The sequence below is a fragment of the Prevotella pectinovora genome (assembly GCF_000834015.1).
GTDB classification, from domain to species: domain Bacteria; phylum Bacteroidota; class Bacteroidia; order Bacteroidales; family Bacteroidaceae; genus Prevotella; species Prevotella pectinovora.
Map to the genome: position 1 here is coordinate 1 of NZ_JXQI01000088.1, position 115343 is coordinate 115343.

General features: G+C 49.3%; 76 protein-coding genes, 1 tRNA gene and 3 pseudogenes (1 of these 80 running past the window's edge). 35 read left to right on the plus strand and 45 right to left on the minus strand.

The window, feature by feature from the left end:
• Positions 1 to 1715 precede the first annotated feature (1715 nt).
• Positions 1716 to 2666, minus strand: coding sequence for an endonuclease/exonuclease/phosphatase family protein (locus tag ST42_RS12345; RefSeq protein WP_044073713.1), 951 nt, complete (start codon positions 2664 to 2666; stop codon positions 1716 to 1718).
• A 258-nt stretch (positions 2667 to 2924) separates the two neighbouring features.
• Here ST42_RS12345 and ST42_RS12350 point away from each other — a divergent pair, with 258 nt between their 5' ends.
• The 4 genes from ST42_RS12350 to ST42_RS12365 all read left to right on the plus strand — a co-directional run bounded on the left by ST42_RS12350 (position 2925) and on the right by ST42_RS12365 (position 8878).
• The gene (locus ST42_RS12350; protein ID WP_044073714.1) at positions 2925 to 3824 is read left to right on the plus strand and encodes a sugar phosphate isomerase/epimerase family protein; all 900 of its coding nucleotides are present in this window, start codon (positions 2925 to 2927) and stop codon (positions 3822 to 3824) included.
• Positions 3825 to 3883: 59 nt separating this feature from the next.
• Complete coding sequence (locus ST42_RS12355; RefSeq protein ID WP_044073715.1) at positions 3884 to 4549, plus strand: DUF3826 domain-containing protein; 666 nt, start codon at positions 3884 to 3886, stop codon at positions 4547 to 4549.
• Between the two features lie 76 nt (positions 4550 to 4625).
• Entirely contained in the window at positions 4626 to 6740 is a 2115-nt protein-coding gene (locus tag ST42_RS12360) for an aceric acid hydrolase (RefSeq protein WP_082028658.1), read from the plus strand.
• 374 nt (positions 6741 to 7114) lie between these two features.
• Positions 7115 to 8878, plus strand: a complete 1764-nt coding sequence (locus tag ST42_RS12365) for a right-handed parallel beta-helix repeat-containing protein (RefSeq protein WP_044073716.1) — start codon at positions 7115 to 7117, stop codon at positions 8876 to 8878.
• A 757-nt stretch (positions 8879 to 9635) separates the two neighbouring features.
• Here the strand turns inward: ST42_RS12365 and ST42_RS12370 are convergent.
• Complete coding sequence (locus ST42_RS12370) at positions 9636 to 11969, minus strand: hypothetical protein (protein ID WP_044073717.1); 2334 nt, start codon at positions 11967 to 11969, stop codon at positions 9636 to 9638.
• Positions 11970 to 12342: 373 nt separating this feature from the next.
• Complete coding sequence (locus ST42_RS12375) at positions 12343 to 12918, minus strand: hypothetical protein (RefSeq protein WP_044073718.1); 576 nt, start codon at positions 12916 to 12918, stop codon at positions 12343 to 12345.
• 493 nt (positions 12919 to 13411) lie between these two features.
• Between ST42_RS12375 and ST42_RS12380 the strand changes: the two genes are divergently transcribed.
• The 4 genes from ST42_RS12380 to ST42_RS12395 all read left to right on the plus strand — a co-directional run bounded on the left by ST42_RS12380 (position 13412) and on the right by ST42_RS12395 (position 23862).
• Positions 13412 to 14785, plus strand: a complete 1374-nt coding sequence (locus ST42_RS12380) for an MFS transporter (RefSeq protein ID WP_042519941.1) — start codon at positions 13412 to 13414, stop codon at positions 14783 to 14785.
• 9 nt (positions 14786 to 14794) lie between these two features.
• On the plus strand, positions 14795 to 16909 hold the full coding sequence (locus tag ST42_RS12385) for an alpha-L-rhamnosidase-related protein (protein WP_044073720.1): 2115 nt from the start codon (positions 14795 to 14797) through the stop codon (positions 16907 to 16909).
• Between the two features lie 112 nt (positions 16910 to 17021).
• Entirely contained in the window at positions 17022 to 19688 is a 2667-nt protein-coding gene (locus ST42_RS12390; protein ID WP_052488343.1) for an alpha-d-galacturonidase, read from the plus strand.
• Positions 19689 to 19755: 67 nt separating this feature from the next.
• The gene (locus ST42_RS12395; protein ID WP_044073722.1) at positions 19756 to 23862 is read left to right on the plus strand and encodes a beta-d-glucuronidase/beta-L-arabinofuranosidase; all 4107 of its coding nucleotides are present in this window, start codon (positions 19756 to 19758) and stop codon (positions 23860 to 23862) included.
• 215 nt (positions 23863 to 24077) lie between these two features.
• Here the strand turns inward: ST42_RS12395 and ST42_RS12400 are convergent, their stop codons facing one another.
• On the minus strand, positions 24078 to 25139 hold the full coding sequence (locus ST42_RS12400; protein ID WP_044073724.1) for a GNAT family N-acetyltransferase: 1062 nt from the start codon (positions 25137 to 25139) through the stop codon (positions 24078 to 24080).
• 380 nt (positions 25140 to 25519) lie between these two features.
• Between ST42_RS12400 and ST42_RS12405 the strand changes: the two genes are divergently transcribed.
• The 10 genes and pseudogenes from ST42_RS12405 (at position 25520) to ST42_RS12445 (ending at position 39390) form a co-directional block, all read left to right on the plus strand.
• Positions 25520 to 27058 carry an alpha-L-fucosidase gene (locus tag ST42_RS12405; protein WP_044073726.1) on the plus strand — a complete coding sequence of 513 codons (1539 nt, stop codon included), beginning with the start codon at positions 25520 to 25522 and terminating at the stop codon, positions 27056 to 27058.
• A 93-nt stretch (positions 27059 to 27151) separates the two neighbouring features.
• Complete coding sequence (locus ST42_RS12410; protein WP_052488344.1) at positions 27152 to 28849, plus strand: hypothetical protein; 1698 nt, start codon at positions 27152 to 27154, stop codon at positions 28847 to 28849.
• A 377-nt stretch (positions 28850 to 29226) separates the two neighbouring features.
• Positions 29227 to 29958, plus strand: a complete 732-nt coding sequence (locus tag ST42_RS12415) for an energy transducer TonB (RefSeq protein ID WP_231557042.1) — start codon at positions 29227 to 29229, stop codon at positions 29956 to 29958.
• 115 nt (positions 29959 to 30073) lie between these two features.
• On the plus strand, positions 30074 to 31045 hold the full coding sequence (locus ST42_RS13680) for a MotA/TolQ/ExbB proton channel family protein (protein ID WP_394365291.1): 972 nt from the start codon (positions 30074 to 30076) through the stop codon (positions 31043 to 31045).
• Between the two features lie 40 nt (positions 31046 to 31085).
• Positions 31086 to 31601: a hypothetical protein gene (locus ST42_RS12425; protein ID WP_156139370.1), complete on the plus strand. Its 516-nt coding sequence runs from the start codon at positions 31086 to 31088 to the stop codon at positions 31599 to 31601.
• Between the two features lie 20 nt (positions 31602 to 31621).
• Positions 31622 to 32167, plus strand: coding sequence for an ExbD/TolR family protein (locus ST42_RS12430; protein ID WP_044073727.1), 546 nt, complete (start codon positions 31622 to 31624; stop codon positions 32165 to 32167).
• A 60-nt stretch (positions 32168 to 32227) separates the two neighbouring features.
• Positions 32228 to 32698 carry an ExbD/TolR family protein gene (locus tag ST42_RS12435; RefSeq protein ID WP_044073728.1) on the plus strand — a complete coding sequence of 157 codons (471 nt, stop codon included), beginning with the start codon at positions 32228 to 32230 and terminating at the stop codon, positions 32696 to 32698.
• Between the two features lie 369 nt (positions 32699 to 33067).
• The gene (locus ST42_RS12440; protein ID WP_082028660.1) at positions 33068 to 36793 is read left to right on the plus strand and encodes a glycosyl hydrolase family 95 catalytic domain-containing protein; all 3726 of its coding nucleotides are present in this window, start codon (positions 33068 to 33070) and stop codon (positions 36791 to 36793) included.
• A 161-nt stretch (positions 36794 to 36954) separates the two neighbouring features.
• Positions 36955 to 37716: pseudogene (locus ST42_RS14615) on the plus strand (ligand-binding sensor domain-containing protein); the annotation flags it as partial.
• A 24-nt stretch (positions 37717 to 37740) separates the two neighbouring features.
• The gene (locus ST42_RS12445) at positions 37741 to 39390 is read left to right on the plus strand and encodes a helix-turn-helix domain-containing protein (protein ID WP_231557043.1); all 1650 of its coding nucleotides are present in this window, start codon (positions 37741 to 37743) and stop codon (positions 39388 to 39390) included.
• A 61-nt stretch (positions 39391 to 39451) separates the two neighbouring features.
• Here ST42_RS12445 and ST42_RS14400 read toward each other — a convergent pair.
• Positions 39452 to 39577 (minus strand): annotated as a pseudogene (locus ST42_RS14400) (tryptophan--tRNA ligase); the annotation flags it as partial.
• Between ST42_RS14400 and ST42_RS14655 the strand changes: the two are divergent.
• Positions 39572 to 39766, plus strand: a pseudogene (locus tag ST42_RS14655) (IS1634 family transposase); the annotation flags it as partial. The pseudogenes ST42_RS14400 and ST42_RS14655 sit on opposite strands and share 6 nt — an antisense overlap.
• A gap of 175 nt (positions 39767 to 39941) precedes the next feature.
• Here ST42_RS14655 and ST42_RS12455 read toward each other — a convergent pair.
• The 15 genes from ST42_RS12455 to ST42_RS12525 form a co-directional block, all read right to left on the minus strand.
• Positions 39942 to 40457 (minus strand): Lrp/AsnC family transcriptional regulator, encoded by a 516-nt coding sequence (locus ST42_RS12455; RefSeq protein ID WP_044065126.1) that lies wholly within the window; start codon positions 40455 to 40457, stop codon positions 39942 to 39944.
• Positions 40458 to 40756: 299 nt separating this feature from the next.
• Entirely contained in the window at positions 40757 to 41551 is a 795-nt protein-coding gene (locus ST42_RS12460; protein WP_022317536.1) for a thymidylate synthase, read from the minus strand.
• A 27-nt stretch (positions 41552 to 41578) separates the two neighbouring features.
• Complete coding sequence (locus tag ST42_RS12465; RefSeq protein ID WP_022317537.1) at positions 41579 to 42220, minus strand: lactate utilization protein; 642 nt, start codon at positions 42218 to 42220, stop codon at positions 41579 to 41581.
• 30 nt (positions 42221 to 42250) lie between these two features.
• A complete protein-coding gene (locus tag ST42_RS12470) occupies positions 42251 to 43939 on the minus strand; it encodes a glycosyltransferase family 39 protein (RefSeq protein ID WP_044073732.1) in 1689 nt (562 codons plus the stop codon).
• 169 nt (positions 43940 to 44108) lie between these two features.
• Entirely contained in the window at positions 44109 to 45356 is a 1248-nt protein-coding gene (locus ST42_RS12475; protein ID WP_044073733.1) for a DegT/DnrJ/EryC1/StrS family aminotransferase, read from the minus strand.
• 19 nt (positions 45357 to 45375) lie between these two features.
• A complete protein-coding gene (locus tag ST42_RS12480) occupies positions 45376 to 46344 on the minus strand; it encodes a GNAT family N-acetyltransferase (protein WP_156139371.1) in 969 nt (322 codons plus the stop codon).
• 5 nt (positions 46345 to 46349) lie between these two features.
• On the minus strand, positions 46350 to 46763 hold the full coding sequence (locus tag ST42_RS12485) for a sugar 3,4-ketoisomerase (protein WP_022317541.1): 414 nt from the start codon (positions 46761 to 46763) through the stop codon (positions 46350 to 46352).
• Between the two features lie 169 nt (positions 46764 to 46932).
• Entirely contained in the window at positions 46933 to 48114 is a 1182-nt protein-coding gene (gene purT, locus ST42_RS12490; RefSeq protein WP_044073806.1) for a formate-dependent phosphoribosylglycinamide formyltransferase, read from the minus strand.
• A gap of 195 nt (positions 48115 to 48309) precedes the next feature.
• Positions 48310 to 49458: a dTDP-glucose 4,6-dehydratase gene (gene rfbB / locus ST42_RS12495; RefSeq protein ID WP_042519959.1), complete on the minus strand. Its 1149-nt coding sequence runs from the start codon at positions 49456 to 49458 to the stop codon at positions 48310 to 48312.
• Positions 49459 to 49613: 155 nt separating this feature from the next.
• The gene (locus tag ST42_RS12500; RefSeq protein ID WP_022317544.1) at positions 49614 to 50102 is read right to left on the minus strand and encodes a metallophosphoesterase family protein; all 489 of its coding nucleotides are present in this window, start codon (positions 50100 to 50102) and stop codon (positions 49614 to 49616) included.
• Positions 50103 to 50112: 10 nt separating this feature from the next.
• Positions 50113 to 50745: a cytidylate kinase-like family protein gene (locus ST42_RS12505; protein WP_044065134.1), complete on the minus strand. Its 633-nt coding sequence runs from the start codon at positions 50743 to 50745 to the stop codon at positions 50113 to 50115.
• Between the two features lie 32 nt (positions 50746 to 50777).
• On the minus strand, positions 50778 to 52151 hold the full coding sequence (locus ST42_RS12510; RefSeq protein ID WP_044073735.1) for an MATE family efflux transporter: 1374 nt from the start codon (positions 52149 to 52151) through the stop codon (positions 50778 to 50780).
• A gap of 163 nt (positions 52152 to 52314) precedes the next feature.
• On the minus strand, positions 52315 to 54372 hold the full coding sequence (gene porE, locus ST42_RS12515) for a PorE family type IX secretion system protein (protein WP_082028661.1): 2058 nt from the start codon (positions 54370 to 54372) through the stop codon (positions 52315 to 52317).
• 136 nt (positions 54373 to 54508) lie between these two features.
• Positions 54509 to 56539 (minus strand): DNA topoisomerase 3, encoded by a 2031-nt coding sequence (locus tag ST42_RS12520; RefSeq protein WP_042519962.1) that lies wholly within the window; start codon positions 56537 to 56539, stop codon positions 54509 to 54511.
• Between the two features lie 13 nt (positions 56540 to 56552).
• Complete coding sequence (locus ST42_RS12525; RefSeq protein WP_042519963.1) at positions 56553 to 57062, minus strand: flavin reductase family protein; 510 nt, start codon at positions 57060 to 57062, stop codon at positions 56553 to 56555.
• A 386-nt stretch (positions 57063 to 57448) separates the two neighbouring features.
• Here ST42_RS12525 and ST42_RS12535 point away from each other — a divergent pair, with 386 nt between their 5' ends.
• Both ST42_RS12535 and ST42_RS12540 read left to right on the plus strand, forming a co-directional pair.
• A complete protein-coding gene (locus ST42_RS12535; protein ID WP_044073737.1) occupies positions 57449 to 57928 on the plus strand; it encodes a dihydrofolate reductase in 480 nt (159 codons plus the stop codon).
• 94 nt (positions 57929 to 58022) lie between these two features.
• Positions 58023 to 58379: a hypothetical protein gene (locus ST42_RS12540; protein WP_044073738.1), complete on the plus strand. Its 357-nt coding sequence runs from the start codon at positions 58023 to 58025 to the stop codon at positions 58377 to 58379.
• A gap of 436 nt (positions 58380 to 58815) precedes the next feature.
• Here ST42_RS12540 and ST42_RS12545 read toward each other — a convergent pair whose 3' ends face one another.
• The 5 genes from ST42_RS12545 to ST42_RS12565 all read right to left on the minus strand — a co-directional run bounded on the left by ST42_RS12545 (position 58816) and on the right by ST42_RS12565 (position 63594).
• Positions 58816 to 59241, minus strand: coding sequence for an N-acetylmuramoyl-L-alanine amidase (locus ST42_RS12545; protein WP_044073739.1), 426 nt, complete (start codon positions 59239 to 59241; stop codon positions 58816 to 58818).
• Positions 59242 to 59579: 338 nt separating this feature from the next.
• The gene (locus ST42_RS12550) at positions 59580 to 60131 is read right to left on the minus strand and encodes a hypothetical protein (protein ID WP_197068951.1); all 552 of its coding nucleotides are present in this window, start codon (positions 60129 to 60131) and stop codon (positions 59580 to 59582) included.
• 533 nt (positions 60132 to 60664) lie between these two features.
• Positions 60665 to 61594, minus strand: coding sequence for a 1,4-dihydroxy-2-naphthoate octaprenyltransferase (menA, locus tag ST42_RS12555; RefSeq protein ID WP_022317554.1), 930 nt, complete (start codon positions 61592 to 61594; stop codon positions 60665 to 60667).
• Between the two features lie 313 nt (positions 61595 to 61907).
• On the minus strand, positions 61908 to 63254 hold the full coding sequence (locus ST42_RS12560) for an ATP-binding protein (RefSeq protein WP_044073743.1): 1347 nt from the start codon (positions 63252 to 63254) through the stop codon (positions 61908 to 61910).
• A 252-nt stretch (positions 63255 to 63506) separates the two neighbouring features.
• Positions 63507 to 63594, minus strand: a tRNA-Ser gene (locus ST42_RS12565).
• A gap of 527 nt (positions 63595 to 64121) precedes the next feature.
• On the opposite strand from ST42_RS12565, the gene ST42_RS12570 reads away from it, so the two are divergent.
• Positions 64122 to 65324: a pyridoxal phosphate-dependent aminotransferase gene (locus tag ST42_RS12570; RefSeq protein WP_044073744.1), complete on the plus strand. Its 1203-nt coding sequence runs from the start codon at positions 64122 to 64124 to the stop codon at positions 65322 to 65324.
• A gap of 133 nt (positions 65325 to 65457) precedes the next feature.
• On the opposite strand, the gene ST42_RS12575 is transcribed toward ST42_RS12570, so the two are convergent.
• The gene (locus tag ST42_RS12575; RefSeq protein WP_044073745.1) at positions 65458 to 66594 is read right to left on the minus strand and encodes an AAA family ATPase; all 1137 of its coding nucleotides are present in this window, start codon (positions 66592 to 66594) and stop codon (positions 65458 to 65460) included.
• Positions 66595 to 67225: 631 nt separating this feature from the next.
• On the opposite strand from ST42_RS12575, the gene ST42_RS12580 reads away from it, so the two are divergent.
• The 8 genes from ST42_RS12580 (at position 67226) to ST42_RS12615 (ending at position 73476) form a co-directional block, all read left to right on the plus strand.
• Positions 67226 to 68137: a WYL domain-containing protein gene (locus ST42_RS12580; protein WP_044073746.1), complete on the plus strand. Its 912-nt coding sequence runs from the start codon at positions 67226 to 67228 to the stop codon at positions 68135 to 68137.
• A 22-nt stretch (positions 68138 to 68159) separates the two neighbouring features.
• Complete coding sequence (locus ST42_RS12585) at positions 68160 to 68387, plus strand: hypothetical protein (RefSeq protein ID WP_044073747.1); 228 nt, start codon at positions 68160 to 68162, stop codon at positions 68385 to 68387.
• A gap of 26 nt (positions 68388 to 68413) precedes the next feature.
• The gene (locus tag ST42_RS12590; RefSeq protein ID WP_044073748.1) at positions 68414 to 69691 is read left to right on the plus strand and encodes a PD-(D/E)XK nuclease family protein; all 1278 of its coding nucleotides are present in this window, start codon (positions 68414 to 68416) and stop codon (positions 69689 to 69691) included.
• 19 nt (positions 69692 to 69710) lie between these two features.
• The gene (locus ST42_RS12595) at positions 69711 to 70871 is read left to right on the plus strand and encodes a hypothetical protein (protein ID WP_044073750.1); all 1161 of its coding nucleotides are present in this window, start codon (positions 69711 to 69713) and stop codon (positions 70869 to 70871) included.
• A 50-nt stretch (positions 70872 to 70921) separates the two neighbouring features.
• Positions 70922 to 71536, plus strand: coding sequence for a hypothetical protein (locus ST42_RS12600; RefSeq protein WP_044073751.1), 615 nt, complete (start codon positions 70922 to 70924; stop codon positions 71534 to 71536).
• 91 nt (positions 71537 to 71627) lie between these two features.
• Positions 71628 to 72293 carry a nucleoside 2-deoxyribosyltransferase gene (locus ST42_RS14540; RefSeq protein ID WP_082028662.1) on the plus strand — a complete coding sequence of 222 codons (666 nt, stop codon included), beginning with the start codon at positions 71628 to 71630 and terminating at the stop codon, positions 72291 to 72293.
• A gap of 104 nt (positions 72294 to 72397) precedes the next feature.
• The gene (locus tag ST42_RS12610; RefSeq protein WP_044073753.1) at positions 72398 to 73060 is read left to right on the plus strand and encodes a hypothetical protein; all 663 of its coding nucleotides are present in this window, start codon (positions 72398 to 72400) and stop codon (positions 73058 to 73060) included.
• Positions 73057 to 73476, plus strand: coding sequence for an FtsZ/tubulin family protein (locus ST42_RS12615; protein ID WP_044073754.1), 420 nt, complete (start codon positions 73057 to 73059; stop codon positions 73474 to 73476). Before ST42_RS12610 ends, ST42_RS12615 begins: the two co-directional genes overlap by 4 nt.
• A 113-nt stretch (positions 73477 to 73589) precedes the next feature.
• Here ST42_RS12615 and ST42_RS14120 read toward each other — a convergent pair whose 3' ends face one another.
• On the minus strand, positions 73590 to 73769 hold the full coding sequence (locus tag ST42_RS14120; protein ID WP_197068952.1) for a hypothetical protein: 180 nt from the start codon (positions 73767 to 73769) through the stop codon (positions 73590 to 73592).
• A gap of 695 nt (positions 73770 to 74464) precedes the next feature.
• Here ST42_RS14120 and ST42_RS12620 point away from each other — a divergent pair.
• Positions 74465 to 76945, plus strand: coding sequence for a hypothetical protein (locus ST42_RS12620; RefSeq protein ID WP_052488346.1), 2481 nt, complete (start codon positions 74465 to 74467; stop codon positions 76943 to 76945).
• A 349-nt stretch (positions 76946 to 77294) separates the two neighbouring features.
• Here ST42_RS12620 and ST42_RS12625 read toward each other — a convergent pair whose 3' ends face one another.
• From ST42_RS12625 to ST42_RS12670, 10 genes are all read right to left on the minus strand, one after another.
• Positions 77295 to 78098: a TatD family hydrolase gene (locus ST42_RS12625; RefSeq protein ID WP_044073755.1), complete on the minus strand. Its 804-nt coding sequence runs from the start codon at positions 78096 to 78098 to the stop codon at positions 77295 to 77297.
• Positions 78095 to 78838 (minus strand): hypothetical protein, encoded by a 744-nt coding sequence (locus ST42_RS12630; RefSeq protein WP_022316528.1) that lies wholly within the window; start codon positions 78836 to 78838, stop codon positions 78095 to 78097. The genes ST42_RS12625 and ST42_RS12630 overlap by 4 nt, the downstream gene beginning before the upstream one ends.
• Positions 78839 to 78863: 25 nt before the next feature.
• On the minus strand, positions 78864 to 79838 hold the full coding sequence (locus ST42_RS12635) for a polyprenyl synthetase family protein (RefSeq protein ID WP_044073756.1): 975 nt from the start codon (positions 79836 to 79838) through the stop codon (positions 78864 to 78866).
• A gap of 946 nt (positions 79839 to 80784) precedes the next feature.
• Positions 80785 to 82179: a methyltransferase RsmF C-terminal domain-like protein gene (locus ST42_RS12645; RefSeq protein ID WP_044073758.1), complete on the minus strand. Its 1395-nt coding sequence runs from the start codon at positions 82177 to 82179 to the stop codon at positions 80785 to 80787.
• Between the two features lie 213 nt (positions 82180 to 82392).
• Positions 82393 to 82707 (minus strand): hypothetical protein, encoded by a 315-nt coding sequence (locus tag ST42_RS14125; RefSeq protein ID WP_197068953.1) that lies wholly within the window; start codon positions 82705 to 82707, stop codon positions 82393 to 82395.
• A gap of 128 nt (positions 82708 to 82835) precedes the next feature.
• Positions 82836 to 84506, minus strand: a complete 1671-nt coding sequence (locus ST42_RS12650; RefSeq protein WP_052488347.1) for a DEAD/DEAH box helicase — start codon at positions 84504 to 84506, stop codon at positions 82836 to 82838.
• A complete protein-coding gene (locus ST42_RS12655) occupies positions 84507 to 85169 on the minus strand; it encodes a hypothetical protein (protein ID WP_042519975.1) in 663 nt (220 codons plus the stop codon).
• A gap of 12 nt (positions 85170 to 85181) precedes the next feature.
• Positions 85182 to 87272 (minus strand): LlaJI family restriction endonuclease, encoded by a 2091-nt coding sequence (locus ST42_RS12660; protein WP_044073759.1) that lies wholly within the window; start codon positions 87270 to 87272, stop codon positions 85182 to 85184.
• A gap of 5 nt (positions 87273 to 87277) precedes the next feature.
• Positions 87278 to 88837 (minus strand): DUF4268 domain-containing protein, encoded by a 1560-nt coding sequence (locus tag ST42_RS12665; protein WP_044073813.1) that lies wholly within the window; start codon positions 88835 to 88837, stop codon positions 87278 to 87280.
• Between the two features lie 329 nt (positions 88838 to 89166).
• Positions 89167 to 89448 carry a hypothetical protein gene (locus ST42_RS12670; protein WP_042519977.1) on the minus strand — a complete coding sequence of 94 codons (282 nt, stop codon included), beginning with the start codon at positions 89446 to 89448 and terminating at the stop codon, positions 89167 to 89169.
• Positions 89449 to 89833: 385 nt separating this feature from the next.
• Here ST42_RS12670 and ST42_RS14130 point away from each other — a divergent pair, with 385 nt between their 5' ends.
• Complete coding sequence (locus tag ST42_RS14130) at positions 89834 to 90166, plus strand: hypothetical protein (RefSeq protein WP_197068954.1); 333 nt, start codon at positions 89834 to 89836, stop codon at positions 90164 to 90166.
• Positions 90167 to 91871: 1705 nt separating this feature from the next.
• Here ST42_RS14130 and ST42_RS12680 read toward each other — a convergent pair.
• The 3 genes from ST42_RS12680 to hflX form a co-directional block, all read right to left on the minus strand.
• Entirely contained in the window at positions 91872 to 94775 is a 2904-nt protein-coding gene (locus ST42_RS12680) for a M16 family metallopeptidase (protein WP_044073761.1), read from the minus strand.
• Between the two features lie 471 nt (positions 94776 to 95246).
• Positions 95247 to 97175: a DUF4954 family protein gene (locus tag ST42_RS12685; RefSeq protein ID WP_044073762.1), complete on the minus strand. Its 1929-nt coding sequence runs from the start codon at positions 97173 to 97175 to the stop codon at positions 95247 to 95249.
• A gap of 28 nt (positions 97176 to 97203) precedes the next feature.
• The gene (gene hflX, locus ST42_RS12690) at positions 97204 to 98466 is read right to left on the minus strand and encodes a GTPase HflX (protein ID WP_022316317.1); all 1263 of its coding nucleotides are present in this window, start codon (positions 98464 to 98466) and stop codon (positions 97204 to 97206) included.
• 1150 nt (positions 98467 to 99616) lie between these two features.
• On the opposite strand from hflX, the gene ST42_RS12695 reads away from it, so the two are divergent.
• Positions 99617 to 101266 (plus strand): fumarate hydratase, encoded by a 1650-nt coding sequence (locus tag ST42_RS12695; protein ID WP_044065595.1) that lies wholly within the window; start codon positions 99617 to 99619, stop codon positions 101264 to 101266.
• Between the two features lie 530 nt (positions 101267 to 101796).
• Entirely contained in the window at positions 101797 to 103089 is a 1293-nt protein-coding gene (locus ST42_RS12700; protein ID WP_044073763.1) for an ATP-binding protein, read from the plus strand.
• 228 nt (positions 103090 to 103317) lie between these two features.
• On the opposite strand, the gene pnuC is transcribed toward ST42_RS12700, so the two are convergent.
• The 5 genes from pnuC to ST42_RS12730 form a co-directional block, all read right to left on the minus strand.
• Entirely contained in the window at positions 103318 to 103950 is a 633-nt protein-coding gene (gene pnuC, locus ST42_RS12705; protein WP_044073764.1) for a nicotinamide riboside transporter PnuC, read from the minus strand.
• A 71-nt stretch (positions 103951 to 104021) separates the two neighbouring features.
• On the minus strand, positions 104022 to 106310 hold the full coding sequence (locus ST42_RS12710; protein ID WP_022315543.1) for a TonB-dependent receptor: 2289 nt from the start codon (positions 106308 to 106310) through the stop codon (positions 104022 to 104024).
• 1766 nt (positions 106311 to 108076) lie between these two features.
• Entirely contained in the window at positions 108077 to 108967 is an 891-nt protein-coding gene (locus ST42_RS12720; protein WP_044073767.1) for an Abi family protein, read from the minus strand.
• Positions 108968 to 109529: 562 nt separating this feature from the next.
• On the minus strand, positions 109530 to 110993 hold the full coding sequence (locus ST42_RS12725) for an AAA family ATPase (protein ID WP_156139374.1): 1464 nt from the start codon (positions 110991 to 110993) through the stop codon (positions 109530 to 109532).
• Positions 110994 to 111113: 120 nt separating this feature from the next.
• The gene (locus tag ST42_RS12730) at positions 111114 to 112181 is read right to left on the minus strand and encodes a Lin1244/Lin1753 domain-containing protein (RefSeq protein WP_044073769.1); all 1068 of its coding nucleotides are present in this window, start codon (positions 112179 to 112181) and stop codon (positions 111114 to 111116) included.
• Positions 112182 to 114784: 2603 nt separating this feature from the next.
• On the opposite strand from ST42_RS12730, the gene ST42_RS12740 reads away from it, so the two are divergent.
• Positions 114785 to 115343, plus strand: partial view of a hypothetical protein gene (locus tag ST42_RS12740; RefSeq protein ID WP_156139375.1) — the 5' portion only. The gene runs 1496 nt beyond the window's last position; 559 of the gene's 2055 nt are visible here — the first part of the coding sequence; it begins with the start codon at positions 114785 to 114787; the stop codon falls past the right edge of the window.

Consider the following 115343-nt stretch of genomic DNA (forward strand, 5'->3'; position numbering starts at 1 on the left):
AGCTTTATGCATTATGCTGGCATTCATTTATCATTGAGTTTGGTCACTACAAAGATAGATGATGCCAGCTTTATTTTTATCATAATATAAATATTTTTTTCTATCTATGCATTTAACGGAAGAACCATTTTTTACCCATCCTAACCTTCCCCAAGGGAAGGAACAGGTTACTCCGAATATTGGTTTTAGCCCCCACCTAACCTCCCCCGTTGGGGAGGGACAGATACCATTGCCTGTCTGATTGTTGTCTGTAGCTAGCTGATTATTAGTGGCTTGTCAGTAACAAGAGTAACCTTTGTCAACTAGCCCTTGTCAGTAACAAGAGTAACCTTTGTCAACCAGTCCTTGACAGTAACGTAGTAACCTGCATCTCCCCAACGGGGGAGAACGAGAGGGGCTGAAATGATTGACTGAAATCATTGGCAGAGTAATTTGTCATGATATATATGAACCGCTTTCCGCTATCAGCCCCCACCTAGCCTCCCCCGTTGGGGAGGGACAGATACCATCATCTATCTGATTGTTGTCTATAGCCAGCTGATTATTAGTGGCTTGTCAGTAACAAGAGTAACCTTTGTCAACTAGCCCTTGTCAGTAACAAGAGTAACCTTTGTCAACCAGTCCTTGACAGTAACGTAGTAACCAGCATCTCCCCAACGGGGGAGAACGAGAGGGGGCTGAAATGATTGGCTGAAATCATTGGCAGAGTAATTTGTCATGATATATATGAACCGCTTTCCGCTATCAGCCCCCACCTAACCTCCCCCGTTGGGGAGGGACAGATACCATTGCCTGTCTGATTGTTGTCTGTAGCTAGCTGATTATTAGTGGCTTGTCAGTAACAAGAGTAACCTTTGTCAACTAGTCCTTGACAGTAACGTAGTAACCAGCATCTCCCCAACGGGGGAGAACGAGAGGGGGCTGAAATGATTGGCTGAAATCATAGACAGAGTAATTTGTCATGATATATATGAACCGCTTTCCGCTATCAGCCCCCACCTAACCTCCCCCGTTGGGGAGGGACAGATACCATTGCCTGTCTGATTGTTGTCTGTAGCTAGCTGATTATTCGTGGCTTGTCAGTAACAAGAGTAACCTTTGTCAACTAGCCCTTGTCAGTAACAAGAGTAACCTTTGTCAACCAGTCCTTGACAGTTACGTAGTAACCAGCATCTCCCCAACGGGGGAGACCGAGAGGGGGCTGAAATGATTGGCTGAAATCATAGACAGAGTAATTTGTCATGATATATATGAACCGCTTTCCGCTATCAGCCCCCACCTAACCTCCCCCGTATGATAACCCATCCTAACCTTCCCCATGGGAAGGGACAAGCTATTACTAAGCCTAATTGTTTTCAGCCCCCACCTAGCCTCCCCCGAAGGGGAGGGACAGTTACTATCGCTATTGATAAACGATTGATAATCAGACAACTACAAATGATAATCAGACAATATTCAACAGCCAATGGTATCTGTCCCTCCCCTTCGGGGGAGGTTAGGTGGGGCTAAAGTCGGTAAGCAGAGTAACTTGTTCCTTCCCTTTGGGAAGGTTAGGATGGGTTGCCCTTTGGGAAGGTTAGGATGGGTTGCCCTTTGGGAAGGTTAGGATGGGTTGCCCTTTGGGAAGGTTAGGATGGGTTGCCCTTTGGGAAGGTTAGGATGGGTTTGAGACCGAGAGGGGCTGATATTCAATACATAGAAACCAGCCATGGGCATTATTCCTCAAGTTCAAACTGCGCCACCAGTGGCAGATGGTCGCTGAATCCGTTGGCGTATCTGTATCCGTTGTAGGTCCTGAAAGGTTTCATCCCGCCAAACTTCTCGTCGCTCTCCATCAGAAACGGCAGGTCGTTGACGAAGCATCCCTTGAGCCTTTCCCTCATCCTGTGGCTCACGAGGATGTGGTCGATGCTCTGCCACATGCCCTGATATTTATACGTGCCCTTAGCCCCGTGGCTCCCCTTGACGCCAGCTGACACCTCCGACAGTCTGCCGGCCTCAAGAAAGCGTATCGACTTGTCCTTCGACTCATCATTGAAATCACCCGACACGATAATCATCGGGTCGGGGTGTATGCTGCGTATGGAGTCCACCGATGCCATCAGCCGCTGCATCACCTGCATCCTGTATGGCGTTGTCTTGCTTTTGCCCGAGAAGCGGCTCGGCGCATGGAGCACGAACACATGGATGGTGTCGCCGCTCGCCACTTCGCCCGTGGCATACAGTATGTCGCGCGTAGACCGCATCCCCTTCAGCGGCGTCACCCTCAACGGATAAGAGTCAATCAGCCGGAACGACATCGGTGAATACAGCAGCGCCACGTCGATGCCACGCTGGTCGGGCGAATCTGTCATCACATATTCATATTTCGCGTTTCTCAGCAGACCGCGTTTCGTGAGATAGTGCAACACGGAGTCGTTCTCAACCTCGCATAGCGCCACGAGGTCGGGAATCAGGTCAGTGCCCCTTTCGTCCTTGTGTCCACAAGCCAGAATCTCCTTGGATATGTTACCCAGTTTCTTCCAGTATCTGTTGGAGTTCCAGTGGCGCGGACTGTCGCTCAGGTATTCCGTGTCCTGCTTGAGCGAGTCGTGTGTGCAGTCGAAGAGGTTTTCGCAGTTTAGCTGCACGAAGGTGAATATTCCGAGAATCAGCGATGTAAGCATAGAGTGTAGATGTTAAGTTCCAAACAGCCGATGACCGATTGGGATTAATCCCCAAGCAGCCTCAAAACCGATTGTGAGAGTATGCGTTGCAAATATACTTCATAATTGTGGAAACAGGAAATAATCCCATCACCAAGTTACAAATTCCCCCTTTGTCCGTCTATATGATACGGTGGGCAAATTGTCGGTGGTCAGATGACATCCTTGTCGGCTCGTCAACTTGTCCACTCGTTAACTCGTCAACTAAAAAATAACCGTATGTTGCAAAAGAGAGATATAAAGAAATATTTGTCCCTTATCATCGTGTTGCTTTCGATGATGCTGCCCGATGTGGCTATGGCACAAAACCGCTATCGGGTGGGAGTGTGCGACTGGATGGTGCTGAAGCGCCAGAAACTCGGAGAGTTCAAGCTCGCCAAAGAGCTGGGCTGCGACGGACTGGAGATGGACATGGGTGGACTCGGCAAGCGCGACTCCTTCGACAACAAGATGCGCCAGCCGGAGATGGCAAGGAAATTCCGCCACACCGCCGACAGTCTCGGCATAGAGGTGGGAGCAGTGGCAATGTCGGGCTTCTATGGTCAGAGCTTCGCCCGGAAGAAATCGTGGCGCTGGCTCGTGGAAGACTGTCTCAACACGATGGACGTGATGGATGCCACCGTGGCATTCCTGCCCCTTGGCGGATGCGGCAACAACTGGACCGACTCTCTGCCGCTGCGCCGCGAGATAGTGGAGCGTCTGCATGAGGCAGGCGAGATGGCACACCGCCGCGGCAAGGTGATAGGCATCGACACACCGCTCGACGCCAAGGGCAACAAGCGTCTGCTGCGGGAAATCGGTTCAAAGGGCATAAAGATATTCTATAAGTTGCAGACCGCCGTGGAGCACCGCCGCGACATCAGCAAAGACCTGCGGAAGCTCGGCAGCGGCAACATCTGCGCCATTCATGCCAGCAACACCGACGGAGTGTGGCTCCGCCACGACAAGGCGATAGACATGCCGGCAGTGAAGCGTACGCTCGACAAGATGGGATGGTCGGGATGGCTCTTCGTGGAGAGGAGCCGCGACGTGACCGACGTGCGCAACGTGAAGAAGAACTATGGAGAGAACGTGAGATATCTAAAGGAAATATTCGGCAAGGAGAAAACCGGCAGATAAGGACTTATAGATAAGTACACATTATACATATAATCAACTAAGCACACATATATAAAAATATGAAGAAATTATTCGTCATGGCAGCCGCACTAATGGTCTGGGGCACCCTCACCGCCAGTGCGGTAGACCTCGATTCAGCAGGTCGCGACCCTAAGTATGTGGAGACAATCATGCAGCGTTCGCAGAAGGTGACCGACGCACTGAAGATCACCGGTACGGAGAAGGGTACTCAGGTGCTCAACATCGTGGCAAACCGCTATTTCAAGCTCAACGACATATATTCAGAGCGCGACAGCATCAAGGCAGTGGCAAAGACCCTTACCGGCGACGCCAAGAAAGAGAAGATGGAATATGCTGAGATGTTGAAAGACCAGAAGCTCTACAAGAGTCATTTCGGATTCATCGCCGACCTTTCGGTATATCTCACCGATGCAGAGGTGGAGACCGTGAAGGACGTGCTGACATACAATGTAGTGAACGTGACATACACGGCGCAGTGCGACATGATACCCACGCTGAAAGAAGAAGAGAAGGTGCAGATTCTCGCCTGGCTCAAGGAGGGCCGCGAGTTTGCCATCGATGCCGAGAGCTCCAAGAAGAAGCATGAGGCATTCGGCAAATACAAGGGCAGGATTAACAACTGGCTCTCCAAGCGCGGCTACAACCTCACCAAGGAGCGCGAGCAGTGGGCAAAGAGAGTGAAGGCAAGAGGCGGAACGTTGTAATAACCCTGCAAGTAGTCAGAAAAAAGATACATTAAACGTCCTAATTACCGATTTGGGTTAAACACCAGGAATACAAATGGCAAAAAAGATAATACACAGTATCATTCCTCTCAGAGGATTAGGACTGATGGCAGCACTGTCGATGGCAGTACTGCCGTCGGCAGCACAGAAAAACGGCATCACCGACACCGGCAAGAGCAAATACGCCGTGGTGTCGTCAACACCGCTCAGCGCCGTGAGATGGACCGGCGGATTCTGGGGCGAGCGCTTCGGAGTGTTCAGCGGCACATCAGTGCAGAGCATGTGGGAGACATGGAAGTCTGACACGGGACACGGCTGGAACAACTTCCTCATAGCAGCCGGAGAGAAAAAGGGAAAGCGCCACGGACCACCATTCCACGACGGCGACATGTATAAATGGCTTGAGGCACTGACGGCGGTATATGCCGTGAACAAAGACCCGGAAGTGGGCAAGATAATCGACCGCTTCGTGGAACTCATCCAAAAGTCGCAGCGCCCCGACGGATACCTCCACACTCCAGTCATCATAGCCGAGATGAACAGGCAGCAGAGCGCCAAGGAGGAGGCGAAGGAGAACGAGACCATCGGAACAAAGGTGGGAACGGGAAAAGACGGAGCCTTCGGCAACCGGCTCAACTTCGAGACCTACAACCTGGGACATCTCATCACTGCCGGCATCATGCACAAGAGAGCCACGGGCAAGAACACGCTCTTCAACTGTGCGGTGAAGGCAGCCGACTTCCTCTATGATTTCTATAAGCGAGCCTCCGACGAACTCGCCCGCAACGCCATCTGCCCGTCACACTATATGGCGGTGACGGAGATGTATCGCGAGACCGGCGACCCCAAATATCTGGAACTATCAGAGAAACTCATTGACATAAGAGGCAAGGTGGAAAACGGCACCGACGACAACCAGGACCGCGTGCCCTTCCGCCAGCAGTATAATGCCATGGGTCATTCGGTGAGGGCAAACTATCTGTATGCCGGTGTGGCAGACCTCTATCTGGAGAGCGGCGAAGAACAGCTGAAGAAGAACCTCGACGCCATCTGGACCGACATCGTGACACGCAAGATGTATATCACCGGAGCCTGCGGAGCACTCTACGACGGCACTTCGCCCGACGGTACCGACTATAAGCCCGACAACGTGCAGAAAGTGCACCAGAGCTATGGCCGCCCCTACCAGCTGCCACACTCCACGGCACACAACGAGACATGCGCCAACATCGGAAACCTCTTCTTCAACTGGCGCATGTTTGCAGCCACAGGAGATGCCAAATACACCGATGTGGTGGAGAACTGCCTATACAACAGCATACTGCCCGGCATCAGTCTCGACGGAAAGAAATATTTCTATACCAACCCCATGCGCATCTCGGCAGACCTGCCATACAAGCTGCGCTGGCCCAAGGAGCGCACCGAGTATATCAGCTGCTTCTGCTGTCCGCCTAACACGTTGCGCACCCTCTGCGAGGCACAAGACTATGCCTATTCCATCGGCAAGAACGAGATATACGTGAACCTCTACGGCGACAACACCCTCAACACCCGCATCGACGGCATCGGCGATATCGCCATCTCGCAGACCACCGACTATCCGTGGGACGGCACCGTGGAGCTGACCATCGACAAGCTGAAGGGAAAGAAGCAGTTCGGGATACGGCTCCGTGTGCCGGACTGGTGTACCGAGGGAGCCACGATACTCGTGAACGGCGCTCAGCAGACCATCGAGGCAACAGCCGGCACCTACGCCACAGTGACACGCACATGGAAGAAAGGCGACGTGGTGACACTCAGCATGCCGATGCGCACACGTCTGATAGAGGCAAACCCACTCGTGGAGGAGAGCCGCGGACAGGTAGCCGTGCAGCGCGGACCTATAGTATACTGTCTTGAGAGCAACGACCTGGGCGGTGCGCGAATCGACGATATCGCCATTCCGCTCAACTCCAAGTTCACTCCCGTTGACATGACCATCGACGGCAGCCGCGTGAAGGCACTTGAGGCAGAAGTGATAAACCGCAGCGAGCCGTCGTGGAAGGGACAGCTCTATCGCGAGGCAACGGCAAAGAAGCATACACAGACCGTGCGCTTCATCCCATACTATGCCTGGGGCAACAGAGGAAAGAGCGAGATGACAGTATGGATTCCGGCATCGTTGGATTGAGTAATCTGTCTTGATATGTCAAAACTGCTGACTTCCAGCCCCCACCTGACCTCCCCCGTAGGGGAGGGACTGATACCCTTGACTGTTTGACGCCATCTGTTTATTTCGACAGTCCTTGACAAAGCGGAGTGATCTATTGTCATTAGTCCTTGACAGAAGCAGAGTAATCGGCATCTCCCCTTCGGGGGAGAACGAGAGGTGGCTGCAATCATTGGCAGATTAATTAGTCATGATGTGAAACAAATCTTCAGACATCAGCCCCCACCTAACCTCCCCCGTAGGGGAGGGACTGATACCTTGGGACTGGTTACTTTTACCTCTGGCACGATTTGAGTTTAACCTAAATAGGTCCTCCATAAACGGAGTAACAAACAATAAAAAAAATGAATATCAGATCAATAGCCGTAATCCTTTCGGCAATCATCAGTAATATAGCCTTCGCCACCGACATTGTGGTGAAGCCAGGACCCTACGCCATAGAGCAGGCACTGCAGCAGGCAAGAGAGGCGCGCCGCATGGAGGGAGCCAAAGACGTGACCATCCGCCTCCAGGCAGGCACCTACCGGTTGAACCAGACCGTCACGGTAAGGCCCGAAGACAGCGGCACACGCATCATAGCCGACGGCAATGCCGTGGTGAGCGGCGGAGTGCAGATAAAGGGATGGACGAAGCAGGGCAAGGCATACGTAGCCGATGTGCCCGAGTTCAACGGCCGTCCGCTGGAGTTCCGCCAGTTGTGGATAAACGGCAGGAAGGCAGTGAGAGCCAGAGATGTGAGCGACTTCGAGAACATGTATCGCATCAGAAGCATCGACAAGAAGAACGAGACACTCTATGTTCCGGCGGCAGCCGTCAGAAAGATACTCCATGCCCGTCATGTCGAGATGGTGATACACGAGATGTGGTGTGTGGCAAACCTGCGCATCAAGAGTGTCAGAATACAAGGCGACAGCGCCGCCGTCACCTTCCATCAGCCCGAGAGCCACATCCATTTCATGCACCCCTGGCCATCGCCGATGGTGACAACCGACGGCCACAACTCCGCCTTCTATCTCACCAACGACAAGGCGCTGCTCGACACTCCCGGAGAGTGGTATCTCGATGCCAGGGAACAGAAAGTATACTATATCCCGCTCAAGGGCGAGAATATGGCTACGGCAGATGTTGAGGCTCCAGCCGTGGAGACCCTGCTCCGCGTATGCGGCACACCCGACAATCCCGTGCGTGGCGTCACCTTCGAAGGCGTTACCTTCAGCCATGCCACATGGATGAGACCATCCGTCAGCGGTCATGCCCCGCTCCAGGCAGGCATGTATATGACTGAGGCATATAAGCTGAGACCAAAGATGATACGCCCCAACGGCGACCATAAGCTCGACAACCAGGGATGGGTAGGCCGTCCGGCGGCAGCTGTCAGCGTGGACTGTGCCGAAGACGTGGACTTCCTCCGCTGCACCTTCGAGCATTGCGCCTCTACGGGAGTGGAATTCCATGAATATACCAAGGGCGGAAACATCAGCCACTGCACCGTCCGCGACATCGGCGGCAACGGCATATTGGCAGGCAGCTTCGGTCCCGACACCCATGAGGCACATCTGCCATACAATCCTTCAGACTCGCGCATTATCTGCACCGGACTGACAATCGACAACAACCTCATCACCGACGTGACCAACGAGGACTGGGGATGCGTGGGAATCGGAGCCGGATTCGTGCGCGACATCAGAATCCTGCACAACGAGATTTCCGAAATCTCATACACCGGCATCAGTATGGGGTGGGGATGGAACCAGCAGCCGTGCTCCATGGCAAACAATCTCATCAGCGGCAACCTCATCCACCACTACGCCAAGCACATGTACGACACTGCCGGCATCTACACCCTCGGTTCGCAGCCCCACACGCTGATAGAGGGCAATGTGGTGAGAGACATCTATACTCCCGGCTATGCCCACGATCCCAACCACTGGTTCTATCTCTACACCGACGAGGGATCATCCTGCATCACCGTGAGGAACAACTGGACTCCGGCAGAGAAATTCCTCAAGAATGCCAACGGCCCGTGCAACACATGGGAAAACAACGGTCCTGCCGTTGCCGACAGCATCAAGGCGAAAGCTGGAATCCAGAAGCAATGACGCCCCGACGGACAGATTGCTTTTCTGCCATAGCGTCAGCAGACTACAGTCCTGCTGCCGTCCGGCGTCAGACATGGATAAAGACAATCCAAACATTCTTCATAATAACCTGTTAGTTTTTGCCGTGAGGCAATAATGTATCATGGGGGCCCTCACATTGCGTGTGGGCTTTTTGTTTGCTGTAGTGTTTCGTTGATTGCCAGACATTCATTCAAGTCGTAATTTTCCCCCACAGCGTGGGGAACGAATCCCCCTAATGTGGGGTTTCATTCCCCACGCTGTGGGGAATTTTCGTAGTGTATCTGTCTGTATGTGTTCTGCGAAATTGTTCAGGATGTATAGAATCAAGTGATGATGGAATAATTGACGGAGGTCGTCTGGCCTCCCAAAGAAAACGATCAGGTTACCGTAATGCTGCAATCCGGATATTCCAATAATCCCAAATCGGTCATTAGGGCTTGCATGGATTTTGTTTTTTAGAAGAGTGGATTTTGTTTGGCTTTTAATGAGTAATAGCGGGCTATTGCGAATTAAAAACGAGCAAAAGACGCCTTATAAAAAGCAAAAGACTGCAAGCAGTTATTAAAATTATACATTAAACGGCCTAATGACCGATTTGGGATAATAATATGGATTGCTTTTTTCCTACAGTAACCTGGTCGTTGTTTATCGCCAAACGTTCATTAGGCAGTTTGGGGATTTTATGACTGCTTGCAGTCTTTCGTTTTTTATAAGATCTCTTTTGTCAGTCAGGAGGTTATAAACCGGCTTTGATCTCCCATTCCCCTTTTTCAGAAGTAACCTTGATGATATTGACACCTTTGACATTCTGCAATGGAATAGAAGCCAGATGACTGTCAGGACGGGCAGAGTTGATTCTGCGGCCGGCAGCATCGTATACCTCAATGGCGGTAATCCTCTCGCCACCCACGGTGGCAAGGTTTATGTATCCGGCGTTGCGCTCCATTATTATGCCCGGCTTCTTTATCATGCTCTGGCTGACAGAGGCAGAATTCTTGTCGTCAGTAATACTGAGCACGTGCCATCCGCCATTTGGCTTTAGGCTCGACATGGATGCAGAACCAAGCATCAGTCTGCCGTCAAGAACCTCAAGATTTCTTACGCCATACTGCTGTGCATTGTTGAAGCCGTTCTCGGTGATGTATTTCGGAGCCTCTTCCTCGTCGGTCATGCGCAGAAGTTCAAAGCCCTCGTCATTCGCGTCAAGGCCGGTGAGCAGTTTCGACAGTGTGGCAAAGCTTGCGTCGCCCACGAGGTTCGAACCTGCAGCATCGGCAAGGTTAGACAGGTCCATCGTACCTACATACATATTGCCGTCATATTCCTGGATTGCCCATATATATATGGTCCAGAGGTTTCCAAAGCCTCCTCGTCCCCACTTGGCTTCCAGTCCGCTAGGTTCCAGTTCCCAGTTTTCAATTTTTCCTTCCTTGTCGTATACAGGTTTCGGGTTCGTAGTGTCACCATAGAGCAACTCATAGTTGTTGTCTTTGTCGATGCGCCAGAACGACGGTGTGCGGTAGTTGCCGAGAATGAAAGCCAGGGCGTCAGGCGAGGTCAGGGATCCGTATGTTGACTGTGCCGTAGAGAGCACATAATAGTTAGGACAGAACACTCCCCAATACAGATGGTTGCGCCACTCATGGAATCCGGCGACGGAGGTAATCGAACGGCCGAGCGTTTTTGTCGGCTCCGCCACATCACTTGTCCATACTTTAGGCCACATCTCGCTGTCGATGCTGACTGGAGTGAAGCCTCCTTCAGGAATTTCCGGACTGACATGAACGGCAGACACCGTTGCCCACGTTCCTATATATATGCGGTTGTTGAAACAGGCAAGTTCTGCCGCCTCGTTGTCTACGAGTCCCACGATATGGAATTTCCACGGGTCATTCTTGTCGCCATACCAGCGGAGCAGTGCACCGATCTTCTTGCCTGTGGTAGGATGCGTTATGCCCACGGTGACGTAGAGAACATTGTTTACTACTCGCCATCGTCTGACGTTCACCACCTTGCATCCGTCAACGTCGCTCAGGCTGCTGACTCCCAGAATGCGGTCGTTGTCGGCATCGTATGCCACGAAGGCAGCCGAAACCTTGGAGTCCCAGTCGCTGGCATACAGGCCTGGTCCGCCGAAGAACACTACGCCGTTAAGGATGCCGCAGGAGCGCAGTCCCTGACAGTTTTTCAATATCGGATATTCATCTATCGACGGTGTTATGTCGGTGACGATGCCCGATTTCGTGTCATAGCTGTATATGCGAGGCGGACGTATGTCGGCATACTTGCTGTTCTCATCGCCGTCGGCATAGGCTTCCTTGGCATAAGTAGACTGTCCGTATTCGCATGCCCAGCACTTGTTTTCGTATGGCACATTGTCGCCCACGCCCGGCTGCACGAAACTGCCATAGCCCTGCATGCAGAGATAGTTGTTGTTGGTAGACCAGTAGAGCTTGTCTTTGTATGTACCCATTCCCCATGCGTAGGAGCCGTTGCGCTTGCCGATAGCGCCATTGCTCTCCAGCTCCTCGATCTCCTGCAGAGACAGTCCGGCGGGCACGTATTTGTTCTTCTCGTTTGCCAGACCGTAATATGCCTCGTCGATAGGTGCCTGGTATATGGTGTCAACGGTCAGTCCGTTGTCGGGGTCCATATCCGGACGCACACGGTTTTCTATCTGGAATACATAGAGCGGATACACCTTCTTCATATATTCGAGCATTTTTGTCAGGTCAGCTCCGGTAATCCCTAACTTGTCCAGTATCTCAAGCAACTTGCCCAGCACGTCCCCATTGTCATTAGGCGTGTTTCCGTTGCCATAAGATTCTTTCATGGCAAGCTGATGGATTTTCACCAGTGCTTCACGGCCGCTGGCTGTATCAAGCTTTGGCCACAGTGTCGTGACGAAATGTACAAACGGTCTGCTGTCTCCCGTCTTGTCGTTTAGTGAGATGACAGAGCAGAAGTCTTTCACCTCTGTTCGTTGAGGCATACAGATGTTTCCACCGAGTGCCCCGGCCGAAGTCATAAGTCCTAAAATACTTATGATGATGTTTTTTCTGATTTTCATAATGCCCTTATGAATTTAATTGTGACAAATAGTTTGTTGTTCCTGCAAATTTATGGAAATTATCAATATTTTACAAATGTATGATGCTTTTTAAAAATACTTATCATGAATATCGTATGAAAATGGTTTTTTTTTTGTGTTGCCGGGTAAATGTCATTGAAATGATAACGGACCAATTTGACAAGGCAACATTGGATAACTTCCTGACAGTACAATTGTTTCTATCTACTCTTTCCCGACAAGCAGATTGTGAACACGCGTGTTCACAATCTTAATTGGTCGCACATGCGCAGATGGCTTTCAGTGCCGAATTCTGATGCCCGATTGTGGTAGATGGAAACTGCCTCTTGATAGTTCGATTCTTCTGTAGCTATTAGATTTCATCAAGCTGTTGGCTATTGTGTTTGTATGTATTTATACTGTCATTATAATCTATGTGTAAATTGTAGTTATATGGAGCACGGATCCAAGTTTCATCATCCTGTGTTATGAAAAGGTCGATTGAACCATTTATTTCATCTTCATCATTTGCAGAAATAAATCTAACAGATTCCTTTCCGTCCTGTGTTCCAACATACATATCTTCAGAGTCAGAACCATATTTTATAGATAGCAAGTTTTTGACTTTAGAATACTCTTGCTCTGCTATATCTTCGGAAACACCGCTGACCACAGCTTTTGCCCTATAGACTATCTTTGTCTTTGTATCATAAAAAACGAATATTGCTACTTCGTTCCCTACAAATGTTCCTTTGAAAGCTCGTGTTCCATTAGGGACACTAGAACTGGTAATTTTATCGTATTTACAACCTTTTGCAACCAATTTCGCTTGGAATTGTGCGATTGTGCCAGTAAGAGGAATACCCATAAATTTGATATGTGCATTGGATTGTGCGAATGATGCTATTGCAAAAATCAAGCAACATAAAGTAAAAAGAAGTTTTTTCATACTATAATAATTTTGGTATTACTTTGCAAAAGTAATAAAAATCAGCTAATGTTGTTATGTGACAGGTAAAAATTTTACATACTCCTCAATCCCATTCACCTCAACAATATCCACATCCCGGAGCAGCCGGATTTCGTCGGAGTCCGGCAGCATCATTATGCAACTCCACCTGTTTTCACCCCATACTGCTCATCCTCAAAAGTCAAAATATTGGGCAGGAAGCTGACAACAAAATGTGCCCAGGTGGGGCAACGTGCTTGCCCATGTTGAGAAAGCAGCTTGCCCCAAGTGGGCAAGCACGTTGCCCCAAAATGGGAGAAAACCTCATGATATGGCATAGTACAAAAAAGCAGTTTCAGCGTCTTTATTTTTGATGATTTGCAGGACTGGTAGGATGAGCGGAGAACAGACTCAGGAGCATCCCGCCCCGTAAGGCAGATCACCCCAAAAGAGAAAGCAAACGAAAAGAAAACGAAATACAGACATACACATTATGGGAAACAACAAAAGCAGTCTGAAGAGCACCATCGCCGTGTCTCTCACCAACTATCTCGATGCCGGAGCCATCGTGGCAGGCGCAAGCGGATTGTCGCTTTGGAAAAACTATCTCTCGCTCACCGAGTCGCATCTCGGAATCCTCAACGCCATCAGCGCCAACTGTCTCGGTGCGGCGATAGGAGCCATCATCGGTGGATTCCTTGCCGACAAATACGGCAGGAAGGCGATATACACATACAATATGCTCATCTATATGGTGGGCGTGCTGCTCGTGGTCTTCACCACCAGCTTCCCCATGCTCCTCGCCGGATTCCTGGTCACGGGAGTCAGCGTAGGTGTGGGAGTGCCGGCATCGTGGACCTATATCTCTGAGAGTTCGGAGATAGGCAACCGAGGCCGAAACATCGGCATCTCGCAGATGGCGTGGGGCATCGGACCGCTCATCATCCTGCTCCTGGGATGGTTTCTCGCTCCGCCTACCAACAATGCCGAGGCAGGCTTCATGTTCCCCCTCGTCAGCCAGTCGGCAGTTCAGATTCTGGGTGATGCCGCCTCGCAGGACGCCATCAACGTGTTCAGCTCCCGCATTGTCTTCGCCTCCCTCTTCGTGGTGGCACTGATAGCCTGGCTGCTTCAGCGCCAGCTCGACGAGTCGGCAGAATGGAAGGCCACGCAGTCGCAGCAGACTTCAGATGAGCCGTCAGGCAAGAAGAGCGTCTTCGCCTCCTTCGGCACCCTGTTCTCCAACAAGGTCAACGTGCGCACGATGCTTTTCCTTGCCGGAATGTATCTCACCTGGAACCTCGTCAGTTCGGTGATGGGCTTCTTCCAGCAGCATATCTACGAGACGGCAGGCGGACTTTCAAACGGCGAGGCAAACATGCTCTCAGCCGGACAGTGGGTGATAATAATCTTCATGACCTTCGTGTTCTCGATGCTCGTAGACAAGGTGAACCAGCGCCTGCTCTATATCGTTGGCGTGGGCGCTGCAGTGCTGGCTTGGGTGATGATAGTCACTGTGGGCATCGGCAGCATGTCGGGCCTGCTCTTCTTCACCCTGCTCTGGGGCATCCAGGGCGGAATCTCCGTGCAGGGCTTCTATGCGCTGTGGGCATCCGAACTGTTCCCGGCCAAATATCGTGCCGCCGCCCAGGGCGTGATGTTCTTCATGGTGCGCGGACTGTCGGCAGCCTGGGGACTGGTGTTTGTGAATATCTATGGCGAGGAAGGCGAGGGATTCACCCTTGCCGCCTATCTGATGATGGCGCTTCTCGTGGTGTCGCTTCTCATCGGAGCCATCTGGACCCCCAAGACCCGCGGCAAGTCGCTGGAGCAGATTACGGAAGAAAGATACGGAAAAGAAATATAATACAACGATATGGACAACAAGGCAACATGGATATGGTATCCCGGCGACTTTGAGGTGTGGCTCGGCAACAAGTTCAACAACCGCCGCACGGAGCGCGGAGCGATGTTTCCGCCGTTCTGGAAGCAAGACAGCCATTACGTCACAGTGGAGTTCTCCACCGCTGTGAGCCTCGACAAGGCAGAGACGATAACGATAGCCGCAGAGGGAGATTTCAATTTCATGCTCGACGGCAAGCTGCAGTTCGGCATGCCCGGCAGGTTCACCGTGCCGGCAGGCGACCACCGTCTCAACTTCAAGGTTCACAACCAGTCGGTGCCGCCAGCCCTCTACGTGAAGGGCAGGACGATAAAGAGCGGCAACACATGGCTCGCCACCTATGAAGACAAGATATGGATAGACGAGAATGGCGTTGCCCACGGTTCGGGAATCTACGTGCCCGCCGCGTCGTGGACCTTCGACAATATCGACACCCCGCCCTCGTCATACAGTCTGGAGAGAACGGAGATGCAGCCCGTTGGCAAAAAGCAGACGGGCAAGAACAAATGGCTGTTTGATTTCGGAATCGAAACCTTCGGCTATGTCAGGCTCAAGGGCGTGACAGGCATGGGAATATTGAACATATACTATGGCGAGAGCCGTGAGGAAGCCCTCGACATGGACCGCTGCGAGACCCTCGACCGCCTGGACCTCCGCGCCAACAGGTTTGCCGACGAAGAGGTGGAGATAGTGCTCGACGACAGCAAGGCGTTCCGCTACGTGATGGTGGAGGCAAAGGGGATGATAACATTCTCTGATGTGGCGATGGACTATGAATATTCGGCGTTCAGCCACAAGAAGAGCGGTTCGTTCAGATGCGACGACCGCCGGCTCAACAAGATATGGCAGGTGGCGGCATATACCATGGACCTCACCACACGCGAGTTCTTCGTGGATGGCATAAAGCGCGACCGCTGGACATGGTCGGGCGACGCCATTCAGTCGTATCTCATGAACTACTATCTGCGCTTCGATACCGACTGCGTGCGCCGCACCATCCGTCAGCTCAGAGGCAAAGACCCCGTTACGGCACATGTCAACACCATCATGGACTACACGTTCTATTGGTTCAAGTCGGTGCTCGATTTCTATCAGTACACCGGCGACATCCGTTTCGTCAGAGAGATATACCCCAGGATGCAGACCCTCATGCAGTATGTCATCGGCAGACTCAATCCCGAGGGGATGGCAGAGGGAAAGGAAGACGACTGGATATTCGTTGACTGGGTGGATTTCCCTATGCACAAGCGCGGCACACTCTGTTTCGAACAGATACTGCTCTGCAAGGCATTCCAGACCATGCACACCTGTGCCGAGGTGCTCCGCGACAACCCGTTGCAGAACCCTCCGCAAGGCAGCATCACCACCGCTGAATACGCCAAGGATGCCGACCGCTACGGAAAGCTCGCCGCCGACCTCAAGTCAAAGCTCAAGCCCACCTTCTGGGACGACAGCCGCAGCGCCTTCATGCACGCCATAGAGGATGGCAGGATGAACCGTGACATCACGGCATTCCCAAATATGTTCGCCATAATATATGATATGGTGGACGACGATGACAAGCGCCGGATAATGGACTCCGTGATGCTGAATTCCGACATCGAACCCATCACCACGCCATATATGCGCTTCTACGAACTCGAGGCGATGTGCCGGATGGGATATCAGGAGCGTGTGCTGCCCGAGATTCTCGGCTATTGGGGAGGAATGATAGGCGAGGGAGCCACCAGCTTCTGGGAGAAATACAATCCCGCCGACCAGGGAGCAGAACATCTCGCCATGTATGGCCGCCCCTACGGCAAGAGCCTCTGCCACGCCTGGGGAGCCAGTCCGATATATCTCATAGGCAGATATTTTCTCGGCGTCAGCCCCACCAAACCCGGTTATACGGAATATGAGGTGCGCCCCGTGCTCGGCGGACTGAAACGGATGCAGGGCAGCGTGCCCACACCGTTCGGAGAAGTCAGAGTGAAGATGGATGCCACCAGCGTCAGCGTGAAGAGCGATGGCGGAAAAGGCGTCCTCGTATTGGGAGACAGAAAATACGACATCCCCGTGGGCAAGGAGCTCCGCATAGACCGTTTCTGAGGACGGCTATGGAGGAAAAGCCGCCTTCTGCGGAAATCGGGAGAAAACGACTTTTTTGAACAATGGACAATCTGGTAACGTGACACACGTGCCACACCCAACTAAAACAGATATGACAAGCAAAACGATATTAGCATTCGCTGCCGCTGTGGCATTCGCCTCATGTGGACACAACGACACATTGGTGAAGACAACGACACAGTCGCCACAGACCGACTATGCCGCTACCCTCATCGCCAACAACATAAAGGCTATGCCCAAAGGCTATAGCATCAGCATCGGAATAGCCGGCGACACCGTGGGGAAACCGGCAGAAGGATTCTCGCTGCAGCGCAAGGGAAAGAAAATCAGCATCATCGGCAACGATGCCTCGGGAGCCATCTACGGCGCCAACCGCCTCGTGGAATATTTCAGGATGAACAACTCCCTCGAAATACCCTACACCATCGTTGACGCACCCGAGATGAAGCTCCGCGGAGCATGCGTGGGACTGCAGAAGACCGTGTATCTGCCTGGCCACAAAGTATATGAATACCCATATACGCCAGAGAATTTCCCGTGGTTCTACGACAAGGAGCTGTGGGTGAAATACCTCGACATGCTCGCCGCCGACAATATGAACGCCGTGTTCCTGTGGAACGGCCACCCCTTCGCCTCGCTCGTGAAGCTCAAGGACTATCCCTTCGCACCCGAAGTAGACGACGCCACGATGCGGAAAAACCAGGAGATGTTCTCCTTCCTCACCCAGGAGGCAGGCAAGCGAGGCATACGCGTGATACAGATGTTCTACAACATCATAGTGTCGAAACCTTTCGCCGACCACTACGGCATAAAGACACAAGACCGCAACCGCCCCATCACGCCGCTCATCGCCGACTACACACGCAAGAGCATAGCGGCATTCATAGAGAACTATCCCAATGTGGGCTTCCTGGTGTGTCTGGGAGAGGCGATGTCGGGAGTCGACAACGACATTAAATGGATGAACGAGACCATCATTCCAGGCATCAAAGACGGACTGAAGGCTTCGGGACGCACCGACGAACCGCCAATTATCCTGAGATCACACGACACCGACGGACCGCGAGTGCTACACGAGGCGCTGCCGCTATACAAGAACATCTATACGATGAGCAAATACACCGGCGAGTCGCTCACCACCTATCAGCCACAAGGACCATGGGCTGAGACCCACCGCCAGCTCGCCGCCGCAGCACCCGTGCATATCAGCAATGTGCATATCCTCGCCAACCTCGAACCGTGGCGATGGAGCTCACCGACGTTCATAGAGAAAACCGTGCAGGCGATGCACAACGTGCACCACGCCAACGGACTACATCTCTATCCGCAGGCGAACTACTGGGACTGGCCTTACACCGCCGACAAGCTGCCCGACGGAAAGAGGGAGCTGCAGATAGACCGCGACTGGATGTGGTATCAGGCATGGGGACGATACTCATGGAACTGCCACCGCGGAGAAGACAAGACATTCTGGAAGAAGACCCTGGCAGAATACTACGGCACCGACACGCTGACCGCCGGCCGCATCATAGAGGCGTATGACCAGAGTGGAGAGATAGCACCCAAGCTGCTGCGACGCTTCGGCATCACAGAGGGCAACCGCCAGTGTCTGCTGCTCGGAATGAAGATGAGCCAGCTCGTCAACCCATACAAATACACCATCTATCCGGGATTCTATGAGAGCTGCGGACCTACGGGCGAGAAACTCATAGAATATGTGGAGAAGGAATGGAAACACGAGAAACACGTTGGAGAACTGCCTCTCGACATCGTGGACCAGTGTGTGGCACACGGTGAAAAGGCACAGGAGGCGCTGAAGGGACTCGCGGCAAGCGTGACGAAGAACAGGGACGAATTCCTCAGACTCGCCAACGACATCGACTGCTACAGCGACTTCGCCCGTTCGTTCCGCTACAAGGTGCTTGCCGCCGAGCAGGTGCTCAACTACAAATGGACGAAAGACGCCGGCTATCTCAAGAAAGCCGTGCCGCTCCTCGAACAGAGCGACAGCTGCTATATGGCACTCGTGGACAAGACCCGCGACACATACTACAACGCCAACAGCATGCTCACCTCGCAGCGCCGCATCCCTGTGGGAGGCGACGGCGGAAAATACAGCACATGGCAGGAGATGATGCCCGTGTATCAGCAGGAACTCGACAACCTGAAGAAGAACATCGCCAGTCTCACATCCACCGACAAGACAGCCACACGCCGCGAGAACATCGCCAAGCTGAATGATGCGCTGACGGGCAAGGGCAACGCCAAGAAGGGCGAAGTGACGCTCCTGAGCGACTACCCCGTGGTGACGCTGAAGAAGGGCGCACGCCTCTTTGCCGGTCGCGATGAGGCTGTGGACACGCTGGCAACAGAACTGCAGGGAATGAAGGCACTGGTGCTCAACCGCGACACGGCACGCATCAAGGGTATCTCGGTGGAGTTCACCGCCACGAAGCCTGTGAAACTCCTCGTGGGATTCTTCGTTGACGACCAGACAAAATTCGCCCGTCCGCCGAAGCTCGAAACCGACGCTACCGGAAACGAATACGGACAGGCAGAGCCAGTGATAAGCAACGCACTGATAATGACCACAATGCCGATAGCCAACATCCACGCCTACAGCTTCCCTGCCGGTCACCATGTGATAAACCTGCCCAAGGGAATAATAATGGTGGCAGGATTCACTGACAGCGAGCTGAAGATACGCGACGCCAAACTCAACGGCGCAGGAACGGAAGTGGACTGGCTGTTCATGTAACCCCGACAAACGGCCATTGTACCCCCCCCAAACGGCAATCAGGCAAATATAGAATTCAAAACGGATTATGAAACGAATATATCTTATAATATCTCTCTGTCTTCTGCTCACTGTCAGCGCAGCAGCCCAGCGCCGCGGCAAGCGCCGCACGGCAGCCAAGGCGGCGGCAGTGACGCAGCAGGAGATGCAGCGCATCTACGAGACCGTGAAGACACCATACAAATACGGAATGGTGGTGGCACCGGCCGACAACGGCCACAAGATAGACTGTCCGACGGTGTTCCGCAAGGACGGCAAGTGGTTTATGACCTACGTGTGCTACAACGGCAAAGGCGGCACTGACGGCAGAGGCTACGAGACATGGATTGCCACCAGCAGCGACCTGCTCCACTGGCAGACACTCGGCAGAGTGCTCGAATACGGAAGCGGCGACGAATGGGACAGAAACCAGCGCGGAGGATTCCCGGCGCTCGTAGACTACACCTGGGGCGGCTCCTATGAGATAGAGCGATACAAGGGACGCTACTGGATGACATACATCGGAGGAGAGGGCACCGGCTATGAGGCGGTGAACGCTCCGCTGAGCATCGGACTGGCCTCGACGAAGCTCGACGTGACGAAGGCTCATCCTTGGGAGACGGCAGGCAAGCCGGTGATGTCTTACAAAGACAAGAACGCCCAGTGGTGGGAATACATGACACAGTATAAGAGCACGGTGTATCGTGTGGACAAGAAACTCTTCGGCTATCCCTTCATGATGTATTACAACGCCGGAGGAAAAAATGCCACACATCCCAAAGGCGAGCGCATCGGAGTGGCTTTCTCACACGACATGAAGAAATGGACACGCTACAAGGCTAACCCCATCTTTGCCCACGACACCGACGGCACCATAACAGGCGACGCGCAGATAGTGAAGATGGGAAACATCTACGTGATGTTCTATTTCTCTGCCTTCAACTCCACCCGCGAATACAACGCCTACAACACCTTCGCCGCAAGCCGCGACATGATACACTGGTATGACTGGCAGGGAGCCGACCTCATCGTGCCGTCGAAACCATACGACGAGATGTTCGCCCACAAGAGCTATGTGGTGGAACACGACGGAGTGGTATATCATTTCTATTGCGCCGTGAACAACAGCGGACAGCGGGGCATCGCCGTGGCTACGAGCCGTCCGATGGGAAAGAGCGAAATCTCATTCCCGACGCCGGACCCAGTGGGCAAACGCACCACTGTGGGCCTGAACGACAGTTGGCAGATAACCTTCGGTGGTGAGACCTTCACCAAAGACATACCCTTCAACCTCGACGACTATTACGGAGCGCTGCAGAAGGAACACGGCAACCTGCACGGCAAGGCGGTGTTCCGCAAATCGTTCACAGCTCCCGATCTGGAAGGCAAGGAGTATTTCCTGAGATTCGAGGGAGTGGGCACATATTGCGACATACTGCTCAACGGCAAGAAGCTCGGCACCTACGACATCGGACGTACCACCGAGACGATAGACATCACGCAGAGCGTGGCGAGGGGAAAGGAGAACAGTCTTGAGGTGCGCGTGTCGCATCCCAAAGGCATCACCGACATGCCGTGGGTATGCGGCGGATGCAGTTCGGAATGGGGATTCAGCGAGGGATCGCAGCCCTTCGGCATCTTCCGTCCGGTTGTGATGGAGATAACCGACAAGGTGCGCATAGAGCCGTTCGGAGTGCATGTGTGGTCTAACCAGGCATGCGACAGTATCTTCGTCGACACCGAGGTGAAGAACTATGGAGAGGAGGCAGCCACCTTCCAGTTGATAAACAAGCTCTCGGAGAAGAGCGGCAAGCAGACCCTGCGCCTGACCGACGAGGTGACGCTGCTGCCGGGAGAGGTGAAGACCGTGCGCCAGCAGGCAGCGATACAGAATCCGCGGCGCTGGACGATGGAGAAACCATATCTCTACAACCTCAACACCATGATAAAGCGAGGCGGAAAGGCTACCGACGACCTGCTGACGCCGTTCGGATTCCGCAGCATATCATGGCCGCTGACGAGAGGCGACGGCGACAAACGCTTCTTTCTCAACGGCAAACCGGAGTTCATCAACGGCGTGTGTGAGTATGAACACCTGTTCGGACAGAGCCACGCCTTCAGCGACGAGCAGATAGAGGCGAGGATGAAGGAGGTGATGACCACGGGCTTCAACGCCTTCCGCGACGCACACCAGCCACACAACCTGCTCTACAAGAAGATAATCGACGAGAACGGCATACTGTGGTGGCCGCAGTTCTCGGCACATATATGGTATGACACGCCACAGTTCAAGGAGAGCTTCAAGCGCCACCTCATACAATGGGTGAAGGAGCGCCGCAACTCTCCGTCGGTAATCCTGTGGGGACTGCAGAACGAGAGCACCATACCGGCGGAATTCGCCAAGGAATGCTCCGACATCATACGCCGCCTCGACCCCACATGCGGAACGCAGCGCCTCGTGACCACCTGCAACGGAGGCGAGGGGACAGACTGGAACGTGGTGCAGAACTGGAGCGGCACGTATGGCGGAAAGCTCGAAGACTACGCCAAGGAACTCTCGCGCGACGACCAGCTCCTCAACGGAGAATACGGTGCGTGGCGCACACTGGGCAACCACTCGGGAGAACGATATACGGAAGAGAAGCAGTGTGACATACTGGAGCGCAAGGTGCAGCTGGCAGAGAGCGTGAAGGACAGTGTGTGCGGACAGTTCCTCTGGACCCTGCAGAGCCACGACAATCCCGGACGCCGACAGCCGGAGGAGGGCTTCAGGATGATAGACAAGGTGGGACCCTTCAACCACAAGGGACTGATATCCACATGGGAGCAGCCGGGCGACGCATTCTATATGTATAAGTCGCACTACGTGTCTGCCGACAAGGAACCGCTGGTGTATATCGTGCCGGCGATACATATCGACAGCATCGGCGGAAAGAAAGAGGAGGGCGACAGTATGGCTGTGGCAACTCTCGACAGTGTGAGGGTTTACAGCAACTGCGACCGTGTGACGCTGAGCTGCGGACAGTGGAGCCAGACCAAGGAGCGCGACGTGAAGGGCAACACCACGCTCTTCCGCTTCTATGGAGTGAAGGCGGGCGGCGACGCCCTCGTGGCACGCGGATACTGCAAAGACCGTCTGGTGAGCTGCGACTCTCTCGCCATGCCTTCGTATAACGCATGGAACGAGGATATCATAAAGCCTGCCAACGGATACAACTACATAGCGCGCATAAACTGTGGCGGCGACGACTATGTGGACAGCTACGGACTGACCTGGCAGCAGGACAACAGCAGCTGGTCATCATCGTGGGGCGACGGGTTCAAGAAGGAGACCAGCCCCTATCAGGCGAGCCAGACGTATAATCCGCTGATGTTCGCATCGCCGCTCTTCCGCAGTTCGCGATTCGGCAGACACCGTCTGTCGTACACCATACCGGCGCAGCCCGGCGACTATCGCGTGGAACTCTATTTCATCGAGCCTTGGTGGGGCAGGGGAGAGTCGGCGACTACCGATTATGAGGGCTTGCGACTCTTTGATGTGGCGGTGAACGACACCACACGAATCCGCAACCTCGATCTCTGGGCACAGGCGCGCTACGGCAGACCATACAAGCGGGTGCTGAATGTTCACAACGAGGGCAAGGAGATACGTATCGACTTCCCGAAGGTGAATGCCGGACAGGCTGTCATCTCTGCCATCGCCGTGGCGACCGAAAACCACGACGTGAAGCCGGTGGAGAAGAAGCCGAAGAAGGAGAGCAAGACGATGTGGGCAGACTTCGAGAAAGAGACCTATGCCGCCACACCCGACAGTCTGCTGCCGCCGAAGACCAGCAGTGCCATCACCGCAGAGGGAATCCTGCACAAGGGAACGATGACGTTTGAATACAACGTTGGTGTGGCAAAGGTGTATGCCCTGAGATTCCGCTACTACAATCCTGAGAAGGAGCGCACGCTCCACGTGAAGATAACCGACCTCAACGGTGTGGTATACAAGGAAGACGACATCACCTTCGTGAAGACTCCGGAGAAGAAGACCAAGCGCCGCAACACGAGCATCACCACTGGTTCGCAGACCAATGCCGGCAGCTATAAGGTGACTCTCACGGGCGACGGCATCGACAGGATGCTCTTCGAGAAGCTGACGATAGAATAGAATATCTGGGTGTGAAGAAGCACAGAAAACAGAATCGCTCAAACATTATGTCTTGAAAACAATATTGTTCAAAGCATAATGTTTGAGCGATTTTTTTGTTTTTATTATCCCTAACAGGGCTTCAGGGCTTGTCCGGGTTTTGTCTTTCAGAAGAGCGACTTTATCACCAATGGGTTATAAGAACTTGATTTGTCTTTCAGAAGAGAGGTCTTGTCCTACAGCCTCTTGTCGATGCGGCAAAGCGGTTCGTTCTGTCCGCCCATCTCCTTTTTGTATCTCTCGTCGCCGCGACACATGTCGAAGTCTGCCACTCCCTCGTCAATCCATCTCTTCGAAGCCTCGAGTATGAGCAGGATGCCGGGAGAATAGCGGCTGAAAGAAGTGTCGATGGCGAGCTTCGGCATGAGCAGATGGTTGCGGTGGCGATACACTATCATGAATGCCGCCGGCCGGTCGTCGATATGCAGCACGTAGAGCTCCGCCGCATCGAGCGTCTTCAGACTGCGGTTGGCGCATCCCGAACGGGTTTCATACATAGCCTTGAGGCTGATGCCGATTTCAGACATAGCTCCCGTCTTGCGGTGGCGCCAAGCCATCTTGCGTCTCAGATAGAGTTTCCACAGACTGCGCATATATCCGTCGTCGGGCATTCCGCCCCGGCGATACACCTTCAGTTCCATCCTCTTGGAGTCGGTTTTCAGATGGTTGTATGCCTTGCGGATGTTCTTGTATATGTTCTTGTTGAGCGATGCCACATAATCCTCATGACTTTCAAATCCGTCGAGCGGCACATGATAGCTCGTGCGCTCCTTCAGTTCGCCGCCAATTCTCTTCATCACGCCGGCGAAGGGAGCCGCCATAGGCACATCGGCAAAGCTGATCTTCATCCCCTTGAGTGCCGTCTCGATATATCCGGCGATGGCAGCCGTCATCTCCCCGTCCCACTCCCCTGTGTAGGGGCAGCAGATGTTGAGCACTCCCGCCACTCTGCATGAGGGAATCCTCACCTTCTTCGACAGTCGTGTCACCAGTGTGGGTATGATGGCGAACGGTCTGCCGTCGAGTCTCACCAGATGGTAGCGCATCGCAGAGGCAAACTTGCCGAAGCCCCTGGTGGTGTGGCGGAACAGGAATTCGTTCCATTCGTAAGTCTGATAATATGTGTATTCAACGTATCTGACGCCGTTCTCCTCCGCTTTCCTGTCGAGCTCGGTCCATTCCGTTTTGATTTCGTTGATATCGTTGTGGCTGCTGAATGATAATAATTCTTTTGGCATAGTGTGGTTTTGCTGATTGTACCCAAATGGTTTGATGACCGATTGGGACTTGATGATGTGTCATTTTTCGTAGGCAGGTGCAAAAGTAATGAATAAAAACAGAATAATATGCAATATGTCCAAATAAGTGGCGGCGAAAATATTTCATCATCACTAAAAGGGCTGTCGTATCTCATATTTTACATGGGAGGAATGAAAATATGGACAACTTTTTGAAATGCCGGAAAAACTTCGTAAATTAGCGGCGAAAACAAAAAGAGCAGAATGGTTGGGAAACCCGAAACAGGGGGATGTGATATTTAGGGATTTCCATTTCGTGGCTTTGCGACTTTGAATCAGTTAAGAACCCAATTGTTTTTCAAAACATATAGATGACATTTATGAAGAAAATCCACATCTTGTTGTCGGCATTGAGTCTGTCTGCTGCTGCACCCGCCACTTTGTCGGCACAAAACAATTTCCAGTTGGTTGAGGAGAGCGTGAGCAATCCGGACAACACACCGGCTCCCGTATATCCGGTGCCGAGCGACCGTCAGCTCAAATGGAACGAAACGGAATTCTACGCTTTCTTCCACTACGGCATGAACACCTATACCAACCAGGAATGGGGGACAGGCATGGAGCGTGAGACAGTATTCGCACCGACACAGAAACCCGACCCGAAGCAGTGGCTTGAGGTGGCAAAGAAGGCTCATATGAAGGGTGGCATCGCCGTGGTGAAGCATCACGACGGCTTCTGCCTATGGCCTACAGCAACGACAGAGCACTGCACACGCAACTCTTCCGGCTACGGAAAGGATGTAGACATCCCGAAGGACTTTGCCGACGCCGCACGCGAGCTCAACATGAAATACGGCTTCTATGTCTCTCCGTGGGACCTGTCGAGTCCGTATTGGGGCAAGAAAGACAGCAACGGCAACTATACCGACGAGTATGCAAGGCTCGTGTTCCTGCCTCAGTGTGCAGAGCTTGCACAGTATGGTAAAGACCAGTTTGAGATGTGGTTCGACGGCGCTACCGGTGGCGACTATGCAGGCGGTTATGGCAGCTACACCACTTCGGGGAAACGCACCATCGACAACTCGCAGACATACTACGACATTCCCAACCTCCGCGACTCTATCCACAATCTCCTTCCCGACGTCGTAATGTGGGGCGTTGGCGACGAGGTACGCTGGATAGGCAACGAGAACGGCTATTCAGGACAGACATGCTGGTCAATGGGCGACGGCGAGGCGGGCAGTGAATACGCATGGATGTGGGCAGCCGGCGAGAGCGACGCCAGATCTACAAAAGGCTGGTTCTGGGACTCAAACCTGGACAACGAGGTGAAGACTGCCGAGACTCTCTTCAAGATGTATCTTGAGACAGTAGGCCGTAACGCCACCTTGCTGCTCAACCTCCCGCCAAATCGCGCCGGCCTTATCGACGACTCTGTTGCAGAACAGATGGAGGCACTCGGCGACTTGCTCGACAAGCGCCTCGGCACCGACCTCGCAAAGAGCGCTACCGTGACAGCCGACTGCACCCGCGAGGCTATGGGCAACGGCAACTACGAAGCCAGGAATCTGATTGACGGAAACAAAGACACATATTGGGCAACTCCCGACGGCAGTAAGAAGGCTGTCATCGAACTCAAGTGGGACACGCCGCAGACAGTGCGCTACGTTTCGCTCATGGAGTATATCAAGCTCGGACAGCGCATCAAGAAGTTTAAGATCGAGACAAGTGAAGACGGAGTGACATTCACCAAGCGCGGTGGCAATCAGGCAACGACAACCGTAGGCTACAAGCGCATCATCCCGCTCAACGGCTCAACGGCAGAATACTCTACAGACGGCTATATGGCAAAGGCTATACGCATCACCATCGAGAACTCAAGGTCTTGTCCGCTGCTCCACACAATAGAAGTGTTCTAAAACTGCACAGGCTGTCTCTGGAATACTACATTAAAGCGGTATAATGACCATTTTGGCTAATACTTATTCCATCAAGCAAAAAGCAAAGAAACAATGAACATAAAGAAATATATCTGCCTTGCGGGCCTCATTCTTCCTGTCGTCGCTATGGCGCAACAGGACAAGACACTCTGTGACTTCGAGACTCCGGAGAGCTACGTGAGTGTGCGTGCATACGACACATGTCCTATATCCCCCTTCAACCTCAACAGACTCAAGGGTAATGTGCAGGTGGTTGACAACGACCTCAACGAAGTGGACTCCGATTTGGGTTACGCTCCTGATGAATCGGCAAAGATTCTCGGCGTGCAGCGCTCACGCTTCGGCAGCAACACCTTCGGCGCTCTCGTAGAACTGAAGGAGCCGTTCGCTCTTGAAAAAAAGACACAATACATACACGTGAAGATCAGCTCCACCCGTTACACCCAGTTTATGCTCATCGGTCTGGGCAACCGCGACGACCGTCCTTGCCAGCCGGCAACGACAGAGCAGTTCTGGAGCCTGCCCACAAAAATCGGTACGGCAGGCAAATGGAAGGACGTGGTGTTCCCGGTCACGGGAGCCAAGGGCGTCACTATCAAGAGCCTCCTCGTTGTAGTAGACCGTCAGTCGCCTCACGACCAGAAGAGCGACTTCGCCGTATTCATCGATGATATCATCCTCAGCAGCAAGGTCGCTCCGTTCTTCTCAAAACCGGTTTACCCAATCAACTACAACAAGACGACAGCCCACACACGTGCCGACCGCTACATCAAGTCTGTTGGCCTCGGTTCGCAGACCGCAGCAGTAAACCAGGACACGGACAAGAAACTCTACATCAAGAACCTCGACGACATCTTCCTTGCCAGACCAGGCGAGACGGTCACGCCTGCTATCAGCTGGAAAGGCGAACGTATGCATGGGTATGCTTACCTCGACAAGGGTAACGACGGCAAGTTCAACGTTGATTACACCGACACCGGCATCACCGACAACAAGGACCTCGTAGCGTTTTCTTACTATAAGGGCGAGGACAGCAAGGGCGGTACGGCAAGCGACGGCTGCGGCGTGGCAATGCCTTCGTTCAGGATTGCAGAAGACCAGACACCGGGCATCTATCGAATGCGGTACAAAGTGGACTGGGACAACGCAGACCCCGGCGGCAGCACCACAACAGACAACAATATCTCGGACAACGGCGGAGGCATCGTTGACGTGCTCGTAAACATCCACGCTGACGAGGTGGATATCTACCGCACTGTTGAGGATAACGGCGGTGGTCTGAACGGTGAGATTCTCCTCTCCAACGGCAAGCCGGTGACAGGACAGACCACTCCCTTCGGTCGGTCATTCAAGATAAAGACCCAGCCGGCAGAAGGCTTCCTGCTCGACTACGTGAAGATTCGCCATGGCTACAATCTTGAGGGGGCGAACATGCTGAATGAGAATCCGCAGTGGAAGGAATACACAGTGCAGGCTTCACAATTCGTCAACGGTGAGTATACCATCCCTGCCGACTGCGTAGATGGCAATATCCGTTTCGTGCCGTACTTCAAGAGCAAGCCTTCAGGCGTTGACAGTCCTACACCAGCGACATTCACCGTGAAGGCTGGCAAGGGCGAGATCGTTCTCAACGCCGAAGTGGCTACGAGAGTGGAGATCGTAAACCTTCAGGGCAGCTTGTTGTTCAGCGGCACAATTGAAGGCTCACGCACAATCTGCGTTCACCAGGGCGTCTACATCGTTAACGGCGAGAAAATTCTCGTGTGGTGATATGATATTCACTCAGAATATAATCGAAACGCCATAACGAATCACATAGGTCAGAATTTCCCCCACGGCGTGGGGAATAGAACCCCCTAATGTGGGGTTTCGTTCCCCACGCCGTGGGGGAAAATTACGTGTATATAGTTTAGCCCCAAATCTGTCGTTTGGACTTGTAGGGATTCTGTTGTTGTTCTTGCATAGAGGATTTTTGTTGGGTTAAGACTAAATAAGTAGGTTTCACTTCCTTTAATTTTGTGTTTATAAGTAATTGGATTATCTTTGCATAAGATAAGCTGCACCTCAGCATAATATTCAAGCAAGCTTGATATTCTGCATTCGGTTTGCATTATCTTTGCATAAGATAAATTAACGCATTACGCACAATGGCAAAGATGAAGATACATATCGACTATACGGCGAACAGGACTACGGGAGTTCTGCTCGGACTCGTCTTTGCCCTCACGCTGCTGTTCGTGGCACTGGAATGGAGAAGCGGCGGACCGCAGATGTTTGACGACATGGATGTAGATTCCGACCCGTCGTTCGACCCGGAACTGCTGGCGCGGCAGCAACAGAAAGACATGATAGCATATCTGAAGCCGGGAACAACGCCGAAGGCGGTGACGGAGAAGATAAAGGCGGTGGACGAACAACCGCAGACGGAGATGCCCACGAAGATGGACCAGCCGAACGGAGATGCCGACGAGGGCAAAGGAGTGGGCAACGCCGGACAGGCTGCCGACGACAGCAGTAACGAGACAACGGCACAGGCTCCCGTGGCAACCGACATGAACGACAATCCGCTCAACTTCAGGATTGTGGAGAAACTGCCCGAATTCCCCGGCGGAATGGTGGAGTTCATGAAGTGGATAACCAGCAACCTGCGCTACCCGCAGGCGGCGCGCGACCAGAAGATACAAGGCAAAGTGGTGGTGGGATTCATCATCGGCAAAGACGGAACCGTGTCGGAGCTGAAGGTGGTGCATAAGGCAGATCCGCTGCTCGACGCCGAAGCACTGAGGGTGCTCAGGAGAATGCCGAAGTGGAAGCCCGGCGAGGACAAGGGCAAACCTTGTCTCACATATTTCTGCATACCAGTGAACTTCGTATTGTGATACTTGGCATAAAGAAGATACATCCATGCCCGGAGAACAGACAAGGCAGGAATTGCCTTGTGTGAATACAGACATAACGGAATAGAAAACATAACACATAACTGCAATGCAAAAAATGCAAAGACTATTGGGCAGCATGCTCATTATCATCAGTCTTGTCTTGGCAGCTCCGGCAGATGCCGCCGCACAAGACAAGGCGACAGCGGCGGCAAAACCGGCTGCCGTGGAAAAGACAAGACAAAAACCGGCTGCCGCGAAATCAAAAACCGCTGCGGATAATGAAAATGGTGCAGCGCCGGCTGAGGCATCAGAAGCAGCACCTGCCGCCGCACCGAAAGCTGCCGCCAATGCCCATGCCGACAGTCTCGGTGCCGACGACACACAGGCTGAGGCTACCGACACGGCAGATATGGCTGCCGATCTGGAAGGCATCGACGACGAAGAGCCGCTGAGCTTCCATCAGGTGCTCAAAACCAAGTTCATCGAGGGTTCGGCAGGATTCATGTCGCTCGTGGCACTGGCTCTCGTGCTCGGACTCGCCTTCTGTGTGGAGAGAATAATATTCCTCACGCTCAGTGAGATAGACGCCAAGAGAATGATGGCAGACATCGACGGGGCGCTCTCAAATGGCGACCTGCAGGCGGCACAGAAGATGTGTGAGCAGGAGCGTGGTCCCGTGGCATCCATCTGCCGCAAAGCGCTCGCCCGCATCGCCGAACCGATAGACAATATCGAGCGCGGCATATCAAGCTACGGTTCCGTAGAGGCTGCAAACATGGAGAAGGGATGCTCATGGATAAAACTCTTCATCGCCATCGCACCGTCGCTCGGATTCCTCGGCACCGTGATAGGAATGGTGATGGCATTCGAGCAGATACAAGACGCCGGCGACATCAGTCCTACCATCGTGGCATCGGGAATGAAGGTGGCGCTCATCACCACCATCTTCGGAATCATCGCGGCGCTCGTGCTCCAGGTGTTCTACAACTACATCGTTTCCAAGATAGACCATATCACTGCCGATATGGAGGAGTCGGCGATAAAGCTCCTCGACTCCATCGGTAAATACAAGAACCAGAAAGGCTGACATGCAGCAGAAAGAAAAACAAGACAATAACGCTATGGGTATGAAAAAGAGAAAGCTCAAGGCATGGCAGATGTCCACCCGTATGCTCTATGCCATGATAGGCGTGACGGCTGTGGTCTTCGCGCTCTTCTATCTCGTGGGCTACGATATGCCATACGTGTTCGACCCCGACTACAATGCTCCGCTGCTCACCGACATCGTGCTCATTTTCATCTATCTGATGGTGGTGGGGGCTGTGGGAGTTCTGGTCTTCTCGCTGTATAAAGCGGCGAAAATCCGGTCTGCCGAGAAGGTGGTCAACGGCATCCCCGTGGCAAGGATAAAGCGCTGGTCGGCAATGGCGTTCGTGGCAATGCTCGTGCTGGCATACGTGGCAGGGTCGGCAGATCCGCTGTCTGTAAACGGCAAGACCTTCAGCGACGCCATGTGGCTCAAGGTTGCCGACATGTTCATATACACCGTATTCGCCATGCTCCTCGCTGCCGTAGTGGCAGTGGCGGTGTCGGTAGGCGGATCGGCAATGAGGAGGAAAAACAGGAAAAAGGAGGAAAAGTGATAAGACAGAAAAGGTTTTCAATGAATTTCCGACGCGGCAAGCGTGAGGTGCCGGGGCTGAACACCACTTCCACCGCCGACATCTCGTTCATCCTGCTCGTCTTCTTCCTCGTCATCTCGTCGATGGATTCCACCAAGGGTGTCTTCAAGCAGCTGCCGCCCGAAGACAAGGCGAAGGCGGAGGAGGTGACGGAGATGGACCGCCGCAACGTGATGGATATCAGCATCTGGGGCGAGGGCGACGTGAGAGTAGACGGCAAGCCTGTCGACGTGAGGCGTCTGCAGGGAATGGTGGAGAAATTTGTTGCCGGCTGTCCCGACCGCGCCACACACGTGGTGAGCATCAAGATGCTCCCCACATCCAAATACGATGATTATTTCCACGTTCAGGATGCAGTAAGCTCGGCATACACCTCAATCCGAAACTCTGCCGCGATGGGCATCTACCACAAGCAGTATGCGGAATGCGAACAGTATGAGCGCAAGAAGATAGACAAGCTCTATCCGCAGCGTGTGATGGAAAACCTGAACGAGGAGAGCGGTCAGGATGCGGCAGACAAAGAATAACCCCCAACCTGGCTGATGACCGATTTGAGGAACTAAAAACAGAATAGGAGACAACAGAATATGTTTATACGCAAACGCCGCAGCGTGCCGGAACTGAACACGGCATCGCTGCCCGACCTTATCTTCACGGTGCTGTTCTTCTTCATCATCGTAACCCACATGCGACAGGACGAGGTGAAGGTGAGATATCGTGTGCCTGAGGGCAGACAGCTCACGAAGATGAAGAAGAAGGCTGGCGTGACCCATGTGTATATCGGAAAGCCTGTAGACGGTAGGCAGGAGGGCTACCGCATACAGGTGGACAGCAAGGTGGTGGCAATAGACCAGCTCGTGGACTATCTCGCGGAGTCGCGCTCCGGCATGTCGCCCGACGAGGCCCAGGAGATGACCGTGGCGCTCTCTGCCGACAAGGATGTAGACATGAAGACCGTGATGGAGGTGAAGCAGGCGCTGCGACGGGCAAACGCCCTGAAGGTGACGTTCATCGGAACCAGGATAAACAAGTCAACGTCTGCCCCTACAAAAAAATGAATGAGTCTCAGTCATATCAGTAGTTATGACACCTGACTTTGACAAAATGTGTACCCTCAAAATAACATTCCCTCATTTTCAATAACTTAGCAAAAATAACAATGAAAAAAGGGTGACGCATAGTCAAAGTCAGGAAAAGGGTGTGTCAAAGTTTTTCTTTTGATACGCCCTCGTTCTTGATTTGCAATTGTTCGCTATTTCTCATTAAGTGACAGTGAAATCATACCAAGTTGTTTTTTTTCGTCACTTATACGATTTTCCACATCACAAAAACAATAATCCGCATAGTTCTTTCCTTTGTTCTTTACCTTTGCGGCATATTTACGAATTCTAAAAAATATAATCTAAAAACAATTAAAAAGTAAAATTATGAAAAGAATGATGAGTCATTTATTCCATGTGGCTCTGATGCTTTTGGCTTTTACCTTTGCGAATCCTGTTATCAGCCATGCGCAACAGACAGCTGTTGCGTCATGGGTGTTCTCGGAGGGATGGGAAAGCTCAAGCAGCGGAACTGTTGTGACCTACACTCCGGATGGCAGCGGATGGCAGGCGATAAGCAATACCGCATGGAAAAGTAAACAACCGGTGTTTCTGCCGAACACATGTTCTGGAGTACAGACCAACTATAAGCTTTCGCTGAAGACAAGTGACGGCAAGTGGGAGGTAAAGCAAAGTAAGGACAGCTATGTCTTGCGTCTGAACACAGCTTCGATAGATAAATTTACACAAAAGGAAAACTATGGTGATGCCTCAACACATGACCAATATTTCGAAGTGAATTTCCCTACTGTAAACCTGAACAACGTGAAACTTAATTTCGCTATAGGCGACGGCTCAAGCAGCTCCACACATTTTGGTGTGGCGTATTCCGTTGATGGAGGGACGACATGGACAACACTTGATGACTATGTCAGCGGCAGTCATTGGAATACATATAATGATGCTGTTTACTCTCTTGATGCCGACAATAAGGAGAATGTCATAGTGAGACTCTTTATTGTCAGTGCCACGAAGAAAAGCAATTACAATCTGAAATATGTAAAGGTGCTTGCTGACGACCATGAAGCACCGGCATTCGTATCAAGCCGTCCAAAGGATAATGAGGATAATGTCGTGACAACAGGAACCATTGCTTTGAACTTTGACGAGAGTGTGCATGTGGCGGATGGGGCAGAGGCAACGCTTACGAATGCAAATACAAACAGTGTTGTCAAGCTTGCTCCAACAGTAAACGGCAATGTAATTCGTTTCAGCTATTCTGCTCTTGACAAAAGTGCGATGTATAACTTTGAGCTACCGGCAAATACAGTAAGTGACCTTTCTGGAAATGTGCTTGCGAAAGCCTTGACGTTCAGTTTCATCACCGCCGATACCGATCCGATACCTGCTCCTACAATAGAAAGCAAGAATCATTTGTGGTACAACAAGCCAGCAGGCTATTGGGAAGAAGCTCTACCGTTGGGAAACGGTCGTCTTGGTGTTATGCACTCCGGTAGTGTCGCATGCGATACGCTCCAGCTCAACGAAGATACATTCTGGGACCAGGGACCGAACACGAACTATAATGCAAATGCTTTTGGAGTACTCGGAGAAGTACAGCAAGGCATCTTCAATAAAGATTATGCTTCGGTACAGAATCTTGCAGTTACGAACTGGATGTCGCAAGGCTCGCATGGAGCAAGTTATCGTGCAGCAGGTGTTGTCTTGCTTGGCTTCCCGGGACAGCGTTTCGATGATATGGAAAGTGCACAGACTTCGGATGCTGTTGATGCACAAGGCTATGTTCGCTATCTTGATATGAATACTGCAACAAGCAATGTGGAGTATCATGTGAAAGGTGTAGGGTATAAGCGTACAGTATTCACTTCTTTCAAGGATAATGTCACAGTGGTGCGTCTTGAAGCGGACCAGACAGGTAAACTCGACTTTAATGTGGCTTATGCCGGTTGTAATAAGTCGAATATAGAGAAGCTCACGTCTAACGTCCTCTATGACGATCATACTGTCAAGGCAACGATGGGACCGGCACGTGACAAGTGTGAGAATGTGGAAAACAAGCTCAACCTTTGTACTTATCTGCGTATTGTGGACACTGACGGCGCTATTACAAACGACAATGTCAATATCTATGCTCAGGGAACAGTGGGAGCCGCTACAAATGCTCCGCGTCTTAATGTGACAGGTGCTACATACGCTACAATCATTATTTCGCAAGCCACTAATTTCAAGAAATATGATGATGTAAGCGGTGATGCAAGTGCATCAGCTCTTGCCTATCTGGAAGCTTACGAGAACAGCAAGAAAGATTATGTTACAACGCTTTCGGATCATGAATCTGTCTACAGGGCACAGTTTGACCGTGTGGACCTGACTCTTGCAGGTAATGCTACACAGGAGTCCAAGAACACGGAACAGCGTATAAAGGAGTTCCATAAGACTTCTGATCCTCAGTTGGCAGCCAACTACTTCCAGTTTGGACGTTACCTGCTCATATCTTCTTCACAACCAGGCACACAGCCAGCTAATCTGCAGGGCATCTGGAATCCTGATGCGCGTCAGTATCCGGCTTGGGATTCGAAATACACATCAAATATCAATGTTGAGATGAACTACTGGCCTGCAGAAGTCACAAATCTTGCAGAATGCCATGAGCCGTTTGTCGAGATGGTCAAGGATGTAAGTGTTACAGGTGCGGAAACAGCTCAGAAGATGTATGGCGCACGTGGATGGGCTTTACATCATAATACAGATATTTGGCGTACGACAGGTGCGGTAGACAATGGCACCGTAGGAGTATGGCCTACATGTAACGCATGGTTCTGCTCTCACCTTTGGGAGCGTTATCTCTTCTCTGGCGACAAGACATATCTTGCAGAGGTCTATCCTATAATGAAGGGAGCGGCAGAATTCTTCCAGGATTTTCTTGTGAAGGATCCGAATACAGGGTATATGGTTGTTTGTCCGAGCAACTCACCGGAGAATCATCCTGGTATAGGCTCTTATACCAAGTCTGACGGTAATACTGCAAACATTGCCCTTTTCGGAGGAGTTGCCATGGATAACGAGATGGTCTATGACTTGTTGAAGAATACAGCTCTTGCAGCTCGTGCTCTTGGTGAGGATGCGGATTTCGCAGATGCTCTTGATGCTCTGAAGGCACAGATTACTCCATGGAAGATTGGTAAATACGGACAGGTACAGGAATGGCAGGAAGACTGGGATAAAGAGAATTCGTCTCATCGTCATCTGTCTCATCTCTGGGGCGCTTATCCTGGCAATCAGGTTTCTCCATACGAAAACGCTACACTTTATCAGGCAGTACACAAGAGTCTTGTCGGACGTGGCGATGCTGCCCGCGGATGGTCGATGGGATGGAAGGAAGCCATGTGGGCACGTATGCTTGATGGAGACCATGCCATGAAGATTCTTAAGAACCAGCTTGTCCTGCTCGACCCTAATGTGACAATCGCTTCTTCCGACGGCGGCTCGTATGCAAATATGTTTGATGCCCATCCTCCATTCCAGATTGACGGAAACTTCGGAGCTACTGCAGCTATAGCAGAGATGCTTGTGCAGTCACATGCCGGCTTCTTGCATGTTCTTCCTGCATTGCCTACGGAATGGAAAGCCGGTGGCGAAGTGAAAGGACTGTGTGCCCGTGGCGGATTTGTGGTGACAGATATGAAATGGGTTGACGGCAAGATAGAGAAGCTTGCAGTGAAGTCTACTGTCGGCGGAAACTTACGTCTGCGTACTGCAACACCATTGACAAATGCCGATGGTACAGCTCTTTCTGTAGCAGAAGGCAATAATACCAATTCTTTGATGCAGCCTTACGGCATGCCGGAGCCTATAGTCAAGGATGCAAGTAAGATTCCTGCCACTACGCTTCCGGATACTTATCTCTATGATATTCCAACTAATGCAGGTGAGGAGATAACGCTTGTTGGAGGCCTTGCTGCTATTGTTCCTGTATCAGGTCTTTCCAGAGAGTCTGAAAAAGATAATGCTATATATAATCTTAACGGTCAGCGTGTTGGAGAAGGTTATCATGGCGTAGTTGTCGCTAAGGGAAAGAAATATGTTAAATAGCAAATAATTCTTTGTTGAATAATATTAGTGAGGGGAGAATGCGTTGACATTCTCCCTTTCCTTTTGTATTAATGATTAAAAGTGTTATCTTTGCAAGTGCTAATGACTAATCGTTACTTGTAATGAGGCTTATTTCGGATAATATAATGAATGTAAAAAGGATGTTGCTCTCCTTCCTGTTGACGTTGCTTACCGGTATTTCGCTTGCTGGAAATACGGAAGTGCAAATAACTCATTTCTCTGAAAAGGATGGCTTGCCCCAAAGTGTGTTTACTGGGATTATTCAGGATTCAAAGGGGTATATCTGGATTAGCTCGTGGAACGGTCTTTGCCGCTATGATGGCTATTCCTTCTTCCACTATAAGGCACGGCAAGGTGACAATTGCCCTTTGCCAAACAACCGTATCTTGTCTATTAGTGAGACAAAAGACGGGAATATCCTGTGTAAGTTTCATGAAAACAAGTTCTTTCTTTTCAAATGCAATGAAAAACGCTTTGTCGCATTGCCTGACAGAGTGAAGAGTCAGGCAGATCGTTTCAGACCGACAGCCCAACAGAAATCCATGATTGGCTGTCTGCCTGAATATAAGGATATAGAAACACGTATTTTGTATAAAGACCGTCAAGGCGGCTATTGGGTGTTCACTCATAGCGGACTTGACCGTGTTGTCTTTAACAAGAAGCGTTTGTCACCTGTTAAAAGGAGCAGTGAAGGCGAAGAGTTTATACGCTGTATTTTCCAATATGGAGCCGATGACATCTTTGTTGCCGATAAAAACGGAGTTATCTGTGTCTGGGACAAAGTCGGAAATACTAAAGGATACTTATGTGGTAACGGCTCAATATCTAAGTTGCGTCATCCGTTTGGTGCAAATGCCTATTGTATGTTTAGGGACTCACATGGGTATTTGTGGATAGGCACAAAGCCAAACGGACTGTTCAGACTGATGCCATTAAAGAATGGCGGCTTTAAAGTCAAGGCGTTTTTCAAAGGAAAGGATAACAAGTATGGTATAAACAACAATAGTGTTTATTCGGTGTTGGAAGACAAGTTCGGGCGTATTCTTGTCGGAACATACGGAGGAGGACTGAATGTGATAGTTAATCCTTGGAGCGAAACCCCGCAATTCATCCATTGTGACAATGGGCTTGACCGTTATCCTGTTGAGGCTAAGTTCATTCATGATATGCTGCTTGTTCCTGACGGTAGCCTTCTGCTTGCCACTAATGACGGATTGTTTGCAACAAAGATTCAGCGTGGTATTCATGGTTTGCGCTTCTTGCAGAACAAACGGGTGCCGTCGGATGTGGAGTCGCTCGGCAACAACCAGGTGATGAGTCTGTTGCGTAGTAAGGATGGTAAGATATATGTTGCAACGTATGGAGGAGGGTTGAATGTCGTAAGTTCTGGAAATCTGTTCAGCGACAAGATACGTTTCCGTGCCTACACGATGGATAATGGTATGTCAACCGACATCGTGCTTGCTCTTTACGAAGACAAGAAAGGTTTGATATGGGCAGTGTCGGAACATGGACTTATGTCTTTCAATCCACGTAATGATACTTTTACGAATTATATAGAGGGGACGTTCACTAAAGGCTTTTCTTTTTCCGAATGTCCTCCACTTGGCATAAACACTGGCAAGACAACACTTTTCGGCACTACGCAAGGTGTGCTTGCCGTAGATGAGAATGTTTTGGGCAAGAGTCGTTACGTGCCGAAGATTGTGTTTGATATGCCTGACAGTATATCTCTGTCGCCGGAAGAAAAATCACTTAACGTATCGTTTGCGGCAATCGACTATAATAAGACGGAGCCTATACAATATGCCTACATGCTTGAAGACGTAGATAAGAAGTGGCTTTATACAAAGGACAATCATATAAATCTTTCAAATATTCCGGCAGGGACATTCCGTTTGAGGGTGCGTTCCACTAATGGTGACGGGGTCTGGGTAGACAATGAAGCCTGCATTATAATCCATCGTACGCCATACTTTAACGAACGTCCAGTGGCATGGATGCTGTATGGCGGATTGGTGCTTGCGTTTATATTCCTTTTAGTGAAAGTAATCTGCTATATCCGTAGTCTTGAGAAGGAGATAAGGATTCTCAGACTTTCCAAAGAAGAAAAGATGGAATATATAAAGGTGCGTTTAGGTGATATGATAGAGGGAGACGCCCAGCCGGCGTTGCCTGCTGCAATTGATGGCAGTGTTTACGGTATCGGTTCTGTATCCAGTTCTGATGGGACCGGTTCCGACAATGCTTTTAAGGAAAAGGTGGAAACGTTTATGCAGAAGCATTATTCCGATTCCGAGCTGAATGTGGGAATGTTCTCTTGTGAGATGGGATTGAGCCGTTCGTTGCTTTATATACAGATGAAGAAGGTGTATGGATGCACACCAAATATATATATGCAGAACTATCGTCTTGAGAAAGCTTACGGTATGCTGATAAACGATAAAGGACTGAATGTGTCGGAAATAGCCTATCGTTGTGGCTTTACCGATCCGAAGTATTTTAGTCGATGTTTCAAAAAGGCTGAGGGGTGTACGCCTACAGAGTTTAGGGAGAGACATCAGTTGACGGAATAGTGTCTGTCATATAGTGTTGGACTTATAATAACCCCCAAACGGCCTAAGGACCGTTTGGGGTTTATAAATTCTTGTTTTTGTACATCTCAGCCTGTTGCTGGATGAGTGCAGCATCGTCGAAGTAGTTTATCTTCATTGCTTCGCGCACCTCATGCAAGGTTTGTGCTGCAGTTTCGCGGGCGGCAAGACCTCGGAGTCGCAGATCGTACTAGGTCTCTTGGTTAGTCGTGATGGCTATCCATTGTCATATTGTATTTTCAATGGCAGTCAATATGAGGGATACACAATGCTTCCTATCATTGATGATTTCATACAACGTTTCTCTTTGGACGATTTTGTGGTGGTGGCAAAAGTGGAGATTATGCCTCCGAAAAATAGAAAAATTCAAAAAGGGTGACGCATAGTCAAAGTCAGGAAGATAAACAAGTCAACGTCTGCCCCTACAAAAAAATGAATGAGTCTCAGTCATATCAGTAGTTATGACAGAGACTCATTCTCTATTTCCCCAATCCGGCCTGACGACCGACGATTTGATATAAATAGTTTCTGATTTATTCTATGTTCATCTCATTGGCGTCGTCCATATCGTCGTCCTCTTCAGCGGGAGCGTCCACGATAGGCAGCTGGCGGCAGAAAGCCGAGTTAAACGAGATGATGGTCTCGCTGCGCGACAATCCGAGCGGCTGCAGGTTGTCATGGATGATGTTGAGCAGATGATGGTTGTTAAGGGCGTATATCTTCATGAACATATCGTAGTCACCGGTGGTGTAGTGGCATTCCACGATTTCCGGAATGCGTTTCAGCTTCTCCACCACCTCGTCGAAGTTTTCCGGATGCTTCAGGTTGATGCCGATGAAGGCACACGTCTCATATCCTATTTTCTCAGGGTCGATGTTGAATTTCGAACCCTTCAGCACGCCTTGGTTGCTGAGTTTCTGAATGCGCTGGTGAATAGCGGCTCCGCTCACGTTGCAGACTCTTGCCACCTCAAGGAACGGCATTCTTGCGTCTTCCGCGATGAGTTTGAGAATCTTCTTGTCCAAAGAATCTAAATTATGATGTGCCATGTTTTGTTATGATGTTTGTGGATAATTGTTATGTTATATTCTTTCGTTTGTTTTCTTGCTCCTTTATGATGTCTTTTCCCGTAACTTCCATGTGGGGATTATTGTACCATAAAACCATCGGTTGATAATGACCGACGCAGTTTGCTAAACCGTGCAAAGATATATTTTTTTGAAGTAACCTGCAATAGTTTGTAATCAGAAAATGCTATTTCCTTTTAATTTTTTATCCCTGTCTGGTAATTCAAAAATAAATCATTCTCCTTCTTCTGATTTCTATCGTGCCCAAACGCATATCTGCCCTATACGCTCACCTGTGCTGCGATATGCGGCCATGGGTCGTAGCCTTCGAGCTGGAAGTCCTCGAATCTGAAACTGAAGAGGTCTTTCACATCCGGGTTCAGCTTCATCTGGGGCAGAGGTCTCGGAGTGCGGGTCAGCTGCAGCCTTGCCTGTTCGATGTGGTTGAGATAGAGGTGAGTGTCGCCGGTGGTATGGATGAAGTCGCCCGGCTCGAGTCCTGTCACCTGTGCCACCATGAGCAGCAGCAGGGCATAAGATGCGATGTTGAACGGCACTCCGAGGAAAGTGTCGGCGCTGCGCTGGTATAGCTGCAGCGAGAGTTTGCCGTCGGCAACATAAAACTGGAAGAAGCAGTGGCAAGGCGGCAGTTTCATGTCGTCGATGTCGGCCACGTTCCATGCGCTCACAATCATCCGTCGGGAGTCAGGAGTGTTTTTTATCTGTTCCACCACCTTCTTTATCTGGTCAATCGGTTCACCGTTGTGTCCCGGCCACGAGCGCCACTGATGTCCGTAGATAGGACCCAGTTCGCCGTTTTCGTCAGCCCATTCGTTCCAGATGCGCACACCGTGGTCTTGCAGGTATTTCACGTTGGTGTCGCCCTGCAGGAACCACAGCAGTTCGTAGATTATCGACTTGAGGTGTAGCTTCTTTGTGGTGAGCAGCGGGAATCCCTTGCTCATGTCGAAACGCATCTGATTGCCGAAGATGCTTATTGTTCCCGTTCCCGTGCGGTCGGACTTCTTCGTGCCCTCTGTCAGGATGCGGTCGAGGAGGTTCAAGTATTGTTGCATAAGTTCTTATTTCATGTTTTAAAAGATTCAATATCCCAGTTCTTCGTCCACTATCACTACGATATGTCTGCCTGCGGGATGCGAGTTCCGCATTATCTGTATGTAGTTGCAGATGGAGTCAGGCGATTTGCAGTCGTGACACGTGCCGTCGTGTTTGCATGGCGTGTTGAGGTCGGCGAATCGCATCATGTTTACAGGTGCCGCCAGACTGCGGGCGCGCGATATGGCAGCCTCCAGGTTCTGCGCCACCTTGTTGATGCCCACCACCAGAATCACGTGTTTCGGACCGAATGTTATAGCCGCCACACGGTTGCCGTTGCCGTCGATGTTCACTATCTCGCCGTCTTCCGACATGGCGTTGACGCTCGACAGATAGTAGTCAGCATAGAAGGCGCGGCGGTAGATTTCCTGTGCCGCCTCGCGGTCTGGCGCCAGGTCGCGGTCCCAGATGTCGAGACCCTCCTTGTTGTGTAGCGCCCTGGTGAGTCCCATGTCTCGGATAGTCATCGATCCGCCCCATGTCACGGAGCTTCCTTCGGGAATCATCCCGGTAATCTTCTCCACAGCCTCCTGTGCCGTGTGGCAGAAGAATGCTTCGTAGTGTCGCTGCTTCAGGTTGCCCACCAGCTTTTCGGCGAGCAATGCGTTTCTCTTTTCCTTTGGTGTCATGATATGCAGAGTTGTTATTATGGATTTTCATCAAGGATGATGCCTGTATGGATCTAAGTCGGTGATTTTCGGTCTTTCAGGTCCCGGATAAGGCTTGCTGTAGTATAGCGAATATTTGCCGTCGGTCCATATCTTCTGGTATTTCCTTATGAGCGAGAGTTCCTCCATGATATGCTTGTAGCCATCAGGGAGATTCTCCTCGTCGAGCAGCACGTATGGCAGTTCTTTGGTATGCTTCCATGCCACTTTGATGTAGCGGTCGTTCATGCGGTCGGTGCTGTATACCGTGGAGTACACCGCCCACGGCTTGCAATCCAATATCGAAACGGCAGGCAGCGAGAACGAGCATATCATATAGCTGCCCTGGCGGATGTGGGGTTTCACCTCCCGGATGAGATAGTTATACATGTCGGCGTTCTCCTTTGTGGTGAGGATGCCGCGGGTCAGCTGACTGTCCACGGTGTAGCGGCATGCTATGCGGTTGCCCTCTTCCATCTGCTTGTGGGTGAGGTTGAAGAACAGCAGTCCGGCACCCAGCACCCCTATCATACACATGGCGGCACGTCTCTCCAGCTGTTCCTTCTTGGGCATCAGTTCCTCAAACAATACATACATCACGAGGGGCAGGGTGAGGAAACACGTCTCCTTGCCATAGAACGACGGTTCGGCATTGCTTCCCACCGGCATCACGAATGGCAGGAACAGGCTGATCATCACGAGATGGGCGAGCGGAGGGTATACGCCACGGATGAAGAACACCCCCACGCCGCCTATCAGACATAGAGCCATGGTGATGTTTGAGGGGAAGAACGAGAAGTTCATCATTACGAGCGTGAGCACTATGGCTACAGCAACCAGCGTTATCCTCATTATCCTTCTGGTCTGCTTCATTCCGGCCACGATGATAATCCAGAACAGCATGATGTATCCGGCATTAGCCACCACCTCGGTGTAGAGGTCGTACATGCTGCGCATCACGTAGAGCATGCCGTGGGTGTCGCTCTTGTCGGAGGAGATGCCGGCGATGTCGTTGAAGGTCAGTGCGAACACGTTGTCGAGACCTTGGCAGAGCAGCACGACATATCCCAGCAGTCCGCCGAAGCACATACCGATATAGAAGAATGTTGCGCCGTTTGACGGACTGTGTCCGTTGTTCCATTTCCTGGATATGAGCATGGCGCAGAGAGGGAGACAGATGTATGTGATGTTGACGATGCGGAAATATACCGCCACTCCAGCCAGCACACCGCCCATCATTATTATCCACTGGTTGTCTCTGTCGGCTCCGCCATGATAGCATAGGATGCTGAGCAGGAGCAGCAGGGCAGAATAGTCGTTATAGTTTATCTCCGTGTAGCTGCCGTAGTGGGCAAGCGTGGCGATGAGCAGTCCGGTGATGATGCTCCTTGTGGATATGTATTGCCGCAGATATAGATACACCACGGTCTGGGTGACAAGCACATAAACCAGATGCAGCACCCTGAGCCCCAGGAAAGAGTTGATGGAGAACAGTTTGCAGAGAGCCGATGTTACGTCGTAGGTGAGAATCCACTGTCCGAGGAAGTATGACGCGTATGGGTCGCTCGTGAAATGCTGGTATCCCGACATATACATTCCGATGTCGAGATAGGAGAGACCTTGGAACATCTGCACTCCCAGAAACAGTGCCGCAAAGAGCAGATAGATGGAGAAGGCCTTGTGTGATGACAGATTTATCATGATATGATGGATTAGGGTGTTACAGATATGATATTACTGATATGGTGTTACTGATATGGTGGATTATAGTGTTACATTTTTTATTTTTTTGCCGCCGGATAAAAAGGCGGGTTGTTTTGTATTGCCACTGAGTGGTATGGTGTATGGCCTTGTCTTGCCGCCGGTGAGGTCAGACACGGAAATCGTTTATCAACCGTATTATTCTCTCCACATCGTCTTCAGTCATGGTCTGGTTGCAGGGCAGACTCAGTTCCTCGTTGTGGATAAGTTCCGTGACGGGCAGTCCGCCGTCGGGCAAAACCAGACAGCCCTTGCAGTCAGCCTTCAGTCCGACAGCATCAGTTGTTATCCCTGCATTATCAGCCGTCATCCCTGCATTATGATTTGTCACCCCTGCATCATCTGCAGATGCCGGCGAGGCATAGCAATTCTGCCGGTGGGGCGGAATGGGGTAGTGTATCATCGTCTGCACGCCGTTGCTGAGTAGATATTCCTGCAGGGCATTGCGCTTTTCGTATAGGATGGGGAAGATGTGGAAGACACTGTTGGAATGGAAATCCGGCGAAGGCACTCTTACCAGAGGATTGTTTATGCCCTCAATCAACCGTAGCGCCACTTGGCGGCGCCGCCCGTTGTCGGTGTCGAGATGGCGCAGCTTCACGTCGAGCACGGCAGCCTGCACCTCGTCTAACCGGGAGTTGCGGCCACAGTGGTCGAACACGTATTTGCGTGACGAACCATAGTTGCCCAGCGACCGTATCATCTCCGCCAGCATGTCGTCGTTGCAGGTTACGGCTCCCGCATCGCCCAGCGCTCCGAGATTCTTGCCCGGATAGAAACTGTGGCCTGCGGCATCGCCCAGACCTCCCGTGCGTCTGCCGTAGAGGGGATTGTCGGTGGCAGTCTCCCGATACAGGCATCCGTGAGCTTGGGCATTGTCTTCTATCAGTTTCAGGTGATGCTTGCGGCAGATGTCACCGATGTGGTCGGTATAGGCACATCTGCCGTAGAGATGCACTATCATTATCGCCTTGGTGTGCGGTGTTATGGCTTGTTCTATCAGCGAATCGTCAATCTGCAGAGTGTCGAGGCGCGGTTCCACGAGCACCGCCTTCAGACCATTCTCCGTTATGGCGAGGATGGATGCCACAAAGGTGTTGGCAGGCACTATCACTTCGTCGCCGTCATTCATCACTCCCATTTCTTTGTATGCACGGAATATCAGCGTCAGCGCGTCGAGTCCGTTGCCGCAGCCTATGGCGTGACGGGTGCCGATATATCGGGCATAGTCGTTTTCAAACCGTTCAGTCTCCTTGCCGTGCAGATACCATCCGCCAGCCACCACGCCGGCAACTGCCTGCTGTATCTCGTCAGCATGCTGGGCTGTTATGTCTTTTAGGTCTAAGTATTTTATCATGAGAATGAAGTGATGATTATTATTGTTTGCTTTCGAAACTGTATTTCAGCGTCACCCCGCATCCGATGCTCTCCTTGAATTCGCAGAGACCGAAATTCGGCACTCCGCATTCCGTGGATATGCCGATGTCGAGGATGCGCAGTCCGGCGTCGTGGTAATGCTTGAACACGCAGTAGGTGATCATGTTCATGGGGCGCAGGGCGGAATATTCTCTTATGTCACCCCAGTATACCACCTGGGCAATGTTTCTGGAAACCCGGAACACTTGAGCCGCAGCCACGTCGTTGCCGCCATGTTCGAGCACGAAGAAATCGGCGCTTACCACTCTGCTCACCGTCTGCCACACCTGTTCGAGAGTCATTCTGAGCGGAAAGCCGCGTTCCTCCCTGTTGCGGCGGATAACGTTGTAGGCACGCTCCACATCGCTCCTCTTGCCGCTGTCGAGCTTCACGAAGCAGAAGTCCTGCCGCAAGGCACGGTTGAGGTTCTTTTTGGCATTGCGTTCCATGTGGCAGGAGTAGTCGTCCATACGGCTGAGGTCGAAGTGATAGTTTAGGTCCACCCACCTCGTTGACAGGTGCGAAGACAGGATGTTGGTCCATTTCGACAGCAGCGTAGTGTCGTAGACCAGTGCCGGCGGAGTGATGATGAGTTTCTTTCCCATCCGGAAGGCATAGTCGGCAACCAGTCTTGCAGCCTCGTCCATATAGTCGAGTCTCAGCGTGTCGCACTGTGTGAATCCGCCGAAAGGAGCAGAGAAAGGCGATGCCAGCGAGTCGGCACGCTCACCGAGGATGATGCCGAAACGCGGTTTTGTATCGCCGATGGAGAGATATCTTATCCGTTCCACCTTCTCTCTGTTCAGTTCGCAGAAGGCAACGCTGTTGTAGACATACTCAGAGGGGTATGTCTTGTCGTATTCTTCAGCCGACAGTTCCTTTATCTCCATACACATAGCCTTATCTTCATACACATTGTGTGATGTCACGTTAATCAGTCTTTTACTCCCTTGTATTTCAGGAATTCCTCGTAGTCGTAGATATAGTCCTCTGGTTCATAAACCTCTGATGCAAGCACGAGGCATACGGCTCCAGAAGAGAAATCGTCGAGCGTTCGCCAGATGCCCGTCTCTATCACCAGTCCCTGGTATGGGTGGTTGAGCAGGAAAGTGCGGCGCTCCGTGCCGTCGTCGAGGGTAACAGTGAAGCTGCCGCTGAGAGCTATTATCAGCTGCTTCAGCTTCTTGTGTGCGTGTCCGCCACGGCTTTCGCCTCCCGGCACGTCGTAAACCCAGTATGCCCTCGATATCTTGAACGGTATCTGGTTGTATTCCTCCACCACGGATAGATTTCCGCGGCGGTCCTCAATCTTGGGGATGTCGATAATCTTTGCTTCAGAAACTTTCATTATTGTATGTTTTTTAGTTGACGAGTTGACGAGCTGACGAGTAGGCGAGCAGGCAAGCTGACGAATTCGCAAGTTTGCAAGCCAGACGATCTGGCAAGGTCCATTTTGTGTTTCTATAGGAAACGGCAGGTTTGCTTAGCGGGTTGTCGGCGGTCAGTCAGGTCCACATCTATTTCTCCATATACGGGTCAGTTCCGAGCACTGTGGCAGCCAGACGCTTAGCCTTGTCGCGGAGCGGAGTAGTATCGTCGTCCTTGTCGCCATAACACAACACTACACCCATGCGTCTGCCCACCAGCTGATGCTGTTTGCCGAAGATGCGCAGACGGGTATAGTCTTCGCTTACGGCGTCGGTCATATTGTATGCCGGTGCGTCGTCGGTTTCCTCCTTGCCGAGAACCACGGCGCTTGCTCCGGCATGCTCCAGATGGATGGCAGGTATTGGCAATCCCATAACGGCACGGAAGTGGAGCTCAAACTCGTTCAGGTTCAGGGTGTGTCCCAAGGTCACCATTCCTGTGTCGTGAGGACGCGGAGAGAGTTCGGAGAATATCACTTCACCCTGTTTCGTAAGGAAGAATTCCACTCCCCAGATGCCGGCGCCGGTGAGAGCCGCAGTGACCTTTGCTGCCATGTCTTCAGCCTTTTTCAGTTCGTCGGCAGGCAGACAGAACGGTTGCCAGCTCTCTCTGTAGTCGCCGCCTTTCTGCACGTGGCCGATAGGAGGGCAGAACAGGGTGGGACCGTTCTTTTGTGTCACGGTGAGCAGCGTGAACTCACTGTCGAAATGTATGAACTCCTCGATGATTATCTCCTTCACGTCGCCTCTGCTGCCTTCCATGGCTGCGTTGAAAGCCATCTCCAGTTCATCGGCGCTATTCACGATGCTTTGTCCGTGGCCAGACGACGACATCAGCGGCTTTACTACGCATGGGAAACCGATTTCCTTTGAGTGAGCCTTCAGTTCATCGAGAGTCTTGGCGTAGAAATACTTCGCCGTGCGCAGTCCCAGTTCTTTGGCTGCCAGATCGCGGATAGCCTTGCGGTTCATGGTGTAGTTCACCGCCTTGGCGCTCGGCACCACCTGTATGCCATTGCTCTCATAGTCGAAGAGTCTCTCAGTGCGTATCGCTTCTATCTCAGGCACGATGATATCCGGTTTGTGTCTGTCCACTACGTTGTCGAGGGCTTTGCCGTCGAGCATGTTGAACACTTCTGCTTCGTCTGCCACCTGCATGGCAGGGGCATTAGGATAGCGGTCGCAGGCTATGACATACTGTCCTGCACGTTTTGCTGCGATTACAAACTCTTTTCCAAGTTCTCCGGATCCTAATAATAGTATCTTCTTCATTTTCTTTATCTTCTTTGGGTTTGTGTGAAATTTTCGGGGATTGTCAGTCATGTCCTTTCCTTTCCCCTTCTTTTATAGCCGTCTTGCCGTCCGGTTGTTGTGACCGGTCGCCGTTTTGCGGTGATGTTATGACAGTGCATTGGTTCTTCGTCTTTATGACAGAACGTTTGTCGGTCGTCGTTGTTACCGGTCGGCTTATCTGTTGCCGTACATCTGTTCGTAATATTTCTGGTAGTCGCCGCTTGTCACTTCGGCAATCCAGTCCTGGTGTTCGAGGTTCCATTTGATGGTCTTCACGATGCCGTCGGCAAACATCGTTTCCGGATACCATCCCAGTTCCTCCTTTATCTTGGTAGGGTCGATGGCGTAGCGCTGGTCGTGGCCCAGTCTGTCGGCAACGAATGTGATGAGTTCGTCGTTTATCCAGCTGATGTCGATGTCGCCGTTGGCGTCCTTCACCTGTTTCTTCAGTATGTTGCGCAGGTTCTTGTCGGCAGCCATCATGTCGTGGATGGTCTTGATGGTGAGTTTCACGATGTTGATGTTTGTCATCTCGTTGTGGCCGCCCACATTATATACCTCACCTTCGCGTCCCTGGCGCACCACGAGATCGATTGCCTTGCAGTGGTCTTCAACGTAGAGCCAGTCGCGCACGTTGTCGCCCTTTCCATATACCGGGAGTTTCTTTCCCTCCAGGATGTTGTTGATGATCAGCGGAATGAGCTTTTCAGGGAAGTGGTATGGTCCGTAGTTGTTGGAGCATCTTGTGATAGAGGTCGGCATGTGGTAGGTGTCGTGGTATGCCATCACTATCATGTCGGCACTTGTCTTAGAAGCACTGTAGGGGCTGTGAGGACAGAGAGGCGTCTTCTCGGTGAAGAATCCGTCTTTGCCAAGCGAACCATACACCTCGTCGGTGCTCACCTGATGGTAGCGCTTGCCAGTCTTCCAGGTGGGGTATCCTGAGGCATCCTTTCCCGTCACCCAAGCACGGCGCGCCGCGTCGAGCAGGTTCTGCGTGCCTAAGATGTTTGTTTCGAGGAAGAGCTGCGGGTTCTCGATAGAGCGGTCCACATGGCTCTCGGCAGCGAAGTTCACCACATAGTCTATATCGTATTCAGTGAAGAGCCTGTCGGCAAGTTCGCGGTCGCGGATGTCGCCGCGCACGAAGATGCAACGGTCGTTGTCGATGTCATCCTTTATAGTTCCGAGATTTCCTGCGTATGTAAGCAGGTCGAGCACTATCACCTTTATTTCTTCATTCTTGTATTTGCGGTGAAGCAGATACTTGATGTAGTTGGCGCCGATGAAACCGGCAGCTCCTGTTACTAAATAGGTTTTCATGTTATGTTTTTTTTGTTGTTTTTTTTCTTTGAGTGGGCTGGATTTTCTAGTTCTTCTAGACCTTCTGGCTTTTCTAGTCTTTCTAGACTTTCTAGACATTCTAGCTTTTCCAGTTTTTTCTAGATATAGATTATCCGGCTGTGTTTTCAGCCAGTTTATGCCAGAGTTATCACTTCGCAGTCTTTGAATTTGTTGCCGTCGATGGTGAGCCTCACTATGGTGCGCTCCTTGTGCCATCCCTGCAGACCTGCCGCACCGGGATTGATGTGGAGCAGACCGAGCGTCTTGTCGTATTTCACTTTCAGAATATGACTGTGGCCGCTGATGAACAGTTGAGGCGGCATGGCGTAGATTTGCGAGCGTATGCTGCTGTCGTAGTTGCCGGGATAGCCGCCGATATGCTTCATCAGCACGTCAACGTCTTCGCATTTGAACCTCAGCTTCTCTTTATACATCAGCCTCAGGTCACCGCCGTCGCAGTTGCCGCATACCGCCCTGAAGGTTCTGAATTCAGCAAGTCTCTCAGCCACCTCTGTCGAACCGATGTCGCCGGCATGCCATATTTCGTCGCAGGGCTCGAAATACTTTAGATATTTGTCGTCCCAATATCCGTGGGTGTCGCTTATTATTCCTATCTTTTTCACTTCCTGCCCCTCATCCTATGTGTAGCACCTTCTCGATGAACTCCTTGATATAAGCCTCCGTGCCTTCGATTCCGAGCAGTGAGGTGTTTACACACAAGTCATACGACGAGCTGTCGCCCCATTTCTTTCCCGTATAATAATTATAATATGTGGAACGTGATTTCTCTCCGTTCTCTATAATCTTCAGTGCTTCATTCTCTTGGCATTCCTTGCGCTTGCGGATTTCGCTGATGCGGTCTTCTATTGATGCCGTGATAAAGATGTTCACCACATTCTCGTAGTCTCTGAGCACATAGTCGGCGCATCTGCCCACGAAGACACACGACCCCTCGTCGGCCAATTTGCGTATCGTATCGCTCTGCATCTTGAAGAGTCCCTCTTGCGAGAAGTCGTTGTCGTAGAAGCTGCCGTCGCCAACGAATGGTGTGTGCATGTGAAACAGCGAATGGAAGAAACCCTTCTGTTCGTCGTTCTGCTCGAAGAATTTCTCACAGAATCCACTCTCTTTTGCTGCTATGGTGAGCAGCTCCCTGTCGTAGAACCCACATTTGAAGTCGTCGGCAAGCATCTTGGCTATTATGCGTCCGCCGCTGCCGATCTGTCGTCCCACGTTTATTATAATGTTCTTTTTTATATTATCCATGTCTTCTATGCGTTTTTATATTATCCATGTCTTCAATGCTTTTCGTTTGCCATTGATAAATTATGTTGTTTCTTGAATTTCTTCATGTATGTATACATCATCACTACAGCCACTATCTCCGCTATGGTGTCGGAGATTGGCATCGACCACCACACACCGTCGACTCCCATGAACGTGGGCAGTATGAGCAGCATGGGGAAAAGGAACAGCATCTGTCTCGACAGCGAGAGGAACATGCTTATCTTTGCCTTTCCGATGCTCTGGAAGAAGTTTGTTATCACCATCTGCGATCCCACGAGCATGAATGCCGCCATCATTATCCTCAGTCCGTTTACAGAGAGGTCGATGAGCTGCTGGTCGGTGGTGAAGAGCCGTGCGCAAGGCCCCGGTATCAGTTCAGCCACGAGGAATCCAATCGTTGTGATTACCGTTCCGGCTATTGTGGCGAGGCTGAGCACACGCATCAGTCTGTCGAGCTTCTGCGCTCCGTAGTTGTATCCGGCTATGGGCTGCATACCCTGTGTCAGTCCCATGTTCACCATCACGAAGATGAAGCACACCTTGTTGGCTATGCCGTAGGCACCCACGGCGAGGTCGCCGCTATACATGAGCAGTCCCTTGTTGATGAATATCACCACGATACACGCACACACGTTCATCGAGAACGGTGAGAGTCCGATGGCGAGTATGTTTTTCACGATTGCCTTCTTCAGTCCGTATATTCCGCGTTTCAGATGCAGCAGTTCGTTCTTGTTGCTGAATATGTGCATCTGCCATACCAGTGCCAGCATCTGCGAGAGGATTGTGGCATAGGCTGCACCCTGTATTCCCATGTTCAGTGGATAGATGAATATAGGGTCGAGTATGGTGTTGAGCACCACGGTGAATATCGTGGCATACATTGCCTGGCGCGGTTTTCCGGATGCTCTGAGCACGCCGTTCATTCCGAAATACATGTGTGAGAACACATTTCCGAGCAGCACTATCACCATATAGTCTCTGGCGTAGGGCAGTGTCTGTTCGCTTGCGCCGAAGAAATAAAGAATCGGGTCGAGAAACAGCAGCGACACGATGCTGAATGCCAGTCCGATAATGAGGTTGAGCGTCACAGCATTTCCCAATACCCTCTGTGCCGTGTTGTAGTCTTTCTGTCCGAGTTTCACCGAGATGCATGTTGATGCTCCCAAACCAACGCCAGCTCCGAAAGCCGCTCCCAGGTTCATGAACGGGAAGGTGAGCGCCAATCCGCTGATGGCTATCGGTCCCACACCCTGTCCGATGAATATGCTGTCCACCATATTATACAGCGACGATGCTGTCATTGCTATTATGGCTGGCAGTGAATATTGCATGAGCAGTTTGCCCACAGGCTTGTTGCCTAATTCTAATGTTGCTTTGTTGTTCATTGTCTTCTTTTGATTGTTGTAATGTCATGAAGTCATCCCATGATACATTCCCGTAATGGGGGGAGAACATCATTAAGCTCCAACCGGTCATTATGCCGTCAGATGCAGGTGACCCGATTTGGGTCGGGCAGCATTCCTTGCTGTTCCGTTGCTTGCTGTCCCGTCATTCAATCAGGAAGATGTCTTCGTTGCCATTAGCGTCTGTGTCGTCTTCTTTCTCTTTAGGCTTCGGCGGATTCTTCAGCTGTCCGTTTTCGTCAAACATGCCGTAGGTGGTTCTCAGCACGATGAATTCCGTTCTTCTGTTCAACTGGTTGCAGATTTCCTGTTTCTCCTTGTCGAGTTTCTTTATGAATTCCTCGGTGAGCACGTCGCCCTCTTTGAGCCATGTGTATTTCTCGGTGAGTTTCTTCCTTATCGTCTTAGGCTTCATCTTGCCGTATCCCACAGGTGTCAGTCTCTTGGCACTCACACCCTTGGCGATGAGATATCTCACCACGCTTTCAGCCCTTCGCTGCGACAGTTTCTTGTTGTAGGCCTCGCTGCCCTTGTAGTCGCAGTGTGCGCTCAGCTCTATCGTCACGTTCGGGTTCTCCTGCAGCAGTTTCACGAGTTCGTCGAGAGCCGTTTCCGATTCCTTGCGCAGCGATGACTTGTCGAAGTCGTAGAAGATGTTGTCGATGAGCACCGGCACACGGATTGATGCCAGCGGGAACTGCAGCACGTGGTCTTCCGACTCCGCAGAGGGCTTGATGCTAATCTCCTCTTTGTGGTTCAGGAATCCCTTGCAGGTGGCGAGCAGCACGTAGTCCACTCCCGGTTCCACCACTTCGGTGAACGATCCGTCGCCTTTCACGCTGAGCTTTTTGTTCGTGCCGTCGTTGCCCACGAGATACACCTGTGCGTCGGGCAGTTCATATCCTTCCATCTCATACACCCATCCCGTGACGGTCTGTATTATCTCCGGTTTCTCAAAGCTGTAGATATGGTCCCAGCCGCGTCCGTCGCCTCTGTTTGACGAGAAGAATCCCCTGTTGTGTGCTCCCTCGAAAGTCATTCCGAAGTCGTCGCCCTGGGAGTTCAGCGGATATCCCGGATGTTCCAGTATGATTTTCTTTCCGCTCTTGTCCGTCTTGGCGATGAAGATGTCGAGACCGCCCAGACCCGGATGTCCGTTGCTTGAGAAATAGAGGTCACCGTTTGGTCGGAATGTAGGAAACATCTCGTCTCCCGCCGTGTTGATGGGCTCGCCCAGATTTTCCACTCCTCCCAGTCCTGCCGCTGTGATTCTCACTCTCCAGATGTCGAGTCCGCCCTTTCCTCCCGGCATGTCGGAAGTGAAGTAGAGCCATTCTCCGTCCGGCGACACTGCGGGATGGGCGAAGCTCGACAGCGTGTCGCGTGTTATCTCCAGCTTTGTTGCCTTTCCCCATGCTGCGTCAGCACGGTTTGATGTGGCTATCGTGGCATATCTGGGGTAGGAGGGGTCGCTCACGCATTGGGTGAGATACATCACCCTCTGGTCTGGCGAGAAGCAGCATGCACCCTCGTCAAACTCTGTGTTGAGTCCCGATGTGATGGTCTGCGGCCGTCCCCATTTTCCTTTGTCGTCTTTCTGCGAATAGAAGATGTCGCCGTTTTTCGTTCCCGTTATTCCGCTCAGTTCGTCGCCCTCCGCCTCGTTGCGTGTAGAGGTGAAGAACAGCTGTTCATACTGGTCTCCGCAGAACATCGGCGAGAAGTCGGCACGTCGTGAATTGAATATGTCCATCTTCTTCACTATATATCTCGATCCCGCATCCTTTGCAGCCTTTGCCGTGCGTGCCGACTGCAGTCCGTCTTTCGCCAGCTGGTTGTCTGGCATGGAGTCGAGCACCAGGAGGAATTCCTTCTCCGCCTCCTTGTAGTTGGCATCTTTTAGCAGCGCACGTGCGAAATCGAGATGCGTCTGCAGACTGTCGGCGCCGTATCTGATGGCGTTGCGGTAGGCGGCGATAGCCTTTCCGTTGGAGTTTATGCGGTTGTAGCAGTATGCCATGCGCATGGCATAGAGACCCCTTGCCGTCCTGTCCTTGGGTTTCGATTTGGAGTATGCCTGTTTGTATTGGGCCGCAGCGTCGAAGTATTCGCCAAGAGCGAGAAATTTCTCACCCTTCTTGAAGTTGCGGTCGGCGCCACAGGAGGCGAGAACAGCCACGAGAACAGCCAATGCCGCCCACATCCTCAATCCCGGATAGTGATGAGGCTGACGGGGCATTGCGTTGCTTTTTGATTTCCTTGATATATTGTTCATGCTTATTCCTTAATAATATAAGAAAAAACTCAAACTTGCGGTTTTTATTGTGCAATCGGCAGCTTTATTGTTCGAAAGGCAGTCTGAAAGAACATCCCTCTTTCCATCTGCTGCATCCGTATGCTGTCTTTCCCTTTATCACCACGCCTTTGCCACACACCGGACATACGTCGCCCGGTTTCACTCCGGCTGCGTCACCCGGCTTGGCTGCAGACTTCGTTGCCGTCGTAGCTTTAGGTTTGGCTGCAGTTTTCCGCTTGGTCTTCTTTTTCAGGTCCTCTTCAGTGAGAATCGTGACGCGTCGGTTGGAGTTGTCGCTCAACACGTCGTGTACGATGGTGGCAATCTGCTCCTTCAGTTCGCTGATAAACTGAGCCGGGTCGTAAGTCTTGTGCTCGATGTCGCGCAGTTTCTTCTCCCATATTCCCGTCAGCTCACAGCTCTTGAGCAGTTCCTCCTTGATGAGGTCGATGAGTTCGATGCCTGTAGCCGTAGCCACGAGGTTCTTTCTCTCCCTTCGGATATAGTGCCTCTTGAACAGCGTCTCTATGATGCCTGCCCTCGACGATGGTCTGCCGATGCCGTTCTCCTTGAGCGCTGCCCGTAGTTCCTCGTTGTCAACGAACTTTCCTGCCGTTTCCATTGCCCTGAGCAGCGTTGCCTCGGTGTAGTATTTCGGCGGTGTGGTCCATTTCTCCGTCAGCGTAGGCGTGTGTTCTCCGCTCTCGCCCTTTTCGAATGCCGGCAGCGTGCGCTCCTCGTCCTGCGGCTTGGCGTCGCCGTCGTCGGCAGTCTGCCTGTCGGCAGCGTCCTTGGCATACACCGCCCTCCATCCCGGATCGAGAATCAGTTTTCCGGTGGCTTTGAATTCTATGCCGTCCACATCGCCCATCACTGTTGTAGTGGCGAACTTGCAGTCTGGATAGAACACGCTGATGAAGCGCCTGGCTATCAGGTCGTAGACGTGGCGTTCCATGTCGGTGAGTCCCTGTGCCGGCACTCCGGTGGGTATTATGGCGTGGTGGTCGGTCACTTTGCTCGTGTCGAACACCTTTTTCGACTTCTTCAGCGGTTTTCCCCTCAGTGCCGTGAGGAGCTGGTCGTAGCCCTTTATGCCGTTCAGTATTCCTCCGCATTTGGGATAGATGTCGTCGCTCAGATATTGTGTGTCCACACGGGGGTATGTAGTCAGCTTGCGCTCATAGAGAGTCTGTATTATCTTCAGCGTCATGTCGGCGCTCATGCCGAATTTGCGGTTGCAGTCCACCTGCAACGAGGTGAGGTCGTAGAGGTGTGGCGGTGCTTCTGTGCCGCGTTTCTTCTGCACGTCGGTTACGGTGAACGGTTTTCCCTCTATCGTGGCAAACGCCTGTTCTCCCTCCTCCTTGGTGGTGAATTTTCCTTTCGTAGCCGTGAACGTGGTGTCGCGGTATATCGTGGCGAGCACCCAGTAAGGCTCCGGTTCAAAGTTGTCAATCTCCTTTTGCCTGTTCACTATCAGCGCCAGCGTCGGTGTCTGCACTCGTCCTATCGACAGCACCTGCCTGTTCTGCCCGTATTTCAGCGTGTACAGGCGGGTGGCGTTCATTCCCAATATCCAGTCGCCGATGGCACGGCTCAGTCCGGCGAGATACAGCGGTTGGTAGTCGTCCTGCGGCTTCAGGTTGCCGAATCCCTCGCGAATCGCCTCGTCGGTCATCGATGATATCCAGAGGCGCTTCACCGGACATTTCGCGTTGGCCTTCTGCATCACCCATCGCTGAATCAGCTCACCCTCCTGTCCGGCGTCGCCGCAGTTTATGATGCCGTCGGCATTCTGCATCAGTTTCTCGATGACAGAGAACTGCTTTGCTATTCCCTTGTCGTCGATGAGCTTTATGCCGAAGCGTTGTGGAATCATGGGCAGCGCCGCCAGGCTCCACCGCTTCCATAGGGCGGTGTAGTCTTCAGGTTCCTTCAGCGTGCACAGGTGTCCGAAGGTCCACGTCACTTGGTATCCGTTGCCCTCCATATATCCGTCGTGTGCGCTGTTGGCTCCGATAATCTTGGCGATGTCCTTTGCCACGCTGGGTTTCTCTGCTATGCAAACTATCATTTGTAGGCTCTGCTTATTTTCTCAGTGCTTCAGTTATTTCCAATACATACACGTCGTGGTATCCGCCGTGCTTTTCGCCATACCATTGCGTCAGCTGCTTGTCAATCATGTTCTCCTCCTTCAGTGTGTCTTTGTATAGCTTGCGGCAGACCAGTGTCAGTCGGGCCTCTTCAAAGGTCACTTCTCCTCCCTCAAGTGTCACCGGTGTGAGTCCTGCCTCATGTGCCTTGTCGAAGTCTCTTCCCGATTTCGAACCGCAGAAGTTGTATGCCAGGCGTGCCTTCTCGCTGTTGCCCAGAAACTGCAGCGTCAGCGTGTCGTTCTCTTCGATGAACTGGTGGGTGTAGCGTTCCGGACGGATGAAGACCACTGCCACAGGTTTGTTCCATAGCCATCCGAGACATCCCCACGATGCCGTCATCATGTTGAACTTCTCTTCATTGCCCGCCGTCACGAGCATCCATTCCTTGCCTATAGTCTCAAACACGTTGTCGTTGAGATCTCTCATGTCGATTCTTTCCATATTGCTATATTGTTGTCTTGTTTTTGTTCATGCCGGCAGAAAACCTGAGATGCTTGTCGCATCGTTGGGCCGTCATGCCGTGATATTCTTTTTCCGGTTCCGAAAATCCAAGTAGGTTTCTGATGCCGGATTCGGTTCTAATCTGCAAAAATACTCATTATTGGTGAGATTTTGCCACGCTTGGGCGAAAATGTTAGGTATTTGTATTATCTTTGCATAAGATACGCTTCGGCTCGGGATAAGAAATGAATGGATTCATTTCGTTCTCCTCTCGCCTTGCATTATCTTTGCATAAGATAAGCTTCGGCTCGGGATAAGAAATGAATGGATTCATTTCGTTCTCCTCTCGCCTTGCATTATCTTTGTCTCCCCTAAAATAAAAAAACATGAGAATAAACATTATTGCCGCCGTGGACAGAAACAGGGCGATAGGAAAGGAAAACAAACTGTTGTATTGGTTGCCCAACGATCAGAAGCGCTTCAAGCTCCTCACCACGGGCCACACCATAGTGATGGGTCGCAAGACCTTTGAGTCGCTTCCCAAAGGAGCATTGCCAAACAGACGCAACGTGGTGGTGAGCCGCAGCGTGGCGGAGCTGCCGGGATGCGACGTATACCCTTCGATTGACGAGGCGCTGAAGTCTTGTTCAGCCCAGGAAGACGTATATATCATCGGCGGCGAGAGCGTATACCGGCAGGCATTGCCGTTTGCCGACCGCCTGTGTCTCACCGAGATAGAAGCCGAGACGGAGGGAGCCGACGCCTTCTTCCCCGACTATTCCTCATGGCATGAGGCAGCCCGTGAAGCCTATTCTGCTGACGACCGCCATTCGCATGACTATGCTTTCGTAGACTATGTGAAGTGATGCTCTAAGCAGCAGTCAATCCCATCCGGCAGCTAATCCCAGCCATCAGTCAATCCCATGACATACCACCACCGATGTTGAGGCCGGAACGGCTGTGGCAGAACCTGTCAGACTCGTCGGGACATATAGCGGCAAGCGTCTTGCCACGACTGACGACACCGTTTGCATGGTGGTTTCTTCCGACAAGACATTCAATGCCGTAGGTGAGGCAGGCGACGCCATGTTTGCCACCAAGGCAGCACTGTTTGTTCCAGCCGACAAGGCGGAGACTCTCGAAATAGTATTCGGCGAGCGCATCGTCGACGCCATCAGCGGCGTATCTTCAGACAATGCTGACAGCGCAGGAAAGATATACACCCTCGACGGCAGACTCGTTGAGACCGGCGGCAACGTGAAGAATCTCAAGAGCGGCGTCTACATCATGGGAAAGAAGAAGGTAATTCAGCCTTGACGGCGCACGGCTCCAGGCTCCGCAGAAGGGCGTAAACCTAGTGGTGAAGACGTTTGCCGGCGGCAAGACACGCTCCTTCAAGATGATAAAGAGATAGGGACATAATCCGGATGCTAACGGACAGAAAAAGAAATCATCCTGCATTGCGATGCGACGATGCCTGTCGCCGCTCGTATGCAGGATGATTTCTTTTTACCCAAATCGGTCGTTAGGGCTTGATTGGATTTTGTTTTTTCAGAAGAATGGGTTTAAACCCAAATCGGTCATTAGGGCTTGCTTGGATTTTGATTTTTTAGAAGGATGGATTTTGTTTGGCTTTTAATGAGTAATAGCGAGCTATTGCGAATTAAAAACAAGCAAAAGACGCCTTATAAAAAGCAAAAGACTGCAAGCAGTTATAAAATATTACATTGAACGGCCTAATGACCGTTTTGGGTTAAATCGCCCCATACTCCCTCGTTGCATTGAAACACGGACACGCCTTCTGCCATGCCTTGGGATTGTTGGCGCCCCAGATGTCGCGGTGGCCCATGATGAGGGCGTTGGGGTAACGGCTCCTCAGTTCTATCAGCAGGTGTACGATGGCTGCCTTCTGCTCTATCGTGCGGTTGTCGGTGGGGCGGCCTTTGGCGTCGATGCCGCCTACGTAGGCGATGTTTATCGCCGACTGGTTGTAGCCCCTCACTCCGTTGCTCACCTTCTCCTCGTCGAGCAGCTTCACCATCCTGCCGTCTGGCATCGCCACATAATGATAGCCCGGCGCATGCCATCCGCGGCTCTTGAATTCTGCCAGCAACTGTTCAATACTCGTCTTGCGGCTGCTCGCCGTGCAATGGATAAAAATTCTCTTGATGTTTCTCATGATAATGTTTTGATTATTTGTTAGTGTGATTCTTGTAGTCGTAGGATAAGCTTCATGTTCCTTTCTGATTATCCCCAATCAGTCGTTAGGGCTTGCTTGGATTTTGTTTTTTTTAGAAGGATGGATTTTGTTTGGCTTTTAATCCCAAATCGGTCGTTAGGGCTTGCTTGGATTTTGTTTTTTAGAAGGATGGATTTTGTTTGGCTTTTAATGAGTAATAGCGGGCTATTGCGAATTAAAAACAGACAAAAGACGCCTTATAAAAATCAAAAGACTGCAAGCGGTATTAAAATAATACATTGAACGGCCTAATGACCGTTTTGGGTTTATCCTTACTGTCATTCTCCATCCAGGTCCTTGTCCCTGTTCTCCTCCTGATTCCTGTTCCCCCGATTTTCTTTCGCGTCCTCCTCATGGTTTTCTTTTCTGTTCTCCTTCCGGTTCTCTTTCAGGCTCTCCTCCAGCGCCTCGCCCAGTGCGTTGTCCTTTCGCTTCAGAAATCCCGTTGCCAGCCGCATGAGCGAGAACCTGCCGGCATAGCCATGCAGTGCGAGCACGTGGTTCACGATGCTGTCCATCTCCCACACGCAAGCCAGCGACAGTCCTGCTGCCGCCGTGGTGGTGTGGTTGGCGATGCCCAGCGGTTCGAAAATCGCCATTCCCATTATCGCACCGAAAAAGAGATATGCGAAATAGTCTATCAGCTTGTTGCAGGTGCGCCGGCCTGCCCTCGACAGTCTGATGGGCACCTTCCGTTTCTGCGATTCCGACACGCCGAACCACAGGTCGGTCACTATCAGCACCGCTATGCACACTATCATCCATCTCAGGTCTTTCACCACCTGCATCGCCTCCGCCGCCATCGTGGCAGTGGCAGTCATTGTAGTCATTAGTCTCGTCATAATCTATTAAGTGATTCTGGTTATTATATTGAGTAATTCTGGTTATTTGTCTACAATATAATAAGGTGGCAACCGAAAAAGTCGATTACCGTCTGTTTCTTGTCCATAATGTATGATAAAGTCGTCAGGCAACGGGACGGTGGTGCCGATTTGTTCCTGATTCGCACTAACGGGCTGTTATAACATAATTATCCCAAAACACTGATGCCTTCTTCAGAAGTACCAAAATCCACTAAAAAACCAACGGACGTTTTGTGTTGAAAACTGATACGGATTCTGCCCACTTGGGGCAACGTGCTTGCCCCAAGTGTGAAAGCAGCTTGCCCACATTGGGCACGCTACTTGCCCCAAAACAGGTATATAATGGTACAGAAATCGGGTGTTTATGTTCTCCTGACTTTGTCACTCAAGGAACACTTATTTTATAAGTGATTGATAAACAATATTTTTATCTTTGCGTCACCTGATTTTGGGTGACGCAATGACGAAGTCAGGAAAAAGTTGACACAGTCGGCTTGTCATCAGTTGGCAAATACAAGGGCAGCCGATGCAAGCAATCCGAATATAAACATATTGCGTGCCGTCATTCCAAGCACACGGTTAAGCTCGGCACCTTTCCTTATATATCGCATCTCGTTGAACGCCCATGTATGGAATGGCGTGTATATAATTAATAGCGATTGTGTCCATTGTCCGTCGTGCCAATCGAGTAACACAACTCCTACAATAGCCAGAATGGTGCCTACAAGTCCGAGCATAAGATACAAAACCAGTCCGCCGCGCTCGCCAATGCGCACAATAAGCGTAAGCTTTCCTGCACGCCTATCGTTCTCGATGTCACGATAGTTGTTCACCACGAGCAATGTGTCAATAATCAGTCCGCAAGCTATCGACATCAATACCACGGCAAACGGAATAGACGTAAGCGCGGTAGGAGGAGCCGTGAGCCAATAGGTCATGCAAACAGGCACAATACCAAAGAATACGAGCACAAGCAAATCGCCAAGTCCGATGTACGAGAACGATATGGTATACAGAAAGCAGAAGACAACGCATGCCAGTCCAACCATTATCATCTCCCAACCACCATAATATACCAGAGGCAGTCCAACGATGCAAGCCAAGAGAGTAGTAACGAATAAACCACTACGCATAGCCGATGCCGTTATCCATCCTTGTGCGCAGGCACGCTTCGGACCAAGACGTTGTTCGTCGTCAGTACCTTTCATAAAGTCGAAGTAGTCGTTAATAAAGTTGGCATCCACCTGCATTATCAAAGCAAACAGCATGCACAACACAGCTGGCACAACCCTTATTCCACACCATCCATACATAGCCACGGCACAGGCAATACCTATCATAACGGGCACGGCAGCACCGGTGAGCGTCTTGGGGCGTGCGGCAAGAATCCAAGCCTTAAGAGAATTAACCCTTACATTTGTTTCATCCATTATATTTGTTTTAATCTGTTATTGGTCTTTTTATCAATTGTTTCTTGCAAATTTAGCCATAATAAACTGATTTTGCAAGTAAATATCTATATCATTCAATTATGGATACACGAAACGTAAGCCTCGACCTCATGGAGTTTGTCAAGCAAAACATACTGCCAAGGTCCGTCAATTTGCAAAAGCCAATTACAAGAACTTCATTGAAATTAACTTTGAACAAATGCCTTTGGCACGTCTGGCGTTTGATGGAAATTCATAGAATGATATTCCCGTCGCATCATCTCTTGCTCCCCAAATAGGCACCCAATTCCCGTCAAGCCTCATTGTCAATCACCTTGTCAATCATTCCTACATAATAGAATGGTAGGTTTATCAGTCTGAATGTCTTGCCTTTGGGGGTAGTGACTTCGTCGATTCCGTATTTGCCGGGCCATATTCTGATGGCTACATCTGTGGAGTCTGCCGTGTCCATAAACGAATGCAGCGACCGCAGGTGGGCATTGGTGCCGGATTTCACTTCGATAGGTATGATAGAGGCGTTGTGCTGCCATACGAAATCCACTTCAGCCGTGGCCCCCTTCTTGTCTCTGACCCAGAAAAACTGCTCGTTCCTGTAGTTGCGGTCGAGGGCGATACGCAGTTCCTGGGCAACAATCTGCTCGGCGGCATGTCCTTTCCATACGTCGGTGAGCGACCGGTTCTGCAGGTATTCGGTCTGTATGTCAACTGAGAAGTTCATGATGCCGGAGTCGAGCCAAATAAGTTTAGGCTGTCTTGTGAGGGCAGGGATGGCAGGTGCCTTTACCGTCGTTATCGGATAGCCCAGACTGAGCAGGAATGCCTTCTGCAACACCTCGAGAGCCTCGTGCACCTCTTTGCTCGTATAGTTGCTTCCGCCAAACCGGCTGAATGTGATGGTTTGTCCGGCTTCCGCCCAACCATGCGTGAGCAGATGACGTATCACATTGGTCTGATTGGTGTTTCTGGCATATTTTTCAACGTCCTCGTTGTATCCGTTTATCAGCGACCTGTATATCGGCGACAGCCTTGTTATGTCCTCGTGGGCGGCATATTCAGCAAGAGCCTCAGGCATTCCTCCAACGAGAGTATATCGGTTGAAAAGACTTGTCAGCATATCGTGATATACGGGCGAAACGTTTAGCTGGCGTATCATTTCAGCCAGAGGCTCGTTTCCTGTGGCGTTCAGGAATTCGAGAAACGAACAAGGTCTTAGCGACATGTATTCCACTCTTCCCACCGGAAACGATATGCGTTGTTTTATGAGCGTCTGAAGTCTCGACCCGGCTGCGATGATGTGCAGCCACGGCATTTCCTCATAGAAATAGCGCAGCAGCCCCACTGCTTTCGGCTCATTCTGTATCTCGTCGATAAAGAGCAGAGTGCGCTTGTTTTTGTCGACAACTATTTTCTTTTGCAGACACAGATATTGGAATATCTCAGCCACATCATCGGATATGCTGAATGCTTTGGCATCGGCGCTCTGTTCGAGATTCAGCTTTATATAGCAGTCGTACTGTTTGCTGAATTCATCAACGAGAGTGGTCTTGCCCACCTGGCGTGCCCCGCGCAGAACGAGCGGTTTGCGGTTTCCGCGTCTGCTCCATTCTGTCAAATCTTCAATTAATTGCCTGTATATCATGATAGTTACAACATTGTTTCACTTTGCAAAGGTAATGATTATTTCCCAAAACATAGGCAAAACCAGGCAGAAACTTTCCTAAAACATAGGCAAAACCGGCGGAAACTTTCCTAAAACATAGGCAAAACCATGGCAGTTCTTTCCTAAAACATAGGCAAAAGCGGAAGGGAACACTCTCAGAGCATAGGCAATATAACGAAAAAAGTCTACAGACCATCGGGCTTCATCGCTTGCCGGTCTGTAGACTTATAGCGGAAAGAGGGGGATTCGAACCCCCGATACGCTTTTGACGTATACACGCTTTCCAGGCGTGCCTCTTCAGCCACTCGAGCACCTTTCCTTTTTTCTTTTTGAGGCTGACTGTAGACTCCAGTGCAGTCTGGACTGCCGCTTTTCTGCTGCAAAGGTAATACTTTTGCCTGACATAACCGCATTTTGCGTTCACATTTTTCTTCATGCCCCTGCCGTGGATGGAGTGGGAGAGGGCATAAAAGGTTTTCGGAGTATAAGAGGCGGCAGATGATTTCTGACTGCTTTTCAAATATTTTCATGAAAAAAACTTGATAATCATTTACAAACATCGTATCTTTGCCCTGTATAAACCCAAATCGGCATAATTACCGTTCGGGGCTGGACCCTGAGCAGAATAATTACCGTTCGGGGCTGTATCTAATGAAAGAAAAACGCGACACTACAGGTGACAGAACCTGTCTCCTCACTTCAAGACACACACACTTGATTCCATCGGCCCTTTGCGGCAGATGGCTGACAGAGGCAAGGCTGCACGCTGTTATATAATATCACATTGAACGGTCTGATGACCGTATTGGATTTAATATCAAATATCATAAAAAACAAAAAAAAGATATGAGTAAAGTATCAATGCGCGGACAAGAGATGCCTGAATCTCCAATCAGCAAGCTGGTTCCACTGGCTGCCGCAGCGAAAGAAAGAGGAACGAAGGTGTATCACCTCAACATCGGACAGCCAGACCTGCCTACACCGCAGGTGGGACTCGACGCTCTGAAAAACATCGACAGGACGCTCCTGGAATATTCCACTCCAGAGGGCTATCTGAGCTACAGAAAGAAGCTCGCCGGATACTACAGGAAATACGACATCAATGTGGAGCCCGACGACATCGTGATAACCTGCGGCGGAAGCGAGGCGGTGCAGATAGCATTCATGGCTTGTCTCGACCCGGGCGACGAGATAATTCTCACCGAACCTCTCTATGCCAACTATCTCGGCTTTGCCATCCCGGCAGGAATCAAGGTGCGCACGATAACCACCAAGATTGAAGACGGATTCGCACTGCCGGCAGTGGAGAAATTCGAAGAACTCATCAACGAGAAGACCAAGGCTATCCTCATCTGCAACCCCAACAACCCCACCGGAAGCCTCTATACTCCAGAGGAGATGGACCAGATAAGAGACATGGTGAAGAAGCATGACCTGCTGCTCTTCTCCGACGAGGTTTACCGCGAATTCGTTTATACGGAGAATCCATATATCAGCGCAGGCAGTCTGAAGGGAATAGAGCAGAACGTGGTGATTCTCGACTCCGTGAGCAAGCGCTACAGTGAGTGTGGAGTGCGTATCGGAGCCCTTGTCACCAGAAACAAGGAAATCAGAGACACGGCGATTAAATTCTGCCAGGCCCGCGTGTCGCCTCCTCTCGTAGGCCAGATCGTCGCCGAAGCTTCGGTGGACACTCCCGACGAGTATTTCCGTGAGGTGTACGACGAATATGTGGAGCGCCGCAACTGTCTAATCAGCGGACTAAACGACATCCCCGGAGTATTCTCTCCCACACCGATGGGCGCCTTCTATACCGTGGCGAAGCTGCCGGTAGACGATGCCGACAAGTTCTGTAGCTGGTGTCTCTCATCGTTCAGCTACGAGGGCCAGACAGTCATGATGGCACCTGCCAGCGGCTTCTACATCACCCCCGGTGCCGGCCGCAACCAGGTAAGAATCGCCTACGTATTGAAGAAGGAAGACCTCGAAAAGGCCCTCGTCGTATTGCGCAAGGCCCTCGAGGCTTATCCCGGCAGAGTGGAGGAATAAAACCATATCTATCCTTTCGGAACTATACTATATTAATATCCCCATAATTTCCTCACAGTTGTGGATAGGAGGTTATGGGGTATTTATATGGTCGAAAAAATCTAAAGAGGTCTTCATGTTATTATTTTCTTGTTTATATTCTCTTTAACCACAGATCCATGAATCTGTCGTAGATGTGGTAGCCGTCATTGGTTCTATATACCAATTCCTTGTCTTCTAAAATCTTAAGAGCAGCCTTTACGCTGCTGGCTCCGCTCAATTTATGACCTTTGATGAACTTGCCTGCTGTCGGTTGTGCAACGATGTCGTCCTTGGCAATGGCTTTGAGAAGAGCAAACTGATTTTCTGTAAAGAACTGCGTCATGCTCTCATACTGCGGTTCTCTTCCCTCAAGGATGGAAAGGAGAGCGGCATTGACTTGCGACATGTTTTCTACTTGGCTTTCTGATTCGTAAAGGCGGTTCATAATGCATTGGATATACCAAGTATGCCCATCGAACTGCTGATAGATATGCTCGAAAATCTCTTTTGATAAGTCACCACCTTTCTGCTTAAAGAAGCTTTGGCAGAAGTTATAGTAAATGTCGCATTTCAGTGGCTTTAAGCCCATCATCTCTGTGCTTTGGTAGAATGGATGTTTTGGCGAGCCGAATATTTCTGCCATCAAATGTTGTTTGCTGCCAGAAAAGATAAAGTGTACATGTTGGGCGAACTGAATGTAGGAGCGAAGCAAAGCCTCCGTTCCCTTCTCCGGATATTCAGCTATCTGCTGAAATTCATCGATGGCGATATATACCTCTTTGCCACTCTCGTTGAGATAATTGAAGATGCTACGAATAGTAATATCTTCTTGTGTTGGTTCCACCGTGATGGAGACACTCGGTTCGCCTGTCAATGGATCCATGCTAAGCACTGGGCGTAAGGCACTGAAGAAAGCAATGGTCTTCTCGAAGAATGAGGCGTTCTTGCGCACAATGTCGTTGATGACCATAACGCCAAGTTGCTCCACAAAATCATTCAAGTTCTTGGTGGCGAAAATGTCAAGGTATAGGCATATGGCATCATTCTCTTCTTCCTTGAGATGGTAGAAGGTGTTCTTAATAAGTCCTGTCTTGCCAATCCTTCGAGGAGAGATGAGGGTAATATTTCTTCCGTTCTTCAAGTGGGAAAGTAAAGTCTTTGTTTCTGCCTCTCTATCGCAAAAATACTCAGGGCTTTCATAACCTTGATAGACAAAAGGATTCGCTAATTTCTTGTAACTTAGTGTCATACGCCATTACATGTTTTATGTTACAACTTTTTTGTAATGACAAAGGTACGACTATTTCTTGAATATTAAAAAGAAAAAGGGCAGAAAGTTGAAAGACGTACTCTATTTTCTGCCCTTTGCCATGTGATTATAGAAAATCTATCATGGAATTTCTATAATTAGGGTCTGCTGAATTATTATCTGTTCACAGACAGAGGGTAGCAGACGTAGCCCCTCATAGCGACGACAATGATGAAAAACCGCCAGATTTCGGTCAGGGCAAGACAAAGTTCCCTCAGGAACTCCATCACGTTTTTAACGAAGTAGCACATTCCCGTCCAGCATCGTGCTGTATCAGAAAGCTTGGCTCTTATGTCATTGGCTCGATAGATTCTCTTGCCAGTACCGAATGAGCATTCGATTATAAAGGTGCGATTTTCCAGTTAGGCAAACGAAGAAATAAAGTTATATAAACTTAAATATCAGAGAGTTATAAATTATTCAGTAAACACTAATTATTTCTATAAAATTGCCACAAAAAACTAGTTATATAATGATATCCACTAGAAAACAAAAAAAAATCAAGGTTATGCCCGTGAATGACATACCTTTTGTATAACTTTGCCACAAATAAAGGTTAAAACTTACGAATATGGCATTGAATCAGACAAACAAACTTGTATGGATCGTTGAGACCATCAACAGAGCAGGTCAGATTACTTTTGAGGATCTTAACCGCAAATGGATGGACAACGTAGATCTAAGTGGCGGTGAGGAAATGCTTAAACGCACATTTCATAAATGGCGCGACAACATTTTCGATACATTCGGTCTATTGATTGAGTGTGAAAAAGGTGGGCTATATAGATATTATATCAGCAATACCAGTGATTTACATAACGACAGTATTGAGAACTGGCTACTTAGCACCTACTCTGTGACCAATTCTCTTATTGGAAGTAAGTCCATCAAGAATAGGATTATTCTCGAGGATATTCCTTCTGGTATGAAGTACTTGGATTCGATAATAGATGCCATGAAGAAAGATTGTTTGATTCATATAACCTATTATAACTATTGGCGAGGAGATTCACGTCAGCACTATGTAATGCCACTCTGTGTAAAGTTGTTCAGACAACGTTGGTATATGGTTGGTAAGGCATGGTCAACAGGCTTCATTACCATATTCTGCCTTGATCGCATCAAGAATTTCCGTTTATCCTCTCACACCTTTGAATATCCTGTCGATTTTTCACCAGAAGAATATTTTAACGGATGTTTTGGTATTATCACAGATGAAAACTACCCCATTCAGCGTGTACTATTGAAAGTGGATGCACGTCAGGCACATTATCTTCGCGATCTTCCTTTACTTCCATCAGGTGCTCAAAAAGAGTTGGAACATACCAATTCCTACAGCATTTTTGAACTCCAAGTACGACCTTCTATCGATTTCCAACAAGAGCTTCTATGTCAAGGCGATTCCCTTGAAGTGCTCGAGCCCCAGTGGCTCCGCGATGAAATAGCTCGTATTGGCAAAGGTATCTGGGAGAAGAATAAATGAAAATAATTAAAGATACAGCATTGTGATTATTGAAGTTCAATTTGAGTATCAGAATTTACCTTCTGATGTAAAGACAAAGAATTCTGTGCTTCAACTTCATTCCTTTGAGGATAACGGGGTTGTATTCGAAGTTCCCGAAGGCTATATTGGCCACTTGGATGATGTCTATACAACATCTGACAACATGGCTTTTGAAGATCTACTTCCTGGAAGATATATTTTCAAGGATGAAACAATCTATTCGGCATAATGATGGCTTTACATATCTAAAGACTTATGGAACAGACTGTAAAAATGAATCATCTACTTGTTCTCTCGGAACAGTTGTATAAGCGTATTTCAGAGTCAGAAAATAAAACACCTTATGCATTTAACCTTTTGGACTTAGCAGGGGTGAATGAACCTTTCACAAGCTTAATTTTAGCTCACATATTTAAATATGCTCCAGAACAGAGAAACCCGTTGTGCACATCATTTATTCGTAGATTTCTACAGCCCTGTGGTTTCGACATGAACTGGGTAAAAGCTCCGGTCGTTACAACTGAAAAGGAACATATTGATGTTTGCATTCATGAACCAGGTAAATATGCGATTGTTATTGAAAATAAATTAAAGGGTGCTGTGTTCCAGCGCAATCAATTGGCACGCTATATTGCAACGCTTCGCAAGAATAATCGTTTTCGTGACAACCAGATTTTCATAGTCATTTTGCCTAAATACCACGATAACAAATTTCTTCAGCATCTACCAATGTCGGTTTTTCGCTTGCCAGAAGATTGGAATAGCAACAATCAGGATCGGGCTTGCAAAACCAATGACGCTTGTAGATGTTTATGTGATTGCGGGCAATCGTGTCCTCAGTGTACAACTTGTGAGAAAGATTTAATGCAGAAGTTCTCTTCACGTACTACTGTAGTAGATAAGGAATTGTTGGAATGGTTGAAGCAAGATTGTCTATCGCTTATTCCAAAAAAGGAATTGCCTTTGAAATCTGCAATCATGCAATTTTATGACTTCTTGAATGGTATATTTGATAATAGATTTAATCAAAAACTAGCAATGGAAATAGTAGATTTTTTGCGCGATAAACTGCTAAAGAATGAGCAGGACATTGAAATTCAGAATAAAAGCGAGCAGTGGAAAACAATTTTAGCAAAAATAAACGAATTGGATGAATTGAAGTCTGGGATGCGCGAATTACAGAAGCAGCTTTCCTTTGAGTTGATGCAGGATTGGAGACATCGCATTCTAGAATATGCTGATCTTCATAAGTCTTATAATATTGAAGTAAGCAATATCGGCTTTAGATTATTCATTCAAGGAGTAGAATTGGGCTGTTGGTATGATATCCATGACGATAGCGAAATAGAACCTTATTGGGGATGTTTAGCCAAGACAGAAGAGCAGCGAAAAATCGTAGCTAAAATTCTTGATAAAGCAGGTGTTCCACATGCTGATATAATTGAGTGGACAACAGGCCACACCCTCCATGGCGACGAACGTTTCCTCTCATTCATTCAGGAAGCACAGGATTTAAAATTATTAGAAAAATAATATAAAAAAAACGATTATTATGTGCAAGATTCAAGAAGAATTGAAAGAATGGGCAGAGGAAACCTATAATTTCTACTTGCCACTTGCTTCTAAGCTGAATATGGATTTTTACACTCAGTCTAAATTGACCGACATCACAGATGACAAGCCTGTAGAATTGATGGTAATAGGTATTAATCCTGGTCATGGTGGTACGTTTCTTAAAGATAGATTCGAGAAAAGTGAAGATTTACTTTTAGGCAATACTTATAAAGGTAAGCATGAAACAATCCAGAAATGGCGTATTCTAACGAATTTACGCTCTATTCTTGATTTTGCGGGTCTAGGCTCTATGCTGGATAATGAGAGCCAATTTGTTTTTACCAACGCTACATTTTTCTCAACCCATGATGAGAATGACTTAGTCGGAAAAGAAATCAAATCAGCACAGTTGGAATCTATCCAATATACTAAGAAACTGATTGAAAAAATTCATCCAAAGCACATCATCTGTTTAGGGGGTAAGAACTGTACTGATCTCATTGTCGAAAATACGAAGCCACTATTATCAGATTTGGTAAAGTTAGATTATGGAGTTATCGGAGATATCCCTGTTTATGGTATCAATCACACTAGCAGTTTCTGGTCTTCAGAGGAGATGGAATTAGTAGGAAAAGCTCTAGGGTTAGCATTCTCTATTGATCGAGAAAACATCGATATAAGCAATTTTGAAAAGAAAATGAAAACTGCGGTCAATGATTTTAAAAAGAAAAGATATGATCGTGACAATATCAAACTCGAAAGTCTATTAAGATGGCAGTATATTTACGCTTGCCTAAATAATTTCTGCGAGTATCAATTACATCTTGAGAAAGCTGAATACCAAAATGACTGGGTGAGATTCTTTATTAAGGATTCTGAAGGAAGAAACATCTTAAAACTTGCGTTGATAAACCAAGCAGACGAAAAAAGTATAGGAATTACTTATTTGGAGAAAAACCAGTGTAAAGGTGATAATTTTGATTCATTGGTGGCATCACTACAATCCATAGATAAATTCAGTCCTTATATTACGAGTAAAGATAAGGTAGGTTGGATTGGATATTTGAAAATGACAAATAGACTTAAAGATACAGATTTATTTATTAGAGAGACAAAGTCACTTCTAAGTGATATAGTCTCACATCTTTCCTCAATGTAATAGTAATACTTGAATTTGAATATTGGTTGTATAATAAATAAAGTTGAAATATGGACACTAAAGATAAATCGCTACCAAGATTGATGCGTGATTCAAGCGAAACAGACGGCAAAGCTGAGATAGTTATGGATTATGTATTATCATGGACGCTGAGAAGAGCTGCCAAGGAATGTGATATCGACAACAAACCTCTGCTGAGACATTATTGTAGGTATATGTTAGGCTTGCTTTTAGAAATACCAATGTCAGATGACGTAATAGTATCAGAAGTAAGGGTATGGAAAGAATACTGGAATATTGATCTTTGGGTAGAAGTAGCTCTTCAGTGCAATGGAGAAACAGAGCATCATGCTATTTTGATAGAAAACAAATATTATACGATGCTTCATAATTCCTATGATGATGACGGAGTACCACGTAACCAATTAGAAGTATATAAAAAGAAATTTGATCGCCATTATGCAGATCAAGAACATGATAATGATATCTGGCAGAAACATTATGCATTAATCACATGTATTGATCGCGATGATCCCAAATTCGAATCATACAAAATTGCGGAATCGTTTGGCTTCAATATCTTTTCATTCTATGATTTGCTACCTGAAGCAACAGAAGACACAGAGAGCGATATTTTTAATGAATTCTGGCTTAGGTCATGGTAAATTGATGGAGAAATAAAACTTTTATGGAGTTATGCCCACAGTTGGCATAGCTCCATTTTACTTTTGCACCAAATTACAAAAGTAAAGCAGTATGAACAACAAAGTTTATTTCGCAGACTCCATTCGTGGTGGCAGAGCTGATGCAGAACTATATCAAAGGATGATTGATTATATCAGCCGGAAAGATAAAGTGCTGACCGAACATATCGGCAAAACTGCAATTAGCATGAAGCAGCAGACTCGGATAATCGACTCACATATCTATGAACGTGATGTTAACTGGCTACAGTCATGTGATATGGTCATAGCAGAATGCTCTAATGCTTCTCTTGGTGTTGGTTACGAATTGGCATATGCAGAAGCTCATAATATTCCTGTGTTTGTTTTTTATAACAAGCATTCATCTTCCTTATCAGCAATGATAAATGGGAATAGATATTTTAGAACCATTCCTTATGAGACTGAAGATGAGATTTACACTGCTCTTGACAAAATCCTTGACAACAATTACAAGTCTTTCGATTTCATAGATATAGATGCAGTAATTACAGGTAATCATGGACTTGATTATTTGCCACACGGTTGGCACAAAAGAGAATTAGCAATGCTCATGGGAAAACCTGCACAAGGAAAAACGATTTTCTCATTGCGAAGTGCTCTCAATATATCAACTGAACATATTCCTTCTATTTACTTTCTTCCGGAAATGGAAGGAGAACATGCTATAAACAAAATGGCTTTTAGGTATATTCAATGATGATCCAAGAAATAGATGGATTCCTGGAGAGACAATTAGTTTACTAATTTCTGGAATAATGGTACTTCTTGCGATTAGAACAATGTTTGTGAAGGTTAAATGATATGGAAGAAATAGTATTAGAATCTGTAAGGTTGATTGCGGCTGATCAAGTCAGTGAATTGGTTATTAGCCAACTACGTTCAGAACACATCTATTCTTTAGGGAATAGTTCTTATGTATTGATGAATATGGTACTGGTATCATCAAAAAATGGTATTCAGAATATTAAGAATGTACTTGCCAATCATAAGAAAGCTAAGCGGGCTATTGCAGTTCTGATAGACTCAGAGCTGCAAGTTCCAGAAATGGCAGACATTGATTCTGTTCTGTCATTCACTAACAAGGATGAATTTTACAATGAATTCAAAAGCTTTTTGTCTTTGATTCGTCACAATGTAGAAATTCATGGGTTAGTCTGTTTTGATTTTAATGACTTTTTTACGATGATTAAAGGCAGAAATGAACTTTCTGTTCATTCTTGCGCTTATAACGAGAAAATTAGTGAAGCAACTTCAGAATTGAGAAAGAATATTAATCCAAATCATGCTAACTATCTGCTGACATTTACTGTTGAGCATTATAATCCAGATACGTTTGGGGAAGTATTTTATCCTATCAAGACATATATTGACGAGTTACCAGACGATGGTAATGTCTTTTGGAATTTCAGAGAATCATCGACAAAAGAAGTTGTATTGTTTATCTCAAAACAAATATTATCATGATAGATAACAACATTAAATCGAATATTAGTCAAGGTGAAGAATTAGAAGAGCTTATTGCCCAACTCACACAGAATGGCATGCAAATTAAGATAGACAAAAATGATCTTGACTATCTCTATCATGCTAATGCAATACTTAAAAGAAGAATCATTTCATTTCCACATTTTAGTGAAACGAGGATTGATAGTATCATTCGTGAAATGAACAGCTACAGCAATATCTGCCATAAAGATTACAATAAAGTAATACTGTATATAGCTACATCCTCCAAGAATCCTTTGCAAATGGATGAGATGAACCAGATAGTATCACTAATTAGTGGTTATTTCACAAGCGATACAGAATGCATCTGGGGTATGGCGACAGATGAAAAACTTGAAGATAAATTGTTGGTTATCATTGTATGTAGTAACTAGTAATATAATAAGTTTAGGGAAATTTTCAATGGGATTCACCGCTATAACTATACGTACAATATAAGTGCAACAAGAAGTTATTAGGCAAAAATAAAAACGGTCAGAAGACCGCTTTAAAGATGAGGAGGAAGGCTTATTTGCCTTTTCCCTTTTTCTCTTCCAGCTCCTTTTCTGGAGTTCTTCAAGTGGGAAAGTAAAGTCTTTGTTTCTGCCTCTCTATCGCAAAAATACTCAGGGCTTTCATAACCTTGATAGACGAAAGGATTCGCTAATTTCTTGTAACTTAGTGTCATACGCCATTACATGTTTTATGTTACAACTTTTTTGTAATGACAAAGATACGACTATTTCTTGAATATTTAAAAGAAAAAGGGCAGAAAGTTGGCTCATCCGACATTTGGAGTGATTTGAAGCGCGCATCACATCTAATAGCTCTGGCCTCAGACGGCTTTCACAACGAATTGAAATCCATCATTCGTTCAGTCTGCACTTCCAAACGGGCGTGTTGTGATTTTTGGTCAGAAAAACACCATTTTCATGCTCAAAATCTCCCCCTGCCGTGGGGAATGAAACCCCACATTAGGGGGAATCGTTCCCCACACCGTGGGGGATTTTTTGGCATGTGTCATATACCAGACATGTGAACACCTTCAGAACTCACTCTTCATGAGCATAATAGGAGTGTTTGAAAAAGTCTGTAAGAATAATCTTTCCTTCTAAAAAACAAAATCCAAGCAAGCCCTAACGACCGATTTGGGTTAAAGTCGCATCTGAAACCTCTATTTTGCAAAAGTTGGTATTTTGATGACATAAAGGAAGAATTTGTCTATAATAATTTGCTAGATGGAATAATTTTACTATTTTTGACGCGGTTTTGGAAATGTCGCCTGCTTTGTGGCAGCATTGTGGCAGGCTGATGCTTCTATGCTAATTAGGGTTTTAAGACATATTTATTTGCAGTGCTGCCTTTTAAAAAAACATGTCATCTATGAGGAATATCCACATGATCATTTCGGCAACGTTGTGTTCTCTCATGCTTCTGCCGTCAGTATCCTACGCCCAGAAAACACCGATGGGCAAGTTTGCCCGAGCGGCAATGAAAGCAATGCCGAGAACATCAGAATGCCACAGTCTGCCCAACCGTGCAGACGACGAGATTCCCACCAAGACAGTTGTAGACCAGCATTTCGACAAATGGACAGCAGGTACCAACGCCGAACCCGACACCAAGATGCTCGGAGGAGGCAGCGTGAACTATGTGCTGCCGGCAGACCTCATGGGAACGAAGGGCTGGACCGGCAATGAGGTATACCAGGCAGGACAGGCATGTGCGCTACGCATGTATGAGTCTGAATACGGTGGTCTTGCAGGAGGATTCATAAGCACACCGGAGATGGAACTCAGCGGAGACGTAGTGCTGAAGTTCCGCGCCAGATGTCTGAAAGCCGGCGACGAGGGCGTCATCCGTGTGGCACTGTGCGACAACAACGAAGGTCCCGTTGACGACCGTGATTTTGACATTTCCGACCAGTGGCAGGAATTCACCTTCGCCACTGACCAGGCCACATTCAATCCCAACAATATATTCCAGTTTTCTGCCGAGGAGGTAGACCTCCTGCTCGACGATATCGTGGTGACGCGCAAGGCCAACAAGATACCGGCGCCACAGGTGCTGCAACCAGTAAACAACTCTTCCACCTCGTTTACAGCCCGCTGGAGCCCCACTACGACGGCGAGTTCGTATCTCCTCAACGTATACCGCAAGGAGATGCCGGAACACAGTGTGGAGCCAGGCTCTCTGTCGGAGAATTTCGACGGTATCAACATCAACGCCGACGGCAAGACCATAAACCAGGACAACCCCGGCTATCCGGAGGGATGGACTATCAATCTGTCGGCACAAGGCTCACAGGATGTATACACATCCGAGGGCAACTACAGTTCGGCCCCATTGTCGCTCTGTCTGGATGCCGTAGGCGACGAAATCATTTCGCCCGAGACACCGGCCCCGATAACATCACTCTCGTTCTGGGTGAAACCGAGTAATATGGAGAATGAAACCGACTATACCTACTCATTGGTGCAGGTAGCCGTATACAACGAGAAAGACGGATGGATACCTATCGCCAATATGCCAAACTACTATATGCAGGCCGAAGGCGGACAATACTCGTTCACATCAGAACAGATAGGAGAAGGAATGACAAGGGTGAAGTTCTTCTTCATACAGAAAAACTCCGTCGACTTCGCCATCGACGATGTGAAGATAGACTATGCCACACAGCGAGTGCCGGTGACCCAGCTCGACAAGGAACTGACCGACACCTGCTACACCATGGACATCGACCCCAACTATGAATATTTCTACAATGTGAGAGCCAAGAACGGAAGCGTGGTGTCGAAGCCATCGCCAGACATGTGGGTAGACGGCATTCTCGGAGTGAAGGTGGAGGCAAAGGAGGCAACGAATGTCACCGAAACCTCGTTCACGGCAAACTGGACGGAGCTGAACAATGCCGACAGATACAAGCTCAACATCATGAAGGTGCTGCAGCCCAAAGAGGATATGCAGAATGTGGTGGTGCTGAGCGAGAACTTCAACAAGATTGACCAGGGCACCATAGACAATCCTTATAACCCATACACATATGTGTTCAATCTGGCTGAAAACGGATACACAACGACCGAATGGCTCCTGCAGCTGCCTTATCTGGCTGATGGAATGGCAGGAGCACAGCAGACCAACGTGTGGATGGGTCTGGCAGGACTCGTTACATCGCCGCACCTCGACCTCACCTGCGACGGCGGAGCGTTTGATGTAGACGTGAAGGCATACAACACGTTTGCCAGCGACACTCTCTTCGTGATGCTCCTGAAAGACTACACCGACAATGTAGCCACCGACCATCGCATCATGCCGCTCACGCTGAATGGCACGGGAATGACATCTGCCACAATCCACTTCGACGCTACCGACAACAAGAACCTGCGTGAGAACGTCATCCTGGCATTCATGAGCATGTATGGCCAACCTTTCTTCATCGATGAGGTAACCATCCGCCAGAATGTGCGCAAGGGCGAGACTCTCATAGCTCCGTATTCGGTGATGTATCCGAAAGGAAGCGGTTTCAACGTGACGGATCTCGACCCGCAGTATACTTATGCCTATGATGTTACGGCGATGAGGACCAAGGATTACACTAACTATGTATCTGAAACTTCAGACCGTGTGTATGTGAATGGCATAGAAACCGCAGTAGGCAGTGTCTCAACCGGCAGCAACGCCCTTGATATCAGAGTGGCCCACGGTAGCATCTCATTGTCTACAGACTATGACTCAGCTGATGTATACGACATGCAGGGCAAGACAGTGGCAACTGTTCCGGCTGGTCGTCATGCCGTCAGCCTTGCTCCCGGCGTGTATATCGTGAAGGCCGGAGAGAAGACAGTCAAGGTGGTAGTGCCATAACCTCTGCTCGGCTGATAAGAAAACAAGGCAGGTAGCTACATCCTTTTGTGTTTACATAACCTGATACCTGCCTATAATAAAATCCCCCGATTCTGTCCATTCTGGGACAGGTCGGGGGATTTCTATAGTATCCTTCCTTTAACCCCAATCGGTCATTAGGCCGTTTATTGTATTTTTTAATTACTGCTTGCAGTCTTTTGTTTTTTATAAGGCGTCTTTTGTCTGTTTTTAATTCGCAATAGCTCGCTATTACTCATTAAAAGCCAAACAAAATCCACTCTTCTAAAAGAACAAAATCCAAGCAAGCCCTAACGACCGATTCGGGTTTAAGAAACATCCTTATGGCATTCTATCCTTCCGGCAGGAACATCCTCTTGGCGTTTGCTGTGGTGTGGCGGTCTATTTCCTCGGGGGAGATGCCGTAGGCGAGGGCGAGGCGGTCTCTTACGTATGCCACATAGGCACTCTCGTTGCGCTTCCCGCGCATCGGCACGGGAGCCATGTATGGAGCGTCGGTCTCGAGCACGATGCGGTCGAGTGGGATGTGGGGCACCACTTCAGGCAGATGGCTCTTCTTGAATGTCAGCACACCGCCGATGCCGATGTTGAAATTGCCGAACGACAGCAGCTGTTCTGCCTCCCGCTCGTTGCCCGTGAAGCAGTGGAACACTCCTCCGCGGCGCAGTTCCCGTTCGTAGCGGCGCAGTATTCCCACCATCTCGTTCTGTGCCTTGCGGCAGTGTATCATCAGCGGCAGGTCGGCCTCTATCGACCATCTCACCTGCTCCTCGAAAGCCTCCAGCTGCTCTTTCTCGAATTCGCGGCTCCAATAGAAGTCCAGTCCCACCTCGCCGATGGCGATGAACGGAGGGTTGTCTGCCGACGGTGCTTTCTGCCTCTGCTCGTCGAGAATCCGTCGCATCTGGCCTACTGCGTCTTTCCAGTCCTCTTTCACCTCCTCCGGGTGGAGACCTATCATGGGGTAGGCGTAGCCCGGAAACTGCCGGCATGTGTCCACCACGCTGCCGATGCTCTTGAGGTCGATTGCCGGCACGAAGATTTTCTCCACTCCGGCATCCTGTGCCCGCTGTATGGCCAGCGGGCGGTCTTCGGCGAATTCCTCGCCGTCGATATGAGTATGCGTGTCAATCATTGTTCATTCTCCTGTTTGTTTTCCTTTTCCTTCTCCTGCATCTTGCGTTTCTCCTTGCGGCGCATGTAGTAGCGTATGCCGAAGCGCTCACAGTCGGCCACTCGGTCTATCACGAGTTTTCCCTCCTCGCTGAAGTGCGCCTCTATCTGGTCCCAGATGCGCAGTATCAGTTCGTCGATTTCGGGTCGTATCTCCTTGAGCCGTTGCTCCATTTCGCTTGTGCGTTTCTGCAGCGCCTTCTGCTTGTCGTAAGCCTCCTTGAAGATGTCGAAGTGGGTCTCCACCATTCCTATCGTGGGGTTGTAAATCGGTCTGCCACCCTTCTTCACGCGGTTTTTCTCTCCGCTGATGATTTTCGGTCCCCATTCCGTTATTGACCCTATGCTGTTGTCCACGGGAATCATGGTGGCGGTCTCCTCCAGTCCGTAGAGTTTCAGGTTAGAGCGCTTTATCTCCCCTCTTGTCACAGCCATGAGCAACACCTGCATGAAGTGGCTCTCATACATGTAAGCCTTTTTCTGCAGCTGGTCTATTTTCGTTCCGCTCCGCCATTGCGCCTTTTTGTCCACCTCGTATTGCGTCACTGCCGTGAGCAGCTTGTCGTAGCAGGTGCGCGCCTGGTTTATGTCTTTCCATTCCAGAAACCTGTCGCGGGCCATGTATATGTCGTTGTTGTCGAGCAGCGTCTTCAGTGCACTGAGTCTCGACTTGTCGGTATTGGGGAGTCTTCTGTATGGCATTTCCTCTCTTTTTGTGGGTGTTTCGTTATTTCTTTCTGTTCATCATTCTCTCGGTGTATTCGCGCAACACCGCCTTGCGGTCGTCGCTCACCGAGAGCTCGTTGAGATGCTGTCTGCTCTGTTCGAAGTATTCCTTTATCCTCTGTTCGGCGAGCTTGTCGATTCCGAGCCTGTTGTAAATCTCCGTCACGGCAGCAATCTTCTCTGCCGGATCGAATTCCGTCGCCGTGGTCCATCTCTCCAGTTCGGCACGCGTCCCGGCATCTGCTCTGTTGAAGGCGTTGATGAGCATGAATGTTTTCTTGTTTGATGTGATGTCGCCGCCGATAGCCTTTCCGAACACCTTCGGGTCGCCATACACGTCGAGCAGGTCGTCCTGCAGCTGGAACGCCAGTCCCACCTTCTCTCCGAAGGCATACAGTGCGTTGGCGTCGGCATCCGAAGCCCCTGCCACCACGGCACCCATCTTGAGTGCGCAAGCCAGCAATACGCTCGTCTTCAGTCGTATCATCTCGATGTATTCCTCCTCAGCCACATCGTTGCGCGTTTCGAATTCCATGTCGAACTGCTGTCCTTCGCTCACCTCCAGTGCCGTTTCGGTGAAGAGGTCGAGTGCGGACTTGAGATATTTGGTGTCGCATTTCGCCAGGTGTTCGTATGCCAATACGAGCATTGTGTCGCCGGAGAGGATCGCCGTGTTGTCGTCCCATTTCTTGTGTACGGTGGGACGGCCACGCCTCATGTCCGCCTTGTCCATGAGGTCGTCGTGTAGCAGTGTGTAGTTGTGGTAGGTCTCCAGTGCCGTAGCCACGGGCAGTATTCTGTCCACGTCGTCGTGGAAGAGGTTGTATGCCATGAGCACGAACGACGGGCGTATGCGTTTTCCGCCGGCGGCGAGCACATATTCTATCGGGTCGTAGAGCGACTTTGGTTTTCTCTCGTAGGGCAGTGATGCGATGTATGCGTTCACTTTCTCCTGTATTTCGGTTGCTGTCAGCATAATTATGTTTTTTTGTTAGGTTTGTCGTATTTATTATATGTTACTTATTCAAGTTTTGCAAATCTCTCATTTGTTGAATGGGGGAGTGCCCCAAGCACTCGCAAATCCTCTGAAATCCATATAGAAATCCAAAGATTTCAGGTCAAAAAATAATCCGTGAAAGATTAATCCGTGTTCCTCGGTGTTATCTGTGTTTTGTTTTTTTTGACCTGTGGCCATCGCCGAAGGCTGATGGACACTATATGCTTTCACACTGGAATCCTTTCCATCCTTTGACATCGTGTCCACAGCCTTCGGCGTGGACAAATCAAAGAAAAAACACGGATATCACGGACTTTGCACGGATTGGTCTTCACGGATTTTTTTCTTTGATATTATTTTGCCAATGAGTCTTGGATTCGGTTGGGATTTTTCCGGATTTGGAGCACTATGGTGCTCGCTGCTTCCAGACGACATCAGCCAATGGTTTTGCCAATGAACATTAGCCCCCTCTCGTTCTCAAACCCATCCTAACCTTCCCCAAGGGAAGGGACAAGTTACTCTGCTTTGTCAAAGACTTCAGATAATCACATCAGCCAATCACATCAGCCAATCACATCAGCCAATCACATCAGTCAATCACTTCAGCCCCCTCTCGTTCTCCCCCGTAGGGGAGATGCTGGTTACTCTGTATGTCGAAGGACTATAGATGTCCTGGTGTATCAGTCCCTCCCCTACGGGGGAGGCTAGGTGGGGGCTGATGCCATTTAGCCTTAGTAACCAGTTCCTTCCCTTTGGGAAGGTTAGGATGGGTTGTCCCTTTGGGAAGGTTAGGATGGGTTGTCCCTTTGGGAAGGTTAGGATGGGTTGTCCCTTTGGGAAGGTTAGGATGGGTTGTCCCTTGGGGAAGGTTAGGATGGGTCTGCGGTTATGATGGGTCTGCGGCCAGGTGTGGCTGACACCAGACCTATGCATCGTTCTGCATCCTTATTCTCCATTCCTGCGGAAAGAGGTTGTTGGTGCGGTTGCCCAGGTTTTTCACGAATCCCAGGTTCAGCCCCTGATACCCCACAGCCACGAATCCGCGCGGTGTGTCAGGCGGTAACTGTATCGGTTCGCGTCTGAGATAGGCAATCGCAGTGTCGCGGTCGAGTTCCGCCGTGGCGAAGGCTTCAGGGTTGAATGCCGTTGAGAGAGCGAGACCTTCGGCAGGTATGATGTCCTTGCCCTTCGGCTCTCCCAGTCGGATGCCGGCATGCATCACGCGCAACTTCTCCAGTGCGGTGTCATACACGTTGCGCCACTGTTTCCTCACCGCCACGAAGCGCTGTCCGAGCGTGGTGATGCTGAAGTCCTCGTTTCCCTTTATCCATCCGCTCATCTCCTTAGCCCCCTTCACGGCCTGTTCTGCCGACGCCTTTCCGCGCCGTTTCAGCTTCTTGTCCTTTTTCGTTGCCGAGGAGTCGAGCATACTGATTGTGGTCTGCTGCGAGGCATCGCTTCCCGTCTGTCGCAGAGCCGCCATATACAGACCTTCTGATCGGGTCTCGCCCGGAATGAAATGCCTCTCGGAGAGCTTTTCCATCTGCCATTCAGAGCAGATGAAGTCCACGTTCTCCTCATCCTCCTGCCTGTTGTATGTGCAGGTGGAGTATACGAGCAGTCCGCCGTCTCTCAGACACGGCATGATGTCGGTGATAATCTCCCGTTGCAGTGCGGCACATTTTTTCACGTTAGCCACCGACCATTCCCTTATCGCCCCCTCGTCTTTGCGGAACATCCCTTCGCCGGAGCAGGGCACGTCGGCGAGTATCACGTCAAACTGCAGTCTGCTGCGCTGGTAGTCGATGGCATAGTTGTTGGTCACTATCACGTCGGGGTGTCCGAACTTCTGTATGTTCTCCATCAGGATGTTTGCCCTGGGGCGCATCGGTTCGTTGGTCATCAGCAGACTTCCCTCGGGTAGCACACTGCGCATGGCGGTGGACTTCCCTCCCGGTGCGGCACACAGGTCGAGCACCATCAGCGGACGGTCGGCGGGTGCGTGGTCGCGTATCACCTGGGTGATATACATCGAGGCAGCCTCCTGCACGTAGTATGCTCCGGCGTGTAGCAGGGGGTCGAGAGTGAACATCGGCCGCTCCTTGAGATAGCGTCCCTCCCGACACCATTCCACGGGCTCGTCTTCCTCTGCCGGCAGTGCCATGCTGTCGGAGCGGAATTTCATCGGGTTCAGTCTCACGCTCACCGGCGGTTCCTCACCCATGGCTTCAGCGAAACGCGTCCACCGCTGCTCTCCCATGATTTCCCGGGTGTATGTGGAGAACTCCTCTGGTAGTGTTGTCTTCGGCGTGGTGGTCATCGTGTGGTGTTATGTTTTTTTTGTTATGATTCCTATTTGTTTATATCCGTGTCCTGCTGCCGCTGGAGTCATGGGGTGCTTACCCCAAATCGTTCATTAGACCGTTTATTGTATTTTTTATATATACTGCTTGCAGTCTTTTGTTTTTTATAAGGCGTCTTTAGTCTGTTTTTAATTCGCAATAGCTCGCTATTACAAACAAAATCCACTCTTCTAAAAACTCAAAATCCAAGCAAGCCATAACGACCGATTGGGGTTTACAGTCATATTGCCGATGCCATAGGCAAGGCTTTCCTCCTCGGCAGTGCTCCGATTATTCGCTTGGCGTCGGTTGTTGAGGCTTCGCAAAATGACAGCAGGGATTTCTAAGAATTTACAAATATAGTGTTTTTCTCCTTCATATCGCCCGTTCGGCGGAAAGAAAATAATATTTGAATCCGTTTTTAACAAATATTCAAGCCCTGATGACCGATTGGGGATAAAGCTTCTGATAATTGATAAAAACAAAAAACAGTGACGAATCATCATATTAGAGCACTATTTTTTTAAAAGCAGAAAGCTGATATTTATGAGATAACACTGGGGATATTGAAAAACAGATTGGAATTGTCAGCTGCGAGCTAAGATATCCAGCCTTTCCAATATCCATCACAGTTTCATTGTTTCTTATATTTGCTGATCGCTTCCAGCATTTCAAACAATGTCATTTCATCTTGACTCACATTAGGATAGAGTTTGCTTATATCAAGAATATCATCATAGCTAATACTTGCCAACATCGCGACAAAAGAAAGAAGTGACTGCAACTTGATGTTGGTATTGGCAATTGCATGATTCTTTAAGGTATCTGTGCCAAACACAATTCTCTTTGCCTTCTCATTGTATTCATAAACACAATTTCCTACAGCTTCCGTTGATTTGCCATGCTTCTTTACAAATGGATAGACCTTGAAAGCCATTTCTGTCCCTCGAACAAGATAATAGTCACATAGTGAGAACTCTTTTATTTCCATTTTCTGGCGCAATGCTTTCTTCGGTTCAGCGCTATCGTCTGTTGATGCGTCTTGAGCACCACGGACTACCATCATTCTCTCATTGTCTTCTCTGAACCTGCTTTCATCAACTTCTGCCACAAATTCGCCCTCATTACTAAAAAGGCGTGAGTTTTCTTCATGCACGACATCTTCATGCCCCTTGAAGTGATACAACCACTTTCTGTTAGCATCCGGCAAACCGAAATAGTTGTATAGTCCTACATTGTCTATGATAATGGTCTTCTCTTTTCCTTCTACTACACGAAGTCCACGTCCAACCTGCTGTATGTATAATGCCAACGATTTTGTCGGACGTGCAAGTTGTATGAAACTCACACTCGGGCAATCAAAGCCTTCCGTGAATATGTCTACATTTACCAGTACTTTTATCTTTCCTTCTTTGAAGGATGAAATGAGATCATGGCGCACTTCTTTTGGAGTGTCGCAATCAACGGCTACGGCATTGACTCCATGACTACTGTATAGTTCAGCAATATTTGCTGCATGGCGCTTGTTTATGGCATAGATAATACCTTGTCTGCCTTTGGCGAATTTCTCGTATGATTCATAAACCTTTGCGCGTATGCGCTGATTGTTAAAGGTGTTGTCAAGGTCTGTATTTGAGAAATCCCCAGTTGAAGTAACTTCTGAATTATTCACGAGCTTCTGCACTTCTGAATTCGGCTTTATGGAAACATAATCAAAATCTGCCAATAAGCCTTTGTTTATGAACCAAGAAATCTGTGGTGATGTTATCAAGTGCTGGTATAGTGACAGAAACGACTCGTGATTTAATCTCCACGGCGTAGCCGTCACTCCTAATTTCTTGGCTTCCGGAAACAGATTGAATAATTTCATATATGTATCAGCAAGGGAATGATGCGCTTCGTCCACTATTATATAATCAAATCTCTGTCTGCATACATTATAATAATTCTTATCCGTCAGAAGTGACATTATGCTACCTACTTGCACTCTCTTCCATAAATGCTGCTCTCTCGCTCCTTGTATAAATCCATGCGCTATCCCGAACCGAGACAATGTGGCAGATATCTGGTCCAACAATTCTGTCCTGTGTGCCACTACCAATATGTTTATTTCTTTGTGTTCCCTTTTGTAATTGCACAACAAGTCATTTATCAATGATGTAAACAAGTAGGTCTTGCCTGTGCCTGTAGGCATCTGCAACATCACTGAATCATATTTTGACCACGCATCAAAAATCTTGGCTTTGGCTTCTATCTGATGTGGTCTCAGATTTATATTGTCTTGGACGATTTTGGCGAAATCCATTTAGATAGAGGTAATCTCCATTTTTATATGAAACATAGCACCTATAACTCTAAGAAGTTTTACTTTATCTCTTGTCGTATTGGGCACTATTATCCAGCGTTGGCTGTCTACTTGCACTTGATTGTTGAACATCTTTGTTGATGTTACCAAAGGATTACCGCCCCACGACAGTTCCTTGCGCTTTATTTCGTCAATACCGATTTCCCAAACCACCTCAAGAAACGTGTCTAAAGTACTGTTATTGGCAAAATATCTGCCGTCAGGGAATTTTACCAACAACTTGTCTTTTACTCTTGTGCGTCTCTCTTTATTGGGATTTTCTTGTGCCTCAAAATCAGTACCAAGTTCTATATTCAAGCCCAAAGACAACTGGTTGTTTATTGCTGTCAATTGCAAAAACTTTCCTTCTGAATTTGATTGCGTATTTAAATACCATCCATCACAAACCGGTTTCATCCAGTCTTTGTATTTTGGATAAACTTCCTTTGACAACAAAGGCAGATGACACAAGTCCAATCTGATGTCGGATATGACTTCCGTGCCAAGTTCTTGCAACGTTGCAATCATCGTGTCTGTAACGTTTTTATAGCATATTGATTTTCCATCAGGAAACATCACCCTCAGAAGTTTCCTCTTAGCTCTTCCTCGCTTTACTTCTTCCATATACTTATTTGGTTAATCTGTATACATTTTCATAGTATAATCCAGCGAAATCAATTCTCCTGGCTGCATCTTCACTCTGTATATCTGCACCCACTCTTCGCCTATCGGATGATAATCACCAAGTCTGATGCGTAGTGCCGCCTTGCCGTCATATTCTGTGATGCCGATTCTTTGCACATCGTAATAACCGTCTATCATACCGCCGACCATCGGCAGGAGATACTTGATGCCTATTAAGTTTATGCTTGGTATTCTCTCCATGACATAATACTTACCTCGGTGTTCCGCAAACGCCTTGAAATTCTCGTCGGTCTTGCGTACAAGACAGGTAAAGACATTCTTTTCACCAGCATCACCCGGCATAGCTGGCATGGCGCCGGATTCTTTCGCCGGCAACACGTCTTTGGGATCTGTTCCCAACTCACATTCGCGTATCACAAATGACTTTCCCAATTCTGCGAGCAACACCTCATTCTTCTCTTTATCACTCTTGTCAAGGGCAAGCGAGAAAATATCCTGCTCCTCAAATGGGGTATATACTTTTCCCAGCACTTGTCTGAAATGCGTTTCCACATATTCCTTTACGTTCACCGTCGGCCGTGGCTTCATGGCATAGAACTGGAAGTCCTGCTGGAGCCAGGTCTGAATCTCCGAACGGAACTTCTTGCGTATCTTTCCTTTCCAATTCCTCTGCTCGCCACCATTGTTCTTGGCATACAGGGACAGCACAAACAGAAAATTAACATCATAATGGAACAGCAACAACGTGTCACGGTCATACAGACGGTTGTCAAACTGCTTCGACATATAGCGGTTGCTCTTGCGGTCGGTCTCTTTTATGCCGTCGTTGCCATAATCAAATTTCCCGTCCATCGTTGCCGAGATAAAGAAATTTGGAATGATATTATATCCTTCTGTCTCGTCATCACGCAGCTTCACGCCTGATGACGGAATACGGCCATCGTTGAAAATGTCGAGATTCCACTGTATCACATTTCGGGCGTATGTGTATTGTTTGTAAACGGACTCTTTGCCGAGCTCGTTTCCCATTTTATAATACTTTGAGTCTCCGATATAATAGGTATTGCCGGTATCGCCCTCGACAAGACTCTTGGCAGTATAGAGATGGTCTACGATTTTGCCGTCTTCCTGCTTCTTGTCCATTCCATCCGGCAACGGATTGTCTCCTATCAATGTATCGATGATTGCCTCAAACACGATATGGAAACTCTTCACCAACAGATACTCTTTCTGGTTGGTATTCACGAACACCTGCCTTGACTCATCAAAGAAGGCATAACAGAGCTTCCACAGCTGCAATGCCTTGTCAGAGAAATACTTATATTTAATTTGCTGCAAACGTACTTTGCCATAACCTTTGCGGTATTTCTCAAACTGCTTTCCGCGAATCAGCTCGAAGTTGCAGTTGATATTCTTCTCGAATCCATACGTTTCGCCTATATAGTTCAGAATAGAGAAGAATATGACGAGCAGTTCCTCGTCAAAGTTTATCGTCCTTTTCTTGTTCACAGGATTCAGATACACCGCATTTCCGTCTTGCACTATCGCCGTTGTCGTGCCTATAGTGCGTGTCCAGTTTATCTTGTTGTATCCTGCATGGAGATTTTTCAGCACAAAGAAGAAGAAGCTCTGGTTGTCTTTGTTGAACTGCAACAACGCAAGCAATATGTCAAGAAAGGTGTTGCTCAGTCTGCGACTGCCAAACCCAGCCTGTGTGATTTTCTTTTGATAGACGATGGTGGAATCATTCGTCTTGTCATTCTTGTATACCACAATCGCACGGTAGATCCACACTGCGAATCCATACAGAAAATCCCGCTCATCATTGGTCAACTGCTTCTGACCTTCGGGCATTACTATGCTTTCCGGACGATACTTCCCGAAAGCCAGTTCCTGTCCGTCCACATCACGCAGCAGCACCTTCGGAAGAATAAACACGCAGTCGCCCTGTGAGACATTATAAAAATATCCCACATAATGCACCGATACCTTTCCTTCCACGTTCTCCAAGGCATCAATACCTTGCAGCACATCACGCACATCGGCGACATCGTATTGGTATTCTTCTATCAGTATGCGCATGACTTCTACTTTTTAGCGTATTTGAGGAACACCGCTCTCATGCGTAGCAGACGGTCTATGATGAAATCAAACTGGACTGGCCAATCTTCTTTATTTTCAAAGTCCACATCATGTTTCTCTTCGCTGATAATACTTGATTTCTTGTCAGGAATTTCATTCCATTCATATTTTACACCCATCTCTTTTTCTATTTCGTCTTTATGGGCAAACAACCTATAGTATTCATCAGTAGTTTGGTCATAATAAACTTGCATTTCAATAGCATGTCTTCTACGCTGTTGGATGGCAACAAGATAAAAATCCGTTCCAGTTACAAAGAAATTCTTCCAATGGCTTTTGGTAGATTTCTTTATTCCGCCAAAATAGGTTGCAAAATCTTGGCTATGTTTTGGAGCGTATTTCAAGAAGGCATCCCAATACTCATAGCGTTTCTTCTCTGTTTCTGTCCATTCACTCTGTTCTCCATCATCAGTGCTTTCTTTCTGACCCTTGTATTCCTCATCGTCATCATTTTCTGAAACTGGTTTCAACTCCAGATTGTTCAAGAACCGTTCCACCTTTTCCTCGTTGACCTCGGTCTTGCCTGCTTCTGTGATATAGAACTTGTCGAATGACAACTTGCCATTATCTCCGTCGCTGAAAGCCTCGCCCTCAAACTCACTATCCTTGAACACATCATTCCAAAGGTAGAACACAACCTTGCTGACAAACTTCTCCGCGCTGATAACGCCATTCTCTGCCTTGCAGAAGAAATAACCAAGTTTTTTGTCTTCTGAATATGTGGCGTCATAGATACGACTGTTTATTGCAACAAGGAACTGCCACCAGTCGTATTTCGCACCATTTACGTCTATCGCCCAACGCTCGCCGGCATCACTTATTGGCACATAATTCCAATCCCAACGACGCTTGAAGGCTGAATCTATCGGGAAGAGGCTTTGGTCGCTGGTGTTCATCGTTGCCCAGATATACAGATTACTCGGCAACAACAACACTTCGCCATTCAGCACCTGAGATACGATGTCTTCTTCATCAAAGTGTTTATTGATTTCGTCCTCCTGCGGTATGGTGACTCCGGCAAATGCTTTATGCAGCTGCTTCTGCATGTCGGCATCCGCCTTTATCGGATATTCAGAGAAGCCATGTGCGCCTCTATCCAACAACTGGAACAGGTCGCCAAATATTTGGGCACAATTGCCACGGTTGATTTCCTCGATTATCAGGTATTCCTTCTTTGCCTCCTCACCGGCACCGAGTTGGTTGAATTTCTGCCATGCCTCTATATAGGCTTGCAGAAACGCCTGACTAACAAACTCATAGACAATCTTGTCTTCTGTCATGGGCTTGCCGTCAGCTCCTTCAACGGGTACGGCTTTCGTACCAATAACAGTCGTTACTGGCACAGTCTTGGTCGTCGGCTTATATGCTCCTACAAATGTTGAGTAGTCGCTATCCGGGTGGAACGTAGTGCGAACTACATCCTCACCCCTCGTCTGCTCCTTTATAGTATGACTCTTACCGGTGCCTGGGGCACCGTAGAATATTTGTTGGAGAGAAGGACGCAACGTCTCTTTTGCAACATTGTCACTTTCATCCTTTGAAGAAAAGAATTCTTTTGCTTTTAAAAATCGCAAATAGAAATGTAGCGCATTAGAATATTGATTTCCTCCTTTTTTATTGTATTTATTGAAATCATCATTACTTTCAAGAGTAATGATTAATTCTTCAAGTTCTTTTACTGTCGTGATACTGTATATATCAAAATCATTCAATCCTCTTATATATGCAAAGGTCTTGCATATACGCGAAAAGTCGCTATAGTTTTTATAGCTTTTGGGAGTACTCGTGCAGTTTTCAATAAAGTACTTATATTCTTCTTGTATTGACATCTGAATTATTTGTTTTTTACATTATTGTATGCTGATATATATTTGTCTATTGGAATACTATTTATAAAGAAATGCGTTTGTCTCTTTACATCTGTTCTTTCAATAACCCATTCAAGGCTGTCAAAATTGGGAAATGATTTTTCTATCCATTGTTCAGCATTTGAAACGGCCTCTTTAACATCTATACCAAAGAATTTCCAGCCTGTAAAAAACTCAAAAACGCCGTTGTCCAAATCATATACGAATAAATTAAAGACGTATGAATTTAGTTCATCTCCTTTTTCCATTTTTTTTATGCAAAAATACAGCAATCCATTCTGATGGAATTATGATTTAAGTTTATTCAGGACTATTTGACATTACGAACAGAACTTATATCCATATCTATTTTCGTTAGTAACTACATTGGTATAATTGCTTTTTGTATTAATTGACAAAGATAACGTTTTTTGGTTATATATCAGTATGGCAATACTCCTTTTTACGAAACTTTTACAAACAGACCTGCACGTTGATTTCATTTAGCTAAAGTTACAAGCATCTCTGCCAATACTAATAAATCATAAAAAATAATGGTGGTGGGGGAGGAGGTGGATGAAAAAATGATTTTTTCATACCTTTGCAAATTGTTTTCAGACTCGATGGTACGATTGACATAAATGGCACATTCGGGTGAATCAGTGTTATTCAGGAAATATAAAAAACTGCAACAGGTTATGCGGAGATTGTCTGCAACAGGTTATTACAAAGAATGAGTATTACGAACTCTTCAAAATAACCCCTGCAAATATGGAATCGGTTGTCGATGCCTCTTTCCTTATTACCTGTCCTGATTTCAGAATAAATGATATTGATGCTGCAAAATGGACAATCGGAGGTGAAAATTTACCTAATGATGTAAAGAGCCACGTGTACTTTGGAGACAAAAAGATGTACAAGACATATGACTTGATAGGTAGGGTGTCCAGTTCCATGTTCCTGTTTTTAGTATCAAAAACAATGTAACAACCATCTAAATCATTGATAATCATTCGCTAAGTAAAATATAATCGTGAGTGAATTCACAGCTGATATTTTGATAGTTATATTTGTATTATATTTTATATCTTATTTACTGATTCTTAAGGAGTTAAGTTACAAGAACGCACTCAAAAACGAGAACATAGAATTGGACACCCTATATAATAACTTGGTATGATTTGAGTGAGAAAAAATATGAGGCTCAAATCATGCCAAGTTTTTTTTCACCGTCACCAAGCCACGGAGCGGTCATCAGTTCTGTGGCTTTTGCTATACGTTCCTTTACAAGCGTTTCATATAATACTTTTGTACCATTTTGGGGCACGGTGCTTGCCCAACATGGGCAAGCACGTTACCCAACATGGGCAAGCACGTTACCCCACTTGGGCACGTTTGCTGCACGGATGTTGCCCATTTGTCCCCAATATGGCAGACTCCGTTTGGGCTTTTTAAAAAAGACTGAATTTCACTTGTCCTCTTGTTGTTTTAGACGAACCAAGAGTATCTGTCCCTCCCCTTCGGGGGAGGCTAGGTGGGGGCTGATGTTCATTGGCTGAGTAACAACAACTTTTATATAAGAACAAAAACCTTGATAAACCCAAGGCGGATTACTCTGTCTATGATTTCTGCCAATCACATCAGCCCCCTCTCGTTCTCAAACCCATCCTAACCTTCCCCAAGGGAAGGAACAAGTTACCCTGCTTTGTCAAAGACTTCTTCAGCCAATGACATCAGCCCCCACCTAACCTCCCCCGAAGGGGAGGGACAGTTACTTTGCTACTGAATTCAGTCAATCTCTTCAGCCCCCACCTAGCCTCCCCCGTTGGGGAGGGATAGATACTCTGCTACTGAATTCAGTCAATCTCTTCAGCCCCCACCTAGCCTCCAAACCCATCCTACCCTTCCCAAAGGGAAGGAATAAGTTACTCTGCTTTGTCAAAGACTTCAGCAAATCAATTCAGCCAATGAACATCAGCCCCCACCTAGCCTCAAACCCATCCTAACCTTCCCCAAGGGAAGGAACAAGTTACCCTGCTTTGTCAAAAACTTCTTTAGCCAATGACATCAGCCCCCACCTAGCCTCCCCCGAAGGGGAGGGACAGATACTCTGCTTTGTCAAAGACTGTTGGATGCAGGTTACTCTAGTTAATGATGAGTCACCGATAATCAGATTACTATGGGTAATAATCAAATTGCCATGGGTAATAATCAGATAGCCAATGGTATCTCTCCCTCCCCTTCGGGGGAGGTTAGGTGGGGGCTGGATGGCAGTATGCGGAGTAATAATTATTGTTTCCACACGGCTCAGAATTACGAATAGGAAACGGCTTCCTGTGCAGCCGGTTTATCTTGGTTTATCGCTTGTATTCTTTTGCGAGGTGGTGACAAGGTCGCCACCGATTCCTGTCATACAGGTAGACTGTCGAGAGCTTGCTCTCGTAAGGGCGACCTGTGTGGCAGGAATCAAGCCGTAAGGCTCGCAAAAGGATACAGGGTTTTATCCCGGTTTTTGTCTGAAAATGAATACATGTCCTCTTAATAAAAACATCGGGCAGACAAGCCGACGAAGGAATATCCTTGTCAGCTTGACTGCCCGTCTGATTGTCTACTTGTCTACTCGTCTCTCGTTTACTAGTAACTCGTTTACTTATTTACTCGTATCTCGTCTATTAGTCTACTTGTCCCCGGTTTAGTATCCGAAGATTTCCTCTGTAGAGAGTTTCTTCACCGGTCCGATCTTCTCGAGCGACTTCATGTCGATGTCGCTCTCGTCGCCGAGGATGATGTAGCGGAAAGGCTTGTTGGCGATGTTCTCGTTGACGAACTTCACGAGGTCTTGCAGCGTGATCTTCGGGAGCACGTTATACACCTTCTGCTGCAGACTGTATTCGTAGCCCAGCTTCTTGGCGTTGAGATAGCTGTAGATGATGTTGAGCTTAGTGGTGCGGCTTGCCTCGATGCGCTTCATTTCTGCCTGCTTGGCGATTTCGAATGCCTTCTCCGACTGCGGCACGTTGTTCATGATGCTGTTGAAGGTGGCGATACAGTCCGTCATCTTGTCGTTCTGAGAGATGATGCTGGTGAGGAAGAATTCCGAGTCGGCCGGGCGGTATGGTGTCATATAGCTTGCCCATGCGCTGTATGCCAGTCCGCGGCTCTCGCGCAGCTCCTGGAACACCACGGTGTTCATGCCGCCGCCGAAGTATCCGTTGAACATGTTTATCATCGCCTCGTGTTCAGGTGTCCACTTCTTGCCCTCGTTGTGATACTGATACATGTAGATGTTCTTTGCCTTGTATGGCGCAATCACAACCTCGTTGGCAGGAGTCAGCTCCATCTTGTATGGGCGGCTCTCAGGTTCGGCTCTGAATTTCTTGGGCAGTGCGTGGTATTTGTCCACCACCTTTGCCATGTCCTTCACCTCCATCGGTCCGTAGTAGAGCACGGTGTGCTTGTAGTTCTTCAGGTCTTTGAGCATATCGATGAGCTTCTGCGGGTCGAGGTTCTTCAGCTGTTCGTTGCTTGGGATGTTGCGCTGAGTGTTGTATGGGCCATACATGGCATATTTGGCGAGAGCCCTGAAGTTCTGGTCCTGGTTCATCTTTGCATCCTGGCGCGCCTTGAGTTCGCTCTCCACCCAGCGGCCGAAGGCTTCCTTGTCCACCTTGGCGTTCTGGAGGAAGTTCTCGAAGAGAGTCATCGCCTGCGGCATGTTCTCGCTCAGACCGTTGAGGGTGATGCTCATATTCTCGGTATTCACGTTGATGCTGTAGTCGCATGCCAGCTTGTAGAACTCCTGCTTGAGCTGCTCGGCGGTCATCTTGTCTGTGCCGAGATATCTGAGATAGTCGGCAGCATAGGCGAGCATGTTGTTTGCCTCCTCGCCGAAGTCGTAGCGATAGCTGAGCACGAAGAGGTCGTTGGTCTTGTTCTTCACGTAGAGCACGGGGAGCTTCTTCTTTGTCTGCGCCTTGGTGAGGTCTTTGTCGTAGTCAACGAAGCGTGGTTTGATAGGCTCCACCTTAGAGTTGATGATCTCTGTAACGAACTGGCTCTGCAGGTCGCGGTTAGACGGGATGGCGGTGATCTGCGGTTTGTCTATCTTCTTCTGCGTGTTGTCCACACCCTCCTTCTTGTACACTGCCACGTAGTTGTCGGCGAAGTGTTTCCTGGCAAATGCCATGATGTCCTGCTTTGTCATCCGGGAGATGCGGTCGAGATATGTCACGTGGTCGTTCCAGTCTTTTCCGTTCACGAAAGCCTGCACGAACTCGTTTGCTCTCCACTGGTTGCTCTCGAGCTGGTTGTTGTAGTTGAGCTTCATGTTGTTTACCACCGATGGCAGCAGGTCGTCGCTGAAGTCGCCTGTCTTGAGCTTAGCGAGCTCACCGAGGAGCAGGTCGCGCACGCTGTCGAGAGTCTGTCCCGGCATCGGCTGGCCGAAGAGGATGAACTCAGAGTATTCGTTCATTCCGTTGCAGAATGCTGCGGAATACTGGCATTTCATCTTCTGGTTCACGTTGAGGTCGAGGATTCCCGCCATGCCGTTTGAGAGCATTTCAGAAATCACGTCGAGGGTGTCAGACTGCAGCGATGCAGCCTTGTCGAACTTCCATCCCAGCATCATGCACGATGCCTCCTGTCCCACGATTGTGGTGTCGCGTGGCGATGTGATGGGAGCCACGGGGGCGTAGGTGGGGAACGAGAGGTTGTCGCTCTTCTTCCATGATCCGAAATACTTGTCTATCTGTGCTATCACCACATCGGGGTCGAAGTCGCCAGCCAGACAGATTGCCACGTTGTTTGGCACGTAGTAGCTGCGGAAGTAGTTCTTGATGTTTGTTATAGAAGGGTTCTGCAGGTGCTGCTGGGTGCCGATAGTGGTCTGGGTGCCGTATGGGTGTGTGGGATAGAGCAGCTTGTGGAGCGAGTTCCAGAGCTTGTTGTTGTCCTTTGCCAGTCCTATGTTATACTCCTCATACACAGCCTCGAGCTCTGTGTGGAAACCGCGTATCACCATGTTCTGGAAGCGGTCGCTCTCCACCTTGAGCCAGTTTTCCACCTCGTTTGAGGGGATGTTCTCCACATAGCATGTCACGTCGTTGCTGGTGTAGGCGTTGGTGCCTTCGGCTCCGATTGACGACATGAGCTTGTCGTATTCGTTGGGGATGAAATACTTTGCGGCAATCTGCGAAACGCTGTCGATTTCGTGGTATGCCTGCCGGCGCTGTGCCGGGTCGGTGAGCTTGCGGTAGTGCTCGTAGCGGCGCTCGATGTCGTCGAGGTATGGCTTCTCCTTGGCGGCGTCTACGGTACCGAACTTTGATGTTCCCTTAAACATGAGGTGCTCCAGATAGTGTGCGAGTCCGGTGGTTTCGGCAGGGTCGTTCCTGCTGCCGGTGCGCACTGCGATGTAGGTCTGGATGCGCGGTGTTTCGCTGTTCACCGAGAGATACACCTTCAGTCCGTTGTCGAGGGTGTAGATGCGGGCGTGCATAGGGTCGCCGGGCACCGCCACATACTTGTAATCTTTTGCCTGTGTGCCGATGGAAAACACGGCGAGACAGGCTACAAACATTGACTTTAATTTCATAATATTTATTTTAGGATATAATTTGTTCTTTCTTGTTTTTTTTGTTGTTACTTTGCAACTGAACTTCAGCCCCCTCTCGTTCTCAAACCCATCCTAACCTTCCCCAAGGGAAGGGACAAGTTACTCTGCCAATGAACTTCAGCCCCCTCTCGTTCTCCCCCGTAGGGGAGATGCAGGTTACTCCGAATTGTCAAAGACAGGTGGATGCAGGTTACTCTGTTACTGTCATAGACTGGTGGATGCAGGTTAGTCTTGCTTTATGACAAACCGATGACAGTCAGTCAGCCAATGGTATCTGTCCCTCCCCTACGGGGGAGGCTAGGTGGGGGCTGATGTCATTGGCAGAGTAACCAGTTCCTTCCCTTTGGGAAGGTTAGGATGGGTTAGCGGTTAGGTGGGGGCTGGTGGCAATTAGTCTTTTCATATATCATGATAGACTTACCAAGTCCACCCAATCTGTCCCTCTCTGATTCACGAAGCCGGCTCCTCCTCTTCGAGTTTTGCCAGGAATCCGTTCAGAGTGGCATCGTCCACGTCGCCCAGTTCGTATTCGCGCTCGGCGTCGCGGCGTACCATGTCATACCATTCGCGGCGCGCCTCATGACAGCTGTCTATCAGGCGGCGGCGGTCGTCGGCATCCATACTGTTCCATCCGTAGATGGCATCAGCGATACGCAGCGCCAGTTTCCTGTCGATGTCGGTGTCGAGACTTCCGCCGTCGTAGTAGCGGCATATCTCAGCCATGAGGTCTTCTGTGGTGTCTATGTTTCCGCTGGTGATGGCGTCCACGATGCGCATCACGCTGGCGTTGCTTATCTGCATTCCGCCGAGGTCGGCAAAGAGCGACGCTCCCCTGCTGAGCGGTCTGCCGAAGGTCTGGCTCGCCGTTGTGTCGTCAAACGAGGTGTTGTAGTCCGCCTCCTCGTCGGCCGACTTCAGATGGCGGTTGAGATATAGCTTTATGGCGAGCGTGTATAGCGATATTCCCTTTTCGAGCGCCGACCGCTTTATCAGCGACCCGTCGGCGGTCTGATACACTTCTCTGGCCCCCTTCTGGTCGCGCAGGGCTTCGAGCGTCACCTTCGCCTCCACCACCTTGGTCATCGTTGAGGGGTTGAGCCACTCGGTGTCCACCATGCTCCGACGGCTGCCCTGCGGACGCATGTCGCGGCGTGGCCATTTTGCGGTGTCGCGGTAGGTGCCCACGGTGGCGATGTTGCGTGCCGGCACGATGTAGGTGTCGGTGCCGTCGCCGATGACGTATGAGAACGGCAGCGACGAGGTGTCGGGATGTGTGGCAATCTTGCCCATACACATCGTGAAGGCTCCGATATGTGCCGGCCATAGGATGTGGGCGCCGCTCGCCGTCTTGGCTCCGCGCTCCATGATGCCATAGTGGATGGGTCCCATCTTGTAGGCGTGGTTGCTGAAGTTGGTTGCCGAACCGGCGTTGTAGAAGGAGTACATACCTCCGATGAGCAGCGTTGACTTGTGGTGGCTCACGCTGAACGGTCCGCAGAATGCGGCGCATGCCTCTCCGTTGGCCATGTATGAGTTGGCGAAGAAGAGGCTGTCGGTGGCTGAGAATCCGTCGGTCAGCGTGGAGTTCTCGCCGATGAAGCAGTTTTTGGCTATCGCATTGTTGCTCACCGACGAGCCGAGGGTGACGATGCATCCGTCGATTATCGCTCCGGCTCCCACAAACACGCTGTTGTCCTGTCGGCTCCACAGCGTGGTCTCGCTGATGCGCTGCGCTCCTCTCACCTCTGTCCATTGGGTTATCCAGGAGTTGGTGATTTCTATTGTGTCGGTGATGTGCACGTTGTCTTCTATCAGCGTGCGCTTCGGCATCCGGCTCATCACCTCCTCCATCACCATTCTCCTCACGGCGTCTTTAGCCTGACGTCGGGCTTCTATGGTGGCGTCGGCGTCGTCATACTGTTCGCCCAAGCATGGCGGCAGCACTGTGAGGGCTGCTATCTGGCTTGTGAGTCCGGAATAGAGCACCACGTTTCCCTCTCCCGCCTCGTTCATCACGCTGATGGTGTTTCCCTGTCCGAAGGTGGTGCCTTCGGTGGTCTGTATCACGCTCACGTTGTTGACGATGCAGTTGTCGCCGATGTCGGCGTTGCAGATGAATGCGCTCACGTTCTCCACGAGGGTGTTGTCTCCGATGGTGGAGTTTATGATGCGTGCGTGTCGAATTCCGGTGGGCAGTTCGTATCCCATGTCCGTGGTCACGGTGTCGCTGTTAGACCCTATGCTGCATTCTCCTATGAACTGCACGTCGTAGAGCCTGTCGGCAGAGAAGTTCTCTCCCACGGTGATTTTCTGCCAGTCTTCAGCGTGGCAGCGGTTCTCTTCGAGCCGCTTTATCTCTGATGGTGTGAGTGTGCGCATGATGTGTGTGTGGTGTATGGGGTTCTTTTTAATTTTGTTCTTCCTCGCTGTAGTCCTGATACAGGAAGTCGTTGTAAGGGTATTTCTGCACGTGCAGCTCTCTCACTCTCTTGTATATCACGTCTCTCATCTCCTGAATGTTTATCTTCTCGCGTGCCGAGATGAAGAGGCAGTCGTCTCCCATCTTCGCCATCCAGGTCTTCTTCAGGTCGTCGAGGGTCATGTTCTCCTTTGTGGCAGGCGTGAGGTCGTCGGCCTCTTTTTCCACCCATGTGTATGCGTCTATCTTGTTGAAGATTATCATCGACGGCTTGTCGGCGCATCCCAGGTCGGCGAGAGTCTTGTCCACCACCTTTATCTGCTCCTCGAAGTCGGGGTGGCTGATGTCCACCACATGCAGCAGCAGGTCGGCCTCGCGCACCTCGTCGAGGGTGCTCTTGAAGGAGTCAACGAGGTCTGTGGGCAGCTTGCGTATGAATCCCACGGTGTCGGCGAGCAGGAACGGCAGGTTCTCCACCACCACTTTTCTCACCGTGGTGTCGAGTGTGGCGAAGAGTTTGTTCTCTGCAAACACCTCGCTCTTCGACATGAGGTTCATGAGCGTAGACTTTCCCACGTTGGTATATCCCACGAGTGCCACGCGGATGAGGCGGCCGCGGTTTTTGCGCTGTGTGGTCTTCTGCTTGTCAATCTCGGCGAGTCGCTCCTTGAGCAGCGACATACGCTGCAGGATGATTCGGCGGTCCATCTCGAGCTGCGTCTCACCCGGTCCGCGCAGTCCCACGCTTCCCTTTCCGCCTCCCGAACCAGATCCTCCTCCCTGTCGTTCGAGGTGGGTCCATAGTCGCTGCAGTCGTGGCAGCATGTAGCGGTATTGCGCCAGCTCCACCTGCGTCTTGGCGTTGGCGGTCTGTGCGCGCATGGCGAAGATGTCGAGGATGAGGGATGTGCGGTCGAGGATTTTCACCTTCAGCTCGTTTTCGATGTTGCGAATCTGCTTTGCCGAGAGCTCATCGTCGAATATCACCATACCGATTTCTCTCTCTGCGTCTTCCTCGTCGAGTATATATTGCTTTATCTCCTCGAGCTTTCCCTTGCCCACGTATGTAGTCTGGTTGGGACCGTTCACTCTCTGCGTGAATCTCTTCACGGTGACGGCGCCGGCGGTGTCGGCAAGGAATTCCAGTTCGTCGAGATACTCCTTGGTCTTGGCCTCGTCCTGTTCCTTCGTGATGAGTCCCACGAGTACGGCTGTTTCGGCCTTGACTTCTGATATTACGAATTCTTTCATCTATGTCGTTGTCTTATGATATGCTAATATGAACAGATTATCTTATGCAAAGATAAACTAAAAAACTGATTCAACATATATATTATGGTGAAAAATCTCTTTTGCGACGGGCAATAGCGAATATACAACACAGATATTGTAATTGCGTGTTGTCGTTGGTACTCACAGATGTTGTTCTCTATTTGTAATTCTGTGCCGTGGGGGGAACAATAATTATTACTCCGCATACTGTCATCCAGCCCCCACCTAACCTCCCCCGAAGGGGAGGGACAGATACCATTGGCTATCTGATTATTATCCATGGCAATTTGATTATTACCCATGGCAATCTGATTATCGGTGACTTATCATTAACTATAGTAACCTGCATTCACCAGTCTATGTCAAAGCAGAGTAACAGTCCCTCCCCTTCGGGGGAGGTTAGGTGGGGGCTGATGTTCATTGGCTGTATTCAGTAGCAGAGTAATCTGCCTTGGGTTTATCTTGGTTTTTGTCTTTATATAAAAGTTGTTGTTACTCAGCATATCGGCAACAGCCCCCACCTAACCTCAAACCCATCCTAACCTTCCCAAAGGGAAGGAACAAGTTACTTCGCATACAGATTTCAGCCCCCACCTAACCTCCCCCGAAGGGGAGGGACAGATACCATTGACTGCATGACAGTCGTTTGCAGCTGTCTGATTATCGTTTGTAGTTATCAGATTATCAATCGCTTATCAATAGCAATAGTAACTGTCCCTCCCCTTCGGGGGAGGATAGGTGGGGGCTGATGTGATTGGTTGAAATCAGAAGCAGAGTAATCCGCCTGGGGCTTATCTTGGTTTTTGTCTTAAAATCATCAGCCGATGTATTGGCTAAGACAAAGGAGTGCAGACCCACTCCCTTTACTGGCGTTGTCGGTTTTTACGGTTCAAATTACAGATGTCTCCTCATCGCATCCCCCTCAAGACCAGGCAACACAAAAATAATCTACTCCTTGTCATTGCATTTCCAATCAAAAACTGTATCTTTGCACGTGGTGGAAGCCTTGGCTTCCCCCGCAATACGACTGTAGCATGACGAGGCCATGCGCTCACGCCCCTATGGACAAGCCGGCGCAAGGCGGAAAAAAGAAAATCAAAGACACATAATATTATAAAAACAAAACATTATGGCAACAAAACCAGATTTCAAGTATGCTCCTATGTTCCAGATGGGCAAGGACAATACTGAATACTATCTGCTCACCAAAGAGGGTGTGTCGGTAGGAGAGTTCGAAGGAAAGAAAATCCTGAAGGTGACTAAAGAGGCGCTCACAGCCCTGGCACAGCAGTCTTTCCACGACGTGGAGTTCATGCTCCGCAGAGAGCACAACCTGCAGGTGGCCAAGATCCTCAGCGACCCGGAGGCTTCTGAAAACGACAAGTATGTGGCCCTGCAGTTCCTGCGCAACGCCGAAACGGCAGCTAAGGGAATTCTCCCGTTCTGCCAGGACACCGGTACTGCCATCATCCACGGAGAGAAGGGACAGCGCGTGTGGACAGACTTCGAGGATGAGGAGGCTCTCTCTCGCGGTGTTTACAACACCTTCACCGAGGACAACCTGCGCTACTCCCAGAACGCACCGCTCAACATGTATGACGAGGTGAACACACGCTGCAACCTGCCGGCACAGATCGACATCGAGGCTACAGAGGGCGACGAATACCGCTTCGTGTGCGTGGCAAAGGGTGGCGGTTCTGCCAACAAGACATACTTCTATCCGATGACAAAGGCCACGATACAGAACGAGGGCACACTGCTCCCATTCCTCGTGGAGAAGATGAAGAGCCTCGGAACGGCAGCTTGTCCGCCATACCACATCGCATTCGTTATTGGCGGTACATCGGCTGAGAAGAACCTGCTCACCGTGAAGCTCGCCTCTATAAAATACTACGATTCGCTGCCTACTACCGGCGACGAGACAGGACGCGCCTTCCGCGACATCGACCTGGAGAACAAACTCCTGGAGGAGGCACACAAGATCGGACTCGGTGCACAGTTCGGAGGCAAATACCTGGCTCACGACATCCGCGTGATCCGTCTGCCACGCCACGGCGCAAGCTGCCCAATCGGTATGGGAGTGAGCTGCTCGGCAGACCGCAACATCAAGGCGAAGATCAATGCCGACGGTATCTGGATCGAGAAGATGGACAGCAACCCGTCGGAGCTGATTCCTGAGGAATACCGCAAGCCGGGCGAGGGAGCAAAGGGTATCGAGATCGACCTCGACAAGGGTATCGACGCAGTGCGCGCCGAACTCACGAAATATCCTGTCAGCACCCGCGTCAACCTGAAGGGCACCATCATCGTGGCGCGCGACATCGCACATGCCAAGCTCAAGGCGCGTCTCGACGCAGGAGAGGAGATGCCGGCATACTTCAAGGATCATCCTATCCTCTACGCCGGACCGGCAAAGACTCCGGAGGGATATCCTTGCGGATCTATGGGACCTACCACTGCCAACCGCATGGACCCATACGTTGACGAGTTCCAGTCACACGGAGCATCGCTCGTGATGATTGCCAAGGGCAACCGCGGACAGGTGGTCACCGACGCATGCCAGAAGCACGGCGGATTCTATCTCGGCACCATCGGCGGTGTGGCTGCAGTGCTCTCACAGAGCTCTATCAAGAGCATCGAGTGTGTGGAATATCCGGAGCTGGGCATGGAGGCAATATGGAAGATCACCGTTGAGGACTTCCCTGCATTCATCCTCGTTGACGACAAGGGCAACGATTTCTTCAAGCAGCTCAAGCCTTGGTGTCCTAACTGCAAGTAAGTTTAAACCCAAAACGCCCTAATGACCGATTGGGGTTAAACCCAAAACGGTCATTAGGCCGTTTATTGTATTTTATATTTACTGCTTGCAGTCTTTTGTTTTTTATAAGGCGTCTTTTGCTTGTTTTTAATTCGTAATAGCTCGCTATTACTCATTAAAAGCCAAACAAAATCCACTCTTCTAAAAGAACAAAATCCAGGCAAGCCCTAATGACCGATTTGGGTTAAAACAAAGGCATTATAATAATCCGGCAGAAACGTTGACCTGCGTGTCGCGTTCCTGCCGGATTTTTTCGTCCGTTTCCTCACGAAATGTGAGAGAAACCTATTGCATTCCCTCATAAAATGTGTATATTTGCAGCGTTATTCCCTCACGAAATGTGTATGAAACGGCATTTGTTCCCTCACGAAATGTGTGAGTAATGGTGTTCGTTCCCTCACGAAATGTGTATGGAATGATGCTTGAATAGTTGCTAAGTGCTTGAGACTTAGTATGTTCAGTATGTTTATTGTGGATTAAAAGTATAAGGTATGGAAAGGACGGCAATCAAAGCGCTTCAGGAATGGAAGGCAAAGGCATATCGTAAACCTCTTATAGTGGAGGGGGCGCGACAGGTGGGAAAGACCTGGCTCGTGAAGGAGTTTGCACACCGAAACTACAGGCAGCTGGCTTATGTCAACTTTGAGGAGATGAAGATATTGCGCAATCTCTTTGAACAGGATTTCGATATTCCGAGGATTCTCACGGCTATAGGTGCCGTGACGGGTGTGACGTGCAGTGAGGGCGACACGCTGATTTTCCTCGATGAGATACAGGCTGCTCCGCATGCCGTCACTTCGCTGAAATATTTTGCAGAGAATGCTCCCGGATATCATGTTATCGCTGCCGGATCGCTGCTCGGGATAGAGCTGCATCGCGGAGAGTCGTTCCCCGTGGGAAAAGTGGATTTCCTCACCCTTCATCCGATGAGCTTCGTGGAGTTCGTGATGGCGATGGGAGAGGAGAACCTGTCGGAAGTGCTGATGGCCGGCGACTGGAATATGATGGCGATGCTCTCGCCCAAGTTTCAGGAGCTGCTCAGGTATTATTACTTTGTAGGCGGGATGCCCGAGGCGGTGTTGAGCTTCAGTCGCAACCGGGACTGGAAGGAGGTGAGGGCGCTGCAAACGGCGATACTCAGCAGTTATCAGAGGGATATGTCGAAGCATGCCCCTTCAGAAATTGTGCCGCGCATCGTGGACTTGTGGAAATCGCTTCCGGCACAGTTGAGCAAGGAGAACAGGAAGTTTGTGTATGGAGTAGTGCGAGAGGGGGCAAGGGCGCGTGAGTATGAGATAGCCCTGCAGTGGCTTCAGGATGCCGGACTGATATACAAGGTGTGTAACGTGAAGGCTCCCCGGTTGCCGCTTGTGAGTTATGAAGACAGGGCGGCGTTCAAGATTTTCGTGCTCGATGTGGGGCTGCTTGGCGCCATGTCCAGTCTGAAGCCCACTACTATAGTGGCTGGCAACAGTATCTTCACCGAATTCAAGGGAGCGCTGACCGAACAGTATGTGTTCCAGCAGCTCATCCTCAGATACTCGCCATATTATTATTCAAAGGCAGCCAGCACACAGGAGATAGACTTCCTGCTTCAGGATGACGAAGATGCCATCGTGCCGCTGGAGGTAAAGGCAGAAACGAACGTCAGGGCGAAAAGCCTGCGCCAGTTCGTTGCCGACAATCAGTCGCCCAAGGCATTCCGCATCTCGATGAACGACTACAAGGAGGAGGAATGGGTCACCAATGTTCCTCTGTATGCCGTGGATGGATTCGTGTTTTAGTGACGGATGGAACAGGCGGTTATAGTCTTGATTGCCGATAGGGGAAATAGCCTGATGAACGACATTTATTTCACGTTACAATATTTTCCGATACAATATTATCCGTTGCAATATTATCCGATGCAATAATTTCCCGTTGCAATATTTTCCGATACAAAAAAAATAGAGACCACCTCTTGTTGATGGCCTCTATTTTTATTCAGTTATATGTTGTCCGGTCGGCGGTTGCTATGCCCTGACAGTCTGTTCTTTCATCATCCGCTTCCACTTGAAGTAGCCGGCTACGGCGATTGCTACATATAGTCCGTAGAGTCCTGCCTTGAAGGGGATGCCCTTCACCACATAGAGATAGCAGCACACCACGTCTACCGCAATCCAGAACAGCCATTGCTCGATGTATTTCTTTGCCAGCGCCCACAGACCGATGAAGCTCAGGGCGTTGGTGAAGGAGTCGAGCAGCGGCACCGTACTGTTGGTGAACTTCACCAGAATCCAGTATGTCGCCGCCCATGCCGCCACAAACGCCACAGCCACCGGAGCGTATCTCCTTGCCGGCATGTGGGTGATGGGCAATGCGTTCTTCGGTGCGTCGCCCATCCTCACGCCTTTGGCGAAGAGCGTCTTTATCGCCGTGCCGTATCGCCACATGACATATCCGTAGATGCCGGCGAGGGTGTAGTATGCCGCCATTCCGGCGTCGCCGTATAGCCCGTGGCTCCAGTAGAGCCAGATGTCGAGAGCCGGCATTATGATGCTCACGAGCCAGAGGGCGATATGTGCGCGGTATTCCAGCCAGATATACAGTAGGCCCAGCAGCGTGGTGAAGATGTCGAGCCAGTGTTCGGTGATAAATTCAGTCATGATGTAGTCTTATGATCCCAGTGGGAAGTATTCCGTCATTTATAATCTCGATGGGATGTTTCCCCGTCATCTTAGAATCTCAGCGTGATGTTACCCATCATCGTGAATCCCGCTGCCGGCACATATCCCAGATAAGACTTGCGGGTGTCGCCCTCATACCATCCCCAGTCGTAGCCCATCACGGCATAGTGGCGGTCGAAGATGTTGTTGAGGTCGAGACCGAGCTTCACGCTCTTCAGTCCGCAGCCCTTCAGGTTGATGGTGTAGCTCATGTTGATGTCGGTCTGAGAGAAGCTTGGCAGCTGGCGCTCGCTGCTCTCAGAGTTGTCCACATACTGCTTGCTCACGAAGTTGGTGTGCCATGTGGCGTTGAAACCCTGATAGTGGAAATCCAGGAATCCGTTGAGTATGGCGCTTGGCGAGTAGGCGAGGGTAGACTTGTCGTAGTGGTTCACGTGGTCGCCCAGATATTCGTCGAAGTCCTTTATCTTGTTCTGGCTCAGAGCGGCGTTTCCCTCCACGCTCATCCATGAGAGCGGTGCCCATCCTGCGGTCAGCTCCACACCCATGCGGTAGGAGTCCTTGATGTTTGTGGTCAGTGCCTCGCCGATGTCGCTCGTCTGTCCTGTCTGTGCAATCTGGTTGTCGTAGGCCATATAGTAGAAGTTTGCTCCGGCGTGCCAGTTGTTGCCAGTATACTGGTATCCCAGTTCATAGTCGGTCACCTGCTCCTTCTTCGGGTAAGGATAGTTGCCGTTGTCGGTATAGTTGTTGCGCTCCGGCTCACGGTTTGCGAGCGATACCGATGCGTAAGCCTTGTGTCCGCCGTTGGTGTAGCTCACTCCGGCCTTCGGGTTGAAGAAGTTGAAGTCGTCGTCCACGTCGAGTCGCTGTGCGTAGTAGTTGCCGTCGCTTCCCGTCACGAACTTGTCGTTGATGCCGTCGGTCTTGTATCCCACGTGGCGGTACTGCAGGTCGGCGAATACGTTCCAGTTGTCGAGGAACGTGTATGCTGCCTTCACGAATGCGCTGTAGTCATCCTTGCGTGCGTCGGAGTCGTAGTATTTGTATTTGCCGTGGTTGTCGAAGTATTTCTGTTCCAGTGCCTCGTCCTTGATGTATGTGAGATATCCCCAGTGGCTGCCGCGGAACTGCTGCAGGTTCACTCCTCCGGTCACGTCCCACTCCTCGTCCTTGTAGTTCACGTTGTACACCAGTCCGTAGGCGTTCTGTGTGAGTCCCTTCAGTCTCACGGCGTCGCTCTTGATGAACTTGCCTGCGTCGTTGCGTTCGTTGATGCCGAATTTCTCAGCCAGCGACTTCTTCACTTTCAGGTCCTTGTAGTATCCGCGTCCGTAGGTGTAGTGCAGGGCGGCATTGTGAGTCCAGTGTTCAGAGGGTTGCCATGTGGCAGAGAGGATATTGTGGTTCTGGTAGAAATTGTCCGTCGTGCGGTCCCATGGAGTGCCGTCGCGGTAGGTGAATGGAGTAAGCTTGTAGTTGCCGTTCTCATCCTTGTCGTAGTTTCCGAGCAGTGTGTTGCTGCGTCCCAGGCCCATCTCGTATATCTGCTTGTAAGACTCAGTTCCTTCCGGTCCGGTGATATAGTTCCAGGCCTGTCCGGTCTTCTCGAAGTTTCCGATATTCTTGTATCTTATCTGGAAGTTGTCGCCCAGCCATGTCAGTCCGCCGTAGTATGAGCCCGAGCGTCCGCGAGTGCCGTCAACGAATCCGTCGGTTGCCGTTTCGTGGTATGCTCCGTCGAATATCAGGTGGTTGAAGAGCAGTCCGGTGGAGAAGCTTGCACCCGTGTTGTAGGTGTTGTAGGTGCCGTAGGAGCCGGTCAGCTCGGCGAACGGCTTCACCTGAGGCGCCTGTGTGGCGAGCGAAATCGAACCTCCGAACGCACCGTCACCGTTTGTCGACGCTCCCACACCTCTCTGTATCTGCACGCTGCCCAGCAGTGCGGCATAGCTGTTCATGTTAGCCCAGAACACCTGCTGGTCTTCAGGCGAGTTGAGTGCCACTCCGTCGAGAGTCACGTTGATGCGGCTTCCCGCAGCACCACGCATGCGGAGGTATGTCGTTCCCGTTCCGATACCGTTCTCGCTCCATGATATTATTCCCGGTGTGCGAGAGAAGAGGTATGGCAGTTCGCGGCCCGTTGTGGAGAAGTCTTTCAGTTCCGATTTCTCGATGTTTGCCACGGCGAATGGAGCGTTCTTCTGTGCTCTCACTGCCTTCACCACCACCTCGTTGAGCTGGCGCACCTTCACGGTGTCTACGTCTTTCTGTGCAAGGGCGTTCTGTGCGCATAGCGTACATACCACTGCCATTGCCACTTGGTTGATTCTTTTCATCTTAACCTGTTTTTTTTTTATTGTTGTTTTGTTACTTTTGGCTTCCCTTTTCTGTCGTGGGAATCAGTTGCGCGGCATCTGTTCCTGCATCTCCCAATCTCTGCCAGAGCGGAGTAGCCTGCATCTCCCAATCTCTGCCGGAGCGGAGTACCCTGCATCTCCCAATCTCTGCCGGAGCGGAGTAACCTGCATCTCCCAATCTCTGCCGAAGCGGAGTACCCTCCATCTCCCAATCTCTGCCGGAGCGGAGTAGCCTGCATCTCCCCTACGGGGGAGACCGAGAGGGGGCTGAAGTTCATTGGCAGGGTAACCTGTTCCTTCCCTTCGGGAAGGTTAGGATGGGTTATCCTACGGGGGAGACCGAGAGGGGGCTGATGTTCATTGGCAGGGTAACCTGTTCCTTCCCTTCGGGAAGGTTAGGATGGGTTATCCTACGGGGGAGACCGAGAGGGGGCTGATGTTCATTGGCAGAGTAATTTGTCATGATATGCCAAGGTCGCAGACTTCCAGCCCCCACCTATCCTCCCCCGTAGGGGAGGGACAGATACTCTTGACTGTCTTATTGTAGCTTGTAGCTACTTGACTGTCAATGGTTTTTCGTTAACAATGCTAACCAGCATCTCCCCTACGGGGGAGACCGAGAGGGGGCTGATGTTCATTGGCAGAGTAATTTGTCATGAAATGTCAAGGGCGCAGACTTCCAGCCCCCACCTAACCTCCCCCGTAGGGGAGGGACAGATACTCTTGACTGCCTGATAGCTAAAGATGTGTTTCCCTGTTTCTCCACGATCAGTCATGAAGCCAATAGCGGTGGGCATTATGGTTTCTGAGAGTTGCCATATTGCCCGTCGTTTTCGTTAATGAATCAAGGGGAGTGTAGTCATTGTAGTCGTTTTCGCCTACGCCGGCATTATCCGGATCAGGTCTGTAGGGTATGGTCTCAGCATCCGCAACGGCGGCAGCACCCCTTAGCCGGCAGTTTGCCGACCGGGTGCAAAGTTACGTCTTTATTATGTCACGGCAAAATATTTCTCCACCTTTCCGCCTTTCTCCGCTATTTCACGAGTCGACGAGTTGACGAGTTGACGAGGAGTTTTCCGTCACCTACTCATATCTTCTCCGCTATTTCTCAAGTCGCGAAGTTGCTATATATATAATAAGGTGATATGGCGTGTAATTCATTCAAATATTTTCGACACGGCGTATAGGGGGATTATGTCGATGCGCTTGTTGGCGAAAACACTGTTTTTCAATGCTTTTTGCTAAAAGAAAGACCTATCAAGCGGTGTTTTTTGCTAAAAGATAGACCTATCGAGCGTTGTTTTCTGCTAAAAGATAGACCTATCGAGCGTTGTTTTCTGCTAAAAGAAAGACCTATCGAGCGGTGTTTTCTGCTAAAAGAAAGATCTATCGAGCGTTGTTTTCTGCTAAAAGATAGACCTATCAAGCGCTGTTTTCTGCTAAAAGATAGACCTATCAAGCGTTGTTTCCTGCTAAAAGATAGACCTATCGGGCGTTGTTTTCTTCAAAATCTTTGATTCTCGAAAATCAGGGACTACTCTTAGATTTGGCTATTTCATAAGCTGAAGATGCCATATAATACTAAAATCAAACAAATAGGCTGGATTTTAAGAAATCAAGGTCATTTCTTTTATTTTGCAAAATAAAAGCATTAACTTTGATTTGTTAACATTAAGCTCTAAAGCAGCCAAAGCGCGAATTCAACAAGCATGTGCTTGGATAGACTTATATCCGAACACTTGTTGCTATCTCCATAAAGGTTCTTTTTCCCATCCTTGTGGAAAGCCCATGGCATGTAAATCAATATTGGGATAATCTGCAAACAATCTGAGTAGAGAGCTTTTTAAATCCATACAAGGAGTTATAGTTTGCTCCATATATAATAAGGTGCATAACTGATGGTAAAGTTTGATAGGCTTTTGGGTTGGAGCAATCCAAGAAAGTGGAAGCCGATTTGGCAATTGTGGCTTCAAGGCAAAACGCCTGTTCCATATACGGGCATGGTGAGCACAACAATTGCGAAGCACGGTTATACACCTTATCCAACTTTCCAAGTAAGTGTATTGAGGTAGTCCAAACTCTCTTGCCACTTGCTTTTTGAGACGATTGTCCTTGAACAGACAAAATAATTTGGAAAGCGTACCAAACGAAACGACCTCCAATGTTTTCCACACAGGAGGGAGAGAAGGGAAAGTATATTTCTCGGAATGCTCCTTGATGAAATCTTCATTTGAACGAGACACCTCTTTCTTGATATTGTCAAGGCAGCCTTCATAAAAGTCTGCATTCTTGAACAATGATGCATCCATAAACCAAAATGCGCCATGCTCCATAGAGAATATCTGAATCATTTTGGTCCGAAGAGAAATCTCTATATCTTGAATTGCCTTGAATATAAGTTGACGAAGTTCTTTGTCAAAGAGATAAAGGTCGATGGCTTGTTCAAATGTACTACCCAGTTTATAATGATGAAACTGTCTGTCTTCCTCCATATATCGTAGGTAACTGGCAATACGAAAATAACTGATATTGCGAAGCTGCAATTTGGCAATTGCAATATCTTCTATCACCAGCCCTCTGTTCTGGAGCAAGGCAACCTGTTCATCTACGTTTATCGGTTGTTTGTCGTAATCCATATACCCTTTATAAAAAGCGAAGTCCCACCGTGGTACGCATCGTTGAGAGGCGTGGTGGGATTTGTTGCTGCAAAAATACTCTTTTTTATTGGACACTCCAAATATTTTTCTTCAAAATCTGCTTGTCAAATATGGATTTTAACGTAAAAAGTTCTAATTTCCAAGGTTTTCTCCTTGTAAGCTATGCGAGATTTAGAAAAATATCGAATCTTTGTCCCCGAATTAAGGCGTTCTTTGCATATTGCAAAATACAGAAACGAGCAGAAGTCCGCTCGTTTCCATATTGTTACCTATATTATAAAGGCAAACGCCTAACTTCCTGATATTCAACCAAAGTCCAATTTAGTATGAGTTAGATTCGTTACCATAATTATGGCACAGATGAATCTTACCCCATTGGACGATGTGCTTGACAAGCACTTTGGAAAAGTTGGACCATAGATTTGGGCGTGGCTGGAAAAGTGGCCTTGTGGTAAAAGCTGCAAGGCGAAGTAAAAAGCCGCACGACTGCAAGCAGTGATTGAACGCTGCATCCAGCCGGCTGGCGACCGCTTGTGTGGGATTATCTGAAGAGGTCGTCAAGTGTCAATACGGATACGAAAAGGTCGGAATATTCGTTTTTCGCCAGTTCCGTGCCGCCGATATATGTGAGGTGGAAGGTGTAGTCAGGATATTTTTCCTCCATCTTCTGCAGCCTGGTTGTCAGCGTCTGTGCATATTGTCTTGTCAGTGTGAATGGCGATTTGTAGAATTTCATCTCGCACAGGTTCACCACATCGTCGGCGCGTTCTATAATCAGGTCTATCTGCATGCCGTCGTGTTCGCCCTCTCCACGCACCACATACGACGACTCCACCGATGACACTCCGCCGATATTCAGCGCCTGTTTTATCTGCGCTATATGCAGGAAGCAAATTTCCTCGAAGGCTATTCCCCTCCATGAGGCGATGTCGCTCTCTCTGAGATGCCGCTGCCAGTAGTCTTCCTGTTTTATTTCCTTGCTCTCTTTGAAGTGGAGCCAGAACCAGCAGAATGAGTCCACGAGCTTGTAGCGCTCATCCCTGCCGCCCGAACCGAACGGCACGTATCTTATCACGAAGTCGCTGCCTATCAGTGCCTTCAGCATCTTTGTGAGGTCGCCGTTGGCCTTCAGTCCTGTCTTTTCGGTTATCTCCTTTCTTGTGAATCCGGCATGTCGCGTGGCGAGTAGCCTTACGATGCGCATGCAGTCGTCGGCATTGTCGAAAACGGAGTTGAAGAGTCGTTCAAACTCGTCTCCCAGTTTTGCGTTGCGGGCAAAGAACAGCGTGTCGATGTTTTGTGCCAGACTATATGACGGATTGAAGAAATTCATATAAAACGGTATTCCTCCCATCACCATATACGCCTGCGCCACGTTGTATCTCGACATCTTTATCCCTCGGCTCGCATAGAAATCTTCGCTTTCCTTCAGTGTGAATGGCGAGAGCTTGATCTCTCCCGTCAGTCGTCCATACAGTCCGCCTTTGTTGCTTATCAGATTGTCGAGCATCCATGATGTTGCCGATCCGCATACTATAAGGAGCAGATTGTGGCGCATGTTTCCCCATCCGTTCCAAAACGCCTCCAGGGCAGTAAGGAATCCCGACCGTGCGGTGTCCATCCATGGCAGTTCGTCGATGAATACCACCTGTCTGCTTCCGTTGTCGCAAGTGTCAAGGAATCTCTCCAGCAGGAAGAACGCCTCCATCCACGATTTCGGCTGGGCTATATTCTCCATCCCGTGGCGGATGAGCGAGAAATAGAAGTTCTGCAGTTGGGCTTTCAGCGTCACTTTGCGTTGCCTGTCGTATGGCGACAATCCTGTGTGTTGGAACACCATGTCGTCGTGGAACACCTCGTTTACGAGGAATGTCTTTCCCACACGCCTGCGGCCATATACTGCCACGAATTCAGCCCTGCCACTGTCGTAGTATCGTCTGAGCTCTGCTATTTCCTTTTTTCTTCCGATGATGTCACACATAGTCTTGCCTTTTTTCTTTTGCAAAGATAGCGATATTTTGCAAATTCCTGCAAAAAATAGCGTTTATTCCGCTACGAAGGGTGTGAAATGAGGGTTAGCGGCGAAATAAACGGCGTTTTAACACGATTTTAACATAAGGGCGCCCTACATGTTCCCCTCTATGATCTTCACTATGCGGTCGTCGGTAGACAGCATCCAGTTCAGGTCGGCAGGCTGCCGCAACCGTCCGTCGCGGGCATTTAGATATGGCGAGTTCGCGGCGCGGAACACGAAGCGGCTGATTTCCTCGTCGGTATAGTTCTGTCGGAGCCTGACGAGCCTCTTGCGCCTCTCGCCGTTTACCACCCTGATGGGGCGCAGCCTGCTGTTCGTGGATGTCAGCACACTGTTCCAGTAGTTGCTGAAATATGCCAGAAAGCTCTCGATGCGCGCTTCTTTGCCGCCTGCTGCCGATGGTGTACTTCCTTTACTGTGCGAACTGGTAGTATTGACACAACTGCCATCTTCGTTAGCTGCCGATGCCTCTACTTTCTCTTTAGTAGCCGCTTCTTTCGTTCCAGAGCCCTTGTCACAGTCTTTTTCGCCCTTGTCACAGTCTTTTTCTCCCTTGTCAGGAGAGTCAGAAGCTTTGTTTTCTGAGGTTTTCAGATTACTGTCATTCTCTCCGCCATTGTCTTCAGCGAGAGAATTTCTCTTCTCTTCTGCTCTTTCTTTTTCTTTATCTTTTTCTTTTAGGGGATGCAGGGGGAGATTTTCTTTTTCTTTCTTTTGTGCATAAACCATCGCAGAAGTGCCTGTATATGGGCGTTCTGAAGCTGTCGTACAGTCGTTTCCGCCCTCTTCAACGTCCTCCTCGCTGCCCTCCTCACCGGCATCAGCCGGCATGTCGCTGGGGTTGAGAGACAGGCGTCCGTCGTTGAAGCAGAAGAGGTGGTAGTCCTCCGCCACGCATTTCACCAGCTGTTCGTCCACACGGAAGTCGAATGCCAACACCTTGTAGTCGTCTATTGCATATTCGCATCTGTCAGACTCGGCAATCTTCTCCATCAGCATGTGATACACGGCATAGCCCTCAATACCGTGGTCCATGCGCAGTTTCAGTATGCGGTCATCGTTGCGTGATGCCGCGATGGGGTAGGAGCGTACAGCTTTTCTGCCTCTCCTCGATCTTGTCTTTCGCTCTTTTGCGATTCTCGTTGTGGTGTTTCTCATGGAATTTATTTTTTATATTACATTGAATGTTCAGATTACCGTTTTGTGGGTAGAATACTACATTGAATGGTCAGATGGCCGTTTAGTGTATTATCGTAATGTTTCCGTTTACCTGTATGGATAATTTCACGCAAAAGTATCGAAAAGGAAAATTCCGGTGTCCAGTTTCATACGGTTATGGTATCTTGATTGATGTTATGATGTTGTTCTGTCACAGACATCAGCCCCCTCTTGTTCTCAAACCCATCCTAACCTTCCCCAAGGGAAGGAACAAGTTACCCTGCTTTGTCAAAGACTTCTTCAGCCAATGACATCAGCCCCCACCTAGCCTCCCCCGAAGGATAACCCATCCTAGCCTTCCCCAAGGGAAGGAACAAGTTACCCTGCTTTGTCAAAGACTTCTTCAGCCAATGACATCAGCCCCCACCTAGCCTCCCCCGAAGGATAACCCATCCTAGCCTTCCCCAAGGGAAGGGACAGGTTACCCTGCTTTGTCAAAGACTTCTTCAGCCACTGACATCAGCCCCCACCTAGCCTCCCCCGTAGGGGAGGGACAGATGCCATTGGCTTTTGATTATTGTCTGTAGCTACTAGATTGTCAGTGGTTTATCATTAACAATGGTAACCAGCTTCTCCCCCGTTGGGGAGATGTAGGTTACTCTTGTTTTGTCAAAGACTTCTTCAGTCAATGAACTTCAGCCCCCTCTCGTTCTCCCCCGTTGGGGAGATGCAGGTTACTCCGAATTGTTAAAGACAGGTTGATGCAGGTTACTCCGAATTATTAAAGACAGATGGATGCAGGTTACTCTGGTTAATGACAAATGTTTGATAATAAGACATCTATAGATAACAATTATATAGCCAATGGTATCTGTCCCGCCCCTACGGGGGAGGCTAGGTGGGGGCTGATGTCGGAAAGCGGTTCATATATATCATGACAAGTTACTCCGACAATGATTCCTGCCAATGAACTTCAGCCCCCTCTCGTTCTCCCCCGTTGGGGAGATGTAGGTTACTCCGAATTGTTAAAGATAGGTTGGTGTAGGTTACTCCGAATTGTTAAAGACAGGTTGGTGCAGGTTAAAGACTTGTTGGTGCTGGTTACTCTTGTTGATGTGTCAAACGTTTCATTTCATTGGGATTTTTGTGCAGTTTTGGGCACGGTGCGTGCCCACTTGGGGCAAGCACGTTACCCAACATGGGCAAGCACGTTGCCCCACTTGGGCACGTTTGCTGCACGGATGTTGCCCATTTGTCCCCAATATGGCAGACTCCGTCTGGGCTTAAGCAGAATCCTGCTTGTCCACTTGTTTGCGACGAACCAAGAGTATCTGTCCCTCCCCGTTGGATAACCCATCCTAGCCTTCCCCAAGGGAAGGGACAAGTTACTTTGGCGACTGATTTCAGTCAATCACATTAGCCCCTCTCGTTCTCCCCCGTAGGGGAGAAGCTAGTTACCATTGTTAATGATAAACCACTGACAATCTAATAGCTACAGACAATAATCAAAAGCCAATGGCATCTGTCCCTCCCCTACGGGGGAGGCTAGGTGGGGGCTGATATGATTGGCTGAAATCAGTTGCAGAGTTACTTGTTCCTTCCCTTGGGGAAGGTTAGGATGGGTTGCCCTTTGGGAAGGTTAGGATGGGTTTGAGGTTAGGTGGGGGCTGTTGTCGATATGCTGAGTAACAATAGCGATACCGCCAGGAAAAGGGAGTGCCCCAGCACTCGCAAATCCCAATAAATCAACCCCAAATCCAAGAATCATTAGCTCAATAATATCAAAAAAATCCGTGAAAGACCAATCCGTGTCAAGTCCGTGCTATCCGTGTTTCTTTTTTGATTTGTGTCCACGCCGAAGGCTGGGGACACACAACGACAACACGGAATAAATTAATCTGTGAGAAATAAGGTATAAATTAATCCGTGAGAAATGGTGTCCATCAGCCTTCGGCGATGTCCACCGGTCTAAAATGAAACACGGATATCACCGATGCACACGGATAAATCATCACTGATCATTTTAGACCTGTTTTTTTGATTTAACCCAAATCGGTCATTAGGGCTTGCATGGATTTTGTTTTTTAGAAGAGTGGATTTTGTTTGGCTTTTAATGAGTAATAGCGGGCTATTGCGAATTAAAAACGAGCAAAAGACGCCTTATAAAAAGCAAAAGACTGCAAGCAGTTATTAAAATTATACATTAAACGGCCTAATGACCGATTTGGGTTTAATTTGGGATTTTCTATGGATTCGCGAGTGCTTGTGGCGCTCCCTTTCCCTTAGTCAATAGCATCATTAATACTTCACTGTTGTGTCTACATATTCCTCTGTGCAGTCCCCCAAAATGCAGTCTTTCTATAGTCTCGTTTTGTAAATTCATGTGCGAAATTTACAAATCAGGTGATTTTGTAAGAAATTGGCCATTTTTTGTAAATTATATCCTACTGACTTTATCCGGAAATCGCTTACTTTGCAGGCGAAAACAATGCCTTTAGTGGCAAAACAATGCCTTTAGTGGCAAAACAATGCCTTTAGTGGCAAAACAATGCCTTTAGGGGCATAACACAAAAACATGTTTAATTATTAAAACCCAACTGATTATGAAAAAACTAAACCGTAACCAACAGTCAGTCATCCCGCGGCTCCTTGAGAATTCTGCAAGAGGCGGAGCCTGGATGCGCATGTTCTTCATGCTTGTGATAATGATGATGTCGTCAGCGTTCGCGATGGCGCAAGAAACGTATGGCATCAAGATTGCCGGAGAGGATATTACAGGCTACAACCGTTATGACCTCACCGAAATCAGCGGAGTGAGCGGCAAGGTGTATTTCGACCCGAACACAAGAACCCTGACGCTCGACAACGCCACTATTGAGGCAAATGACTATAACGCCATCTTGAACGAAACCTGCGACTACCTTACGATAGAGTTGATCGGCACAAACACCATTTATGTTACTGGCGCGGCTGGCATATACCTGAAAGAGGAGACGACAATTTGGAGCAACAGCGGCGGAAAACTCAGCGTAAAGAGCAACGGATGCGCCTTGCTCTACGGCGGTTGTCCTCTCGAAATCAGCAACTGCTGGTTGGAGGCAGAGGGCTTATGGGGCATATCCACAAACAGAAACGTGGAAGAAGAGGTGCTCACCATCCACA

Bases quoted from the DNA above. Each gene is read 5' to 3' on its own strand.
- ST42_RS12345 (WP_044073713.1), bottom strand. From the start codon at position 2,666: ATGCTTACATCGCTGATTCTCGGAATATTCACCTTCGTGCAGCTAAAC.
- ST42_RS12350 (WP_044073714.1), top strand. From the start codon at position 2,925: ATGTTGCAAAAGAGAGATATAAAGAAATATTTGTCCCTTATCATCGTG.
- ST42_RS12355 (WP_044073715.1), top strand. From the start codon at position 3,884: ATGAAGAAATTATTCGTCATGGCAGCCGCACTAATGGTCTGGGGCACC.
- ST42_RS12360 (WP_082028658.1), top strand. From the start codon at position 4,626: ATGGCAAAAAAGATAATACACAGTATCATTCCTCTCAGAGGATTAGGA.
- ST42_RS12370 (WP_044073717.1), bottom strand. From the start codon at position 11,969: ATGAAAATCAGAAAAAACATCATCATAAGTATTTTAGGACTTATGACT.
- ST42_RS12375 (WP_044073718.1), bottom strand. From the start codon at position 12,918: ATGAAAAAACTTCTTTTTACTTTATGTTGCTTGATTTTTGCAATAGCA.
- ST42_RS12380 (WP_042519941.1), top strand. From the start codon at position 13,412: ATGGGAAACAACAAAAGCAGTCTGAAGAGCACCATCGCCGTGTCTCTC.
- ST42_RS12385 (WP_044073720.1), top strand. From the start codon at position 14,795: ATGGACAACAAGGCAACATGGATATGGTATCCCGGCGACTTTGAGGTG.
- ST42_RS12390 (WP_052488343.1), top strand. From the start codon at position 17,022: ATGACAAGCAAAACGATATTAGCATTCGCTGCCGCTGTGGCATTCGCC.
- ST42_RS12395 (WP_044073722.1), top strand. From the start codon at position 19,756: ATGAAACGAATATATCTTATAATATCTCTCTGTCTTCTGCTCACTGTC.
- ST42_RS12400 (WP_044073724.1), bottom strand. From the start codon at position 25,139: ATGCCAAAAGAATTATTATCATTCAGCAGCCACAACGATATCAACGAA.
- ST42_RS12405 (WP_044073726.1), top strand. From the start codon at position 25,520: ATGAAGAAAATCCACATCTTGTTGTCGGCATTGAGTCTGTCTGCTGCT.
- ST42_RS12410 (WP_052488344.1), top strand. From the start codon at position 27,152: ATGAACATAAAGAAATATATCTGCCTTGCGGGCCTCATTCTTCCTGTC.
- ST42_RS12415 (WP_231557042.1), top strand. From the start codon at position 29,227: ATGGCAAAGATGAAGATACATATCGACTATACGGCGAACAGGACTACG.
- ST42_RS13680 (WP_394365291.1), top strand. From the start codon at position 30,074: ATGCAAAGACTATTGGGCAGCATGCTCATTATCATCAGTCTTGTCTTG.
- ST42_RS12425 (WP_156139370.1), top strand. From the start codon at position 31,086: ATGAAAAAGAGAAAGCTCAAGGCATGGCAGATGTCCACCCGTATGCTC.
- ST42_RS12430 (WP_044073727.1), top strand. From the start codon at position 31,622: ATGAATTTCCGACGCGGCAAGCGTGAGGTGCCGGGGCTGAACACCACT.
- ST42_RS12435 (WP_044073728.1), top strand. From the start codon at position 32,228: ATGTTTATACGCAAACGCCGCAGCGTGCCGGAACTGAACACGGCATCG.
- ST42_RS12440 (WP_082028660.1), top strand. From the start codon at position 33,068: ATGAAAAGAATGATGAGTCATTTATTCCATGTGGCTCTGATGCTTTTG.
- ST42_RS12445 (WP_231557043.1), top strand. From the start codon at position 37,741: ATGCCATTAAAGAATGGCGGCTTTAAAGTCAAGGCGTTTTTCAAAGGA.
- ST42_RS12455 (WP_044065126.1), bottom strand. From the start codon at position 40,457: ATGGCACATCATAATTTAGATTCTTTGGACAAGAAGATTCTCAAACTC.
- ST42_RS12460 (WP_022317536.1), bottom strand. From the start codon at position 41,551: ATGCAACAATACTTGAACCTCCTCGACCGCATCCTGACAGAGGGCACG.
- ST42_RS12465 (WP_022317537.1), bottom strand. From the start codon at position 42,220: ATGACACCAAAGGAAAAGAGAAACGCATTGCTCGCCGAAAAGCTGGTG.
- ST42_RS12470 (WP_044073732.1), bottom strand. From the start codon at position 43,939: ATGATAAATCTGTCATCACACAAGGCCTTCTCCATCTATCTGCTCTTT.
- ST42_RS12475 (WP_044073733.1), bottom strand. From the start codon at position 45,356: ATGATAAAATACTTAGACCTAAAAGACATAACAGCCCAGCATGCTGAC.
- ST42_RS12485 (WP_022317541.1), bottom strand. From the start codon at position 46,763: ATGAAAGTTTCTGAAGCAAAGATTATCGACATCCCCAAGATTGAGGAC.
- purT (WP_044073806.1), bottom strand. From the start codon at position 48,114: ATGAAGAAGATACTATTATTAGGATCCGGAGAACTTGGAAAAGAGTTT.
- rfbB (WP_042519959.1), bottom strand. From the start codon at position 49,458: ATGAAAACCTATTTAGTAACAGGAGCTGCCGGTTTCATCGGCGCCAAC.
- ST42_RS12505 (WP_044065134.1), bottom strand. From the start codon at position 50,745: ATGGATAATATAAAAAAGAACATTATAATAAACGTGGGACGACAGATC.
- ST42_RS12510 (WP_044073735.1), bottom strand. From the start codon at position 52,151: ATGAACAACAAAGCAACATTAGAATTAGGCAACAAGCCTGTGGGCAAA.
- porE (WP_082028661.1), bottom strand. From the start codon at position 54,372: ATGTGGGCGGCATTGGCTGTTCTCGTGGCTGTTCTCGCCTCCTGTGGC.
- ST42_RS12520 (WP_042519962.1), bottom strand. From the start codon at position 56,539: ATGATAGTTTGCATAGCAGAGAAACCCAGCGTGGCAAAGGACATCGCC.
- ST42_RS12525 (WP_042519963.1), bottom strand. From the start codon at position 57,062: ATGGAAAGAATCGACATGAGAGATCTCAACGACAACGTGTTTGAGACT.
- ST42_RS12535 (WP_044073737.1), top strand. From the start codon at position 57,449: ATGAGAATAAACATTATTGCCGCCGTGGACAGAAACAGGGCGATAGGA.
- ST42_RS12545 (WP_044073739.1), bottom strand. From the start codon at position 59,241: ATGAGAAACATCAAGAGAATTTTTATCCATTGCACGGCGAGCAGCCGC.
- ST42_RS12550 (WP_197068951.1), bottom strand. From the start codon at position 60,131: ATGACTACAATGACTGCCACTGCCACGATGGCGGCGGAGGCGATGCAG.
- menA (WP_022317554.1), bottom strand. From the start codon at position 61,594: ATGGATGAAACAAATGTAAGGGTTAATTCTCTTAAGGCTTGGATTCTT.
- ST42_RS12560 (WP_044073743.1), bottom strand. From the start codon at position 63,254: ATGATATACAGGCAATTAATTGAAGATTTGACAGAATGGAGCAGACGC.
- ST42_RS12570 (WP_044073744.1), top strand. From the start codon at position 64,122: ATGAGTAAAGTATCAATGCGCGGACAAGAGATGCCTGAATCTCCAATC.
- ST42_RS12575 (WP_044073745.1), bottom strand. From the start codon at position 66,594: ATGACACTAAGTTACAAGAAATTAGCGAATCCTTTTGTCTATCAAGGT.
- ST42_RS12580 (WP_044073746.1), top strand. From the start codon at position 67,226: ATGGCATTGAATCAGACAAACAAACTTGTATGGATCGTTGAGACCATC.
- ST42_RS12590 (WP_044073748.1), top strand. From the start codon at position 68,414: ATGGAACAGACTGTAAAAATGAATCATCTACTTGTTCTCTCGGAACAG.
- ST42_RS12595 (WP_044073750.1), top strand. From the start codon at position 69,711: ATGTGCAAGATTCAAGAAGAATTGAAAGAATGGGCAGAGGAAACCTAT.
- ST42_RS12600 (WP_044073751.1), top strand. From the start codon at position 70,922: ATGGACACTAAAGATAAATCGCTACCAAGATTGATGCGTGATTCAAGC.
- ST42_RS14540 (WP_082028662.1), top strand. From the start codon at position 71,628: ATGAACAACAAAGTTTATTTCGCAGACTCCATTCGTGGTGGCAGAGCT.
- ST42_RS12610 (WP_044073753.1), top strand. From the start codon at position 72,398: ATGGAAGAAATAGTATTAGAATCTGTAAGGTTGATTGCGGCTGATCAA.
- ST42_RS12615 (WP_044073754.1), top strand. From the start codon at position 73,057: ATGATAGATAACAACATTAAATCGAATATTAGTCAAGGTGAAGAATTA.
- ST42_RS14120 (WP_197068952.1), bottom strand. From the start codon at position 73,769: ATGACACTAAGTTACAAGAAATTAGCGAATCCTTTCGTCTATCAAGGT.
- ST42_RS12620 (WP_052488346.1), top strand. From the start codon at position 74,465: ATGAGGAATATCCACATGATCATTTCGGCAACGTTGTGTTCTCTCATG.
- ST42_RS12625 (WP_044073755.1), bottom strand. From the start codon at position 78,098: ATGATTGACACGCATACTCATATCGACGGCGAGGAATTCGCCGAAGAC.
- ST42_RS12630 (WP_022316528.1), bottom strand. From the start codon at position 78,838: ATGCCATACAGAAGACTCCCCAATACCGACAAGTCGAGACTCAGTGCA.
- ST42_RS12635 (WP_044073756.1), bottom strand. From the start codon at position 79,838: ATGCTGACAGCAACCGAAATACAGGAGAAAGTGAACGCATACATCGCA.
- ST42_RS12645 (WP_044073758.1), bottom strand. From the start codon at position 82,179: ATGACCACCACGCCGAAGACAACACTACCAGAGGAGTTCTCCACATAC.
- ST42_RS14125 (WP_197068953.1), bottom strand. From the start codon at position 82,707: ATGATGATTCGTCACTGTTTTTTGTTTTTATCAATTATCAGAAGCTTT.
- ST42_RS12650 (WP_052488347.1), bottom strand. From the start codon at position 84,506: ATGGATTTCGCCAAAATCGTCCAAGACAATATAAATCTGAGACCACAT.
- ST42_RS12655 (WP_042519975.1), bottom strand. From the start codon at position 85,169: ATGGAAGAAGTAAAGCGAGGAAGAGCTAAGAGGAAACTTCTGAGGGTG.
- ST42_RS12660 (WP_044073759.1), bottom strand. From the start codon at position 87,272: ATGCGCATACTGATAGAAGAATACCAATACGATGTCGCCGATGTGCGT.
- ST42_RS12670 (WP_042519977.1), bottom strand. From the start codon at position 89,448: ATGGAAAAAGGAGATGAACTAAATTCATACGTCTTTAATTTATTCGTA.
- ST42_RS12680 (WP_044073761.1), bottom strand. From the start codon at position 94,775: ATGAAATTAAAGTCAATGTTTGTAGCCTGTCTCGCCGTGTTTTCCATC.
- ST42_RS12685 (WP_044073762.1), bottom strand. From the start codon at position 97,175: ATGCGCACACTCACACCATCAGAGATAAAGCGGCTCGAAGAGAACCGC.
- hflX (WP_022316317.1), bottom strand. From the start codon at position 98,466: ATGAAAGAATTCGTAATATCAGAAGTCAAGGCCGAAACAGCCGTACTC.
- ST42_RS12695 (WP_044065595.1), top strand. From the start codon at position 99,617: ATGGCAACAAAACCAGATTTCAAGTATGCTCCTATGTTCCAGATGGGC.
- ST42_RS12700 (WP_044073763.1), top strand. From the start codon at position 101,797: ATGGAAAGGACGGCAATCAAAGCGCTTCAGGAATGGAAGGCAAAGGCA.
- pnuC (WP_044073764.1), bottom strand. From the start codon at position 103,950: ATGACTGAATTTATCACCGAACACTGGCTCGACATCTTCACCACGCTG.
- ST42_RS12710 (WP_022315543.1), bottom strand. From the start codon at position 106,310: ATGAAAAGAATCAACCAAGTGGCAATGGCAGTGGTATGTACGCTATGC.
- ST42_RS12720 (WP_044073767.1), bottom strand. From the start codon at position 108,967: ATGGATTACGACAAACAACCGATAAACGTAGATGAACAGGTTGCCTTG.
- ST42_RS12730 (WP_044073769.1), bottom strand. From the start codon at position 112,181: ATGAGAAACACCACAACGAGAATCGCAAAAGAGCGAAAGACAAGATCG.